This window comes from Borrelia puertoricensis (assembly GCF_023035875.1).
Taxonomy (GTDB): domain Bacteria; phylum Spirochaetota; class Spirochaetia; order Borreliales; family Borreliaceae; genus Borrelia; species Borrelia puertoricensis.
In genome coordinates this window covers 288,357-403,699 of sequence record NZ_CP075379.1, presented here as the reverse complement: position 1 = coordinate 403,699, position 115,343 = coordinate 288,357, and the positions used below count along the sequence as shown (strand labels likewise).

Below are 115,343 nucleotides of genomic sequence, written 5' to 3'. Positions count from 1 at the left end.
TCAGGACACTTCTTTTAACCATTCAGTTTTGATTAAGGAAGGTCAAGTAGTTAATAAGGGTGAAATAATAGCTGATGGTCCTGCTACTAGATATGGAGAACTGGCCCTTGGGAACAATTTGTTGGTTGGTTTTATTCCTTGGAATGGATTCAATTATGAAGATGCTATATTAATCTCGGAGAGAATTGTAAAGGAAGACCTTTACACTTCAATTCATATTAAAGAATTTAGTATTGAGGTAAGGGAGACTAAGCTTGGGCCTGAAAAAATTACAGCTGATATTCCCAATGTTAGTGGAAAGATATTAAATAAGCTTGATGAAAATGGAATTGTAAGGATAGGTACTTATGTAAAGCCGGGTGATATCTTGATTGGTAAGGTTACACCAAAATCAGAGGGAGACATTACTCCTGAATTTAAGCTTTTGACATCTATTTTTGGTGAAAAGGCTAAGGATGTTAAGAATAATTCACTCAAAGTACCACATGGTACTGAGGGTACTGTAATTGATGTTCAAAGAATTACTAAGGATGATGTTGGTAATCTTCCACCTGGTGTTGACGAAATATTAAAAGTTTATGTTGCCAAGAAAAGGAGACTTAAAGAGGGTGATAAGATGGCAGGAAGACATGGGAATAAGGGTGTAGTTGCAAAGATCCTTCCTGTTGAAGATATGCCATATCTTGCAGATGGAACCCCTCTTGATATATGTCTAAATCCTTTAGGAGTACCGTCTCGTATGAATATTGGGCAACTAATGGAGTCTCAGCTTGGTCTTGCTGGTAAATATCTTAGTGAATATTATGATGTTCCTGTGTTTGAGTCTGCTACAAATGAATGTATTCAAGAAAAGTTGAAAAAAGCCGGATTTAATGAAACGTCAAAAGCAATTTTATATGATGGATATACAGGGGAACCATTTGAGAATGAGGTAATGGTTGGAATTATATATATGCTTAAGCTGCATCACCTTGTTGACGATAAGATGCATGCAAGATCCACAGGTCCTTATTCACTTGTGTCTCAACAACCTCTTGGAGGAAAGGCACAATTTGGTGGTCAAAGACTTGGAGAGATGGAAGTTTGGGCACTTGAAGCTTATGGAGCTGCTTATACTCTTCAAGAGCTCTTAACAGTAAAATCAGATGATATGTCAGGTAGAGTTAAAATATATGAGAATATTGTTAAAGGTATTCCTACCAATGTATCTGGAATTCCTGAATCTTTCAATGTTTTGATGCAAGAACTAAGAGGTCTTGGTTTTGATTTATCAATTTATGATGATAATGGCAATCAAATTCCTTTGACAGAAAAGGAAGAGGAATTAATTAATAAAACTTAGGTTTTGAGGGTTTTATGAAAGAGATAAAAGATTTTGAAAAGATAAGAATAAAGATAGCATCTCCTGATCAAATTAGGAGTTGGTCTTATGGAGAGGTTAAAAAATCTGAAACTATTAACTATAGAACTTTAAGACCTGAGAAAGATGGTCTTTTTTGCGAGAGAATTTTTGGAACTACTAAAGAATGGGAATGTTATTGTGGAAAGTTTAAGTCAATAAGATATAAAGGTATTATTTGTGATCGTTGTAATGTTGAGGTGACTCATTTTAAAGTTAGACGTGAGAGAATGGGGCATATTGAACTCTCAGCTCCTGTTGCTCATATCTGGTATTATAAATATATTCCTTCTAGAATTGGTCTTTTACTTGATATTACAGCTTCTAATTTAAACTCTATTCTTTATTATGAAAAGTATATCGTAATTGAGCCAGGTGATACTGATCTTAAGAAGATGCAACTTTTAAATGAAGATGAATACTCTGAAGCAAAAGAGAGATATGGAATGTCTTTTAGTGCTTCAATGGGTGCTGAGGCCATTAAAACTTTACTTGAGAATCTTGATCTTGATGAACTTTCATCCAAGCTTAGGCTTCAGATGATTGATAAAGATGATAAGACAGATAAAAAACTTTTAAGACGTCTTGAAATCATTGAAAATTTTAAAGTTTCTGGAAATAAGCCAGAATGGATGATTATGGATGTTCTTCCTGTTATTCCTCCAGAAATTAGACCGATGGTTCAACTTGATGGTGGAAGATTTGCAACTTCTGATCTCAATGACCTTTATAGAAGAGTAATAAATAGAAATAATAGGTTAAGAAAACTTTTGCTTCTTAATGCACCTGAGATTATTGTCAGAAATGAAAAAAGAATGTTACAAGAATCAGTTGATTCTCTTTTTGATAATTCTCATAAGAGAAAGGTTGTGAAGGGTACATCCAATAGACCCCTTAAATCTCTCTCTGATGCACTCAAGGGTAAACAAGGTAGATTTAGGCAAAACCTTCTTGGAAAGAGAGTTGATTATTCAGGTCGTTCTGTAATTGTTGTGGGACCTGAACTTAAGTTACATCAATGTGGTATTCCTGCAAAGATGGCGCTTGAGCTTTTTAAACCATTTGTAATTAGAAAATTGATTGAGAGTGAATCTGTATTTAACATAAAGCGAGCAAAGAGTTTAATTGAGCAAGAAGTAGATGAAGTATGGCAGATTTTAGACAATGTTATTAAAGAACATCCTGTGCTTTTAAACCGAGCCCCAACACTTCACAGGCTGGGAATACAAGCTTTTGAACCAGTGTTAGTTGAAGGTAAGGCAATTAAATTACATCCTCTTGTTTGTCATGCATATAATGCTGACTTTGATGGAGATCAGATGGCTGTACATGTTCCTTTAACACCTGCAGCACAGGCTGAAAGTTGGGCTTTGATGTTGTCAACTAATAATTTGTTAAATCCTGCGAACGGACATCCTATTGTATTTCCGTCTCAAGATATTATATTAGGTCTTTATTACTTAACTATGGAGAGGAAAAATGTAGTGGGAGAAGGGCGTAAGTTCTCTAATTTCAATCATGTTCTTCTTGCAATTAATAATAAAAGTCTAGACTATAATGCGCGGATTTATGTAAAGGTTGATGGTGAGTATATAGAAACTACGGCAGGATGTGTTGTATTTAATGAGGCTTTACCAGGGAGTATTTCATTTGTAAATAAAACCCTTAGCGATTATGAGTTACAGAATTTGATTTCTGAAGTTTATGTTGTGTATGGTTCCTCTATTGTAATTGAGATGTTGGATATTATTAAGGAACTTGGGTTTAAATATGCTACTAAATTTGGATGTACAATAAGTATGAGTGATATTATTGTGCCTGAAGAGAAGAAAGTATATGTGGATAAGGCTAATAGAGAAATTGCAAAAATTCAGAGTGATTATACTAAAGGTGTTATTACTGGAGAAGAGAGATACAACAATGTTGTTTCTGTTTGGTCAAAGACAAATGAAGAGCTTACCAATAAGATGATGGAAATTCTTAAAAAAGATAGAGATGGATTTAATGTGATTTATATGATGGCTGATTCTGGTGCTCGTGGGAGTAGAAATCAGATAAGACAGCTTGCGGGAATGAGAGGATTGATGGCTAAAACCTCTGGGGATATTATTGAACTTCCAATTATTTCTAATTTTAAAGAAGGGCTTTCTGTTATAGAGTTTTTTATCTCTACAAATGGTGCAAGGAAGGGACTTGCAGATACAGCTCTTAAGACAGCGGATGCCGGATATTTAACTCGAAGATTGGTAGATATTGCTCAAGATGTTGTTGTTAGAATAGAAGATTGTGGAACTATTAATGGTATAAAAGTTGAGGCTTTAAAAAATGGTGAAGAAATAGTTGAGCCTTTAAGAGAAAAAGCCGTTGGTAGTTATTCAATTGAGAGAATAAAAAGTCCTATTACGGGCGAGATTATTTTAGATGTAAATGAAGAAATTACAGAGGATAAGATAAAGTTATTGGAAACCGTTGGTATTGACAAGCTTGTAATTAGATCTGTTTTAACTTGCGAAGCTGAGCATGGAGTTTGTCAAAAATGTTATGGACGTGACTTTTCAAATAATAAACCTGTTAATATTGGAGAGGCTGTTGGGATAATAGCAGCTCAGTCAATAGGTCAGCCAGGAACACAGCTTACCATGAGAACTTTTCACATTGGGGGAGTTGCGCAGGCTGGTAGTGAAGATGATAAGATTGCGCTTAAAAACTCTTTTATTCTTAATGGATTAGAGGGATTTAATGTGCAAGTTAATGGCGGATTGCTTTTTACAAGAAAAGGAACTTTAAGAGTAATAAATGTTATTTATGAAGAAGATATTAAGGATATTAAAGAGCTTAAGGTATTAGATTCTCAAAAGGTAATTAAGGGAATGCCTTTGTTTACAAGCAAGGATGGTATTGATGTATTATCATCTCATATTGGTTATGTTAAAATTAAAGATAACAAGCTGATGATTGTCTCTGAAGAGCAAGAGATATCTTTAAAGACTGGTACGAAACTTGAGGTTAATGTGGGTGATTATGTTGAGGCTGGGCGTATAATTGGAACATTTGATCCATTTGCGGAACCAATTATTGCTGAAGTTAGGGGAAAAGTTAAATTTAAAGATATTATTTTAGGAACGACTCTTAAAGAAGAAATAAACCTTGAAACGGGAAATATTGAGAAGAGAATTACAGATCAAGTGTTTGAATCTCTTGATCCTAGGATTTTAATTATTAATGATAGAGGAATTGAGATTTCATCTTATGTTCTTCCTGGAGATGCTTATCTGCAAGTTGAAGATGGACAAGATATTGATATAGGAGATATTATTGCTAAACTTTCCAAAGGTTCTGAAAAAACTCAAGATATTACTGGTGGTCTTCCTAGGGTTAATGATTTATTTGAGACAAGAATTCCAAAGAATTTGACTGAGATGGCGAAGGTAAGTGGAGTTGTTCAGTTTAAAGCGATTCAAAAAGGTAAGAGACTCATTAATGTTTTAGATGAGTATGGAGTTGAGCATAAGCATTATATTCCTGCTGGGAAACATCTTTTAGTTAGGGATGGAGACGTTGTTAAGGCTGGAGATATGCTTTGTGATGGAAGAATTAATCCTCATGATGTTCTTGAAATTCTTGGTGGAATTAGTTTGCAAGAATTTTTATTAGCAGAAATTCAGGATGTTTATAGGAAACAGGGTGTAAGTATTAATGATAAGCATATTGGTGTGATCATTAAACAGATGATGAAGAAAGTTAAGATTGTATCTGTAGGTGATACTAATTTTGTTTATAACCAAAAGGTAGATAAGCATACTTTTTATGACCAAAATAAAAGGGTAATTGAACAGGGTGGTGAGCCTGCAGTGGCTAGTCCAATCCTTATTGGGATAACAAAGGCATCACTTAATATCGATTCATTTATTTCAGCTGCTTCTTTCCAAGAAACGACTAAAGTGTTAACAGATGCTTCAATTGCAGGTAGTGTCGATGATCTTAAAGGTCTTAAGGAGAATGTTGTTATTGGACATTTAATTCCTACTGGAACAGGTATGAATTTATATAAAAGAGTTAAGGTGAGGGAAAATTCAAGCTCTGAGATATAGCTTGAAAATAAATTATATATTTGATACCATTTATTGGTAAAATTAGGAAAAAGGGAGCATAGATGCCTACAATCAATCAACTAATTAGGAAGCCAAGAAAGAGTCAAAAAGAAAAGACAGCATCTCCTGCGCTTCAAAATTGTCCTCAACGAAGAGGAATTTGTACTCGTGTAATGACGGTTACACCTAAGAAACCCAATTCAGCTTTGAGGAAAGTAGCCCGTGTTAGGCTTTCAAATGGATTTGAAGTAACAGTTTATATTCCAGGGATTGGTCATAATTTACAAGAGCATTCAGTTGTTTTAATTAGAGGTGGACGAGTTAAAGATTTGCCAGGTGTTAGGTACCATATCATCAGAGGAGCTAAGGATACTCTCGGTGTTAATAATCGGAAGCAAGGTCGTTCTAAGTATGGAACTAAAAAACCAAAAGCTTAAGAGGTATAGATTGTATGTCAAGAAAGAGTAAAAAAGTTAAAAAAAAGGTCTTTAAAGATTCTAAGTATGATTCTCAAGTTATTGCTAAATTTGTGAATAGAATGATGTATGATGGAAAAAAATCCATCAGTGAAGCCATAGTTTATAATTCAATTGATATTCTTGCAGAAAAAACTGAGGAAGTTGATAAGGTTGCTGCTTTTAGTAAGGCTTTAGATAATGTTAAACCATTGGTAGAGGTTAGAAGTAGGAGGGTTGGTGGTGCTACTTATCAAGTTCCAGTTGAAGTTAGAGAGGAAAGGCGTGAGGCTTTGGCAATGAAGTGGATTATTGCAGCTGCCAGAAAAGCAAGTGGAAAATCAATGCAAGAAAAATTGGGAAATGAACTTGTTAATTCTTATAATTCAACAGGTGTTGCTTTTAAAAAAAGGGAAGATACTCATAGAATGGCAGAGGCAAATAGAGCCTTCACACATTACAGATGGTAATCGTAAAATACCTTTTTAATATATTGTTGTGAGGTGTGTTGATCTTAGATATAATTGATTAGGGGTATCTATATGTTAAAAAAGGTTTTTTTGTTTTTTTTTATTTTAGGTTGTTCAGGTTCACAAGATCAAACTTCACTTTCTGATACTATTTCTGTCATTGTTGATGGGACCTTTGATGATAGAGGTTTTAATGAGAGTTCTTCCAATGCAATGGCTCAAATTAAAGAAGAGTTTAAAGTTAATATAATTCGGAAAGAATCCAAGGTTTCTGACTATTTAGCAGATATTGGGGGATTGGAAGAAGGTGGTTCTAGTTTAGTTTGGGGAGTTGGTTTTAAGTTTACAGATACGTTTTTGCGAAAATCTCTTGAAAATACCAATGTGAATTATGGAATTATTGAAGGTGCTTACGCAGAAGATGTTGAGTTGCCCAAGAATTTATTGAATGTCAATTTTAGATCTGAGGAAGGAGCATTTTTAGTTGGTTATTTAGCCGCTAATGCATCTAAGACAGGTAAGATTGGGTTTTTAGGTGGAATGGAAGGTATAGTTGTTAATGCATTTAGATATGGATATGAAGCTGGTGCTAAGTATGCAAATAAAGATATTGAGTTGAATTCTCAATATGTGGGGACATTCTCTGATGTTTCTCTTGGACATTTAATGGCAAGTAAGATGTATGCTTCTGGGGTTGATATTATATTTACAGCAGCAGGTCTCTCAGGTCTTGGCGCTATTGAGATTGCAAAAGAGCTTGGAAATGGATATTACATTATTGGTGTTGATCAGGATCAGTCATATCTTGCACCTGATAATGTACTCTTATCATATGTTAAGAGGGTTGACGTAGTTATGTTAGATTTGATGAGATCTTATCTAGACTTTGGCAAGTGGAATGGTGGAGATAACTTAGAATTTGGACTTAAAGATGGAGCACTTGATTTGATTTTTAATAAATCAGTAAATTTAGATTTAATCAAAGATTATGATTTTCTTTCAGAAATTAAAAACAAAATAGTTGGTAATGAGATTAAAGTTCCTAAAGACGAAAAATCTTATGGTGACTTTGTTGTTAATCTGTGACATAAGAGCTAATATAACTATGAGGAGTTTTTATATGAATAAATTCATAATGTTCATTTTTGCTATGTTAGCTTTTTTAGGTTGTGATAAAAAATCATTGACTTCTAAATCTTTGGCAAAGTCCATAGTTTCTCTGATAGTTGATGGAACTTTCGATGACAAATCATTTGGTGAGGATGCTTGGAAAGGTGCTCAAATGTTAGAAGAAGATTTTGGAGTTGAGATTATTGATAAAGCTTCAACAAGTACTGCTTATGCGAGTGATTTAGAAGATCTTAAAGATAAAGGTTCCAGCATTATCTGGGGAGTTGGTTTTAGACTTCAAGAAGCTACTGAGCAGGCCGCTACCCTTAATAAGGGTATTAATTATGGAATTGTTGATATTATTTGTGAGGATGATATAAATTTGCCTGATAATTTGCTTGGCCTCTCATTTAAAGTTGAAGAGGCTTCATTTTTAGCTGGATATTTAGCTGCAAAGGCATCTAAGACAGGTAAGATTGGGTTTTTAGGTGGAATGGAAGGTGTAGTTATTAATGCATTTAGATATGGATATGAAGCTGGTGCTAAGTATGCAAATAAAGATATTGAGTTGAATTCTCAGTATGTGGGATCATTTGTAGATTTATCTTTAGCTAGGACTATTGCTTTAAAGATGTATAAAGATGGTACCGATGTCATATTTGTAGCAGCAGGTCTTGCAGGTCTTGGTGCAATTGAGGTTTCAAAGGAACTTGGGACTGGACATTATATCGTTGGAGTTGATCAAGATCAGTCATATCTTGCACCTGATAATGTTTTAACGTCAGTTGTTAAAAATGTTGGAAATTCTGTTTATGAAATAACAAAAAATTATTTGGATACAAATAATTTTGATGGTGGAAAAGTATTAAAATTAGGACTTAAAAACGGTTCTGTAAGTATTGTTAAGCATAATTCCATTAAAGATGCTATTAAAGTCGAGATTGAGACTATAGAAGATAAAATAGTTGGTGGCGATATTTCAGTTCCAAGTAATCTTGACGAATATAATAAGTTTTTAGATGTTTATAATCTATTGAATTGATTTCTTGCTTAAAGAGAGGCAATTTCATTAATGTTTATTTTTTTAAATTTACCTTTACTTTATGCAAGGTAAATTTTGATGTTTATGATAACTTATTGTTATTTTTGTTGGTAGGTTTCTAAAAATTAAAAAATGTTTAAAGTTATTTTATAAGGAGAGGATAGGTTGTGTCAAAAAATTTATGTTTTATAATTTTGTTTATTTTATTGTTTGTATCTTGTTTTTCTTCAAAAGAGTCTTCTTCTTTTATTGATAGACAAATTATTATGGGAATCATGTTTCCAGGTAATTTCGATGATAAAGGATATTTTCAAAATGCTTTTGAAGGTGTCGTTAAAATAAAAAATGAATTTGGAATTAAGCTTATTCCAAAAGTTTTAACACCTTATCCTGTTGAAGGCAAAAGATTAATGACGGCTAGTGAAGTATTAGAAGAAGATGTTTACACATTGCAAAAGGATGGTGCCAATCTTATTTGGCTTATTAGTGCTCATTTTTCAGATTCTGCCTTAAGACTTGCTCATAAAAATACAAATATTTTTTATGGAATTATAGATCCTGTTGGTTATGATAATAATATCTTAATCCCTAAAAATTTTTTAGTTATTCATTTTAAAGCTGAGGAAGGATCATTTTTAGCTGGTTATCTTGCTGCTAAGATGAGTAAGAGTAATAGGATTGGATTTTTGACTGGTGTTAATATTAAGTATGTTGAGAGATTTTTAGTTGGCTTTAGAGCAGGGGCTTTTTACGCGGAACCTAAAACAAAAATGATTGTAAAGAGAGTTTTAGACGAATTTAGTGAAGCTTCTGGTAAATTTGTTGCCAAACACATGTATATTGAGGATGGTGTTGATGTTATTTTTCCTGTAATGGGTCCTGCTGCACTTGGTGTGTTTTCTGCTGCAAAGGAGCTTGGAGCTGGTCATTACGTCATTGGAGTTAATAAGGATCAGTCATACCTTGCACCTAATCATGTTATTACTTCTATGCTTAAGGATGTTGGAAAGGCAATATATAATTGTTCATTAGATGCTGTAAAAGGACACAAATTTAATGGTGGTAGGATAATTGAAGAAGGAGTAAAAGAAGGTGTTATAGATATTGTCAAAGATCCTAATGTTATTGGCAATAATTTATTTGATACCATTACAAAGATTCAGACTGAGATAGTTAATGGAAAACTTATTATACCTTCTACTGAATATGAATTTGATTTATTTAAGGCAAGATTGTAAACTTTTTAATTAGATTTATTTAAAGGGAGATATTATGTGAAAAATTTATTTTTAATTTTATTTATTTTGTGTTGTTCATGTTATACTTCGAAAGTTAATGGCAATCTTGCTAAGATTGCCGTTTTGGTTGATGGAATTTTTGATGATAAGACTTTTAATAAAGGTGCTTGGGACGGTGCTAAAAAAGTAGAAAAAAAATTTGGATTGGAAATAGTTATGAAAGAATCTAATTCAAATTCTTATTTAGCCGATCTTGAATCATTAAAGAATAATGGTTCAAATTTTATCTGGTTAATTGGATATAAGTTTAGTGATTCTGCTATTACTGTTGCTTTAAAAAACCCAGAGATTAAATATGTAATTATTGATCCTGTTTATGATAGTGATTTAGTCATTCCTGAAAATTTGTCAGCCATAACTTTTAGAAATGAAGAAGGAGCATTTTTGGTAGGTTATATTGCAGCTAGGATATCTAAAACGGGTAAAATAGGATTTTTAGGTGGAATTGATAACATAATTATTAATGCATTTAGGTATGGGTATGAAGCGGGTGCTATGTATGCAAATAGGAATATCAATATTGATAGTAATTATATTGGTAGTTTTGTTAATATTGATACTGGAAGAAATATGGCAAATGAGATGTATGCAGATAAAGTAGACATTATTTATCATGTTGCGGGTTTAGCTGGACTTGGAGTTATTGAGGCTGCGAGCAACTTTGGAGATGAGTTTTATGTTATTGGAGTTGATCAGGATCAGTCACATCTTGCACCTGAGAGTGTAATTACATCTTCAATCAAAGATATTGGACGAATTTTGAATATTATAATTTCTAATTACTTAAAAACTAATGCTTTTGAAGGGGGGCATATATTAAATTATGGATTAAGGGAGAGCTTTTTAGATTTTGTTAAAAATCCTAAGATGATTTCTTTCAAGCTTGAAAAGGAATTAGATGATATTTCTGAAAAGATAATTAACAAGAAGATTGTTGTCCCAAATAATGAAACTACTTATAATAAATTCCTGAAAGAATTTGTTAATTAGTTTTAATTTTAAGTAATTTTTGGAAAATATATTTTCATTTTTAATATCAGTTAGGTTTGTGTGTTTATCGTTTAGGCCTAAGTTTTTTAATTATTTTAAGTTACATCAATCTGTTGTTGCAATATATAGTTTTAACTAATTTATTTTGCTTGGGTATTGCTTAGTTTTAAAATTGTGTTTAATATTAAAATTTTTGGTTTTCAGTCTTATTTTGTTATTATTATAATGTATAATAGATAGGAGTTGATTGATATTTGTTTTTCAGAGGTTCGAGCATTGAATAAGAGTGTTTTTCCCAAAATTTACTATTACGATCAGGATTTTATTGATATTTATAATAAGAGTCTTTCTTGGATTCGAGACAAAATTGTTTTTTCTCAAGCTTTGGAGAGGGGTAAAAAGGATAAAAACTATTATTCTGAAAATCTTGAATTTATAGATCAACTTCAAACTTGTCTTTCAAGCTTTTTTCTTGTTTATAGTAATGGGGAATATTCTCCCACATCTACTATTGATAAATTTTATGAACTTCAAGAAGCATCTGGTGCAATTAGAGCTCGTTATGACCGCAATAATAATATTGTTCATATAGAAGGAAATGATGAGGGTATTGGCTTGCCCATTTTTGCTTGGGTTGAATACAATTTATATCATAAAACAGGCAATAAGAAACGTATCTGTGATGTTTTACCAGTTCTTGATAAGTATTATAAGTGGATAGAGAAAAAGTTTTTAAAAGCAAATGGCCTTTATTCAATTGATATGAATAAGATTTTTTATAAAAATTCTCCCAGAAAGGATGCTTATTATCCGATAGATTTTAATTCATTTCAAGTACACAGTGCATATTGTATTGCAAAATTGGCAGACATATTAAACGATAAAAATTTATCCCTCGAGTATAAAAAAAGATTTTTTTCTCTTAAGGCTAAAATTAATTCATTGATGTGGGATGAAAAAGATGGTTTTTATTATGATCTTGATATTAACGAAAATATTGTTAGGTGCAAGACAATAGTAGGATTTTTACCACTGCTCTCCGAAATTCCAAGTGAGGATAGAATAGAGAGAATGATTTTTTATTTAAAAAGTCATGAACACTTTGGAACCCCAAATCCTTTCCCTACTCTTTCAGCTAATGAGCCTAGCTTTAATTTAGATGGAAATGGATATTATGGTTCTGTGTATACTTATATGAATTTTTTTGTTATTAAGGGACTTGAATACTGTAGACGTGCAAATATTGCAAGAGAATTTACCATAAGACATCTATATTATATATTAGATACTCTCTTGCCTGATGACAAAGTTAAGGGACATGTTTGGGAGGCATATAAGCCAATGAAAGAGGGACCCGCATATTTAGATGTTGAGAAAAAGATTCTTCCAGAAAAAGATGTTATTTGTTATCTTGCACTTTTTAGTATTAGCCTGATGATAGAAAATATTATTGGACTTACAATTAGTCTTCCCGATAAAACAGTTTATTGGAATATTCCTGCTCTTGAAGTTATGGGAATAGAGAGTTTATCACTTAAAAAAAATCAAACCACAATTATATGTAATAAGGGCAAGAGGGGCTGGGAGATCAAGATGGAGTCTGAGAAACTTTATTACTTTACAATAAATATATTGAATAAAAAGGAAAAGACTCTGCCTATACCTTCAGGTAGATGTTCAATGCTTTTAGATAAGCTTTAATTAATAATTTGGCTATAAACATTTATTCAAAATTAAAATCTTGGAGATATTGATATGATAGATGTTGTATTTTTAAGAACCTTGCTTGAAGAGAAGAAATATTCTGACATAAAGGAAGAGCTTTTAAAATATGATGCTTTTGATATTAGTGAAGCTTTAAAAAAACTTAATGGTTCTGATTTGATTTTACTTTATAGATTCCTCCCCAAAAAAGTTGCTGTTGAAGCTTTTTCTAATTTTGATCAAGGCACAAAAAATAAATTAGCTAATTCTTTTACAAACAGAGAAATAAGAGAGATGATAGATGAATTGAATCTTGATGATGTTATTGATCTCTTAGAAGAAGTTCCAGCAAATGTTGTGCAAAGATTTTTAGCAAGTTCTACTGAGGAGAATAGAGAAATTATTAATAAATTCCTGTCTTACAGTGATGACTCTGCTGGTTCAATTGTGACAATAGAATATATTGAGCTTAAAGATTATTTTTGTGTGGGAGAAGCTCTTGATTATATTAGAAAGGTTGCAAAAACTAAAGAAGACATTTATACCTATTATATTACAGATGAAGAAAAACGGTTAAAAGGTGTCATCAAAATTGAAGATTTGATGTTATCTGGTGATAATGTTATCATTTCTGCAATAATGAGGAGTAGCGGATTTTATATTGTTAAAGTTGGTGATGGAAAGGAAGATGTTGCTCTTCTTTTTCAGAATCATGATATCTCAAGTGTTCCTGTTGTTGATAATGAAGGGCGAATGATAGGAGTTATCATTATTGATGATATTCTTGAAGTTATTCAGAATTTAAATACTGAAGATTTCCAGATAATGGCAGCAGTTACTCCTTTAGGTAAGTCTTATCTTGATACTTCTATTTTTGATATGACAAAAAATAGAATAATTTGGCTTTTGATTCTTATGATATCTTCTACCTTAACCGCCACTATAATCACTAATTATCAGCATTTGGTTTTATCTTTAGTTATTTTAACTAGTTTTATTCCACTTTTAATGGATACTTCGGGTAATGCTGGTTCTCAGGCATCTGCATTGATTATTCGTGAGCTTGCTCTTGGAACTCTTAAAGTAAAGGATTTTTTCAAGGTGCTACTTAAGGAAGTATGTGTTAGTATTCTAGTTGGTTCAATTCTTGCTAGTATTAATTTTTTAAGAATTGTGTTTTTTGTAATTCCTGAGCATACTGAGAAATTCAAAATAGCTTTTGTTGTTTCTGCATGTTTGATGATAGGATTGATGGTAGCAAAAATATTGGGAGGTCTTTTACCTATTTTAGCCAAGTTCATAAGAATAGATCCAGCTTTAATGGCTGGACCTTTAATTACTACTATTGCTGATGTTGTTACCTTAATTGCTTATTTTAATATAGCAAGATTAGTATTAACTAATTATTTTTAAGTATGATCTATTTTTAGTAAAATTAAAGGTGAGATTAAAACAGAATTAAATTGGAGATAATTTTGAGTGGTTGTATTTTTTGTAAGATAGTAAAAAATGAAATGACCTGTTATAAGGTCTATGAAGATGAGTTGGTGCTTGCTTTTCTTGATGTTAATCCTTTAAATGTTGGACATACTCTTGTTATTCCAAAACAGCATAGTAATGATGTTTTGTGTATGAGCGATAAACTTAATGGACAAATATTGAAGGTTTGTAAGAAAGTAGCTCTTTCTTTAAAAAAGTTAGGTTCAAATATTTGTAGTGGAATTAATATTTATAGTGCAATTGGCTCTGATGCGGGACAAGTGATTTTACATACTCATTTTCATGTGGTCCCAAGATTTAAGGGCGATAATTTTGCTTTTGCAAGAGGCAGTAATATTAAACTTTCAGGAGATGAGTTTTTAAACCTATCTAAACACATAAGTCAGAATATTTGAAATTTTTTCTTAAAACGGATTTTACAAAAATTTGATATATAGTTTAATTATTATATATTTTGAATATTATGACATGTTGTAGAATATCTTACTTAAATTTTTCAAAGATATAATATTTTTGGATTCTAAATAAATTTTTACTTTAAGGATATGTTAAGTTTTCTTCTTTTATGTTAGCTAGTATTGTTAAATATAGGTTAGACTCATGTTTTGCCATGTTTAAATTATGATCTTGGTAATTTCCACATTCCTTTTCAGTTGCGCCTATAATATTTCCTTGAAAATTTGCAATTTTATGAAAAAGCCAAGATATTAAATCAATTAGATTTTTGCTCTCATAATCACCCAAAAGGATTAGGTAAAATCCAGTCCTGCAGCCCATTGGTCCAAAGTATAACACTTTATCGCCCCAGACTTTATTGTCTCTAAGCAATGTTGCTCCTATGTGTTCGATTGTATGCATTTCTGCATTGTTAATTACAGGTTCTCTATTAGGGGCTTTCATCCTAATATCTACGGTAGTGAATGTTAAATTATCAAACATATCTTTTCTTGAAACATATATTCCAGGTTTTAGTTTTGTGTGATCAATTGTAAAGCTTGGTATTTTATTCATATTTTGAACTCCTTTTTTATTGTGTTTACGAAATCTAATTTTTCCCATTCTAGTTCATTTTTTCCAAAATGTCCGTATGTGCATGTTTTAGAGTAAATAGGCTCTCTTAATTTTAATTTTTTAATTATGCCGTTGGGAGTTAAGTCAAAGTTATTGATAATGAAATTTAATATTTTTTTTTCATATTTGTTATCATTGATACCTGTAGTTATTTTAATGGATATTGGATTGGAAATTCCAATAGCATAAGCAAGTTGCATTTCAAATTCTTTAGAAATTCCTGCTGCCACCATATTCTTAGCAATGTATCTTGCCATATAAGCTGCTGATCTGTCAACTTTAGTAGCATCTTTGCCGCTATAAGCACCACCACCGTGTCTTGCAAATCCACCATAACTGTCAGCGATAATCTTTCTTCCTGTAAGTCCCGTATCTCCAGTAGGACCACCGATGACGAAATTGCCTGATGGGTTAATATAATATCTGATGTTTTCATCAAGCATTGATTTACTCTGAAGGATAGGTTTGATAATTTTTTCAATGATTGTTTGTCTTAGGAAATCTTGGGAAATACCGGGATCATGTTGATGAGATACAACAATATTATTGACTCTAATAGGATTTTTATTAGAATCATATTCAATGGTAACTTGGGATTTTGCATCGGGGCGTAGCCATTTAATTTGCCCTGATTTTCTAAATTCGCTAGCTTTTTGCAGGATTAAGTTGGATAATTCGTATGCTATGGGCAAAAAATTTTCAGTTTCATTGCATGCATAACCAAAGATTATTCCTTGATCACCTGCTCCTATATCATTTGTATTTTTTTTTTCAACCGCATTTGTAATATCAATTGACTGAGAGCCAATAGCATCAATTATTGTAGCAGATTTGTAGTCAAGTCCATATTCTATATTTGTGTATCCAATATTTTTTATTGTTTGTTTTGCAATTTCTTTTATATTTATTTCTTTTTTTGCTTTGCTGCTTATCTCTCCTGCTATGATTATTAAATTTTGTGAAATTAAGGTTTCGCATGCGACTTTCGCCATTTTATCTCTTTTGAGGATTTCATCAAGTATGGCGTCAGAAATTTGATCCGCAATTTTATCGGGATGTCCTTCAGATACGGCTTCAGATGTTGATGTTAAATTATTATTGAGCATATTGTCACCTTATTTAAGTTATATAAGTTTAATTAATTCCTTTACTATCTTAGCTGAATTCATTGATGCATTTTGTAGGAATTTATTGAAGTCTATGTGATTATCTTTGATGTTTGGTAAATCAGATACAGAGCGAATAATAATAAAAGGTATTTTGAATGTGTGTGCTACTTGGGCAATTGCAGCGCTTTCCATTTCTACAGCTAAAGCATCTGCAAAGTTATTTTTAATTTCTTTTAATTGTTTTTTATCTCCAATAAATTGATCACCTGTAAGTATTAGACCAATATGAACATTAATATTTTTAAGTTTGTTTTCAGTAATATTAACAAATTTGTTTAATAAATTTTCATCTGCTTTAAATTTTTGTGGAAGGCCTGGAACTTGTCCTATTTTATGTCCAAATTTAGTTAAATTAAAGTCATGAAATGCAGTCTCTGATGATACTATGATGTCTGTTATTTTAAGATCTGCAGATTCTTTAAGCCCACCAGCAGTTCCTGAGTTGATTATGCGAGTGATTTTATATTTTGATATGATGTAGCTATTCCACATTGCGGCATTTACTTTTCCAATGCCAGTAGTTAAAGAGATTACCTTGTGACCCGCAATTTCTCCCTTATAGATTTTCTTCTCACCTGAATAATCGTCTAATATAATTTCTTTTTTGTTCTCGATAATTTTATTTATTTCTATCGATTCTTCATCCATTGCAGATGTTATTAAAATCATACTTTACTCCTTTTATATTTCCTTTAATCCATATTTTTTTGAAATAAATTCTATTTCATCTTGTCTTAGTATTTTTTTTATTCCGGTTTCTGTTTTGGGTATGGACTTGACATAATTTTTATTTTCACTAGGAGGTACGATTTTGTCATTTCTTATTATGTATTTTATATATGGGACATTAATATTATCTTCGTTAATTTTTATTATTTTGGCAATTGAGTTGTCATTGAGTTCAACAATAAAACCCAGAGGACATTGAGAGAGAACCTTAATTATTAGTTTTAAAACTCTTTTATCAAATTTCTTATCAGCATCTTGTATTAGTTCAATAAGAGATGCACCAGAGTTTGAAGCCCCTTTATATGTTCTATCTAGAAGAATTGCGCTGTATGCGCTAGCAGCACCTATTATATTAGACTCGATATTTATATTTTCACTTTTAAGTTTATTAGGATAGCCTGAACCATCTAAGTTTTCTTTATGATTTAATATTGCTGAGCAGATGGATTGTGAAAAATTAGTGGTTGAGAGTATTTTATAACCAAGTACGGGATATTTTTTTATTACTTCAAATTCTTCATTACTTAATTTTTCTTTTTTTTCACTTATTTGCAAGGGGATAAATAGGAAACCTATTTTGTGCAGAATAGCTATTGTGCAGAGTTCAACCATTTTGTGATTATTTAGATTCATCTCATTTCCAAGGGCTACGGTTAGTATTGCGGTATTTATTGAGTGAACAATATGATAATCGGATAGGAGTTTAGGTACTTTCATATATTTGATGAATGTTTGTTGATTCCTTTTATAAAATTCCATTACCTTTTTGACGGCTGGAAGGACGTCTTGATAGTAAATTTTTTTATTTTTCTTGCAATTTTCATATATTTCTTCTAAATTGCTTATTAGTATGTGATAGTTGGCAATCGATTTTTCATCATATTCTACATTAATAAGCTTTTTTGTTTCTCGTATTAATGTCTCATTAAAGAACATCCTTTGTATTTTGAGTTCACCCTTTAAGTTCCATTTTTCAATAAGTTCAGTATTTATAGGTTGTAAGAACGAGTTTTGAGGCCATACTAAAAAATTTTTGTCTATTATGTATGAAAAATCTTTTATATCTTTTGCTAGGTTATCAAAATTTTGCATTTTTCCCCTCAAGCTGCAAACTTAATAATAGGCATTTATTGCATATTATTTATTAATTGTCTATCTATTTAGTATAATACTACATGTATACATTAATTTTAACATTGAACTTTATTATAAGAGATCTTTAATGGTTGACAGAATACTTTTTGTTTTTGATATCATATTTTTTATTGCTTTTTTGTATTTTGTTTATTTATTAGAAATTTTCAAATTTTCAAATTTTTTAGACTTTATTTTCTTACATTGTTTTTTTATTTTAACTTTTATTGTATTTATATTTATTTTTAATATTGTTTATTCTAAATTTTTATATTCAAGATTATATTTTATGTTGAATGGCATAGAGCATACTTATACTTTTTTAAAGCTTAAGATACTTCGAAAAACACTTAAGAGTGTATTTGATATTTCTCTTCTTTTAAAAATAATTTTAATTAAACAAGATAAAAATAGTCTTGACGAGATTTATTTTTATTTAAAAGATACTAAAATGAGTAATAAGACAATCATGGAACTTTATTCTATATGTATTAGTTTTAGGGAGGAAGAGAAAGCTTCTGGTTTAATTGCTAATCATGCATATAGTAAAAATAAATGGTTAAGGTATTGTGTGGCACTTAATGCTATTGCCGATGAAGATTATGAAAAGTTGAGTAGTGAAATAAATTTTTTAAAAAGGTATTTTTTAAGAGGAGAGCCTATTTTTACAGTTTATCTTTATTATGTCTTAAAGAGATCAAATTTAGAGTACCAATTGGTTGAAAAAAATAGACTTGAGATTCGAGATAAATATTTTAAATATAAAGATCGACTGAATGTTAGAAATACAAGGTTGCTTAATTCAAATTTATTTTTTGTAGTGTTTTACTACATTTATGATATTTCAAAAAAGGATATCTTTTACTAAAAGAGGTTATGTTGTGAATATAAGAGTTAGATATGCACCTTCTCCAACTGGTTTGCAGCACATTGGGGGCATTAGAACAGCTTTATTCAATTATTTTTTTGCTAAATCTTGTGGTGGGAAATTTTTGCTTAGAATAGAGGATACGGATCAAACTAGGTATTGTAAAGAAGCGGAAGAGGATCTGTATCAAAGTTTAGAGTGGCTTGGCATTGATTTTGATGAGGGTCCTACTTGTGGTGGTCCTTATGCACCTTATGTTCAGTCAAAGAGAATAAAAATATATCAAAAATATGCTAAACAATTGGTTGAATTGGGAAATGCTTATTATTGTTATTGCACGCCTGAGAGACTGGAGAGAATCAGAAAAATTCAAACTGTTAACAGGATGGCACCAGGTTATGATAGACATTGTAGGAATTTAAGTGAGAATGAGATGAAAAATGCTTTGAGTTTAGGAATCACTCCTGTTATTAGATTTAAGATTCCTCTTGATGGTGAGACTTGTTTTAATGATATTTTACTTGACAAAATTACGTGGGCAAATAAGGATATTAGTCCTGATCCTGTTCTTCTTAAATCTGATGGGCTTCCAACTTATCATCTTGCAAATGTTGTTGATGATCACTTGATGAAAGTTTCTCATGTATTAAGAGCTCAGGAATGGATTTCCTCAGGTCCTTTACATGTACTTCTTTATAGTTCTTTTGGATGGAATCCCCCAATTTATTGTCATCTACCAATGGTTATGGGAAGTGATGGGCAGAAATTAAGTAAGAGACATGGTTCTACAGCTTTAAAACAATTTATTGATGATGGGTATCTTCCTGAAGCCATTATTAATTACATTACTTTGCTTGGTTGGTCTTATGATGATAAGAGTGAATTTTTTACAAAAGATGAACTTCGAAGATTATTTTCTATTGAGAGAGTCAATAAATCTCCTGCTGTTTTTGACTATAATAAATTAGATTTTTTTAATAGCCATTATATTAGGGAGAAAGGAAATAATGAGTTAGCCAAGCTTATAATTCCATTCTTGCAAAAAGCAGGTTACATTAAAAAAGAGATTAATTCTTTTGATGAGCAAAAATTAATTCTTTTAGTTTCTCTAATAAAGCCAAGAATTAGGAAACTTAGTGATTCTGTTACGATGCTTAAGTTTTTTTATGAAGATATTGAAACGTGGAATTTAGATGAGTTTTTAGGTAAGAAAAAGACAGCGGGTGATATTTGTTTATTCTTAGAGAAGGTTAAGCCATTATTAGAAGGATTTGAGACAAGAATATTGTCTGAAAACGAAAAAATTTTTTATGATTTTGCTAAGGAAAATAATCTAAAAATAGGAGAAGTGCTCCTTCCAATTAGAATAGCGGTTCTTGGCAGTAAAGTATCACCGCCTCTTTTTGATTCTTTGCAATTACTTGGTAAAACCAAAGTTTTTAATAGAATAAATCAAGCACAGCAATTTTTGAGAAAACATGAATGTAAGTAAGTGTTTGGAATAAATTTTTAGGATGTTTAATATGATTAAAATAGAAGATATTATTTCGCTTGCTAAAAGAAAAGGGTTTGTATTTCAATCCTCAGAAATTTATGGGGGACTCTCAGGTGTATGGGACTATGGACCTTTGGGTATTGAGCTTAAGAAAAACATACAAAAAGAATGGTGGAATACCATGGTTTACCTACATGAAAATGTGGTAGGATTGGATAGTTCAATTTTAATGAGACCTGAGGTTTGGGAAGCGTCAGGACATGTTGATAGTTTTTTAGATTTATTAGTGGATTGTAAAAATTGTAAGAATAGATTTAGAATAAATTCTATTGATTTGTCTAATGGTTGTTCTAGTTGTAATTCTATGGGTATGTTTACAACTCCACGAAGTTTTAATTTAATGTTTAAGACTAATATTGGAGCTGTTGAGGATAGTTCTAATGAAATTTATTTAAGGCCAGAGACTGCTCAGGGTATTTTTGTTAACTTTCGCAATGTGTTAGATTCTACAAGACTTAAAGTTCCTTTTGGTATAGCTCAGGTTGGTAAGGCTTTTAGAAATGAGATAGTAGCTAAGAATTTTATATTTAGGACTTGTGAATTTGAACAGATGGAAATGCAATTTTTTGTACATCCTAATCAGATGGATGATTGGTATTATTATTGGCAGCAAAAGAGAATGAATTTTTTTATTGAAACTCTTGGAATAAAATCTGATAATCTTAGGTTTAAAGAACATAAAGGGGATGAACTTGCTCATTATGCTAAAGCCGCAGTTGATATTGAGTATAAATTTCCATTTGGTTTTCAAGAAATTGAAGGAATTCATAATAGAGGTAATTACGATTTGTCTCAGCATGCAAAGTTTTGTGGTAAGCCTAAAATGTTTGAATATCATGATTTAACAAGCGGTGATAAATATATTCCTTATGTTATTGAGACGTCTCTTGGACTTACAAGGAGTGTTTTAATGACTCTTTGTGATGCTTATGCTCATGAGGAGCTTGAGGGAGAAGGTAAACGAATAGTTCTGCGTTTGCATCCTAAACTTGCTCCTTATAAGGTAGCAATACTTCCTCTTGTGAAAAAAGATGGACTTCCTGAACTTGCCAGAAAAGTATTTATGCAGTTTAGTGATGATTTTTATATGTTTTATGATGACAATGGTACAATAGGCAAACGTTACAGGCGTCAAGATGAGATTGGTACGCCTTATTGTGTAACAGTAGATTATGATACTATTGAAAATAGAACCGTTACTTTGAGGGATAGAGATAGTATGGCTCAAGTAAGGATTCCTATTGATGATTTATATTCATATATTAGAACTGAAATTCTAAATTATAAGGGAGTTGCAAATAGATGAATCTTGCCTTAGGGATTTTGGAAAAAAGAGGATTTTTGAAACAGTGTACGAATTTGGAAGCCTTAAGCACATTAATGGATGAGGAGAGAGTAGTTTTTTATGTTGGTGTTGATGCTACTTTTAATTCTTTGCATATTGGACATTTGATTCCTTTTATGGCAATGGCACATCTTCAAAGGCAAGGTCATATTCCAATTGCTTTGGTTGGTGGTGGAACTACAAAAATAGGAGATCCTTCAGGTAAGGATTCAATGAGAAAAATTTTATCAAAAGAGGATATAGAAAAAAATGTTAAGGCAATAAGAGCACAATTGCTTAAAATAATAGATTTCAGTAGCGGATGTATCCTAGATAATTCAGAATGGCTTGATAATATTAATTATATTGAGTTTTTAAGAGATATTGGGGTTTGCTTTTCTGTTAATCGTATGTTGGGTTTTGAAACTTATAAGAGAAGAATTAAGGATGGTCTTTCATTTATTGAATTTAATTATCAACTTTTGCAATCATATGATTTTTATATGTTAAATAAAAATAAGAACTGTAAACTTCAAATTGGGGGTGATGATCAATGGGGAAATATTGTCTCAGGTGTTGATTTGGTTAAGAAAAAGTTGGGAACAGAAGTTTTTGGACTTACATTGCCGCTTATTACAAGAAGTGATGGTAAAAAGATGGGCAAATCAGAAAAGGGAGCAGTCTATCTCGATGCAGAGTTTTACAGTGTTTATGATTTTTATCAATATTTTAGGAATGTTCCAGACTTGGATGTTAAGAATTTTTTGTATTTATTTACTTTTTTGGGGGATGATGAAATCGAGCATATGTCAAGTGTTAAAGGGCATTTGTTAAATAAGGCAAAAGAAACCTTGGCGTTTGAAATAACAAAAATTGTTCATGGAGAAGATGCAGCTTTAAAGGCATCCTCAGCAGCTCAAGCAGCATTTAAAGGAGGTGAAGGGAATAGAGCGGATATTCCTTTCTTTAAATTGGCATTAGATAGTTTAGAAGGAAGCATTTTATTAATTGACTTAATGGTTCTCTCTAAAGTTGTATCTAGTAAGTCAGAGGCTAGGCGGCTTATTAATTCTGGTGGAGTTTATATAGATAAAGTAAGAATAGGGGAGCAAGATTATTGTCTTAGTAAGTATAATTTTACCAATGGTGAAATTGAACTTAAAATTGGCAAAAAAAGGATTTTAAGGGTTATTTTGTAGTTGGTGTTTCATGTATAACAGAAGAACTTTAAATAATTTGTTTTTTAAATCATTTCTGTTTTTTATGAAACGTAAGCATCTTGTTTTTACTGAAGAGCATATTTTTTACAGTTTAATTAGCGATGAAAAGATTAAAGAGTTGCTTAGTTTATGTACACTTGATTTTTATAGTTTTAATAAAATTTTGGAAAAATTCTTTGAACAGCTTCCTTTAAGAGATTCTGATATTTCAGATTATCTTTTTAAGATGAATGATTTATATCAAGAAATAGTCAATACAATTTTTTATTATAAGAAACCTTATAAGTTGCAAGAGAAAGATTTGTTATGGGTATTAATTAGTAAAAGAAAAAATATAATTTTAGATGCTTTATTAAAATCAGGTTTTAGTTTGACTATCTTTGACAAGATAATTGAAGTTTATGATTACTTAGGTTCAGATTTAGATTTAAACTCTAGTGAAAATGAAAAATTTATTGCAAATGATCTTTTTGGTAAAGAGATGGATAAGGATGGGGTTTTGAGTATTTTTGAAGAAGATTATTTAAAGTTAGAGCAAAGTGATGATTTATCTGATAATGACAATTTAGTTGAAGATTTTTTAGTTAATGTTATTGATAGTTTAGAGCCAAGCTTAGATAAAAACCCTTTGGTTGGTCGAGAAGAAGAGTTATGCGAATTGATTCAAATAATGCTTCGTAAATATAAGAGTAATCCAATTGTATTTGGAGATCCTGGAGTTGGGAAGACAATATTATTGCAAGGACTTGCTTATATGATAAAAGTGGACCAAGTACCTCAGGAATTGGTAGGTTATGAGGTTTATTCTCTTGATATTGGGAGACTTATATCTGGAACGCGGTATAGAGGAGATCTTGAAGATAGAGTAAATAAACTCTTAGATTTCTTATATTTAAAAAAAAAAGTAATTCTTTTTATCGACGAAATTCATATGATAGTTGGAGCTGGGGCTACGTCTTTTAGTAACATAGATGTTTCAAATTTGTTAAAGCCTATATTAACTTTAGGTAAAGTAAAATTAATTGGTGCTACTACCAAATATGAATACCAAAAATTCTTTTTGAAAGATAAAGCTTTAATGAGAAGATTTCATAGCATAGAACTTAAAGAACCAAGTTTTGAGGATACTTATCTTATTTTAAAAGGGGCTAAGGAACAATATGAAAAACATCATAATGTGGAGTACACAGATGAGGCCATATGGGCTTCAATTAATATGTCTAAGTATATTAAAGACAGATTTCTTCCCGATAAAGCTTTTGACCTATTAGATGGTCTTGGAGCTAAATTTAAACTTGAGGGTAATAAGAAAGTCATAACGGGCGATGATGTAAAAATTTTTGTTAAATCCATTATTGGAACTAATGTTTTTAATTTTGATGATTATGATCAAAATTTGCTCGTTAATCTGGAACGTAAAATAAGAGAGAGCATAATAATTGATGAGAATATTTTATCTGATTTGATATTAAACATTAAACTTTTAAGGATTAAATTTCTCTTAAAAAATAATACTCTTGGTATCTTTATTTTGATGGGTTCTTCTGATGTAGATAAGAATAGGCTTGCATGTATTTTGTCAGAAGAACTTAAGATACCTAAATTGACTTTGGGAATGAGTGAATACGGTGATTTTGATGGCATTAATAGATTAATAGGACCTGTATATGGATCTGAATCTTATGATGAGCCTACTAAGTTTTTTAAATTTTTAAGCGAATCTTCAACTTCAATTATTGTCCTGTCCAATTTTGATAAATCTTCCAAGAAGGTTACAGATTTTTTTTTTGAAGGATTTAATACGGGTAAGCTTTTTGATAGTCTTGGTAGAAGTGTAAGCTTATCAGATAGTATAATAATACTAGATATTGAGATAAAACATAGGGAATTTGATGGTATTGGATTTAAAACTGAAACAATCGATGTTAGAAGTTTGCTAGAAAAACGTTTTTCTACTCAGTTTTTGGACCTTGTGGATCATATTTTTTTCTTTAAGCCTGTGGGTGAGGACGATTTTGAAAAAATTATTATTGAAGAGATGAATAATTTTGTTAAGATACTAAAGAATGAAAAAGTCGATGTTTTTTTTGAAGAAAATATTGTCAATTATTTTCAAAATAAGACTTATAGAAGTGGATTTGGCATTAAGAGTGTGCGTAAAATTGTGCTCAAAGAGATTGGGGGGTTATTAGTCAATGACATGATTTCAAAAAAATTCAAAGAGAATGATAAGATTAGAGTTTACCTGGACGAGACAATAAAATATGAGTTGTTGTAAACCCATGATTATAAGGAGGTATATATGAAAATATCTATAGTAGGAGCAGGGGCTTGGGGAACTGCTATTGCTAAGGTTTTGGCAAATAAGTTTAAAGATAATGTTTTGATATGGTCTTTTGAAGAAGATGTTAGAGATGGCATTAATAATGATTATGAAAATGTCAAGTATTTAAAGGATATTAAATTACCAAATAATTTGATTGCAAGTTCTGATTTGCAAGATGTTGTAGATCAAGCCGATTATGTTTTTGTTGTGACACCTTCTCTTTATACTTTAAATGTTTTGCATAAATTGAAAAGTATGTGCACTACTAAAAAGTTTAAGTTAGCAATCCTTACAAAAGGTTTTATAACAATTAATGGGAGGCCTTGTACGATTGTAGATGTTGCAGAGAGTGTTTTAAGTGACTATAAAGATGAAATTACCTATATTGCAGGGCCAAGTCATGCTGAAGAAGTTGGACTTGGAATTATTACAGGACTTGTTGCTGCCAGTAAGAATAGAGCCAATGCTTTTGAATTTATTAATTTATTTAGTAATACTTCTATTTCTATGTTTTATAGTGATGATATCCTTGGGGTTCAAATAGCATCGGCTTTGAAAAATATATTTGCAATTGCATTTGGAATTTTGGATGAGTATAAAATTGAAAATCCAAATTTGATAGGCAATAATACGGAGTCTTTTTTATTCTCAGTTTCTTTAAATGACATGAAAAATATTGCGTTTAAGCTTGGTTCTTGCGATGCGGAAACATTTTTATTTTTAGCTGGTTCTGGAGATTTAGATGTTACTTGTAGAAGTATTTTTGGAAGGAATAGACGATTTGGTCGTGAAATTGTTAGTAAAAATATCTTAGAAGGTTTGGCTGGTATAGATGATTTGATAAATAATATTCATAAAATTGGTTATTTGCCAGAGGGAGTAATTGCTGCTAATGAAGTTGCTTTGCTTTTTAAATTTTTAGGTAGTGATTCAAATTGTCATAATTTAGCGAGCATAGTGTATAAAATTTTAAATAAAGAATTAAGACCTGAAGCTGTCATTGATTATATAAGAAATTTTGAAGTTTAGGACCCAAACGGGTCCTATTGTGTTTTTTTGTTCATCATATACAAGATATTGCTATAAACGTCATCAATTATTTCAAAGTTCATTACAATTTCTGTGAATTCATTTGACTTAATTGCTCCTATAATATTTTGATTTTCTGTTAAGTTTTCTCTCTTAACTAGAGAATTGCTGTCAACTAATATTTTTATTCTAGTTAGATCTTTGTCTACTTGTTTGATATTTGAAATGCCCCCAAAACATTCTAAAATATGTTCTGATGTTTTTATTGTTTCTTTATTCATTTTTGTCATCCCTTAAAGAATGCTTTATAAGCCGTGTAAGAAGTATATACGTCAAATTTCGAGGTTATTTCAAACGGTGAGTGCATACTAATGACACCAGGTCCTATGTCTATTGTTCTTATGCCATAATGTGCTAAGAATTTTGCAACAGTTCCTCCACCACCTTCGTCTACTTTTCCAAGTGTGGCTACTTGCCAAGCTATTTTATTTTTATTTAGCAAATTCCTAACATAAGAGATAAGTTCAGCATCAGCATCACTAGCCATGATTTTACCCCCGTGACCTGTATATTTCATGATAGATATTCCATATCCCAATTTGGGTGCGTTTTGTTCATCATGCACCGATTTGAATAAGGGATTTATTGCACCGCAAACATCAGCAGATATACTTTTTGAGTTCCATAATACTTTTTGAACAAGGAGGTTATTATATTTGTTCTGTTCAAGTTTGAATATTATGTCTGATACAAAGTATTCAAGATATCTTGAGTTTAGCCCGGTTGATCCAGTAGATCCAATCTCTTCCTTGTCAACTAGAAAACATACAGCGGTTTTGCTTGGTATTTCTTCTAAATTTAGGATAGCTTCTAGTGAAGTGTAAACGCACACCCTGTCATCTTGACCATAAGCACCAATTAGTGCCCTATCAAATCCTATGTCTTTTGCTTCTCCTGCTGGTACTATTTCTATTTCTGCTGACGCGAAATCATCTTCTTCTATTTTGTATTTTTCTTTTATTAACTTTAGAGTGGCATATTTTACTTTTTCTTTTTCTTTAGTCTCAATAGGTAGACTTCCAATTATGATTTTTAAATTTTCACCTTCAATAATGTCATCAGCTTTTTTGTCTCTTTGTACTTTTCTGTCAAGATGTGGCAGAATGTCGGGAATTACAAATACGGGATCATTCTTATCATCACCGATGTTAATTTCTATTTTTTCTCCGTTTTGCAAAAATATTATGCCTCGTATTGATAAAGGAATGGATAACCATTGATATTTTTTGATACCACCATAATAATTTGTTTTCATCATTGTTAATTCGTTCTCTTCAGTAATTGGTGATGGTTTGGCATCAAGTCTTGGTGAATCTGTGTGTGATACAATGAAATTCATTCCATTTTCAATAGGTTCTTTTCCGATAAATACAAGAGCAATGTTTTTATTGCGACATGTGTAAAAGATTTTATCCCCAGCTTTGAGTTCTTGTTTTTCACAGGCATTAATAAAACCTTTTTCCTTTGCTCTTTGTATAGTATAGTTGGTGGCTTCTCTTTCAGTTTTAACTGTGCTTAAAAATTTTTTGTATTTTTGAGTAAATTCTAAAATGTTATTTCTATCTTCTTCGTTTAAAGAAGTCCAAGGATTTTGTTTTGTCATTGAAATTTTCTCCTCCTGATTACTTATTATAACATTCTATTCTTTTTTTAATGCAATTTAATAATATATAGAAAATAGGGTTCAGTTGCTTTTTGAATTTGGGCTTGCTAATTGTCTTTAAGATTAAATGAATTTAAGTGTTGTTATATATAGTATTAAGAAAATATTTTGTATATTTTTAAATTGGCTCTGGTTTATGCCACAGAAATCCTTGTCCATAATCTATTCCTATTTCGTTTATCTTTTTAAGTATTTCTTCATTAGATACAAATTCAGCTATAATTTTTATTTTTTTTGTGTCAGCAATGTCTTTTATTGATTTTATTATTACGAGATCTGTTTGACTAGAATTTATTACTTGAATGAAAGAACCATCTATTTTGATGATATCTATTGGCAAGATTTTAATGTATGAAAGTGACGTATATCCGCTGCCAAAATCGTCAAGTGCAAGTTTAATTCCAAAGGTTTTAAGTTCGTTGAAGTATGTGTTGATTAATTCAAAATTTTCTAAAATTCCAGTTTCTGTTATTTCTAAGCATACGTTTTGAAGTGGAACATGGCTTTTAAGAAGTGTTTCTTTGAGGAATATTCTGAAATTTTTGGACTTGAGTGAGTATGGTGAAATATTTATTGAAAAGATATGAACACCATTTTTTGCTACAAAATTTGTATATTCTCTTAATGCTTTAGTAACTACCAGTTTATCCACTTCAACAGTTAAATTATACTTATCTATTAAGCTAAATACATTGCTATTTGGGATAGGAGTTCCTGTATAGTCAAAAAGTCTTGTTAATATTTCAATTTTGGGTTTTAGATCTTTTTTAAGAGGAGTAATTTTTTGATAATAGAGACTAAAAAAGTCATTCTTTATTGCTTTTACTATATATTCAAATATTTTATTTTGTTTTTTGATAAGTATTGTTTCTGGTAATTCATCTTTGTATAAAATAGGCATGGAATCTTTATATTCATCGGATATTTTTGTTGCTATTTTTAATTTTGAAATCTTTGTCTCTATATCTTCTTTTAGGTTTACTTCTATTATTCCTATGTTGAATTTAAATATTATGAGGCCTTCTTTTTTAAGTTCTCTTGAAATGGTTTTTTTGATTTCTTCTGCAATTGAAATTAGTCTTTGTTCTCCTCCGCTTGTAGATATAATGACTATTAAATTATTGTCTTTTAATCTAAATATGTATTCTGAATAAAATGACATTATTCTCGAAGTAATTTTCTTAAGTATCTTTAAGTCGGAGTTATCTCTCTTGTCTTTATATTCACATTCTGTATTTATGTGTAAATCCAGATCAAATAAATATATTTTTTTATAAGAAGATTCAATTTGATTTATCAATAGCTTTTCAAGTCCTTTAATGTTATACAGATCTGTTTGTTGATCAATGATTGTGAGATCTTGAATACTGTGTTTAGATTTTAACTCTGATATGTCTTTGATTGTAATTAATTTATCAATATTGTTTTGAGCAATTGTACTGATAAATAAGTCTACTATTAATTTTTTGTTATTTTTAATCTTTAAAAGGCAGTTGGTTATTAGTATGTTTTTGAATTCGGGAATATCATTTATATTGTAACTTAAATCTATTTTTGTATCTTTTTCTAAATCTATGATATTGATGTCACTTATTTTATTTGTTTTGCCCCCAATCTTTATTGGGAGTTCAAGTTCTTTGCTTCCTTTTTCGTTAATGTAAATGATGTCATTGTCAGTATTTGTAATGATCACTATTTCTTGAATAAGTTCAGATAGATTTAAGAAAAAATTAAGATTAGCATTATTATTGTCATAATAAAGTTTTTTTTGTTGTATGAGTTTGTGTTTGTCGTTTAATTCACTGATGTTTTTTAATATTTCTATATAATTTGGCCTATATATTGCTTCGTCTATAGATTTGTTATCTATGATAATAGAATGAATGTTATTAATACTTTTTAAGTCATTTGCCATATTGATTGAAAAATCTATTGGTCTTTTGTGGTTATAAATAATAGCAAATTTAATATTACTTTGTTTGATATATTCGCTAGAGATATTTTTTCTAGATTTTACTATTTGTGATATTTTAAAAATAGATTTGATCTTTGTAATATCATTATCATTAATTGTTTCTTCAGATATTACAATTGAATTTGGATTTTTCATCTTATTTAAATAAATTTATATTAATTTTGGTATAAATCTATATTTTGTGATTTATTTCTTTAGTTTTTCCGATCTTCTTTTGGCCCATGAAAGCCAGATTATTCCAGATAATATTAAAATTAATGAAAATATTTGTCCTATTGATATGTTTAAAAATGAAAAATCTAATATGCTCTCAGGTTTTTTGTAAGTTATCACAAATCCTATTTCCTTGTCTGGCTCTCTTAAGTACTCAATAAAGAATCTAAATAGTCCGTAAAGAATTATGTATATTCCAAAGATAAAACCGTCATATTTTTTTATTTTCCTAAAAATAAACCATAGTAATAAAAAGGTTACAGTTCCCTCAAAGAATCCTTCAATGAGTTGTGATGGAATTCTCGGTAGGTTAATAAACAAGTCGTGAGGTAATATTTCCAGTCCAATTGATTCTGCAAATTCTCTTACTCCTTTCTGACTTACTTTAAAAGGTTCTGCATTGGGAAATATTATACCGCCTTTCATTGGTCTTCCATAAAGCTCTGCATTTGCAAAATTAGCAAATCTTCCAAGTATATATCCTGAAGAGAAGGCTATTGCTCCGTAATCAGTTATCTTTCTGAAGTATTTCTTTATATTTGTGTGTTTAAGTTCGGTATTTATTATTATTGTTGGTGCAATAATTACTCCGAAAAATCCTCCGTGTATTGCCATTCCTCTAAAACCTGTAAAATTCCAGTTTTGGTCAAATGGCAGAAAAATAAGCCATGGGTGTGTATAATAAATTCCACTCCTATCATAAATTAAAGTAGATGTTAGTCTTGCGCCAATTATTGCTCCCATAACAAGCGAAAACATTAGTTTTTCATAGTCACTTTTTTCTATGTTAAGTTTATCAGTTTTTATTTGATACCAAATGAATTTGTAAGAAATTATTATTATGATAATATAAGATAGGCTATACCATGTAATGGGGATACCTTTAATTATCTCGGGATGTAACCAACTAGGATAGTTTATATAATTTGGCATTTTTTTCTCCTTAGTCTTTTTTTAATTGTGCAAATAATTTTTTTTTAAACATTATATTTTGTTTTCTTAATGTTGCAATTTCTTTTTGTTGAGATTTTATTATATCAATAATTGTATTATTATCTATTGTTTTGTTCATTAGTAACGATTCAAGATATGCATATTTTTTTAGGTATTCATCTTGTGCTTCTTGAATTACAAAATGATAGTTTTCGTTTAGATCATCTTCGCTTAAGAGTTCTACATCATTTATTATGGTTTCAAGTTCAACTAATTTTTTTGCTATTTTTTTAATACTTTTGGAAGTTAAGCTTGTTGGTTTATAAATAGTTATTGGTATTTTATGGTTTAATGCTTTGTCGATAAGCTCGTCTTTATAAATTGAACCTATACTTTGTAAATTTATATTTAAATAGTTTTTTGCAGATTTTAGTATCCTTTCAATTTTTTTGATGTCATCAGGTTTGTTTAACATGTTAAATATTATGAAAGGGCTAAACTGTGAAAATTTTTTCATAAATTTTTCATAACTTTCAGGATCATAATTTTCTATTTTGAGTAATAGATTAGGTATATATATTCTTTGTAAATCGCTAGAGTCTTTTTTTATGTCAGATATTAGTTTGTATGCTTTTGTCTCTTTTGTAAATATTTTTGATATAAGCCTAAAGATTGCATTTTTTAAGAATAAATAAGCATTCATTGTTGCTGTTACTGTTGGGATCGTTATTATTACTCCGCGATTTGAAATTAAAAAGAAATCTATTGTATTAAATGTTGTGCCAGCACCAAGGTCAATTATTAGGTAATCATAGTTTAACTTCTTTAAGTTATTTATTATTTTTTTCTTTTGAAAGATAGCTATATTTGCAAGTTCAGGAATATCTGAATCTCCTGCAATAAAGCTTAAATTTTTTATTCCTGATTCAATTATTACGTCTTTAAAGGGAATTTTTGTTTTAAGAAAAGTTCCAATACTCTTTTTAGGTATGATATTTAGCATAGAGTGTAAATTTGAACCGCCAAGGTCAAGGTCGACAAGTAATACTTTTTTCCCTTCATTTGCAAGACAAATTGCAATATTTGTTGAAAAAAGAGATTTACCAACACCTCCTTTTCCACTAGCTACAGGAATGATAATCAAACCTTTACCCCGTTATTTTATCCTTTATTTTTATTAAAATTAAAATCACTGCATTAAATATAGTATAAGTTATTATTATTCCTAAAAGCATAAATAGCCATGGTTGATATACATATAATAAGTCAAGGCTTAATCCCAATATAATAAATAAAAAAACCATTACTATTTGAAAGGTTTTTGTTATGATGATTAAGTTGTGAAGAATTTTGAATTGTTCATACAACATATAGTTTGTTGTTAATATTGATATACATAATTCTGGTGAGAATATGATGAATGCTATCATAAACTTGATAGAAGAGTTATTTACAAATATTGTTCTCTCAGCAAATCCATATAGTGTTAACAATATTAATATGCTTGAGACTGTTTGTAAAACAAGAACGAGACCTGTAATTATTCTTTTTGCTTTTGAGTTATTTGTCTTTAACATAATCTTAAAATATTATATTATGAAGATAAAATCAAGTTTTATTTATGTAGGAATTATTCAATGAAAAAAAAATGTTTAGTATTTGTATACTTTGTATTAGCCTTAAGTATCAGTTCTTCAGTTATTGTAGAATCTATCTTTGCACAAACGGATCCTTCTAAGAGTAAGATATCTGCGTCCACTTATGGTCAAATGATGATGGATGCTTTTAATTTTATTAAGAAGAATTATGTTGAGCCTGTTGATGATGAGGCTATTTTTGAAGGTGCTTTAAAAGGTATGTTTAAAGCATTAAATGACCCTTATTCGCAATATTTGACAAAAGAAGATTTAGTAGAAATTTCAAAGACTACTGAAGGAAACTATGTTGGAATTGGAGTTTCTATTGTTAAGAAAAATGTTCCTGTAAAATCTGATAGTTCTGTTATTGATGCTTCTTATGTAATGATTGTTACTGCTTTTGAAGAGGGGCCTGCTTATAAGGCTGGAGTTAAGTCTGGTGATTACATTACGGATATTGATGGTAAGAGTACTACTTTAATGACAATAGAACAAGTAGGTAGTCTTTTAAAAGGAAAAGCGGGTACTAAAGTTAAAATTTCTGTTTTAAGAGATAAAGATTTAAAACTTGAATTTGAACTTGTTAGAGAAAAAGTAGATATACAGACTGTTAAACATGATGTTATTAATAAAAATGTTGGGTATATTAAGATATTAAGTTTTAATCCAAATACTAACACATATTTTAAAAAAGCTTTTGAAAAACTGCAAATTCGGAATATCAAATCTTTAATTTTAGATCTAAGATTTAATACCGGTGGTTATCTTCAAGATGCAATAGAGATAGCTGATGATATTTTGGTTGAAGGACTTATTGTATCAACAAGGGCAAGAGATTCTAAGGTTCCTGTGGAATACAAAGCTAGTTCTTCACATATAGTGCCTTTGGACATGCCAATTGTTGTTTTGATTGATAAACATTCAGCATCAGCGTCGGAGGTTTTAGTTGGAGCTTTAAAAGATAATAAAAGAGTTTATGTTATAGGTGAGAAATCTTATGGTAAAGGAGTAATTCAACGTATATTACCTTTCTATACTGGAGGATTTAAGATTACAAATTCCAAGTACTATACCCCTTCTGGTCACAGTATTCATAATATTGGTATTAAGCCTGACTTGGAAGTTGGAGAGAGAGAGTTTTCTGAAACTGAAGTCCTAGCATACAGACAAATTCTTGATAAAAAATTAGTAGAAGGTTTTTTAAATAGCAGAAAAAACAAAAAGTTTATCACTGAGAAAGAAATAGATGCTTTTGTAGATAAGATTCTTAAAGAACATTCGATCCATAATATAGATAAGGATATTTTAGGGCTTTATGTATTTTCGCAATTTTATCAAGACACACATAATGAAATGCCAATTTATAATTTACATTATGACAAGCCTTTAAGAGCTGCTTATGAATATCTTGTAAAGGGAACTAAAAGTTAATCTGTGAAACAAATAGTCTTAGACGATACTTGTTTATTTTATAATGATATCATTATTGACGATGTTAAGATATATCACTATCTTGTTGATGTAAGAAGAGTTAAGGTAGGCGATACGTTAAATGTTCTCTTAAGGGGAAGGGAGGTAAGGTTTGCTGAAATTTTTAGTATAGATAATAATCTTATTAAACTCTCTACTCTTAAGGTAGAAATGCTTAAGAAGCGTGATTTTGAAATAAGTATATTTATATCTAGTCTTAAAGGTAGAAAATTAGATTTAATTTTAAGACAAGTTGTTGAAATTGGCGTAGATCATATAAATATTGTTAATGCTGATAATTCTATTGCTAGAATAGACATGGATGATTTGGAATTTAAAAGTTCAAGATTTTTAAGATTGATTAATGAGGCTTTAAAGCAAAGTGGCAATACCCAAGTGCCTAGTATTAATTTTTACAAAAATTTTTTTAGTATTCCTTATGCCTCATCTGTGGATTATTATGTTGCTCATAAAGAAGGTAGTTTGCTAGGTTGTGGTAATGATATTAGTGCTTTTGGTAAAATTGGAATTTTAATAGGTCCTGAGGGTTGTTTTTCAAAATCAGAAATTCATTTCTTTAAAAAGTTAAATTTTAAATTTGTAAGATTTAATACCCCAATTTTAAGAGCAGATACAGCTGCTGTTTATTCACTTGCTCATTTTAAATTATTATTAGAGGGTAATAATGGCTAATTTAAAAGATATATATTCAAAACCAGATAGGATTTATTTCTTTGGAATTCCAATAGATGTATTTAAGAGTAGTGATAAATTGATTGGCCGATTTGAATATCTTGTATCTTATCCATATCATTCGATGGTTATTTTTATTGATTGTAAGTCTTTGCTAAAATTTTTGTTTTTTAAGAGGTTTAGAAATCTTGTTAGGAGTTCTTCACTTGTTTTTTCAAATTCTAAATTATTAAGATCCCTTTGTAAGTTTTTTAAAAGGATCGATATTGGCTGTTATGATTCGAATTCGATTTTGCTTGTTTTGATGAGTGTACTAGAAAATACATATAAAACGTGTTATATTATTGATAAAGATAAAATAATTTCTAAGAGAAATTTTTTAAGATTAAAAGAGTCACATAAAGAGATTAACTTTATTGGTTATTATGATTTGAAAGCTGTTAAGAGAAACAAAGAAATGTTCTTTGCCAATATTAATAAACTTACTCCTAGTATGATAATAAGTTTTTGTAGTGATAGTTATCTTGAGTATTTGTTTTATGTAAATAAATTTGGCATTAGAACTAATTTAAGTGTATTTTTGTGATTTTTTTAATTATTAGATATTGGTGAAAATTTATATGAGGTAAAGAAATGGCATTTGTATTAGATCAAGCTGTAGTTTATCCAATGCAGGGAGTGGGAAAAATAAAAAACATTCAAAATAAGGAATTTAATGGCGAGTTTATTGATTATTATGAAATATATTTTCCATTTAATGAAATGACTTTTATGGTTCCAGTCTCTAGAGCAGATGATCTTGGAATTAGAGCCTTGGTGAGTAAGGAGAAAGTAGAAGAAGTTTTCAATATTATTAAAGACTTTGAAGAGCAAATAGATCAAAAAAAGATAAAAGATGGTAGTCATGATTTTTATAAACAAAGTGATATATTAAGTACCGCTAAATTGTATAAATTTTTGTATACAAAATCTATGCAAAAAGAATTACCTTTCTATGAGAAAAGAATTTTAAATGATTTTGAATTGATTTTGCAACATGAGATTAGTTTAGCCTTGCAAATTAGCTTTGAAGAAGCTAAACAAAAGATAAAAGAAGTTCTGTCTATGGGAAAATCCTAGATTTTTTATTTTTTATAACTTGTAGGAACTTATTATGTTGAGCATTTTGAGGTTTATTTTTTTAATATCTTTCAGATTTATTGTTATGTTTTTTATCTTTTCCTTGATGTTTGTTTGTACATCTTACTTGAAATATAAGTTTTTGCAAGCGAATCTTTCTATTATAAGTTTTGAACTTTATTATGATGCTTATCTTTATTCTTTTCCTTTATCTTTAGTTGCTACTTTTATGAGAATTGCTTATCCTTTTAACGTGAAGACGTTGCGCGTTTCTGGAGTTTTTTATAGTATTGTTTTTATTTTTATACTGCTTTTATCTTATTTTGGATTTTTAGCATCTGCTAATTTTCATTCTGTTTTTTTGGACTTTCATAGCAGAGGTGAAAAAATTATTAAAGATGGGGTAGTGCATTTTTTTGATGATAAAATAGTCTTTTATAGTGATGATGTTAAATCATTTGGTTTTAAAGGTATTTTAAAAATTGAGGATCATGGGTTTAATGAGGGAAATTTTAAGACTTTTTCATATGATTCAGAAAAATCTGAATCTGATATCATGAATTTTAATGCAAATTCATTTTTTACTCATAAATTGTATAATAATTTAATTAATTATGTTTTTAGTGATTTGGATACTTTGAATAATTTTTTGTTTTCTTTAGAATCTTTTAGTTTGATTTTTAACATATTTGGGTTTGCTTTACTTTTATTTTCATTTTCTTATGTTTTTAATCTTATATTTTCAAGTGGTTTATCTTTTTTTCTTTATCCTATTTTTATTATATTATTTTTTAAAGTTTATAATATTTATGCGATTGAATTTCCTGAGAGTTTAGATTTGATTATGGGCGAAAATGTAGTTTCTAATTATGTTCCTTTTATTTTTTGTGTACTTACTTTCTTTTCTACTTATTTGATTAGCTTTGTTTTTAAGTATATTAGTGTGAGTGAAGGATTTGATAATAGTTTATGTTAAACTAATTTGTTATATATGAAAAGAGAATTGTATACATTTGTAAGTAAATTTTTTATTCTTTTACTTTTATTTATTTGCTTTGTTTTTTGTTACACGTATTTCTTTGGGGCAGATTATTTAGACAAACATGTATTAATAGCCACATTTTTTGATACTATTTTAAGTATTTATCATTATTTTAATGGATTTTTTATTTTCTTTGTTTTAGTTTATTTTATCTTTTTAGCTAAACATGAGACACGGCTTTATCTAAGAGACTATAAAGGATGTTTATTTAAAAAACTCTATCCATTCATGTTTCTGTTTTTTATAATAGGCATTGTTTTTATGTTTGTTTTTAACTCTGTTATGTCTTATATTCTTACTCAAAGAAGTGAATATAAGTATAACTATGAGAGATATAATCTTCTTGCAGGTCAGGCAAATTCGATAGTTAATGAGGTTAAAAGTATAGATATAAATTTGTCTTCAAATAAGACATTAGATGTAAATGAGTTGATAGAGGTTTTGCAACAGAAGAGAAAATACCTTGAAGAATTGCTTAGAATGTATGAAAAAATGAGACTTATTTCTGATAACGATGAACTTTCAATTAATTATTATTTGACTCGGTCTGAATATGATAGAATGCCTATTTATGATGTTGATTTGGAAAAAGTTAGAAAGACGCTTAAGGTACATTTGATTAAAAATTTGACTAAGAGGGATTTTCAAGATATTGTTAATGGATTTATTTCTAAAGGTGATTATTCTACAGCTAATTATTTTGCTTATATGGGATTGGTTTCTACTAGAGATGATGAATTTGCTGCACTGTTAGATTTAACTTTCAAAGCTATTAATGAATATAAAAATATCGAAATTGAAAAGAAGTCTTCAGTTTTTGAAGAGAAGCAAAAAAATTTTTTATATCTCAATACAGAAAAATTTAAGCCTGCATATTATGGCTTTTTAAAGCTTCATAATTTATTTCCAAATGATAATGAGATCTTAAATTATAAAAATAAGTCTTTAGAAAAGCTTAAAGATGAGTATTTCTTTTTTGATGAGATTGAAAAGCATTATGAGCATTATGGTATCAATGATATATTTTTGTTTCAACCTAATTCTGGTAATGGGACATATGATTATATTTATATGCAAAAGGTTGTAAATACCGTTTCTTCTTATATAAAGATGATTAAAAATTTTGAGCTTATTAGATTTAATAGATCAGGTAATGTTATATTGCATATTAAAGTACCATTTGCTACTCTTAAGGGCAATGGGGTTTATCAAAATGTTTTAGATAAGAAAAATGAAAATAGTGACGTTACTGCCACTAAGATAATTGTATCGCTTACAGACTTTGATTTAAGTAATACAAAAATCATTAATATTAATAATGATGTTAATAATTTGCGTTTATTTGCAAATTCTGGTAAGGATAGCATTTTTTTACCCATTCAAGTTCTTTTAGGTGCTTTTAATAGAGTTAAAACGTTTAACTTAATACTGATAAGTGTGTTTTCTTCAAGTCTTTTTTTAATGATGAGTCCTATTTTATTAGTTTTTTTTGGTGTTATGTTTATAGCTGTAGCTTCTAAGATAAGTTTTGAATTTGATTCAAAACTTATGATATTTCTTATATCCTTAATAATAGCTATTTTTTCAGGTATTATTTCGCTTTTTATAAATTATTTATTGTTGATTTTAATAGCATTCTTTATACAAATATCCGTTAATATATACATATCTTTTATTCTGATTTTTTCTATCTTGTTTTTTATTGTGTTGCATGTAATACGAGTTAATTATAAAGAAGCATGATCTTCATTAGAGTTTGTGTTGTTTATATTAGATAAAAATAATTCATTAATCATGCGATTTTCTTTTTCTATTTGTTCTTTATTTAGTATATATGAATTTTTGTTTATATAATTTTCATCTATAATAAATGAAGGTATTTTTTTGATTATGTTTTTTAATTTTAAATTTAAACCTTTATAGGGTGTAAATCCATTTGCAAATCCAAAATATTCATTGAATTTTACTTTTTCTTTAAGTTTAATTAGTGATTTTTGTACCTCTTGGTCTAATATCCATTGAATAAATTTTTCTATAGGTGTCGATATTTCTTTAACCCCCATAAAGCTTATGTTGCATATTGATGATTTTTTTTCTTTATTTGTTAGATATGAAAAATTAATTTTGTCTTTGATATCTTTGTTTAAGCTATTGTAATATGTTAAGTTAGTTAATCCTGCAATTAAAATTGTTTTCTTTTGAAGTAATATTTTCTCTAAATTTAAATATTTGTATTTTTCTGTGAAGTTTTTGTGTAATGCAAGTTCATTTGTATCTATGAAAGATTTAAAGTGGTTTATCATATCCGACATTTTTTTTTCATTATATTCTGGTTTGCTGTTTCCAAAGTAAAAATTTATGTCATTGATTTCAGATATTGTGTAAAATAGATTTTCAGAGATGTATGGAGAGATAAAAAGTTTTTTTTCCTTTTGAAATCTTTTGTGTATTTCTTTAATATTTTGTATATCAATATATTTTTGTATATTATATTCATTTTTATATATTAAAATTGGGACATCAAAGCTTAAAGGGACAATTCTGTGTGCGAATTTTTCAGATATATTATTCAATATTGGATAATCTGGGTAATAGTATTGTTGAATATTTTTAAAGTTTTTAGTTATGTTTATGCTGTCTATATTTTTTGAGATAATTACTTGCGCATTTTCTTCATTAATCGTTTGCATGTTGATATGTTCTCTATATTTAATGATGAAGCTAGTTTTATTTTGGATATTGAATTGATTTATATAAAATAGCATGATTTTGTTATCAGTTAATATAGTGATGGTATCATTTTTTGAGCAACTAAAAATTAAAATAAAGACTATGATCGAAATCGATTTCTTTATGCACATAAAAAATTATTTGTTCTATTTTATTCCATTTTACAATAAATTATGTATAATTTTTATAGTTATTTTATAATTTTAGATCTCTTTGAAAGCTCTAGATTTTATTATGAAAGGAGAGTGACTAGTTTGGGTTTAGTTGATTTTTTAGTTTCTATCTTTAATAAAGAGCTTACTCCTGAACAAGTGAAGCAAAGAAGACTTAGAGAGGTAAAGAATAATCTAAGTAAGGTAGGCAATTTTTTTAATGCTTCAAAAATTCAGGCTTTACCCCAATTTGCTAAGTTTATTTATAATCTTTATAAAGCGTTTATGCCTTTCAAGTTTTTTGTACAAAGATATCGAACTTCAAGTAAAATAATTCATTTTGTTGTTGAAAAATATTTGAATGATAATCAAAAGCAAGCTTTAGAATATATTTATTCTTTCTCATCTAATGATGTAGTCAATTTTACACCTGATATATCTAAGAATTTGGATAATAATTTAAATTATTTGTTGGATAATATAACTCAAGAACAAATAAGGTTTATAGATGAGACTTGTGGTGCTTTAGAGATATTTTTTGACTTAGCCTCGTATCAGTATTATTCAATTATTAAAAATTTTGATAGTTTATTTCCAGAAAATGACTTTATATATAAACCAAGATTTAATGCGGTTAGTTGTGGTGTAATCCTTGATGATATTAAAGATTTTTTGGAATGTATATATTCTATTAGAGATGTTTCTATTTGGAGAAATCTTTACGATATTCTTTTAGAGGTGTATGGAGATAGGGACAATTTTCCTATTAAACCAAATGTTTGGCTTAAGATACTAACCTCTATAATTGAGATAAATAAGAATAAAGAAATTTTATATCTTATAAGGTATGTTAGCGGTGATCCTGATTATTTGCCTATATCTGGTGTCAAAAAGTCAAAAGCAAAGACAATATCATTTTTTAATGATCTCTCTAAACATGTTTCAAATGAGAGAGCAAAGATTGAAATTTTGCAAAAAAATAGTAAATCTAAGCTTTTAGCCGAGAAATTATTTCCTGGAGTGACTCTTGTAAGTTTAGAGAATTATAGTGAACGTATGCATGCTAAGATTACATCTGCAATTGTGAGTACCACTGGATATGTTTATTCTGATCTTTTAGTTTATTTAAAAACTCATGCGGTTAATTTTGTGAAAAAGGATCTAAGTGATATTATTAATGTCCTTATTATTAAGGGACAGTGGAAGGCTATGGAAGTTTCTAGAGAAATTTCTAATGATATTCATTCTTTAGTTGGTATTTATTCCAATCTTATTGATTTTGATAATAATCTTGGCGAACAGGGTACTTATGGTAATAGAATAAACTCACTTTTGCACAGAATTTCTGTTGGAGATAAATCTTCAGAGAAATTGCTGTTGAATATAATAGCAGATATTAATAAAAAGGCTTTAATTTTATTGAATGAGTATTATTCAGTAATTAAATCTTTAGAACGACGTTTGAATGATTGTTTAGAAGATTATTTTAAACCCGCTTCAGAAAAGGAGTTTATTTATAATTGGAAAGAGCTTGATATTGAGCTTGTAAAAAGCTATGGCAATAATGTAAACTTTGGTAGTATAATTAAAAATGTAGTTGATAATTTAAATTTATTTTTGAGGTTGATGGATTTATACTTGGAGAAGAAAAATACAGTTTAGGAGATTTAGATGGGAAGAGAATGTGAAATAACAGGTAAAAAGACAATGTTTGGAAACAATGTTCCAAGGAAGGGACTTTCCAGAAAAAAGGGTGGAGGGGGACAACACATTGGTGTAAAGACCAGGAGAACTTTTAAGGTAAATTTGATAAATAAGAAATTTTTTGTTCCTGAGCTTGGAAAAAGTATTAATATAAAAGTTTCTGCAAGTACTCTAAGGAGTATTTCAAAGTTAGGTCTTAGTGTTTTTTTGAGGAAAAATTCCAAAAAGATAGAAGATTTTATTTAAAAATTGTGACTTTGTTAATTTTAATTTATTAATATGTTTTCTATTATTGAATATTCATTGTTATTGTTGATGATCTGTTGGTTTATAAATTCAAATTTGTGGAAAAGTTTATGAATTATGATGATTGCGTTTATATTTTCAGGAAATATTTTGCGTGCATTATAATATTCTAATAGAGTTGATGAATTTAAATTAGGTGTACTTAAGAGTTCCTTTAATGTTGTTGATAATTGAATAGTTTTGTTTAAGTGTGTAGAGTGTGATATGAAGTGAGAGAGAAATATAAAAGAATTTTCTTCCTTTGTTGTAAGCGGATTTAAAAATGTACAAAATTCTCTCAAAGTTTGATTTTTAAGTTTACCTAAAATAATGGGAATAATTTTTATATTTTGTGTTATATTTTTGATAAAATTTAATACAATTTCAATTTTATGGTCATTTTCTATTATTTTATCTTCTGTATTTGTAAATTCAAAATTTTTTATTAAATTTATTATGTCTAGATTGACATCAATTGTTTTATTAAAGAATTTCCAAGCTTGATGGTCTGATATGTTAATCTGTGAGTTCTCTTTTGTTTTTGAGAATATAAACACATTTTTTGTATTATGTGCTATTATTTTTTTGAACAGAGTAATATTGTTTAAGAAAAACTCATAAGTGCCATAACTAATCAAAAGTGCTTTATGAGTTTTTCTTTTATTTAAGCTAAATAATTCTAAATTGCAATCATTGGTTGAATAAAATATATTATCAACTAAACTATTTCTTATTTTGTTTATCTGTTGTGTCCTTTAATTGCTTCTTTTACTATATTTATTTCCATAAATTCCGTACCTTTATTAGTATCTCTATTTGGATTTCCAGAGATAATTACTACAATATCTGAATCTTGAACTACTTTTTGTGTTTTAAGCATTTCAAGAGAAGTTACTACAAATTCAGTTGTTGCCTTAAAGTTATGATCAACCAGATTAGCATAAACACCATAAGAGAGTGATAATTCTCTTGCTATTCTTTCATTATTTGTTGTAATAAATAGAGGTACACTTGCTCTGTATGTTGCCATTATTCTTGCGGTTCTTCCTTTGAGTGAATCAACAATAATGGCTTTAACAGGCATTATTTTGGTTGCATCAATTGCACATTTAATAATATAGTTTCTTATGATCCTTTTGCTGTGAAAAATTTCATCTTGAAATAGTGTTTTTTCTCTATATTTTTCAACTTCTATAGCAATTTTGGTCATCATTTTAACAGCTTCAATTGGGTATTTGCCATAAGCTGTCTCCCCAGATAACATGATGGCATCTGTGCCATTTAGAATTGCATTAGCCACATCAGATACCTCTGCTCTTGTAGGTCTTGGATTTTCAATCATTGTGTGCAACATTTGTGTTGCGGTAATTACAGGTACTCCGTATTTAATGCAGGTTTTTGTTATCTTAATTTGTGCTAAAGGAACATCTTCAGCTGGTATTTCAACTCCCATATCGCCTCTTGCAACCATAATCCCGTAAGAGGCTTTTGCAATTTCTTCAATATTATCAATTCCTTCTTGATTTTCAACTTTGGCAATAATTTTAACGTCTGGATTTCCAGCAGCATTTAATATATCTTTGACGTCTTGAATATCTTTTGCATGTCTTACGAATGAATGGGCAATAAAATCAATATTTTGTTTTGCTGCAAGTTCAATAAATCCCCTATCTTTTTCAGTGACAGATTGTAATTTAAGTGAAATTCCCGGTGTATTAATTGATTTTTTGTTTTTAATTTGTCCATCATTTTTAACTTTGCAGATTAATCTATCTGCGAGTTTTTCAATAACAGTCATTTCCAGTTCGCCATCATCAATAAGAATTGTCGAACCATTTGGAACTTCATTTACAAATCCATCGTAGTTTGTTTGCAATGAATTAGACTCATTGATAGGTGATGTTGAGATTATTATTTTGTCTCCTATCTTAACGGTAATAGGATTTTCAATATTAGCTGTTCTAACTTCTGGCCCTTTTGTATCGATCATTAATGCTATTTTATTTGAAACCTGTCTGACATTGTTTATTACTTTTATTGCATCATCATGAGATTGATGAGCAGTATTAAGTCTTATTACATTTACTCCTGCTTCATATAACTCTTTTATGTGTTCTGGATCACATCTGAGGTCAGATATTGTTGCTACTATTTTTGTTAATTTTTGTATCATTTATTTTTCTCCTATAGTACTTAAAATTTTATGCTTTTTAAGCTTCAATAACAATAATTTTTAAGAACTTGTCATTTTATTTTAAGATTAAATTAGCATATATTATAAAACTTAATTTTTGTTTTTTAGTTTGTTTAATATTTTGGTGTCTAGTTTGATATTTAAATTTTTTTCCCTATTGGGTATTACAAGTCCTTTTTTTTCTCCTTTAATTCTTCTTAAATATTTAACATTGGTATAGTAAAGATCAGCTTTGCCTGATTGTCTTGCAGGTTTTGTATAAAACACACATAAGTTCCCAGCATCTATCAAGACTTCAAGAGGAGGTGTTTTGTCTTTTTTACCCCTAATAAAAACATAAGCACCAGGATAATCTCTTGTGTGTAGCCAGTAATCATTTCCCTTTGCCCAATTTCTTAAGAGTTCATCGTTTTCTTTTGCATTTCTGCCTATAACAACTTCAAATCCATAAGATAGGAAATGAAGGCCAATAGATGGTTTTTTTGTAATTTTTTGTTTTTTGGTTCTTTCATTTTCCGGTATGATACAGTCTGTTTTGTCGATGTAATCTGTCTTTGATATTAATGTATTGTATTGTGTTTTTGCGTATTTTAATTGTTCTTGTATAATCTTTAAAGAATTTTTGTTTTTTTTGTATTCTTTAAAATATTTTAAAGCATTATCTTTAGGGAGTAATGCTTTGTCCAGCATTATTTTAATTTGTTCACCATTGTTATTGTTTAAAATGATTTTATCCATTCCTTTTTTTATTTTGTTAATGTTTGATAGGATCATTTCACCTTTTTTTCTTTGATCCTCGATTTTTTCAATTGAATTTATTTGTTTCTCTAGAGAGCTTATTTTTTTTTCTAAATTTATTTTTTCTTTTTCGTATTTTTGCTTAAGTAGTTCTATGTTGTGCACCTGAGTCTCTTTTATTTCTAAATTATCATAGTAATTTTCAATAAATTCGGAGTAAGATATTTCATTGTTGTATCCATCTTTGAGTGTGACTTCTTTTTTGTCAGTTGTATTATTATTTTCAATAATTTCTTTGGCTTTTGTGAATATTTCACCTGTAATTTCTTTTGACCTTGGTCTTCTATAATATGCATCAAGGATTTTAAAATTTGCGTCTGTTGCAATTATATTAGGAGATGATGACCATAATTTTATGAAGATAAAAATTATTATTTTATCTTTAAACACTTTAATTAAAATTATTCTTTCATTTTTTATTTGATATGCTTCAAATATTTTACCATTTTGAACTTTTGATTTTAAAAATTCAAAAAATCTTAAAGGGGGTTTGATATTTTCAAATTTCTTGTTTGTTTTGTGAATTCTTGTTTTTTTTGGATTTAATGAGATTAATATATTAAAGTTTTTTTCATCTGTTTCTTTATTATAAAGTTCCATAATCAAAGTTTTATGGTTAGGCTGTTTAATTTTTCTTAAAAATGAATTTTTTAATGGCATTTCTTTAAGTAAGATATTTATTTCACTGTAGTTTAATGACATTTTATCCCCTTTGATCTTTTGCTAAATATGTTTATTATTAATTTACAAAATGATATATTATAATAATAGCTTATTATTATAACAAGTTGTACGATTTATATTAGACATAGGTTGTGAAATAATGTATTTGTTATTAAATTGAGCTTTAGTAATATACGAGTTTATAATGAAGAGAATAATATTAATTTTGTTTCCTTGTTTAATTTTTGCTCAAGTATCTGCCAATCAATATTTTGAGAATATTTATTCAAATTATCAAAATATAGAAGATATGCAGGCTAAGATTAGTCTTAACATAAAAGGGTTAAAGCAAGCAGGAACTCTGTTATATAAATCTCCCGATAAATTTATTGTTAATTTGGAGTCAAATAATCAGGTTTTTGTAAGTGATGGTGACATTTTAACTGTTTATGTACCAACTCTTGGTACTTCTTTTAGACAACAGTTGACTATGGGAAAAGTGGGAAGTGGTTTTATGAATATTTTAAGTACTGAGTATAGTGTGTCTTATACTAATTCTCCAAATTTAGAACCACTGGACGAATCTGGAGGAGGGGGGGGGACAGAGAATTTTATAAAATTGACTTTTTCAAGGCGACTTTATAAGGGTGCTGCTACGATTGATTCCTTTATGATTGCTTTTACACGAAATGGTGTAATTAGGAGGGTTATTGCTTATCCTACAGGTGGTGGTCGAGAAATAATTATTGATCTTTTATCTGTAAAATTTAATGTTGGAATCCCTGATAGTAGATTTAAGTATGATCTGCCAAAAACTTCAAATAAAGTAGATAATTTTTTATATGATGTTAAAAAAACTTGAGGTGTTGAGAAATGGAAAGAAATAATTTCATTAGATTTGGAGATTTTATAAAAAAGGCTCGGATTGATAAGGGTTTAACCCTTGAGATGATATCTGATGATATTAGAATTTCTGTTAAATATCTTAAGGCGCTTGAAGATTCTAATATTGAATTGTTTCCTAATGAAGTTTTAGCTTTAGGATTTTTAAGGACTTATAGTGAGTACTTAGGAATTGATGTTTGGTATGTCTCGTCCCTTTTTAAAGAATACAAAAGAAGACTTAATAGTAGCTATATTGGAATTAAAACTGAGAATCAAAATGGTAGTTTAAATTTTGTAAACGAAGGTAGGCTTGGGAATCAGTATTTAGATCTGTCTAAGATAGCTTTTCCTAAAATTATTCAAATATCGGTAGGATTAGTTAGTATTATATTGTTAATACTTTTAATTTTAAATTTTAGTGGGATTAAGCAATTTATAGGGAAATTTTTTCAAGCAAATCATGCTGCAAAGCGAACCCCAGGAGTTCATGAAGTTCTTTTTGATAAAGAAAGTTTTTGGAATGTTACGCTTGGAGATGGTGATTTTTTATCTTTAGTTTATGGCAATGCTATTGCAAATTATAGAGTTTCTTTTATGAATGATGATTTGGTTGTTACAAATGATTTGAAAAATGGGCGATATGTTTTTAAATTAGGCAAATTTCGGGAAATAAATTTAAGTGATAATGTTAAAGTTAAGATTGTGTATGATAATTATTCTCAAGGTCAGGTACGAAAGGCTCATGTAAGCTTAGAATCTTTTATGCTTAATATTGAATATGTGCTTGAAACTAGTCTTTCTAGTAGATTTAATGTTTTAAATTGGGGATTTAAAGTTAATGGACCTAAGAGTAGAGCGATTAGTGAGTATCCTACTGTATATTCTTCTCAAGATATTTCCAATATTGATTTAATGATTAATTTTTTAAACGATACGTTTTTAAGATATGCTGATGAGAGTAATATTTATGGTAAATCTTTGCTTGTATCTAAGGGGATTCCTCTTAATTTAAATTTCAAAAAATCTTTAATCTTATTTTTGTCAAGACTTTCTGATGTTAATATTATTCTTCAAGGTAAGGATATTACTTCTATTTTAAAGGGTTATGGAAGAGAAATAATGGCAATTCAATTTTTTTGGTTAAAAACCCCTGGAGGTTTTGATCTTAAGGTTTCTGAAGTTTATTAATGAACAAAATAGAAAAATTCTTCTTTAGTTTAAATTCTTATCAGAAACAAATTGTTTTAGATGATAATAAAAATCCCATTCTTGTTTTGGCAGGTCCAGGCAGTGGTAAAACAAGGGTTATAACAGCTAAAATAGCACACTTAATAAAGGAAATGCAATTAAAACCAGAAGAAATTCTTGCTTTGACATTTACAAATAAAGCCGCAAATGAGATGAATTTAAGACTAAATTATCTTTTTGATTTTAATAAGGCTTTACATATCCAGACTTTTCATTCTTTTGGTGCTTGGCTTTTGAGACTTTATTTTAAAGAATTTGATAAGAATTATGATTCAAATTTTACAATTTGGGATACTAATGATGTTGTTAAATTTGTTAAGCAAATTGGGCTTGCTTCAACCATTGAGCTTTCAAAGCATGTTGCGTCTTTTATACTTAAATGTAAGGAAAATTACTTTTTAGATAATTATTGTGATCTTGATGAGAAAAGTTACAAGGATATTAAATTTTATGAGCAAGAAAAATCTAAAAGTAATGCTTTTGATTTTGTTGATCTTATTCTTAAAGCCGTTTTGATGTTAAGAGATTGTGAAGATGTAAAGATGAGGGTTCAGAAAAAGTTTAAGGCTATTTTTGTAGATGAGTATCAAGATACCAATTATACACAGTTTTTGTTTTTAAAAAAGCTTTATTGTAAAAATATGCATTTTATGGTAGTAGGAGATGAAGATCAGTCTATTTATTCTTTTAGAGGTGCTAGAATTGAAAATATTCTTGAATTTGAAAAAGTATTTGACAATGTGTCTAAATATTATTTGGTACAAAATTATCGTTCTAGTTTAAGCATTGTTAATGTTGCAAATGATGTTATTTCAAAGAATAGAAATCGATATGAAAAAGTAATAAGTACAGAAAACAAAATAGGCAAGAAGATAAGATTTTTTGTTTTTCGAAATCCTGCAGAGGAGGCTGAATATTTTTCTAATTTCCTTATTGAAAATGAACTTGAGACAGCTGTTCTTTATAGATTTAATTACCAATCTTTGCAGTTTGAGAAATCTTTTTTAAAACATAATATTCCACATAAAATATTAGGTTCAATTAGATTTTATGAAAGAGAGGAGATTAAAGATGTAATTTCTTTGTTAAGACTTTTTGTAAATAGAAAAGATAAAATTTCTTTCTTAAGAGTAATAAATAAGCCTGCTAGGGGGATTGGAAAAATTACTACGAATAAAATAATTGCAATGCTTAATGATCGTAATGTTAATTTTGATTTAATTCTTGCAAGTAGAAAATTTGCTGAGAGTCTTAAGGGCAAAGCAAAAGATTCTCTTATTGCTTTTTTAAATCTGTATGATAAACTAGCAGAAAGTATACAAAAAGGTGTTTATGTAAATTTATCTGAATTTATTAAAAATGTTGTAATTAGATCTGGATTTTGGGATTATTATCAAAAATTTGATGAGGATGAAAAGTCTAGAAATATTGATGAACTTATCAGTAGTGGAGTTGAATATTCAGGCAGTTTTGAGGGACTTGTAATATTTTTGGAAAATTCATCTCTTTCACCTTTAATACATGGGGATTCTAAGTCTAGTGTACTGCTCTCTTCAATTCATGGAGTTAAAGGACTTGAATTTGATAGAGTAATAATATCTGGTCTTGAAAAGGGTTTATTGCCTTCTGAAATTGAAGAATTGACTGGAGAGAGACTGGAAGAAGAGAGAAGACTTTTTTATGTTGCTATTACTAGAGCCAAATTTGAGCTTATTGTTACAATTAATTTACAAAGATTTTTTGGAGGCATGCTTAGAAATACAGCTATATCAGTCTTTTTCCAAGATATTAGAAAAGATAATTATGATATTGTTTTTGTTCCAGAATATTTAAAAGATAATTTTAAATATTTTTTTTCAAAAAGTGGTAATAAAAGCTTTAATATTGGAGATTATATAACTTATAATGGTGAGAATGGAATAGTTGTTGATAAGTGGTATCAAAATGGTGAGCCATTTATTAAAATTAATCTAAGAAATGGGAGAAAAGCTATTTTGAGTTCAAGTTATATTAAAGGACTTGCTAAAATTTAGAGGTTAAATTTGAGAGATATTAGAGATATTTGTTTAGAAGATAGTTTAAAGTTAAGTTTACTAAGATTAAGTAAGAATGAAGAACAAGAATTTGCCATAAAATTTGAAAAAATTATTGGCATGTTAAATAAAATTTCTGAATTTGAGATAAAAGATGGCATTCAAAAAGAGGCATGTAACTTTTCTGTTTTGAGAGACGATGAGATTTTACCTTCTTTGGCGATTGAATCTATTAAAAATTTTAGCAATGTGTTTGTGGATGGTTACTTTTCATCGCCTAAAGTGTTTGAATAGGGAGTATTGGTTTGGACTTCAGGGGTTTAAGTTTAATAAAAATTAAAGAATTAATATTGACTCGTAGGTGTAAAATTTATGATATTGTGCTTTTTTATAAAGAACTTTATGAAGCAAATAAGGATATTAATGGATATATTGAATTTTTTGATGATTCATTAGAATTGGCAAAAAAATATGATGAACTTTTAAGTAGAGGTGAGGGACAAAATTTGCCCTTAATTGGTATGCCCATTGCTGTTAAGGATAATATTTCAATTAAAAATAAAGCCTTGACTTGTGCATCTGAACTTTTGCAAGGATATATTTCTCCTTATGATGCAACTGTTATTAAGAGATTAAAAGATAACGGTGCAATTATGCTTGGTAGAACTAATATGGATGAATTTGCAATGGGATCTTCTTGTGAGTTTTCTTATTATGGTGTTACCCTTAATCCTTTAAATAAAGAATATGTTGTGGGTGGTAGTTCTGGTGGTTCTGGAGCTGTTGTTGCTGCCGGTCAAGCTCCTTTTGCACTTGGTAGTGATACTGGAGGTTCTGTTAGACTTCCTGCGTCTTTTTCAAGTTTAATTGGTTTTAAGCCTTCTTATGGAGGTTTATCTCGTTATGGGCTTGCATCATATGCGTCATCTCTTGATCAAATAGGATTTTTTGCTAATTTTATTGATGATGTGGCTTTAATATTAAAATGTACTTGTGGAATTGATAAAATGGATTCTACTAGCATAGATATTATTCAAGATCCTTATCCATTATTAGGTAATTCTTTATCAGGTACTAAATTAGCTGTAATTAAAGAACTTAGTGAAGATTTGATGGAACCTGAGGTTGCATGTGAATTTTTTAAATTTAAATCTGCACTTTTAAACAGAGGCGTTGAAATTCATGAAGTTTCAATAGAGTCAGTGAACTTTGTACTTTCTCTTTACTATTCATTATCTCCAGTTGAAGCTGCGTCTAACCTTGCTCGTTATACTTGTCTTCATTATGGAAAAAGGTTAAATGATGAACTAAATCTTAATGATTTTTATTATAGACATAGGAGTTTATTTTTAAGAGAAGAGGTGAAAAGGCGTGTTGTACTTGGTAATTATTTATTATCAGAAGGTTATGATTTGCAATACTATTTAAAAGCTTGTAAAATTATTGAAAATGTATTGGTTCCAAAATTCAATGAAATTTTTAATAATTATTCATATATTATTACGCCTACAAGTTTTGTAAAACCTTTTAAAATTGGTGAAAATTTTGATAATCCTATAAAGATGTATTATTCTGATCTGTGTACTGTGATTGCCAATCTTATTGGGGCCCCTGCACTCTCTATTCCTTTTTCTCAAGATGATAGGGGATTATCTATTGGTATGCAAATAATTGGTCAATTTAAGAGAGATTTTGAGCTTTTAAGCTTTGCAAAAAATGTAATAGAGGAATTAGGATTAAATGGAATATAAGTTGCTTGTTGGTTTAGAAGTTCATGTACAATTAGGATTAAAGACCAAAGCTTTTTGTGGGTGTAAGAATGATTTTGGTGGAATTCCAAATTCTCGTACTTGTCCAATATGTCTTGGACTTCCTGGAGCATTGCCTAGTATAAATAGAGAACTTATTAGTAGTGCAATTTTAGCTGGGCATGCTACCAATTCTAAAATTAACAATATTGTTAAGTTTGATAGAAAGCATTATGCTTATCCCGATTTACCTAAGGGATATCAAATATCTCAAAATGATGCACCAATTTGTGAGAATGGATTTATCTTTATTGAAACTTGTTCAGGTTTAAAAAAAATCAATATTGTTAGGATACATATGGAAGAAGATTCTGGCAAGAGTTTGCATTTGCTTGAGAGTGAAAATCTAAGTTATATTGATTTTAATCGTTCAGGTGCACCATTACTAGAAATTGTCTCAAAACCAGAAATTAATAATGGAGAAGAAGCCGTAGCTTATTTGAGTGCTTTAAGAGAAATCTTTAGATATCTTAATTTATCTGATTGTAACATGGAAAACGGTTCATTTCGTTGTGATGTCAACGTTAATTTACTTGTCAATGAAAATAATGTTGAGTATAAAACCCCCATTTCTGAGATAAAGAATTTAAATTCTTTTAAATCAGTAAAATTGGCAATTGATTATGAAAAGTCAAGGCAAAAAGAAGAGTGGATTTTATATAGGAAAACTTTTGAGAGTGTAGGTAAACATACAATGGGTTTTGATGATAAAAAGGGTATTACAGTGCTTCAAAGAAGCAAAGAGACGGTAGCTGATTATCGTTATATAAAAGATCCCGATTTGCCTTTGATCAAGCTCGATGATTCTTATATTGAAAGTATAAAGTCTAATAGAATGGTGGAATTGCCTTTTGATACAAGAGTTAGATTAAAAGAGCAATATGGTCTTAGTGATTTTGATGTTATGACTTTAACGGCCGATAAAAACTTGGTTAAATATTTTGAAGAGGCAGCAATTGCCTCAAGCGATCCTAAAAGAGTGGCAAATTGGATATTGTCTGAGGTATTAAGTGTACTAAATGATAGGGAGATAAGTATACTTGATTTTAATTTACCACCATCATATATTAGTGAACTTGTTGAATTCATTGTTAGTGATAGGGTAAGTGGTAAGATAGCAAAAGAAATATTTTTAGAAATGCTTGAGCGAAATGTTTCTTCTGCTATCATTATTAATGAAAAAAATTTAGCACAGATAAGTGATAGTTCTATCATTGAGTCAGTTGTGTTTGAGGTTTTGAATGAAAATCCTAAATCAATTGAACTTTATAAAAAAGGTAAGAGTCATGCAATTAAGTTTATGATGGGTCAAATTATGCGTAAAACTTCTGGAAGGGTTAATCCCGTTCTTGCAAATGATATTTTAATGAATAAATTAAGGGATGTATAATAAATCTTTGTTTAGCTGTTTGCCAATAATTAAAAGAGCAAGATTTTTTTATCTTTATGATATTAGTGGTAATAGGTATTTGGATTTGTACTTGAATGGGGGATTAAATTTTTTAGGACATAGGGTTCAAGGGTTAAATCTTATTCTTAAGCAAACTTTTTCAAGAGGTCTTACTGCTTCTTATCCTTCTGTTTTTAGAAAACAATTTGAAAATGTTCTTTTTTCTTTTTTTAAAGAAGCAGGATTTGTGTGTATTTTTAAATTTGAAAGAGATGCTAGAGATTTTTTATTATCTTTAACAGACCATTGTTGTTTTAGTAATCCTTGGGAGGAAAATCAGGGTATATATGAATTTAAGGCTGGATTTAATAATTTTAGATATCCTATGCTTGTAAAGATCCCAATGCCTGGATGCATGTCTATTAATATTGCTATAGTAGATAATTTATCTAGAAAAATAGAATTTAGAGATTCTTTTGATGCTTTAACTTTAGCTATCGCTAGGCATATGCTTACTAAGATTGTGTCTTATGAAAAGAATACAAAAATTAATTTTAATATTTTTGCTACACCTATATTTAAACTAATTAATAGATATATGTTTCCTCTTTATAAATCTGAATATCATAATGAAATTTTTAATGAGTATTTAAAGAATGGCTATTTAATTAGTCCTTTTTTTGATGTTCCTTCGCTTGTTCCTTTAAAATTTTCTAAAGGAGATTTAGATGGGTTTCACAAAGTTTCTCTTAAGCTACAGGATAAATTTGGAGGTTAGTATTGACAGGTTAACTTACAAATAATACAATGAAAAAGTATAACTTTGTAGAATATCTAAGTGAGGACTGTATATTATTATGAATAGGATAACGAATAATAAGACAATATGGGTTAAACCTAAGTTTGTAGAGAAAAAATGGTGTGTGATTGATGCGTCAGATAAAGTTCTTGGTAGGGTTGCTACAGAAGCTGTTACAATTTTGAGAGGTAAGCATAAGCCCTATTATACGCCCCACCAAGATTTAGGTGATAATGTTATAATTATTAATGCTTCAAAGATTAGGCTTACTGGTAAGAAATATTCTCAGAAAATTTATTATAGACATTCAAGATATCCTGGAGGTCTTCGTTCTGATACTTTTAGAACATTATCTGAGAGGAAGCCAACAGCTCCTCTTGAAATAGCTATTAAGGGTATGTTACCAAAGGGGCCTTTGGGACGTGAACTTTTTAGAAATCTTAAAGTTTTTGAGGGTTCTAATCATACGCTTAATGCTCAAAATTTTTATAAATTAGAAGCAAATTAAGAGAGGAAAAATGGCAAAGTCAGATGTTAAAGGCATTAATTTAGGAATGGGTACTGGAAGGAGAAAGTCTTCTGTTGCTAGGGTTTACATTAGGGAAGGTAAGGGTGATATTAAGATCAACAATAAGGATTTTGATTCTTATATTCAACTTGAAAATTTAAAGACAATTGCTCTATCTCCATTAGTTTTAACAAATACTCTTGGAAAATATGACCTTTACATTAATATTTATGGCGGGGGCATTTCAGGCCAAGCCGGTGCTATTAGACATGGTATTGCAAGAGCTCTTTTTGATCTTGATGAAGAGTATAAAATGATTCTTAAGTCAAATGGGTTTTTAACAAGAGATTCGCGAAAAGTTGAGCGTAAAAAATTCGGTAAGAAAAAGGCTAGAAAAAGCTTTCAGTTTTCAAAAAGATAAGTATTTTGTTTGTATGAAAAAAAGCCCTCTTATGAGGGCTTCAGTTGTTATTATTGTTTTTTAATGGAATAAAAAACGTCTCTTCCGTGGTATTCGGCAATACTTCCTAGTTCTTCTTCTATTCTTAAGAGCTGGTTATACTTAGCTATTCTGTCTGTTCTTGATAAAGATCCTGTCTTGATTTGTCCTGTTCCAAGTGCAACAACAAGATCGGCAATTGTTGTATCTTCTGTTTCTCCTGAGCGATGTGAAACTATTGCAGTATATCCTGCTTTTTTTGCCATTTCTACAGCTTCAAAAGTTTCAGTCAGTGTTCCAATTTGATTTACTTTAATGAGAATTGCATTTGCAACTTGCATTTCAATTCCTTTTTTAAGGAATGATGTGTTTGTTACAAATAAATCATCACCAACAAGTTGAACTTTATTCCCAATCTTATCTGTAAGTTTTTTCCAGCCGTCCCAATCTTCTTCAGCCATGCCATCTTCAATTGATATGATAGGATATTTTTCTACCCATTTTGCCCAGTATTCAACCATTTCATTGGATGTGAGTTCTTCTTTTGTTGACCATCTAAGTACATATTTTTTTGTTTTTGGATCATATAATTCAGATGTTGCTGGATCAAGGGCGATTGCGATATCTGTTCCAGGTGTATATCCTGCACTTTGTATGGCTTCTATAATAACTTCACAAGCTTCTTCGTTTGACTTTAGATTTGGTGCAAATCCACCCTCATCTCCAACAGCTGTTGCGTAACCTTTTTTACTTAAAATACTTTTGAGTGTATGGAAGACCTCGGCAGACATTCTTATTGCATCACTGAAAGTTTTTGCTCCAATTGGCATTATCATAAATTCTTGAAAATCGACACAGTTATCTGAGTGAGCACCTCCATTTATAATATTACACATTGGTGTAGGTAAAATATTGGCTTTGTAGGCACCAAGATATTGATAAACTTTAAGTCCAAGGTGTTCGGCAGCTGCTCTAGCTGTAGCCATTGAAACTGCAAGAATAGCATTAGCCCCGAGTTTTGATTTATTAGGAGTGCCGTCAAGTTCAAGCATTTTTTTGTCAATTTCAACTTGGTTTAAAGCACTCATTCCTTCAAGTTCTGGAGAGATAATATTTATTATATTTTCAACTGCTTTGAGTACCCCTTTACCCATATAAACAGATTTATTACCATCTCTTAATTCAACAGCTTCATGGATTCCCGTTGATGCGCCTGATGGAACAGCTGCTCTACCTAGAGAACCATCTTCAAGTATGACATCTGCTTCAACAGTTGGATTTCCTCTAGAATCAATTATTTGCCTAGCTTTTATTTCATAAATATGAAAGCCCATTTTCCGCTCCTTATTGGTTAATATTTGTATATTTACTTTAGTATATATTTTTAGTATAATAGCAAATAAGACAAATGTGTAGTATTTTAGCAAAAGAATTGTTTATTGGATTTTATAATTAAATCATGGAAAGAATTTTAGGTTCGCTATTTTATTTTATATTCTTTTTCTTTAATATTTTTAATATTCGTTCACAGTGTTATGTAATTGAAAATTTTGATTTATCTTTAAATGAGTTTTTAGAAGTTTCAACAAGAAAGGATAATTTGTCACCAATTGTTGACTCTAAGAGAGTCATTATGTTTTATCCTTCGAATAAGGGTATTAGGAAAATTTTTGCTGCTTTTGATTTTGATGGTTATGCAAAAAAGTATTTATTTAAGAAGAATAGGTATGGACTTTTTTTTGTAAAGATTAATCTTCCTCATGGAGTTGGTAGCATTAAGTATAGGCTTGTTGTAGATGGTATCTGGACAAATGATGAATATAATAAAAATGTAGTGTTTAATAAAGACTTAATACCATTCTCTATAATTGATATAGGTGTAGATCATAGTTACGTGTCTTTACGCAATCCTATTGATTCTTCTGATGGAAGAGAAGTTGAAATTTTTTATATAGGTCGTCCTGGACAGATTGTGACAATAGCTGGCAATTTTAATAATTTTAATCCATTTTTAAATAGATTGGTTGAACAAGAACCCTATAAAGGGGTATATACTATTAAGCTTAAAGACCTTCCTAAGGGTAGAATTTATTATTATTTTGTCGATTCTGGAAATAAAGTTATAGATAAGAATAATGTTAATAGAATTAATCTATATTCGGTTGAAGGTATGGATAATAAGATGGATTTTGAAGTCTCTTATTTTGATAATTAATCGCTTGAAGGTAAGAATTGGAGTTTTTGTTAGCAATTCTTAATACAATTTATATATGGAAATATAAAATTTATGCTGAATTAAGTTAATAATTCACATTGTTTTGTAAGGCCTAAATATGGAAATCTGGGTTAAGACAAATAAAAGTTTATTTGTCTTAAGTATCATTTTTATTTATCAGATTATTCATTTCATCAAAAAGGTACTTAGATACGAAATGATCCTTTTCTACTTCCTCAAGAGTTGCATTTTCTGGTGTTATAGATGTGTGTCGTATATTTGTTAGGGATGGTTCATCAAGCTTGATAGTTTTGTTTTTTATTTTTTCAGGATCAATTTCAGGAATAGACGCTATTAATGTTTTAGTGTATGGATGCTTAGGGTTTGAGAATAAAATTTCTCTAGGCGCAATTTCTAAAATGATTCCCAGATACATTACGGCAATTTTATCGCTCATGTATTTTACTACTGTCAAGTCGTGTGAAATGAATAGATAAGATAAATTCAATTCTTTTTGTAAATCTTTAAGTAAATTTAAAATTTGTGCTCTTATTGATACATCTAGTGCAGATACGGCTTCGTCTAGCAGTAAGAGTTTGGGATTTAGAGCAAGTGCTCTTGCTATCCCTATTCTTTGTCTTTGTCCTCCTGAGAATTCGTGTGGATACCTAGATAGCATGCTTTTTGCAAGTCCAGTAATATCCATTAATTCATTTACTCTTTTTTCTATTTCTTGCTTGGTTCTTGGGAAAATTTTATTTTCGTTGTATATCACTAGTGGTTCTGCTATTATTTCTTTTATTGTCATTCTTGGATTGAGGGATGTATGTGGATCTTGGAATACCATTTGCATGTCTTTTTTTGTCTTTAGCAGTTCTCTTTTTGACAGTTTAGTAATATCTTTTCCATTGAAATATATGTTGCCAGATGTTGGTTTGTATAGCTGCATTATTGCTCTTAAGGTTGTTGATTTTCCACATCCAGATTCTCCAACCAGTCCTAATGTTTTGTTACGCTCAACTTCAAAACTGATCCCATTTACAGCATTTACATTACGTTTATTTTTCCAAAATAAAAAGTTTTCCCCAATTGTGAATGTTTGTACTAAGTTTTCTACTTTAAGAATTATGTCTTTTTCATTTTTCATTTAAAGTCCCCCATTTTGTTTGTAATAGCCCCAGTAGGATTATCTTTAATTGAATAAAGTTTTTCGTTTGGATCCTTATCAAGAGTAAGTATTGATTTTAGAAGCCCAATTGTATATGGATGTTTAGGGTTTTTAAATATTTCTTGTACTGTACCTTCTTCTACAAATTTTCCTTGGTACATTACAGAAACTGTATCGCATATTTCTGCCACTACACCTAAATCATGGGTTATTAATATGGTGGAGGTATTAAATTTTTTAGACAGGTTTTTTATGAGTAGTAATATTTGTTCTTGGATTGTGACATCGAGAGCTGTGGTTGGCTCGTCTGCAATTAATAATGATGGATGGCAACTGAGAGCCATTGCAATCATAACCCTTTGTCTCATTCCTCCTGAAAATTGGTGTGGATAATGTTCTATTCGCTCTTCTGCATTTATAACACCAACTGTTTTTAACATTTCTATTGCTTTTTGTTTTGCTGTTTTTTTGTTTAATTTTTGATGTAACATTATTGTTTCTTCAATTTGTGTGGATATTCTTAAATATGGATTTAGCGAAGTCATTGGATCTTGGAATATCATTGCTATTTTATTGCCTCTAATATTTTGAAATTCTTTTTCACTAAGTTTTAGTAAATCTTGTCCTTCGAATAGTATTTCACCGGTTTTGTATACTGTCGTAATTTCAGGAAGTAATTTTAGTATTGCCATGCTTGTGACAGATTTACCGCTACCAGATTCTCCAACAATAGCCCTAATTTCCCCTTTTTTCATTTTTAAGTTTATATTGCTTACAGGATATATTGTTGTATGCTTTAATTTAAACTCAATTGATAAATCTCTTATATCTAGTATATAGTCTTCTTTCATTTAATGTCTCCTAGAGATTGCTTTTTGGATCAAATGCATCTCGTAATCCATCACCTAAAAAGTTCATAAATAGTAAAAATATTGTCATGACTGTTGCTGGGATAAAAATTTTCCATGGGTATTCAATAAATGTGGGGATTCCGTTTTTGATTAATTCTCCCCAACTAGTCATTGGTGCTGATATTCCCAAACCTAAGAATGATAAAAATGATTCAAGCATAATGAATGATGGAACATTCATTGTTGTAATAATTATTATCATGCCAAAGCTATTAGGAATTAAATGTTTAAATATCATTCTCTTATTTGTTGCACCTAGTGTTCTAGCCGCCTGTATAAATTCAGATCTTGCAAGTGATTTTACTTGCCCTCTTACGATCCTAGCAATTGTTAGCCATGAGATAATGCTAATTGCAATAAATACTCCAATTATATTTCTTTCCATAACAGTCATTAAAATTATTATGACAAGCAAAGTAGGTAAGACGTAAAAAATTTCTATTATTTTAGTTATTATCCTATCGATAATACCACCAAAAAAGCCTGCTATTGCACCTATTATAGTGCCTATGATCATTGATATTACTGCTCCAATAAAACCTACAGATATTGATATTTGACTTCCTTGTATTATTCTTGCAAGTAAATCTCGTCCAAGATTATCTGTTCCTAGTAGATATATTCTTTTGTGTATTTTGATTTCTTTTCCATCAATTATTTGAACCTCGGTCTCTATTTTTCTTTTTATCTCTTCTAGTTGTGATTTTTCTTCCTTATTGATTTCTCGTTTTTCCTTTGCCGATAATCTTTTTATGAAATGAAGTTCCTTTTCATACCATAATTCTCCAGCATATTTAAGAGATGGGGGCAAATCGGCATGTTCTACTACTTGAGTATGATATTTGTATATTGGTAATATTGGTTGAAGTATTGCAATTAGTATATAAAATCCGATAATAAATATGCTAATAAACGCAAGTTTATTTTCCTTGAATCTTAACCAAGCCCTTTTGTTTGCTGTGTGGATTTCTACGTAGGTGTCTTGCTGTTTGTGTTCGTTCATTTTGTTCTCCTATGTTCTTGGATCAAGTTTTTTATAAGCAATATCAGATGCTAAAATGGAAATGAGCAATATTGTTGAATATATTAATAGTGAACCCATTAGTAGTGGATAATCCCTGTTTAGAGATGATTCTACTGTAAATGTACCCATCCCAGCAATTCTAAATATTTGTTCAATAATCATACTGCCAGAAATTATACCAGCAAATGCAGGCCCTATATAACTTACTAAAGGAAGTATGGAGCCTACTAACACGTGCTTTCTGATTATTACATTAAAGCTTAATCCTTTAGCTTTTGCTGTTCTTACAAAATCGCTCTTTAGTATTTCTAACATAGAACCTCTAATAATGCGTGTAAAAATAGCTGTCCATGGCAAACTCATTGTTAATATTGGCATAATTAAATTTGTAAGACCGCCTCGTTCTGAAATCCATCCAGAAGTGTAAAATAATTTTAATTTTATAGATAAAAAATATTGTAAAAGAGGACCAATCACAAAGGTGGGTACAGAAATTCCACATATTACCGCTAATCTTATTATATAATCGGTGCGAGTATTTTTTTTGATCGCTGCTAATGATCCTAGCAAAATTCCAAGTGCGAGAGATATTATTAGGCTTATTATTCCAATTGTAAATGATTTAGGAAATCCTAATTTTATGTATTGATTTACATTTAAATCTTTCTTTACTAATGATGGTCCAAAGTCTCCTTTTAAAATGTTTGTGATGTAGTAGTAAGCTTGCACATAAAAAGGTTTGTCAAGATGGTATTTTTTCATCAATTTTTCTTTGACTTGAGGGTCAATTGGTTTTTCAGAATTAAATGGGTTTCCGGGAGCAAGCCTCATTATTAAAAAACACAAAAAAATTATAACTATTAAAGTTGGTATTGTTTCCAGTATTTTTTGCATGGTAAACTTTAACATAATTGCTCCTTATTATAACAGAAAGATTTTTTTCGTTGTATAGTTAGTAATTCTAACATATGAGATTGAATTTTTTTTGAAAAATATTCAATTTATTTTAATTGGGAAAATTCACGTCATTAAGCTAGCCTTATTTTATTCATTAATATATAAATTACAATTTTTAAAGAAAAGAATCAAATAAAAATAAACAGACATCTATTTTAATAGATGTCTGTTTATTTTTATTTGATTCTTTTAATTTCAGAGAAATTAAATCTTTCTGGAATATTAGGTATCCAACCGGTCCATTTGTCATTTTTGAATAGGTAATTTCCTGCATATATGTATATTGGGGCTACAGGGAAATCTTTATTTATAATTATTGCTTCAGCTTGTCTTAAAATGTTTTGTCTTTTAATTGGATTTTGCTCGAGATCAGATTGGTTTATTAAATTTTCATATTCTTTATTAAAGTACTTGTATGAGGAAAAATGTGCAAATTCTTTTTGGAATAAACTGAAGAATGTTAATGGATCTGAATAATCACCCAGCCAACCAGATCTTGCTATTTCATAATTTCCTTTTTGTTTGGTTTCTAAGAATGATGCCCATTCTTCATTTTCAAGTACAATATTGATGTTTAAAATTTTTTCCCATTGATTTTGAATAAATTCAGTAATTTTTTTGTGATTTTCATTTGTATTATATTTGAGTTTTAGTTGAGGGAAATCTTTACCATTAGGATAACCAGCTTCAGCCATTAGTTCTTTTGCTCTTTGTGGATTAAATAATTCTAGTGGTTTGCCGTAAGAATAATGATGAAAATTTGGGCTTATATTTCTTGTAGGAATAGAGCCATTATCTATAACTTTTTTTGTTAATGTTTCTCTATCAATAGCAAGAGTTAAAGCTTCTCTGACCTTTACATTATCAAGAGGTTTGACTTGTGTGTTAAATGAGAAGTAGTAAAGACCATTAATAGCAGATGAATAATAATCATTTCTTAATTTTATTTCTTTTATTAAATCAGGTGGAATTGCTCCATACGTAAGCATATCAATTTCATTATTTTCATACATTCTATAGGCAGTTGATGCATCATTTATTGTGTAAAATATAAGTTCTTGTAATTCAATGTTTTTAGCGTTGAAGTATTTATCATTTTTTATAAGTGATATTTTTTCGTTGGGTTTTCTTTCCTTTAGTTTGTATGCACCACTTACTACCATGTTTTCAGGATTTGTCCAGTTTTTTCCATATTTTTCAATAGCATGAACTGGTACTGGCGTGAAAGATTGGTGCACTAGCATATCTAAAAAATAAGCTTTTGGAGTAACAATAGAGATCTCTAGTGTCAATTCATCTATAGTTTTAATGCCGAGTTCAGATTCCGGTATTTTGCCTTCAAAGTAATCTTGTGCATTTTTGATTGTTGACTTAATCATACCGACATAATTTGATGCTGTATCTTTATTTAACATCCTAAGATAAGATCTTCTTATACCTTCAGCAGTAATAGGGACCCCGTCACTCCAAACGATATCTTTTCGTAAGTGAAATGTATATATAGTTCCATCATCGGATATGTCCCAAGATTGAGCTAGTCCTGGCTTGTATCCACCGGTTTTTGAGTCACCATCTACTATACCACTAAACATTTGTGCGACCATAATTGCACCTATTTTGTCTTCAGTTAATTGTGGATCTATTGATTTAGGTTCTCCTCCCATGCTGATTTTAAAAGACAAATTTTCTTTGCTGCTTTCCTTACCGCAGGATAAAATAGCTATTAAGAAAAATATCATAAACGTATGTCTTTTTATTTTCATTCTTTTATCTCCTATTTATTAAAATTAATTTTAATTCAATTAAAAACAGTTAAAAGTTTTAAAGGTTTTTTTCTATAAAATTTGTTTTATTGAACATTTTAATTTATTTAGTAGAAAAATCAATTGTACCATAAAGTATGTTTAAATACATAAAGATGATAAGAAAGGCATATGAATGTAGAATATTATTGGATATTAAATAAGATGTGTATCTTTGCTTAAATTTTTTGGATAGTTACTTGGTGCTCAATATAAAAAAAGTTATAAATTAAAATAATGAACTATTATAAAAGAGATGAAGATGCAAAAATGTTGAGGTGATTTCAAAAGTTATGATTATGTAATAAAAACCACTCCTATAATTTATAGAAGTGATTTTTAATCATTATTAAGTATTAGTTTATTAATTTTAAAGTTATTTTCATATTTTATTATTCATTATTGATGTTTTCTCTTTTATATTTTATTTCTTCATAAAGATGAGCTTCTGAAACATTAGGAATCCAACCAGTCCATTTGTCATGTCTGAAGAGATAGTATGATTTGAGTATTGAGAGTGGAGCTACAGGAAAATCTTGTTCTATAATTATGGACTCAGCTTGTCTTAAAATGTCTTGTCTTTGTAGTGGGTCTTGTGCAAAATTAGATTGTTCTATTAAATTGTCATATTTTTTGTTTGAGTAGCCATATGCTCCAAATCCTTGATTTTCTGTTGTAAATAGACTTTCAAGGAATGTTAGTGGATCTGAATAATCACCTGTCCATCCCATATATGATATTTGATAATTACCTGTGTTTCTACTATTTAGGAATGTAGTCCATTCTTCAATTTCAATTTCAATGTTAATATTTAGTGTTTTTTTAAGTTGTTCTTGCAAGAACTCTGCAGTTATTGCCATTTCATTTCGTTGTGAGGTTTTGTATTTAAGAGTAGGAAAATCTGCTCCATCAGGATAACCAGCTTCAGCTAGTAGTTGTTTTGCTCTTTGTGGGTCAAATAATTTTAATTGTTTCCCGTAAGAATAATGCTCAAATATTGGTGTTAAGTTTCTTGTTGGTTTTGATTGACCCTTTAGAGTAATCTTGTTGAGTGCTTCTCTGTCAATAGCAAGAGTTAAGGCTTCTCTAACCTTTACATTATCAAGTGGTTTAATGGTGGTGTTAAAGGCCATGTAGGTTACTCTATTTATAGGATGAGAATAATAGTCATTTCTTATTCTAGCTTCATCTAAGTATTCTGATGTTACTTTGGTTAAGAAATCAAGTTCGTCGTTTATGTACATGTTGTACGCGGTGTTTCCTTGTACCTGATAAAATATCACTTCATCTATTTCGACATTTGAGGCATTGTAGTACTTATCGTTTTTTTCAAGCACTATTTTTTCATTTGGGATTCTTGTCTTTAATTTATATGCACCACTTACTACTATATTTTCAGGATTGGTCCAATCTTGTCCATATTTTTCAATAGCATGCACCGGTACTGGTATAAATGTTTGATGCGCTAACATATCAAGAAAATAGGGTTTTGGAGCAACTAAAGTTATCTCTAAAGTTGAATTGTCTATAGTTCTAATACCAAGTTCGGATTCCGGTATTTTACCTTTGAAGTAATCTTTTGCATTTTTGATTGTTGATTTGACGATATCAACGTATTGCGAACCTGTTTCTTTATTTAAAACTCTAAGGAAAGATTTTCGAATTCCTTCAGCAGTAATAGGAACCCCATCACTCCAGATAATACCTTCTCTTAAGTGCAGTGTGTATACAAGTCCATCTTCAGATATATCCCAAGATTGAGCTAATCCTGGTTTATGTCCTCCAGTTTGTGTGTTTCTTGTTGTTAAACCCGCAAATGTATTTATGATTATATTGAATGCTTGAACAGAAGCAGCAAGTTGAGGATCAAGTGAATCAGGCTCGGCTTCATTTGTTACTCTAAATGTTATCTTATCTTTGTGTTCATCACCGGAACATGAAGTTATCCATATAATCAACAAAGATAAAAAAAGAATTATTGTTTTGTATTTCATAGTTGATTTATTCTCCTTATAAATATTTTTTATTTTTCTTTTGAATTATTCTTGTTTAACATACTTGAATGGATTTTACTTTAATTTGCTAAATAAATAAAGTATAATTATGTAAAATATTTACATGTGAGTATATTATATGGAATGTTTTTGGTTTGCTAGTATCTTTTTTTTCAAAAACTTTAAAGGATGAAGTTTTATGTTTGTACATAATGAAAGTTTTAATAAATATTTTAAAGGTATTGAGAATGAATTTTTTAGTAGGTTTAAAGCTATTGAAAAGGTAAATTATTTAGATAATTCTTATCATGAAGCAGATTCTGTTAGTAGGAATTTGGTTGATGCAATGATTAAAAGGCTTCTTAAGAGTAATTCTACTATTGTTGGTATTCAAAATATTTTAAAGCTTTATGAAAAGTCTAAATCTGGCAAGTCTTCAATTATATTAATGGAACATTATAGTAATTTTGATTTTCCTTGTTTTCAGTTTTTGCTTAATCAAATGGATTGTAAGGAAGTTTCGGAACATATTGTTCCTATAGCTGGTGTTAAACTTTTTAAAGATAATTTATTAATTAAAAGTCTATCTTTAGGTTATAGTGTGATATTTATTTATCCTCCACATGCATTTGTTGGCGTTGATCATGAAACGATTAAGGAGCGGCGGGTTTTTAATACTAATTCTATGAGATGTATTGCAGATAAAAAGAGTAGTGGTTATATGATTCTTATTTTTCCGACTGCTACAAGATATAGGAAAGGTAGGCCTGAGACTAAAAAAATAATTTCAGAAATTTCAAGTTATTTTAAGCTTTTTGATTATTTTGTAATGGTTGGTGTTAATGGGAGTGTTCTTGAAGTTTCATCAAATGAAGATATGTCTTGTGATGTTTTTAAAGAAGATATTCTTGTTTATAATGTAACGGAAATATTAGATATACTTGAATACAAAAATTTAATTTTAGAGCAGTTAAATCAAGAAGGTTTAGAACCAACAAAGGAAATTTTGGGTTCTAGAATTGCTGATGATTTAGAGAAACGTTTCGAGGTTCTTCATGAAGAAGGAGCCAAGATATATAGTAATTTGATTTAGGATTTTGATTGTAGTATGCCAGATATAGAAAAAATAAATAAGTTTAAAAGAGAATTATTAGATAATATTTCCGATGAAAGGGCTCAGAAAGAACGTTTTGGCATCAAAATGGATATTGAACCTCCTAAAGATGGGGAGTCTATTGTTCCTTGGGAAAATCAAGAAGAAGTGTTCAATTTAGACGAAGAACCTGATGATGAGCTTGATTTGGATGCTATGCTTGGTAATCTTGATAGTGAGGAAGATCAGAAGGATTCATCTAATGAAAATGATATTGCAATTTTAAAAGATTCTAAAAAAGTAGACATTGATCCTGAGTTTAATGATTTAGATAATGATTTTGATGTTTTAAGTTCTCATCTTGAAGAAAATCTTGAAAAAGTTCTTGATGATAATTCTATTAGTTTAGATAATGCTATTAATTTCGATTTAGATAATAGTGCTGATAGTTTGCAAAATCTAGATATAGAGAATGATTTGGATTTAGATTTATTTAATTCTGATGAGTCTATTGATAATGGAATTGATGCTAATAATTTGAGTCAGGAATCTCTAAATGATAGTAATAATGATTTTGATATTGAGAATATGATTAGTGATCTAAATGAATCAGATGAAACAAGTGATCGTTTAGAAATGCCTTACAGTGATGAATCTTTTTCTAATGAAAATTCTGGAAATCTTAGTGATGGTGAAGAGGATAATTGGTCTAATCTTTCAGATGATTTTGAATTTTTGGAAGATGACCAAAAGGAATCTTTAGGTAAACATAATTTTGAAATTAATTATCCTTTATTTTTCAAGCATTTAGATTCTTATCCTAGAAATTTGAGAATTGCTATTGCTGAGGCTTTAATGCTAGAGAATATCTCTAGGTACAAAATTGAAGCATTAATTGATCTTGTTGAACAAAATAAGAAAGGGCTTAAGTTTATTGCTAAATTTGTTGGAGACATTGTTGGTCGTTCTGTTAAATTGCCTGTTATGTATTATAAAGCAGAGGAATTTAGCAAACTTGAAAAGAAATTTAGCTATAGACTTTCTAAAGCTTTAACTCCAATCTTTAAAATTGCATCTCTTTTTGTTATTTTGACCTTTTTGTCTTTTTATTTTTTAGTTGATATTATGTTTTTTTATATTGTATCTGATAGAAAATATAAAGAGGGAATATCATATATATATGAGAATAAGAGAGAGCTTGCTAAAGCTATTTTTAGGGATGCATATTATATGAAACCTAACAAAAAGTGGTTTTTAACTTATGCTAAAGTTTTTGAAGATGTAAGAGATTTTGATAGTGCTGAGGAAAAATACGAAGAATTATTTACCATTGATCCGTTTTCTGTGGGAGCTTCTAAGAGAAGGCGTAAAAATTTTGATAGGGATGGGTATATATCTTATGCTTCTATGAAAATGAGACTTGGTGAGTATGCTGATGCCAATGATATTTTAGATGAGGTTATATCTTCTTCTATTTATGATTATGAGGCATTAATGGCTAAGGGTGATAATTATTTTCAGTGGGCTCAAAGAGATCCTGCGTATTACAAAGATAGCATTAATAATTACACTATTTTGCTTTCAAAATATGGTCATAAAAAGGAAATTTTGTTTAAGCTTTTTAATGCTTACATTGAGGCTGGTGCTGAGAGAGAAGCAGAAGATGTAAATGCTTTTATTAAGGTAAATAAGGAATTAGATATTGATGAAGTAGTTTATACTAAATATGCTAAAAAATTGATAGATAAATATGTCGAGTTTACAGTTTATAATAAAAGAATAAACGCTCTTTCTAGAAATTTGAAATATTTCAGTGCTCAAATGAACTTACTTAATAAAGAATTTTCTAGTTTTAAGGCAGGTAATGGAAAAAGCATTTCTAATGCTTTAAATGACATTAATCTTAACTCAGAGATTGAATATATTCTTAGAAGAATTTTATTTAAAAATCCTGACTATGATAAGGCTCTTTTTGAGAGTGGTAGATATTTTTATTATATGGGTGATCTTAAGAAATCAGAAGGATATTTATTGACAGCACTGAATAGTTTTAGACAAGAAGATTCAATTGAGAATTCTTCTGAAAAAATTGTTGCTTATAGAATTTTGTCAGATATTTATGATAGGAGCAATGATGCTCTTAAGGCAAGTAATATTGTTAGTCTGGCTTTAAATGAGTATGATTTTTATAAAAAAAATGGTCTTGTTAAAAGCTCTAGAGAGCTTGCTTTAATTTATGAAAAGCAGGGGGATATTCTTAGAACTTTAAATGGTTTTAAATCGGCTATATCTTCTTATGAAATGGCAATAAATGAAGGAGTTAATTCCCCAGATGTTTATTACAAATTAGCATTGCTTAATTATAAGGAAAATAATTATAAAGATGCATTAACTTATTTATTTAGAGTTCAAAATATGTCCGGATTTGCAAATAGTAATAAAGTTTTAAACTCAATTGCATCTGTTCTTTACAAGATGGGTGATTTTGAGGCTGCTAGGAGTTATTATTTAAGAGTATTGCAGAATTTGGAATCAGAAAAGTCTAGCATTTTAAATTTTAAACCTCAAGGGAATGATCATCATAAAGCTTTATTGATAAAAGAGATTGAAATTTACAATAATCTAGGAGTTGTTGAGATAAAAGCATCTCTTGGTGATAGGATTGAATCTGGTGTTGTTAGAAATAATAATCTTTTTGATTCGGGGATTGCGAAGTTGACTGAATCTTCTAGAATATTTGATCTCTTAAATCGTGATGATGATATGGTTAAAAGTGTTAAAAAAGATCTTGCTAGTTTAAATCTTAGAGGTATTTTTAAGAATGATTTTATTGGTTCTAAGATTTTATTCTATGATAATTTGGCTGATAATCTTTAGATTATTTAGTGTTTTGTTAGTTTAAAGGCATATAAGGTTGCCTAATTAACGTGTAAGGATTTATATGAGAAAAGCTTACTTTATTATTTCCTTATTTATTGTATTTAATTTATTTTCTTCAATGAATGATCACTTAAATATTAATATTGATGATGTATATGTTGAAGCGCATGAAGATGGTTTTCATCTTTTTATAAGAAAAAAGCCAGATATTAAATCGGTTATTTTAACTGAGTCTTTTGAAATTCCAGATAAGAGTAAAGACGTTTCTACTTATTCATTTAGAACATTGGAGTATAATAGAATTAATGGGGATGAGATTAGAATTTTAAATGGTAGGGTTATTCAAAATAGACATCTCTTATCATTAACATCTTCTACACCTGTTCAAAATAGAAGATTTGGACAGGCTTTTCATATCTTAATACCTAAAAAGTTGAGATACGGTTTTCCTAAATTTTCGACAAGGAGTGGTGATATCGATTTAGAAGTTCTAAAGAGAAAAAAAGATCCTTTTTGGTTTTCAATTAGAACTTTTGAGAAAAAATATAATGATTATTTAGGTCAGTATAAGGATAATGCTTATGAGTTATTCTTTGGAGACATTCAACTAGAAAATACAATTGATAATAATGATTTAAAAAAAGAATTTTCTAGGTTTGCAGATGATGTTGTTGTTGCAAAAAAAGGACTTGATCTTGTTGATAAGATAAAAAATATTCTAGAAAAATCAGAAGATCCGTTTGCTGATTTAGATCTTGTTTTTGTTATTGATGTGACTGATAGCATGAAAAATCATATCGAAATTTTAAGAGAACATCTTTTCTCTATGATAGAACCGCAATTAAGTCAATATAGATCTTATAGAGTAGGTTTTGTATTTTATAAGGATTATCTTGAAGATTTTTTAACAAGATCTTTTGATTTTAATAATAAGGAATATTTAAATAATGTTCTTGAAGATATTAGTGTGGGTGGTGGGGGAGATTATCCTGAGGCAGTATTTGAGGGAATTAATGCAGCTGTTACTCAATTTGATTGGAAAGCAGATAATAGGTTTATTATCGTATTAGGTAATGCACCTCCCCATGAATATCCCCGAGGACCTATAGTTTATGAGGATGTTATTAGATCTGCTAAGGAAAAAGATATTACAATTTATGGAATATTACTTAAGTAGTGGTTTGCATTAATTGTGTATTATGATTTATTTTTTTGTTTGTTTTGTATTTTCTCTATTATCTTTTGAGATAAAGGAATTACCCATTTAGGTGTTTGTATATTAGATTGTATTAATTCTTCAAAGAGCTTTTTTGCTGTATTGTTTTTATTTGTCACATAATATATGAATGCGATTTCATACTTTCCTATGGCAACGATGCTTTCATTTTCTTTATAATTTTCAATCATTTTTTCATATATCTTTAAAGCAGATTGATAATCGTTAATATTTGTTGCTTTTTGAGCTTCTCTTAGGTAAATGCTGTAAGGAGTGTCTTTTGTAAGTTGTTTGTTTAAGTGGGTTACTGTATAGCAGGAAAAGAATAGGATATTTATTAGTACTAGTTTGTTCATTTTTGATTCTCTTATTTTATAAAAAAATTTATTTAGATTAATTCTATTAGATATAAAAAAAGAAAACAAGCATAAGCTTATTTTCTTTTTTGTTTTATTTAGAAGGAATTATTATTTTCCAATTTTCATGTATTAAATCTGGATTCTGAATTTTTTGTCTGTTTGCAAACCAAATTTTTGGCCATAGGTAAGGGTCATTGTACAATTTCTTAGAAATACCCCACAAGGTGTTTCCTATTTTAATTATATATAACTCTTTACTTGAGTGACTTTGATAGGCTTTTAGATATCTTGCAGAATCTAAGAATAATTCATTTGCAAGTCTAAAATTATTAAGATTCTTAGCCTCAAGTCCTTGTTCCCATAGTTGTCTGGCTTTTTCAATAAGCTGGAATGTTTTAAATTTATTTGGGTCTGGAGTTTTTACTTCTTCAGTATTTTCTTCATAAGCAAGTACTAATGAATCCATTTGTCCAAGTAAGTAAGTTTCATTTTGTGGGTTTAAAAGATTTATGCGTTCACCTTTATCTTTAAGAAGCGCTCTTCCATTCCATGGTGATGGTTTAATGAGTTTATTGTTTCTGTAAACGGGGAGTTCAGAAGCATCTTCCAGTGCTTTTAATTGTTTATACATTCTCTCTTCCGTTTCTTTAAGAGCTCTTGCTTCTTTTGCCTTTTTAGCAGTTTGTTGTGCTTTATTAAATGTTTTACTATACATTCCAAGAGAGCTTTCGATATCATACATTTTATATTTTCTTGTTGCTTCGAAATATAAGTTATTTACTTCGTCTATTTCTAATGGGATCCATATGTATGCTTCATTAGTTTCAGCATCATTTAAGTATTTTTCAATGTTTTCTTTCAAATAATTTATTTTTTCTTTTTTTTCTGTTGTATCTCTTGCGATATTTCTGTACCTTTCTAATACCTTTAGGGCAATTTCATTACCTTCTTTAATCTTTCCCTTTGCAAATTTTTTGTGCATTTCTTTTTCAATTTTTTCAGTCTCATTAAATTCTTTAGAATAAAAAAGATTTCCTCTTTCTTTTAAGATTCCGTGTTTTATATCTTCAATGTCTCTTTTTATATCCCCAGTTTCTTTAGTTGAAATTTTGGAGTTTGCATTTTTTGTATCCTCTGGTGGGGTCTTACATGAAATTAAGAAAAGAGCAAATACAGATAACATTAAAAATAATAATTTGCTTTTTTTTATCATAAATACATCCTTCTTGTGTGATATTGACTACATAAATTAAGAACTTTGCTTTTTAGACATTAATTCTTTTATCTTTGCATAAAGCCTCTAATTAGTATATTATTACACAATTTAACATTATACAATTTTTTTATTGTATAACTGTGTATATTTAAGTTTTATTTTTATTATATCAATACTCTAACCCTTGCTTTAGTATGCCTTAGAAATTTTAGCATCTCCACATGTTCTTTCTTCTGGTGGGGTTTCACATGAAATTAGGGAAAGAGCAAATACAGATAACATTAAAAATAGTAATTTGTTTTTTTTCATCATAAGTACATCCTTTTGACATAAGATTGACTACATAAATTGTAGTTTTATTACGTTTTAGGTTCTTTAAAAGAACAGGCTTAGTATAAAACATTATTTTTATACTTTCTTAAAAAGTATAACGTATTTTTCATTTTTGTTAAAGTTAGTAAATCTCTTTAAAAAAGATATAATTAAGCTTATAAGGTTTTAGAAAAGAGGAAAATTTGATTGTGAAATCATATGTTATTATCCTTTTACTTTTATTATTACAAGTTACGTTGTTCTCTCAAGTAGCGTCTATTAAAGAAATGGAAGGACAGATTAATATTGTAAGGAATACTATTCCTGTTAAATTAAATTTGGGGGATGAAATTTTTGAATATGATTTTATTGAAGTGGGAGATAATTCTAAAATTAAAATAGGTTTGTATGGGATAAATGGTATTGCATCAGATTTAACCTTGTATTCTAATACTCATGGTCTTATTTGTTATTCTTCTCTTAAAGATATGCAGGATGCAAAAATATATCTATTTAAGGGGAGTTTAGATGTGGTTATTTATGAAGTTGTGCAAGGTGCTTCATTTTCTGTAGATTTAAATAATTATTTTTTTATGACAGATGCTCCGGCAAAATTTTATGTAAATTGTGAATACTTTAATAATTATTTTGTTAGTGTTTTTGATGGCGTTCTTAAACATTATAACAAGGATGAGTATTGGATTTCAGCAGGCACTAGTATTTTACTTTGGGATAATAATTCTTTTTTATATAAAACCAGTGATTCTGTATTGCAAAATGTAATTGAAAATATGAAAGAAATGTCTCGTAAAAATTTTGTTTCTCTAAATGATAGTCGTTTGACTTACATATTTTTAAAATATGTTGAAGATAGTTTTAGATTTGATTTTGTATATGATTATTTAGTAAGAGATCCTAAATTTAGTACAATATATTCAAAGTGGAGTTTAGAAGATAAAAATTATACTTTAGGGAATAGAGTTGACATGATAAATTATGTCAATTATTTAAGAGGCCGTATAGGTATTCTTTTTAATAATTTTATTTATTTGGCTAATGTGTTTTTTTTTATAGAAGATATTGTTAAGCGTTTTTCTGATGTATTTGATAAGGTGAGTGTCAATGGGGCTATTTTAAAATATTTGGAATATTATAAAAAAAATCGCTCGTCTTTAACAAAGAAGTTTTTTAAAACAGTTCATTCTTTTAAAATGTATTTAATTCGTACAAATGGTGATATTCCTAGTAATTTAAGTGTTAATGAATTTTTTTTGTTAAGACCTAGAGAGTTTTAATTTTGATAAATGTTGTGATTATGAAGTATTGGTAAAAATTCCTATCTTCAAGATTAATTGTTTTAATTTGAATTAGGCTATTTATTTCATTGAGTTTTTGTTAATAAGTTTCTTGTTGTATTGATCCAATTTTGGTGTTTTTAAGCAAAAATCGGATATAGAATTGGACGTGATAGGGGTTTTTATGGTATCTTTTTACAAAGAGACTTTTTTGAAAAAGTTGGTGTATTGTGCGTTTTAGGTTTTTGATTTTATGCCATTTTGTTCTCATATGTACAAGGTTTATTTTATTTTATGAGAAAAAGGTGTTTTGTCTCTGTGAGTAAAGCTCTTTTTTTTAGGATTTTTTGTGTTTTCGTTTCACTAATTTGTTTGTTTTTATTTGTTTATATTAATTTTTTTAGAATTAGAGAACCTAGGTCTTCATCTAATAGGAAAATTGCATTATTTATTCCTGGAATCATTAGTGGTTCCCCTTCTTATAAAGCAATGTATGATTTTTTAATTGAATTTGAAAAAAATAAAAGTGATATTGATATTCGGTTGTTTGAAGCTGGGTTTAATCAGCATGAATGGATAGAATTACTCGAAAAGTTATTAAATTCCAACAATTATGATTTTTTAATAACGTCAAATAATGCAATGCAGGGAATTATTGATAGGGTTTCTTCCAATTATCCTTATACTAAGTTCTTGATTTTTGATTCTTTAGTTAAAAATACTAACCCACAAGTGTATTCAATCTCCTATAATGTTGCAGAAGAAGCTTACATATTGGGTTATTATGTGGGTTTATTTTTAAAAAGTTCTAACTTATATAATAAAAATGTTGCCTTGATTGCTGGGCAAGAATATCCTGTTATGAATAATTATATTTTTCCTTATTTCAAGAATGGAATTAAAGAGGTTTTAGATTCAGAAGTGTTCTTTAGAACTTTAGGAAATTGGCATGATAGCAATAGGGTAAAAGTTTTATCTGACTCTTTAATTTTAGACTTAGGAGTTTCTGTGGTTCTTCCAATTGTGGGTACAGCTATTAAAGGAGTTCTCTCATCGGTTCGTGAGCATGGTGTTTTTGCTGTTCTTTTTGATGGTGAAGATTATTTAAATAATAAAGATAATATTATTGGTTCAGGCGTTACAAATCAAAGATTTTATTTAGAGAAAGTCTTGGAAAAAGCCCTTAAAGGGGAGCTTAAATATGGAACTTATAAGGTTCTTGGCTTTAAAGAAAGAGGGGTTTCATTTAATTTGTTAAATAAGTTTTATTTAGAGAAAACTGATTCAAAACTTAAAAAAAGACTTGAGGAAAAAATGAAAGAGATGCATGATACTGAGATCAAAATAAATTTAGAATAATTTATGGTAGAGTTTAAAAACATAGTAAAATTTTTTCCAGATGTTGAAAAACCTATTCTAGATAGTGTTAATTTAAGAATTGAGGAATCTAAAATCTTGACTGTAATTGGGAGAAATGGGGAAGGTAAGAGTACCTTATCAAAAATTATAGCTGGATTTATTCGTTTTGATAGTGGTGATGTACTTGTAAATAATATTAGGCAAAAAAATTGGAATGTAGATTTGGCAAAGAGTAATGGTATTTATATTGTGTCTCAGATTCCAAAACTTGATATGAACTTAAAAGTTTGGGAATATCTTAGTGTTTATTGGTTTGATTCTCAATTTTTTATGCCAATGAATAAATCCCATACCTATAGATATTATAAATGGCTTAGGCAATTTTATAATATTGCTTTTAATCTAGAGACTAGAATACAAGATTTGAATATTAAAGAAATCTATTTTTTGCTTATTATTTCTTCCCTGAAAAAAAATGCAAGGATTATTATTTTCGATGAGAGTGTTTCTTATTTTTCTCAAAAAGAGGCTAAAGAGTTTATTAAATTGCTTCAAGCTCTTAAAAGGTCAGGTATTACTTCTCTTTTTATTACTCATAGAGAAATTGGCGATGCCATAAAATTTAGTGATGAATTTATTATTTTAAAAGAGGGGAAGTGTTTTAGAACGACAAATAAAGAGATAATACTTAGCAAGCTTGAAATTCCTGCTGATAAATTTATTTCTATAAGTATCAGGCGTGGTGGGCTAAATGAGGATTTTATAAAATTTAATTTGTTTTTTGAAGATTTTTGGAAGTATGATATTAGTTTTTCTTTGAAAAAAAGAGGAGTTTTAGGAATTATTGCAGAAGAGGCAGTAATAAAAACATGGGAAAAATTGTTCTTAGGCGAGATCCCATTTGTAGGATGTATAAAGATGAATGGGTGTAGATATGAATATATTGATTTTTATGAGTTAAAGGCTGGGTTTTTACCTTTAGGAATTGGTAATTTATTTTCTGATAATATGACTATATTGGATAGCTTTTTGGCCAAAATAATGAGTTTTGAAAATGAGATTTTTATTAAACAGTCTATTATTAATGATCTTAAAAAATTTTTTAGAAACAACATGGAATATTGTGATAGTAAGATACTAAAGACTTTTTATTCTAAGTCTTTATCATTTTCTGGAGGAACTTTGAAAAAACTTGCTCTTTTGAGAGAAAAGTATATTACAAAGAGCTTTTTAATTTGTTTTTCACCTCTTAGTAATTTAGACTATAGAGCATATAGTGAGACATCTAATTTTATTCGTAATTTTTCTAATGAAAAGCCTGTCCTATTAATTACTCCTAATTTAGATGAGTTATTGCTTTTGTCTGATGATGTTTTGGCAATAAAGGCTGGTGAGGTTATATTGAGATTGAAAAGAGAACATATCAACAAAGAGGCTTTAAAGGAAATGTTGTTTATATGATGGCATTTAGAAGAGAGTATATTTTATTAATATTTTCACTGAGTGTGTTGAGTATTAGCTATTTTTTTGATGGTTTTTTTAGTTTTTCTTATATGAAAGTAATGTTGTGGAACTTTATATTGCTCTTATTAATTGCGACAGGAATCTCAACTTGTGCTAGAAGTAATAGTTTGACTCTTGGTGATGAAGGTCAAGTTTATTTTGGAGCGTTTTTATCATATGTATTTTGTGATTTTTGTGGACTTACATACTTTAATTTTGTATTAATAATAATTTTAAGCTCGTTTTTAGTTGGTGTTATAGGAATTATTCCTTTTTTATTGACATTTTTTTGTGGGGTAAATGGTATGCTTACAGGTCTTTTAATGTCTTATGGAAATCAGAGATTAGTTGATGGATTTATATCAAAGCTTTTAGGCTCGAATGGACTTTTAAATCAGACAAAAAGTATTGATAAGATATTCACTATTAATACTGCTTTTCCATATTTGCTTTTATTTAGTATTTTGGTTTGGGGATGTTATGTATTTATTCATAAAAGAACTATTTTGGGATTAAGACTTGAGATATTGAATGATAGAAAGCCATTAAGTAAATTTTTCGGCATTAATGAGTTTAAGTATAAGTTTTGTACGGTATTTACCAGTGCTTTTTTAAATGGTCTTGTGGGTTCAATATTTTTAATTTTTTTTAAGAATTATTTATTTTTAGGATTAACTGCTGGGTTTGGCTGGAATGGATTTGTTGTTGCTGTAGTTTCAGGATTTAATTATATGTATGTATTATGTTTTAGTTTGTTTTTTGCAATGCTGAATGAATTTAATAATTATCTTAAAATAAATTATTCGTTTAAATTTGAATTTATTGGTTTATATCAAGCTATATCGATTTTTATTGCATTGTTTTTAATTAATTCGGGTAAAAAATAAATGTTTGGTGTTTTTTTGCATTCTATAGTATTTGCATATTTGGCTCTTGGAATTCTTTATGCTGAGAGAGTAGGACTTTTAAATATATCTATTGAAGGAATTTCTTTTTTATCTGTTTTTCTAACATCTTTTTTTATTTATTTGGGGTATGGAATATTTGCTTCAGTTGTTATGACGATTTTTATTAGTTTGATCTTTGGTTTTTTTTTGTCTTTTATTGTAGTAATTGGTTATAACATCTTTATAACGGGTATAGGAATTAACATATTGTGTCATTTTTTAGTTAGGGTTTTAATGAAAGCTAATTTCAATTTTATTCCAGGATTTAGTTTAAATATTTCTAATAATTTTGCTATTATTTTTTTTGTTATATTTTTTTTCGTTTTTTTAAGTTTTAGTATTTATATACTAAATTATTCAAGAGTCAAAGTAGTTTTTGAGTTTATTCGCTCGAATGATTATGAAAATATCTTAGGTGAACGAACTAGTAATTACTTTAAATCTTTTGCTATTTTTGTATCCGTAATCTCGGCAAGTATTGCAGGTTCATTTCTTGCTATCAATTTTAATGTTTATTCTTATGATTTGGGGTTAAATAATGGTTGGCTTGCTATTTGTATGCTGTATATTGCATTTGCAAATCCTTGGCTCATTTTTCCAAGTGCATTTTTGATGATATTTATTGAATACGAGTTTTTTAATTTTCAGGATTATGTTAATTCTTATTTTGCCCTTTCTTTGCCCTTTTATATGGCTATATTAATTAATGTATTTGTTTCATTTTTTAGAAAAACTAACCTGTTTTAGCAATATCATTTATCGAATTTTTGAGCCTTTTTAAGGCACGAATTTGTAATTCTAAATCTTGTATTTTAATTTTATTGAATTCATAAAAGGGCATTTGTTTGATGATATCTAAATTGTTTAGAAAAATTGTAAATATGATGTCATCATATGTTTCTATTTGGAAAAGAGTATTTATTATCAGATTAAATATTAAGTCTTCATCTTGTATGAAATGATAAAATCCTTTTTTTAAAATAGTATCAATTAATATGTATATATTAGTATTTAGTAGTTCTTTATTATCTTGAATAAATTGCATTATATAGTCCATTGAGTTTCTTGATTCCCCTATGAGAAAATATGCCCATGAAATATCAAGATAATTTTTTGTATCTTTAAAATCAATTATTTGTAGATAAGTTTTTGTTTGTTCGATTGCTTGTAACCAGTTATTCATCAAGTATTCTAATTCTGCGATCAGTAAATATGCATCAACTTGTTTTGGATCTGTATTGATAATTTGCATTAATAATGCTTTGGATTGATTATATTTCTTTAGTTCTTTGAGTAACATTGATTTTGTATAAAGTTCATCTATTTTATTTATATCTTCTGTAGGAATTGTTGCATAAATAGAAGCAATGATATTCATCCAAACTATCGTTATTGCATATTTTCTCATAAATTTTCCCCTTTTATTTTCTTTACAATGTCCATTATCATATCTTTATACTTCTTTATCAATGCGTATGAATTTAATTCTTCTATAAATTTATTAAGGTACGACATTGCAAGATTTGCAGAATCTTGAATGGCACTTGATGAGTTAATCATATTGCTAAATCTTAATATTTCTTTTTTTGATTCATTTATAGATTTATTTTTAATTGCGTTTAATTCTTGAATGATTTGCTCATTCAATAGTTTTTCTTTTAAAAAGTATATTATGGGCAGACTTTTTTTTCCTTCAATTAAGTCATCTCCAAAATCTTTGCCGTTAATTCCATCTTTAATGTTTTTGATATCGTCTATTATTTGGAAACAGGTTCCAAGTTTTAGAAATGTGTTGTAAAGATTTTTTGCTTTATTTTCATTGTTTGTAAGTATTCCGGCTAAAAATCCAGCCATTCCAAAAAGGCAGCTTGTTTTAAGTTCTACTAAAGATATGTATTCGTCAATGTTTGGAATATATGTCCCATTGTGCAATGCGATATCAATTCCTTGTCCTAGGTGAAGGTTTGAGAGCGTTGTGAAAAAATTTTCATAAATTAATAGTTTTTGACTTTTTTTAAATTTAGAAGTTTGTATTAATTTTGCAGGCAGAAAGTAAATTAAATTAGCTGTATTAATGCTGTTATCTAATCCGTAAATTAAGTGAATAGCAGGTTTACCCCTTCTTTTAATAGCCCCATCTTCTATGTCGTCAATAATTAAACTTCCAGAATGAGGTAATTCAAGTAACATGCTTAGTTTGTATAGATTCTCAGTATTTTTGTTATTATATCCTAATGCATATGCTAGTAAAATCATTAGTATTGGTCTTATTCTCTTTCCCCCTCTATTTATTATTTCAATAGCTGGGGCTTTAATTGTTTTTAATGTGTTTTTTTGTATATTAAGTTTTAGCTTTAAATCTTTGTCTTTAAATAAATTGAGAAAATGATCTTGTTCGAATATATTATTAATATTTTTTTCGATCTTATCTAAAAATGATTTATTTTGCATAATAATAATTATAATAAAAAGTATAATGGATTGAGTGTATTGCAGAGCATTGATATGTATAATGTTATTGATGAATATTCACGAAGAGCTAAAAAAGAAGGATATCTTGCTAGATCTGTTTATAAGTTGATAGAAATTGATAAGAGATTTTCTTTGTTTCTTTCTGGCAATATATTGGATATTGGAGCGTCTCCTGGCAGTTTTTCTCAGTATGCTTATGGCAATCTTAAAGATGGGGTACTTGTTGCTGTTGACCTTAATGATATAGAGCTTAATTTTACTAATAATTTTTATTTTATCAAAGGTAATATATATATTGATGAGGTTTGTCAAAAGATTGAGACTTTTGCCCCTTATAGTTTAATTATAAGTGATACAGCTCCTAAGACTACTGGTAATAGGTTAGTTGATACAAGTAATTCTTTTAATTTGAATATGAGAATAGTTGAATTGGCGTCTAGAATTTTGGTAAAGGGTGGTAATTTATTACTTAAGGTTTTTCAAGGAGGCGAGGAAGAGCAGATTTTTTATAAGCTTAAGAGTTGTTTTAAGATTGTCAAAAAAGTTAGACCTAAAGCTGTGCGGAAGAGTTCTTTTGAGATTTATTTTTTATCTAAGGATTTTATTAAGTTAGATACAAATATTTAAATTATTTAAGGGTGTTGGGATATCTTTATGAAAGAAAAATTTATGGAAAAAAAGTCTCATTTACAAGTTGCATGTTTTAAAATAGGCAAAGAGAGTTATGGGGTTGCAATAGATCACATTAGGGAAGTAATTAAAGTGCCTTTGGAAGGTATATATGCAATACCCAATGTTCCTGATTATATTACGGGTATTTATAATCTTAGAGGGAGTGTTATCCCTTTAATAAATTTAAATATTAGATTTAAAATTCCTTCTGTTTATGTAACGGAGGAAGATAAACTTTTAACAGGTTATTTAATAGTGAATATCAAAGATAAGCTTTTAGGAATATTTGTAGATAAAGTTCTTAAGGTTATTAGTTTTGATAGATCAAAGGTACAAGAACCTCCTGCGACCTTGCAAACTTTGGATAGAAAATACATATCTGGTGTTGTTAAAATTGATAATGAGGAAAATTTTGAGAGTGAATATTTAATTTTAATTGATATTGAACGGATATTTGACAAGGGTGAATTTGCACGGATTCCATATAAGGAGAATAATGAAGAGTAAGGTTCTTATTTACGTAAATTATTCAAATTTAGATGCCGAGGTTCTTGCTTGTGAAATACAAAAATATTTAAAACATAAATATGGTGTTTTAAGCTTATTTGCAGGAATTGATAAATCTTCAGAGGTGTTAACTGAAGATAATTTGATTCTTGCAATAACTTTGGGCGGAGATGGTACAGTTTTATTAGCTAGTAGCTTGCTTTTGAAGAATGATATTGATATTCCAATTATTTCAATAAATTTAGGCAAGGTAGGATTTTTAGCAGACATAAAACCTATTGATTTTAAAGAGGTCATAGATAAGTTTTTTGATAATTCTTTAGTTATTCATAGTAAATATTTACTTAGTATTAGTGCTTATGAGAATGGAAATAATGTGTTTACCAAATATGCTTTAAATGATGTAATTATTCGTTCTAGTGTTATTAATAAGTTGATTGATGTAAATCTTAGGGTTAATTCAGAAGATTTTCTCTCATATAGGAGTGATGGAATAATATTTGCAACTCCTACAGGTTCAACCGGATATTCTTTCTCGGCAGGTGGATCTATTTTAGAATCAGATCTTCGGGCTTTTATCTTAACTCCTATTTCCCCACATTCTGTTTATAATCGTTCCTTTATTTTTTCAAGCGGAAGTAGGCTTTCACTTTCATTTCAAAAGGGATATGCGTTAAACTCAGCATCAATTTTCGTTGATGGCGTTAATATTGGTAAGTTTGGGGTTGATATTATTTTTGAGTTGGGACTTGATAATAAGAGTTTACGTTTCGCATCATTTTGTACAGATACTTTTGTTAGAAGACTTAAAAATAAGTTATTATAATATATGGCGTTTTTTAATATAGATATAACTTGTTTTGAAATTTTATATGTTAGTTGAACTTTTTGTAAAAAATTTTGTTTTAGTTAAAGAAGTTTCTATTAAACTAAGTACGGGGCTCGTAGTGCTTACAGGTGAGTCTGGAAGTGGAAAAAGCTTATTATTATCATCAATTTATTATTTATTTGGTGAAAAAATTAAAAGTAATATAATTACTAGTGGAGGACAGGAATGTGTTTTACTTGCCAAGTTTAGGGTGAATGGTGATATTAGGGATTATTTGTCTTCTAAAGGTATATTAGCTCCAGATTTTATTGTTATAAAAAGAGTAATTATATTTAAATCCTCAGAGACTCTTTTGAGTAATTATTATATTAATAATGAACCAATTTCTAGTACCATATTAAAGCCAATTTTTAATATGTTGATTGAGGTGCATTCTCAAAATCAACAATATTTAATTTTGAGAAACCCCTCAAATAATTTGAAGATTTTGGATAATTATGCTAATTTAAATTCTCAATTGGAAAAATATAGATTAGTTTATGAAGAATATATTCAATATTTAAATGATTATGATGATTTTGTTTCGAAAGAGAAATTGTATAAAGATAGTAAAGAAGAATGTGAAAAAATAGTTGATGAGATAGATTCTTTTAATCCTAAAATAGGTGAAGAAGAAATTTTAAAGATTAGGTTGAATGAGCTTAAAAATCATGAATCTTTATGTAATGCACTTTCAAGCTTAAAGAGTGTTTTGAGCTTGAATAGTAATGTTTCTGCTTTAAGTGAAATAAGGAAGGTAATTTGTAATGCTGAGTATCTCTCAGAAGTGAACAATAATTATTTTGAACTTGAAAATCGTCTTAAGAATTCTTATTATGAACTTGAAGATATTGGTCAAGCTTATGGTAGGTATCTTTTTGACAAGACTTATGATGAGAAAGAAATTGAGTCAGTAGAGAATAGGCTATATGATCTCTCTCGTATTCGCAAAAAATATGGACCAAGTCTTGAGGATGTCATAGTATTTAGGAAAAGGTGTGATGACATTATTGATTTATCACTTAATTTTGAGACTGAAAAATTAGGTAAAGAGCAAATGTTAAATGATTTGTTTGAGAGAGTGAAAAAATTGGCATTCGATATCTCAATTGTTAGAAGGGCTGCTGCTTTAAGATTTGCATCTGGAGTAACTGAGATTTTGCATAAACTTAATATGGGTGATGCAGAGTTTTTTGTGTCAGTCTCTGAAGTAAAAATCAAATCAACAGGTATAGATGAGGTGGAATTTTTAATTTCTAGTAATATTGGGCTAAAAGCCCAACCAATTTATAGAATTGCATCTGGGGGTGAGCTTTCAAGAATAATGTTAGCTATTAAGATCGTGCAGAATGTTGATGAGAGTAAGCTTATCATATTTGATGAGATTGATTCTGGTATAGGGGGTGAGTCTGGGATGAGTTTGGGCAAATATTTAAAGGGATTGTCAGAAAATATGCAAATATTTGTTGTTACTCATCTTGCTAATATTGCAAGTCTTTCAGATTATCATGTTTTGGTAAAAAAGGAATATATTGAAGATAGAACTTATGTTCAGGCTTGTCTTTTATTGGATAATGATCGTGTTTTAGAGGTTGCTCGCATGCTTAGTGGAAATGTTAATGATATTAGCTTTCAACATGCAGAAGAGCTTTTAAAAGGTAATAATTGATATGAGTGGGTATTTATGGATTTAGTGCATAATGAAAATTATCAAAAAATTTTGTTTATTGATGATCTTATTTTGCAAACTTTAAAAGACATAAAAGACATAAAAAAATCCGGTAAGCTTGCACTGGATTCGGGTGTAACGGTTAATTTTATTAACTTAAATTTAAATGTTCTAAGTTATATTGCATCATTAAATTATTTTTACACAAAGCCTAGATTAAAAGTTAACTATGATTTTCGAGTAAATCTTTTTAGTTTTATTTCTGATTTTTCGTTGTTTGTAAGTCCTGTTTTACTTATTTCTTTTAGCGAACTTATGAATAATGAGTCTGTGCTTAATTTAAATCCTGAAGAACGATTTTTAATTATTAAAAAGTTAGGATATCTTATTGATTTGGGAATGTATTTTAGCAAAGGTGATTCTAAAGCGATTCTCTTTTTAGAAGATATATATCTTAAATTTATTGTTTTGGTTAAAAATTTTATTGATTTTAAGAATTTATCAAAAAATTTAGTTATTGATAGTCCTTTTTATAAGGTTCAATTAGCTCATCTTATTAAATCTTTAGATCTCCTAGAAGAAGGAGCATTTTTGTTAAGGGCGAGATATGAAGTAAATGGGGTTTATGGACTCTCAGAACAGATTTTAGGTTACATTCAGGCCGGAAAAATTTTAGCTACTGTTACTTCTCAGAAAGCGATAGCTGAGAAATTTGCAAAATTTTATGAAGTTTGGTCTGTGAAATTTCAGTCGGATTTGAGCAAGAGTAGGTGAGTTTGAGGGGAGGATTTTAATAAGTGTGAATCTTTATAAAGAAAATTCGACTCGATTTAGAAAGATCAAAATTTTTTTGTTATCAATTTTTTTATTGATATTCATAGTATTAGTTGATTTTATCTTGAAATTAACGATTGATATTTCAATTTTTTATAAGTTTAATCACTTTAAGAAATCTGATAATTTGGTTGATATTGTTCCAAGGCGTAATGTTTTTATTAATGATCAAATTTTGAATCTAGATCTCAATAAATATGATTATCATGTTGTAAGTGATCGTTTAGTAAGTTTTTCAGACTATTATTATGTGATTAACAGATTTAAAAATAATTATTCTGTATTTTCTAGAAAGACAAATAAATTTTTGTTTTCTTTGGCATATAAGGATTTTGTTTTTACAAAAGATAATGTTGTTTTTGCTTTAAATAATTTACATAAGGCTTTAGAAGTTTATGGAGCAGATGGAAGTAGAATTTTGTCTGTCAAATTTATAGCTTCAATATTAAGTATTGATTATAATGATGATGTTTTGGCTTTAGGACTCTCTGATGGCAAGATTTATGTGTATAAACGTGGAAAAATGGTGTATGGTGGTGATTTATTAGGTGTTGGTTTGCCAATTATATGTCTTAAGTTAAGCTTAAATAATAAATATTTATGTGTTTTAAGAGGGAATGAGGAATTCTCTCTAGAGGTTTTTAACTTAGAAGATGAATATAATCAGTTTTTATATTTGAAAAATTTAAAGATTAAGGATTTTAATCCTTTTTTTAGAATTGATAAATTTTATAATTTGTTTATTGAGACTGTAAATTCATTTTTAATACTTAATATTAAAAGTGGTAAAACTTTTAGAGTTGATAATAAAAATTCTGTTTTAAAAGCCTCTTATGATCCTTTTTCTAGAGTGTATAGGATATATTTCTATGATTTGAGTGATAGTATAATCAATATAAGGACTTATTCTGTAGATTCTTATAATTTATTTGATAATATCTTTTTTAAAGATAAGGTGAATTCATATGTTGAATTTGATGAAGGAATTTTATATTTTAATGATGATAGTGATTTAAAGTATTTGGGGTTGTAGTTGTAATGATAATTGCTTTTCTTTTTTTCTTTAATTTTTTTAATTTGTATGCGTTTTTGGAGTTTGGCAAGGATGAGAAATTTGATTTGGTAAGTGATTTTGGAGAATTGAGAGATGATACTTTAAGTATTGGTATAAAATTGAGAGCTTTAGATACACACTTTTCTATTTTTTCAAATAATTATAAGATTTTGTATTCCAAGAATAAGGTTAGTGAATATGATGGGAGCGTTTTGATCATTTTTGATAAAGATTTGGGTTTTAATTTGGAATTTTTTGGTGATTTTATATACAAGAATGAAAAAATCTTTTTGAAGAATGATAATAAAGTTTTTGATGTAGTGGTTGTTGATCATTATAGTGGGCATATAATTAATCCTTTATTTGTGATAAAGAATAGAAATAATTTAAATACCAATTCTTCCTTTTTATTAGGTAATATCCTTTTAAAGGGTAAGGATGATACTTTGTTTGAGTTAAAGGAGAATATTGATTTAGATTTAGAATTGGGTGATTATGGTCTTGTTTTAAATTTTTTGAAAAAAGATATTGGTGTTGCGAAAGTTATTAATGGTATTTACTATTTTGAAGTGTTTTTAAATAACAACAGTATTTTTCGTGCTGATTTTCAGAGCATGTCTTTAAATGGTAATTCATATGTTGTTTTTGAGAATAAGGATTATAGTTTAGATCTTTTTAACATAAAAAGAGATAATGGAAACATTGAGATAAATAATCTTGAGTTTACTAGCGGTTATAATGAAATTAAGATCAAATATGGAGATGTTTATAATACCAAAAATAGTTTAACTTATAGGTTTACACTTAATGGGTAATATTTTTCATATACCCGTACTTCTTGATGAAATTATTAATCTTTTAGAGGCATCAAATATAAGTGATGAGTTTGTTTTTGTTGATTGTACTCTTGGGGAAGGTGGGCACTCAAGTGCAGTGCTTAAGAAGTATCAAAACATAAATGTGATTGGAATTGAAAGGGATGACATTGTTTTAAATAGGGCAAAAGAGTCTCTTATAGAATTTAAGGAAAGAGTTTCATACTTTAATGCTTGGTTTGATGATTTCTTTAGTGAATATCCTTTAAGTAGTAAAATCAATTTTATTTTAGCTGATCTTGGTATTTCCATGTTTCATTACAAAATGAGTGGTAGGGGATTTTCTTTTTTTGAAGATGAGAGATTAGATATGAGGCTGAATCCTGGTGCTGGAGGTATTAGTGCTTATGATATTGTCAATACTTTTGACAAAAAAAGACTTGAAAATTTAATCTATGAATTAAGTGGTGAACGTTATTCTAGAAGAATTGTTAAATCTATCTTAGAGTATAGAAAAGTTAAGAAAATAGAAACTTCAAGAGAGTTGCAGAACATAGTTAGCAAAGCCTATCCTAGGATAAAGCTTAAAATAAATCCGGCAACTAAAACTTTTCAAGCGTTAAGAATTTATGTTAATGATGAGCTTTTTCGTTTAAAGAGAAGTTTGCCATTATGGGTAGGAAGCTTATCAAAGAATGGCGTCTTGGCTATTGTTACATTTCATTCATTGGAAGATAAAATTGTAAAAGAGTTTTTTAAAGCTTTAAGCAAAGAGCAATATTGTATACTTACTAAAAAGCCTATAATTTCAAGCTTTGAAGAGAAGAGATTTAATAATGCATCAAGAAGTGCTAAGCTTAGAGTCATTAAAAAATTATATGAGTAAAATGGGAAAAATTGAAGTTAGATTATACTTTTTATTAATTCTGATATTAACAATTATAATATGCTTAAATATTTATCTTAATTTTAGGTATGTTGTAAAGTTGCGTGAGTTTGAAGATTTAGATAATGAACAAAGTAATATTATTGATGAAAATCTTAGGTTGTTAACCATAATATATGAACTTCAAAGTATTGATAGGATAGAAGAGCTTAGTAAAGATTATTTGAATTTAGAAAAAAAGGATAATAAGGATATAAATGTTATTAAACGATAGACTCTATGAGGGTTTTTGGTGCATATAAGAATTGAAGACATTTTAGATTCTCTAAATGATGTTAAATTTGTTGGTCATGTAAGTAGTATGCAAAAAATTGTATCATTTTATTCGCTTGATAGCCGTGAAATAAATGCTAAAAATAGTAGTGCTAGTCTTTATTTTGCATATAAAGGTGATAGGGTAGATGGATTTTCTTTTGTCGAATCTTTAATTGATATTGGTGTTAAATGTTTTGTGTGTTCTAAAGATTGTGAGAGTTTGTGTGTTGAGTATTTAAACAGAGATGAGAATTTGGTTTTTTTGCTTACTAGTAATGTGGTTATTTTCCTTCAAAACTTAGCAGCACATTTTATTAAAAGAACAAGTTTTAAGAGGATAGCTATTACTGGTAGTAATGGAAAGACTACGACAAAAGAAATGCTTTACAGCATATTGTCAGAGAGATATAAAACTTGCAAGACTTGGGGAAATTTAAATTCGGATATTGGGTTGCCTTTGAGTATTTTGAGAACCGAGGGAGATGAGGAGTATGCTGTTTTTGAAGTGGGGATTAGCTATGTTGGAGAGATGAACCTCCTTGCTGAAATATTAAATCCCGAAATTGTTATTGTAACAAATATAAGTTATGCTCATATGCAAGCTTTTGAAGATCTAGAGATTGTTACTGCTGAGAAGGGTAAAATCATGACTAAGAGTACTCAGATGGTAATTTTAAATGAGAGTTGTCCTTATCATTTATGTTTAAGAGTAATGGCTAAGTCTATTAATCCAGGGATTAATATTTTTTATTTTGATTTTCATAGTCTTCAAATTAGATCATTTGCATTTGTAAATGATAAATTTTTTTATGATTTTACTTATAAAGGGTTTGATTATTCTATTTTATTGCCTGGTCAGCATAATATTTTCAATGCAATATCTTGCATTAATTTAGCTTTGTTACTTGGACTGAGTGAAAATGAGATTCGTAATGGTTTATTGCATGCTGATTTTCAAAAAGGTAGAGCAGAGCTTTTAAGAGTAAAGGATTATTTGGTTTTGAATGATTCTTATAATGGTAATTTAGGTTCATTTATGGCTTTAAAGGAGATGATTTTGGGTCTTGAGATAAGGGGTAAAAAATTTATTATTCTTGGTGCTTTTAAAGAACTTGGAAAATTTGCGTATGAGGCACATAAAACAGCGATTAGGGAAGTTATTTTGATGAATTTTGATAAAGTTTTTTTCATTGGTGAAGAATTTCAAGAAGTAAAAAAGATTGAAAATTTAACCTTAGATAATTTATTTTATTTTAGTAGTTTTGAAAATTTTATTGATTATTTTGTGAAGAATTTGGAATCTGAGTGTTTTATTGCTATTAAAGGGTCAAGATCAAATAGACTTGAAAGGGTTCTTGATTATCTTTAAAGACTAATGGGGGGGGTATGTTTTATCTTTTAGGACTTAGATTGTTGAAATATATTACTTTTAGAACCGCTTATGCTACTATTTTTGCATTTTTGCTTGCATTGATTTTTGGTCCATTTATTATTTTAAGACTTAAAAAACTAAAACTGGATCAAATCTTAAGGAAAGATGGACCAAAGCGCCATTTAAGTGAGAAAATAGGAATTCCTACTATGGGAGGTATTCTTATTTTTTTTTGTGTTTTAGTTTCTTTATTTTTCTGGATTAATTTTTGGAATATTTATTTTTTAATTATACTTTTTGTCATGGTTAGTTTTGCTTACTTAGGATTTATGGATGATTTGCTAAAAATAAAGAGAAAAAATTCAGATGGGCTTAATCCTAGATTTAAGATTTATGGGCAAATATTGTTTTCTTTTATTTCAGTTACTATTCTTTATTATTTTGGCGATGAGCATGTTAGTATAATTTATTTCCCTTTTTTTAAGTCTCTTAAATTAGATTTGGGGGTTTTATATATTCCATTTGGGATGTTTATTTTAATATCTGCGTCTAATTCTTTTAATTTGACAGATGGACTTGATGGACTTGCTATTGGACTTAGTATTGTTGTAACAGGAGCTCTAGTAATAATTGCATATCTTACAAGTAGAGTAGATTTTGCATCTTATTTAAATATTCCAAATATTAAAGGTGCTGAAGAACTTGTAGTATTCCTTGGAGCTTTACTTGGTGGTAGTTTTGGATTTTTGTGGTTTAATGCGTATCCTGCTAAAATAATGATGGGTGATACTGGTAGTCTTTCAATTGGGGCGGTTCTTGGGATGACAGCTTTAATCTTAAAGAGTGAGATTCTTTTTGCAATTCTTGCAGGAGTTTTTGTGGTTGAGACTTTATCTGTAATTATTCAAGTTGTAGTTTATAAACAGACTAAGAAAAGGGTTTTTAAAATGGCACCACTGCATCATCATTTTGAGGAGCTTGGGTGGTCTGAAATGCAGGTTGTTATTAGATTTTGGATAATAGGTTTAATATTTGCTATAATTGCTTTAAGCACTCTTAAGATTAGATGAGTTTAAATTGATATTTATGTTTGTAGAGAGAACCTCTATTAGAAAATGTTATTTACTTGTTTTATGGTCGCTTATTGCTTATGGTCTTGTTGTATTTTATACATCTTCATTTTTTTTAAGTCTAGAACTTACAGGGGATCCTAATTTTTTATTCTTAATGCGTCTTAAATATCTTTTTTTAAGTTTTATTGTATTTGTTGTCTTTGAAAGGATTTCTTTAGATTTTTTAAAAGCAATTGTTTCTATTATATTGCTTGTAACTTTTACATTAGTTTTAGCAACTTTTTTCTCTCCTAGTGTTTCAGGAACACAAAGGTGGATATTTTTAAAAGGCATTAGTATTCAGCCTTCAGAGATTTTTAAGGTATCTTTTACGATTTATCTTGCGAGTTATTTGAGTAGATTTAAATTAAAGTCAGATAATAATATTTCTTATTGGCTAAAGCCAATGTTAATTTTTGGTATTTTTTGGTTGCTCATAATTTTGCAAAATGATTATTCAACGGCTATTTATTTTGCTATGCTTTTCTTTATTGTTTTATTTGTTTCTGGAATGTCATTGGGATATGTTTTTGCTATTTTATTTACTTTTGTTCCAATTGCTATTCTTTTTTTGATATTTGAACCTTACAGAGTTGCTAGAATTTTTGCATTTTTAAATCCTTATGATGATCCTTTGGGAAAAGGATATCAAATAATTGCATCACTTAATGCTTTTAAGAGTGGTGGTCTTGGGGGTAGGGGGCTTGGAATGGGGGAGGTAAAGCTTGGCAGACTTCCAGAAGCTAATTCTGATTTTATTTTTTCTGTGCTTGGAGAGGAATTAGGGTTTTTTGGAATTTGTCTTGCTATTGTATTATTTTTTTTATTGTTTTATTTTGGGTATTTTGTTGCTCTTTTTGCTAAAACCAGATTTAGATTTTTTATTGCGTTTATTGCAAGTCTTACAATTTTTCTTCAAAGCATCATGAATATTTTAATTGCAATTGGTCTTTTACCTCCCACAGGTATAAATTTACCATTTTTTTCATCAGGTGGTTCTTCTATTGTTGTTACAATGGCTCTTTCTGGACTTATTGCCAATGTTTCTAGAGATGTTTAATGTGAATAGTTTGGAGTTTTATCAAAATGATAATTTAAGCTTAAATTTATGTTGATTTATAGAAAATTTTTGATTATATATATTTATGTAATAATTTCTCTTATACTACTTGAGATTGTTTTTATTATTTTTATTTCTCCTTATTTTTTAATAAGATACATTAGTTTTAATGATAGTATTCATATTTCTAAGGAAGATATATTGAGTATTTCAGGAATTAAGCCTAATACTTATTATTATGATGCTGATGTTAGTGCTTATGAGAAAAATATTATGAGGGATCTAAGGGTAAAAAATGTGACGGTAAAACTTAAATTTCCTAATACAATTAGTATTAATATTGAGAGAAGAGTTCCTATCGTTACTGCTTATGAGAATGTTGATGGAAGTTTTATTTACTATTTTATTGCTTCAGATGGTTTAATTTTGGAAAAGTGTAAAGATTTAATTTATGATTTACCCATAGTTAGTGGATTAAATTTAAATGGTAATGAAGTTGGTGATTTTTTAGAAGATAGAATGCTTGCTATTATAAAGAACCTTAACTATGTTAAAATAAATCAAAATACTTTGTATAATTTAATATCGGAAATTAGTTTTTTGAAGTTGAATTTTTATGATTACAAGATTTTTTTGTATATAAAAAATATATATAATAAGATATTAATAACAACGGATATGGATTTAATAAGTGTGATGCATAAGGTATTCATGATATCTGATTTGCTTAAGGGAAGGTCTGATACTGTTGATTTAAGAAGCGGTAATATCATTTTGTTAGGAGAAGATTAGTGTCTAGGGATTTGATAGTAGGATTAGATGTTGGAACTTCAAAGATTTGTACTGTCGTAGCTGAGGTAAACTTGAATAATCAGTTGGAAATAGTTGGAATAGGCACTAGTGTATCAAGAGGTGTGAGGAAAGGTGTTCTTATAAATATTGAAGCTGCGCTTGATTCAATTTCTAGTTCTATTGAAGCGGCTGAGCTTATTTCTGGGTGTGATATTGCCGCTCTTTCTGTGTCTATGTCAGGTAGTAGTATTGAGGGTACTAATTCTCGTGGGGTTGTTGCAATAAATTCAAAAACCAGGGAGATTGATAATGAAGATGTTGAGCGTGTTATTGAAGCTGCTAAGGCAATTGTGATTCCCATGGATAGAGAAATTTTACATGTGATTCCTCAGGAATTTATTGTGGATGGAATTCCTCATATAAAAAATCCAATAGATATGATGGGAATTCGCCTTGAGGGTGAAGTGCATATTATTACTGGATCTAGCTCTTCAAGTCAGAATTTAGTTAGGTGTGTGAATCGTGCTGGGTTTTCTGTAGATGAAATTGTTCTTGGAAGTTTGGCCTCATCTTATGCTACTTTATCTAAGGAAGAGAGAGAAATGGGCGTTTTGTTTGTTGACATGGGTAAAGGTACAACAGACATAATTCTTTATGTTGATGGCTCTCCTTATTATACCGGAGTAATTCCTATAGGTGCAAATAGAGTTACTCTTGATATTGCACAAGTGTGGAAAGTACCTGAAGATATTGCTGAGAATATTAAAATAACGGCTGGTGTTGCTCATATTTCTGCTCTTGAGAGTCAAGTGGAAAGTGTTATTATTCCTAATCTTGGAACCAGACCGCCTCAAGAGAAAAGTCGAAAAGAATTGGCTATAATAATTAATTCAAGATTAAGTGAGATCTTTGAGATGATAAAAGCTGAAATAATGAAGAGAGGGCTTTATAATAAGATTAATGGAGGAATTGTTTTAACTGGAGGGGGCTCTTTGTTTCCTGGTATTTCTAATTTAACAGAAGAAATATTTAAATATCCATCAAGAATAGGATTCCCAATGAATATTAATGGTGTTGGAGAGGAATATATTGGTCCTAAATTTTCCTCAGCTCTTGGTCTTGTTCTTTATAAGCATGAACAGCAAAAATTCAATAAATTAAAGAAGGGAAATAATAAATCTAAGAGACAAAGTAAAATATCTTCAAAATTGAAAGGTTGGTTTTTGAAAGAGTGGTTTTGACCAGTCATGGAGGAAGTTTAATGAAAGATTATAATATTATTGATAGTCATTCAAAAAGGTTTGATTCTGCTACAAATCCTACGGTTCTTAAAGTAATTGGTGCAGGCGGTGGCGGTAGCAACGCTGTTAATCGTATGATTGAATATGGAGTAAGAGATGTTGAGTTTATTGTAGCAAATACTGATCTTCAAGCTCTTCAAACTTCTATTGCTCCAATAAAGATTGCGCTTGGTGCTAAAGTTACTTCAGGTCTTGGGGCCGGTGGGAGGCCTGAAATTGGACAAGCGGCTGCAGAAGAAGATATTGATATTATTAAAAATCATCTAGCAGGTGCTGACATGGTATTTATTACGGCTGGAATGGGTGGAGGAACAGGAACAGGAGCTGCACCTGTTATTGCTCAAGTAGCTAAAGAACTTGGAATTTTAACTGTTGGAGTTGTTACTAAGCCTTTTAAATTTGAAGGCCCTAAAAAGATGCGGCTTGCTGAACAGGGAATAAATAATTTAAGAAAATCTGTTGATACTTTAATTATTATTCCGAATCAAAAACTTTTAACTGTTGTTGATAAGCGAACTACTATTAAGGATGCCTTTAAAAGGGCTGATGATGTTTTAAGGATGGGTGTACAGGGTATTGCAGGTCTTATTATTGAGCATGGCGAAGTTAATATTGATTTTGCTGATGTTAAGAGCATTATGCAGGGACAAGGTGATGCTTTGATGGGTATTGGTTATGGTAAGGGTGAGAATAGGGCTGTTGATGCGGCTACTTCTGCTATTAGTAATCCTTTGCTTGAGGAGGTTAGAATAGAAGGATCTAAAGGGCTTCTTGTTAATATAACCGGAGGTGAAGATTTTTCATTGCTTGAGCTTGAAGAGATTATGGGAATTATTACAGCTAGTGTTGATGATGAGGCTACCGTAATATATGGGCATGCAATTAATTCAAATCTTGATGATGAGATTTATGTTACAGTTGTTGCTACTGGTTTTTCTTCTAGAAAACAGAAAGATTTATCTGGTGCTGTTGAAAATAATACTTTAAGTTCAAAAGAATTTGATAATTTGATGTCAGGTAGTCAAGATTCTTCAGGGAGTGTTTATGAGGCTAATGATAATTTTATAGCGAAGTCAAAAAATGTTAATTATTTTGAAGATGATATTGATGTTCCTACATTTCTTAGAAATTTAAATAAAAAAAATAGCGATAATTGAATGAAAAGATGGATACTAATATTTTTGTTTTTAGTTATTTCTTGTGGAGATGAATCTAAGGAAAAAGTAAATCTTGGACTTAGAATAAGAGAGATAGAGATAGCAGGTGGTGGTTCATTAGAAAAAATTGAAGTTTATAAGGAATTTATTGATAAAGAAGAGAAAAATATTTTAAAAATAATAAATTCAATTGATAAAAAGGCTAGATTTTTTAGTTTGATTGGACTTGAGCTTATTAGGCTTGGTCAATATGGACCTGCTATTGAGTATTTTAATAGAAATTTGGAATATGGTCCTGATAATCATTTATCTCATTTTTATATAGGAGTTTCTTCTTATAATTTAGCTAAGGGTATTGAAACTAAAGAAAAGGTTCGTGAATATTTTGTTCTTTCTGAAGATTCTTTTTTAAAATCAATATCTATTAAAGATGATTTTAAAGAGGCGATTTTTGCTCTCTCTACTATGTATGTTTATGATCTTGATAAACAGTTGGAAGCTAAAGGATATTTAAGTAGACTTGAGTCTATGGGAGAGGATTATTTTGAATTTTTTATGCTGAGGGGTGCAAACTATTATTCTCTTGGTGATTTTGATAATGCTTTGTTATTTTACAAGAAGGCAAAGGATAAAGCTTTAACTCAAGAGCAAATAGATGGAGTTGATAGAATAATGAGTAATTTTAAGTAACTTTTATGTTTAAATTGCTTTATGTTGATAATTTAAGATTTTTAAAGAGTGAAGAGAAACTTAAAATTTTTAATGATTTTGATTTAAGTTGTCTTTGTAAATTAAGTTTAAGAGATATTTCTAATTATTTATCTAGGGTTTTTAGGAGGGACTATAAGCTTCCAGATTTAAAGTTAATAGAGATGCAACAAAAAGTTATTAACAGAACAAGTGCAAGAATTGCTGTTTTTGGATCTAAGGGTTATCCTTTAAAGCTTAATAGGATTTATAATCCTCCGTTTGCTATTTATTATAAAGGTAATCTTCCGGATTCTAATTCTTTGTCTTGGGCTGTTGTTGGTTCAAGACAAATCAGTAGAGTGTTGACCGATAAAGTTAAAGAGTTGTCTTCTCATCTTGCTAAGAATCATGTGGAGATAATATCTGGATTTGCAATAGGAGCTGATATTGCAGCGCATCTTGGTGCAATCAATGAGCAAAAAAGAACATATGCAGTTATTGCAACAGATATTGACAATATTTATCCAAAACAAAATAGAAAATATGTTACTTGCCTTTTAGAAAATGGTGGAGGTGTTCTTACTGAAACTTTGCCTTATGAGAAGATACAAAATTATTTTTTTGCAAAGAGAAATAGAATAGTAGCTGGTCTTTCAGATGTTGTTTTTATTACTTGTGCACCAAAAAAATCAGGAGCTTTAATTACTGCTGAGCTTGGACTTGATTTGGGTCTTGATGTTTATGTTTATAATATTAATTATTCTGGTGATGGTTCTAGAGTTTTATATGATTCTGGAGCTCAAGAGATAAAATCGGTGTCAGATCTTTATAAGATACTCAATCTTCAGTATAATGAGCCTGGAATTAGTGATGACTCAAAGGTCTGTTGTATATGCAAAGATACATCGAGTATGCTTATTAATGAGTTATTGAATGAAATATCTAAATAGGGGGGACATCATGAGTTTTAAAGGAACTACAGTTATAGCAATAAGAAGAGGTGGGAAGACTGTATTAGCAGCAGATGGGCAAGTGACTATTGGATATACTGTTTTAAAATCCAATGCTATTAAAATAAGAAAGTTGTTTAATGGAAAAATTTTAGCGGGATTTGCAGGTTCAACTTCTGATGCTATTACTCTTTTTGAGAAGTTTGAAGAAAAGGTTAAAGTTAGAGAAGATGGAATTGTTGATATTAAGAGAGCTGCTGTAGAGCTTGCAAAAGCTTGGAGGTCTGACAAAATACTTCATAAACTTGAAGCAATGATGCTCGTAGCTGATTCTGAAAATATTTTATTAATTTCAGGTACTGGAGATGTTGTTGAGCCTGAAGAAGATGTGATTTCGATTGGTAGTGGAGGAAATTATGCTTATTCAGCGGCGCTTGCTTATATGGAAAATAAAAAATTAAGTGCTGCTGATATTGCTTTTAAGTCTTTAAAGGTAGCAGCAAGAGTTTGTATATATACAAACTCAAATATCGTGCTTGAGGAGATTAATTGATGGATAAGACTGAAAATCAAAATATAGTGCCTAAAGAGATTGTTGCAGAACTAGATAAATATATAATAGGACAAGTTGAGGCTAAAAAATTGGTTTCAATTGCTCTTGTTAATAGATATATAAGATCTAAGCTCCCCAAGGAAATAAGAGATGATGTCATGCCTAAAAATATTATTATGGTTGGCTCAACTGGAATTGGTAAAACTGAGATTGCAAGAAGGCTTTCAAAGCTTATTAAGGCTCCTTTTATTAAGGTTGAAGCTACAAAATATACTGAGGTAGGTTATGTAGGTCGTGATGTTGAGTCTATGATTCGTGATTTGATGAGTATTGCGGTGAGTATGGTAAAAGAAGAGATGTATGATTCTGTTCGCGAAGAGGCAAGCAAGCGTGCTGAGGAGAGGATAATTGACAAACTTTTGAAAACCTCTGAGGGTTCTGAGAATGATAATGCAAGTGAAGAAGAAAGAAAAATTCGTGATAAATTAAGAGGTAAGTTTAGGAAACAATTAAGAAGTGGGGATATTGATGATAATCTTATTGATATTTATGTTTCAGGAAAAATGCCCGTTTCTACTATCGAAATATTTTCTGGTAGTAATTTCGAAGAGATTGATATGAGTATTGGAGGATTGATTAATAATATATTTGATAGGAAGAAAAGACGGGAATTAAAAATAAAAAAAGCCAGGGAGATAATTATATCTGAAGAGCTTGAAAAGTTAGTGGATCATGAAAATATTGTAGAGGTTGCCAAATCAAGAGTTGAGAATATGGGAATTGTTTTTATTGATGAGATCGATAAGATAGTTACTAAGAATAGAACCGGAAATGATATATCTAGAGAAGGCGTTCAGAGAGATATTTTGCCAATTGTTGAAGGATCTAAGGTTAATACAAAATATGGGATAGTGGATACTTCTCATATTTTGTTCATTGCTGCAGGTGCTTTTAATTTATCAAAGCCATCCGATTTAATACCAGAACTTCAAGGTAGGTTTCCAATTAAGGTTGAACTTAAAAGTTTAAGTGTGAATGATTTCAAGAATATTTTAAAACACACTAAAAACTCTTTAATAAAACAGTACATTGCAATGTTTAAGGTTTATAATTTGATTTTGACATTTAGTGAAGAAGCGATTGATAGAATTGCTGAACTTGCCTTTAATATGAATTATGAAGGAGAGAATCTTGGAGCAAGAAGGTTGCATGGAGTTATTGAAAAGATTCTTGCCGATCTTTTTTTTGAAGCACCCGGTAGCAAGTTAAAAAAATTTGAAATAAACTTGGATTATGTTAATGAAAAAATAAAAATTAACGAACAAAAAGACTTAAATTATTATATAATATAGTAAAAAGTATTTTGTGATATAGAGGGTATGAGCTTGAATATTTTTGATAGGTCAATTGATTTAGCACATAGGTATTTGGATGTTCTTAGTTTTAGACAAAGTGTTATAGCTGATAATGTTGCAAATGTAGATACTCCAAACTTTAAGAGAAGTAAGGTTTCTTTTGAGTCTGAGCTTGAACGAGCAATTTTCAATGAAGGAGCAAGCAATTTATCTTTAATAAGGGGTAATGGTAAGCATTTGGATGGTTTTAAAGAATTAGGATATTTAGATGTTAAACCTCGCAGAATGCTTGATTATCTCTCTACTCTCAATAATAATGGTAATAATGTTGATATTGATTCTGAGATGAAGAATCTTGCTCAGAATCAAATGATGTATAGTTTGTTTACGAATATTCAAGCTCATCATTTTAAAAGTGTAAATATTGTAATAAAATAAGTTATAACCTCAAGGAATATTATATATGGGATTATTTTCAAGTATTAATACTGCTTCAACGGGTTTGACAGCTCAAAGATTGAGACTAGATGTTATTGCAAATAATATTGCTAATGTGGAGACTACTAGAACTTCTGAGGGGGGCTCTTATAGAAGACAGAGGATAATTTTTTCTCCAAGGGTTGTAAGTCCGTATTGGAAGGGTCCTTTTGTTCCTGATTATCTTGATAATGGAGTTGGTCAGGGCGTAAGGGTTTCTGGTATTGAAAAAGACAAGTCCCCTTTGAAATTAAAGTATGATCCAACTCATCCTGATGCAATAAAATCTGGTGATCTAAAGGGTTATGTGGAATTTCCTAATGTGAATGCAGTTGAAGAGATGGTAGATATGATATCTGCTTCTCGTGCTTATGAAGCAAATTCTACTGTCATTAATAGTGGCAAAGCAATGTTTAGGAGTGCATTGTCAATACTGCAGAATTAAGGAGGTTTGTGAGCAATGGAAGTAGATTCTTTTTTTACAGATAATAATGTTTATTTAGTTCGTAAAAATCCTTTGCATTTTGATAAAAGTTTTTCTGGTTTTGATGTTAAACGTGAGGTAAAGGCAGAATCTTTCAAAGATTTGTTCTTTAATTTAATATCTGATGTGAATAATAGCCAATTGGATGTGTTTAGAATGTCTCAACAAGCTATTTTGCAACCAAATAGTGTCGATGTGCATGATATTACAATAGCAATGTCTAAAGCTAATATGAATTTAAGTATTACAAAGGCTGTTGTTGAGAGAGGCATAAAGGCTTATCAAGATGTAATTAATATTCGTTAAGGAGCTATGCAGTTTGAACAATTTTATTACTAAGTTTTTTGCATCAGTAAATAAGAATTTCAAAAGGGCCAGTATGGTTCAAAAAGTGGCTTTTGGTGTTATTGCTTTATTCATAATTTTAGCATTTATTTTTTTAATAGGATTTTCTACTAAAAAACAAGGTATTGCTCTTTTTGGTGTTGGTATTAAAGATCAGTATTTGTTAGATAGAATAGTGCAAAGATTGGATAGAGAAAGTGTTGAATATATTATTACTTCTGATGGAAAAATTTACTTAAGTGATGAAAATATGTCAAAAAAAATGAGAGCAATTCTTGTAAGAGAAGAGCTTGTTCCTGTGCATATGGATCCTTGGTCTCTTTTTGATATTGATAGATGGACCATTACGGATTTTGAGAGGAATGTTAATCTTAGGAGATCAATTACAAGAGCTGTTGAACAGCATATTGTTGCTCTTGATGATGTTGATGCTGTTAGTATTAATCTTGTGATGCCAGAAAAGGCTCTTTTTAAAGAATCACAGGAAGCAGTTAAAGCGTCTGTTAGAATTACTCCTAAGCCTGGTTCTGATATCGTGACTAATCGTAAAAAGGTGGAAGGACTTGTTAAGCTGATTCAATATGCTATTGAGGGTCTTGAATCGGATAATATTGCTATTGTTGATAATAAAGGGACTATTTTAAATGATTTTTCTAATTTAGATGGTATTGATAGGATTGATTTGGCTGAAAAGGAAAGGAAGCTTAAATTAAAATATGAATCTATGCTTCGAGATGAAATTGATTCTGCTTTAAGTAAAGTTTTGTCTGTTGATAGGTTTATGATTGCAAGAGTTAATGTGACGCTTGATACTTCTCGTCAAACTACGGAATCTAAAGAGTATGCTCCTATTGAGATTGAGTCCCAGGATCCAAAAGTTTCTTATAATACAAGAAAAGTTAGTGATTCTACATTGCTTTCTTCCCAAGTGCATAAAAGAGAATATGAGGGACAAGGTTATAGTCCATGGGGGCCACCTGGTCAAGAAGGTAACACCCCTCCTGAATACCGAGATTTAAGTGATATTATCGGTAAGTCAAATGAGTTTAAAGAAATAAAGAATATTGCTCTTAATGAGAAAAAATCTTTAAACGAAAAGGAGCCTGCTAGGATTGCAGGGATTTCTCTTGGTATTTTTATAGATGGTGTTTGGGATTTTGTTTATGATGAGTCTGGAAATTTTATTATAGAAAATGGCATGCGTAAAAGGGAATATAAGCCTATTTCTGATGAAGCTTTAAAAAATATTACAGATGTTTTGCAAAGTTCTTTTGAGTATAAGCCGGAGAGGGGGGATTCAATTGCCATTAGGAATGTTGCCTTTGATCGAGTGAATGAATTTAGAAAGATAGATGAAGATTATTTTTCAACTGAAAAATTTAAGTTTCTTATTTTTACAGTAAGTATAATATTTGCATTGTTGATATTAATATTTACGGTATTTTTCATTGTGTCTAGAGAAGTTGAGAGAAGAAGACGCCTTAAAGAAGAAGAGTTTTCAAGACAAGCACATTTAAGACGCCAGCAAGCATTAATGGATAACGATGATATTGGTGTTGATGATGTTGTTGGTGGAATTAGGGAGGAGGATGAACTTCAAAGTAATGCTGAATTTTTAGCTAGAGAGAAACCAGAAGATGTTGCTAAACTTATTAGAACATGGATTGTGAAGAATGTATAAAGGGTAATAATTTATATGGAAGATCAAAAAGAAAAAGAGATATTAGGTGTTTCTACTTTGACGGGCAAACAGAAAGCCGCTATTTTATTAGTTTCAATAGGTTCTGAAATTTCATCTAAAATATTTAAATATTTATCTCAAGAGGAGATAGAATCGTTGACTTTTGAAATAGCAAGACTTGATGTTGTTACTTCTGATCTTAAAGATAGTGTTCTCTTGGAATTTAAAGAGTTAATGATGGCTCAAGAGTTTATTCAAAAGGGTGGAATAGATTATGCTAGGGAGCTTCTTGAGAAATCTCTTGGTACTCAAAAAGCAGTAGATATTATTAATAATTTAGGTTCTGCTTTGCAATCAAGGCCTTTTGAATTTGTTAGAAGAGCAGATCCTGCTAATATTTTAAACTTTATTCAACAAGAACATCCGCAGACAATTGCTTTAATACTTTCATATCTTGATCCTCAAAAGGCTTCATTTATTCTCTCTAGCCTTCCTACTGAAATTCAGACTAATGTTGCAAGAAGAATTGCATTGATGGATAGAACTTCTCCTGAAGTGGTAAGAGAAGTTGAGAGAGTGCTTGAGAAAAAGTTAGCTTCTTTATCTTCAGAGGATTATACTTCAGCTGGAGGTGTTGATAATGTTGTTGAAATAATTAACATGGCCGATCGAAAGACAGAGAAATTTATTATTGAATCCCTTGAAGAAGAGGATCCTGAACTTGCAGAGGAAATTAAAAAGAAAATGTTTGTATTTGAAGATATTGTTCTTCTTGATGATAGATCAATACAGCGAATTTTAAGAGAAATAGATGGTCAGGAGTTATCAAAAGCTTTAAAATCAGTTGATGCACCTGTTCAAGATAAGATTTTTAAAAATATGTCTAAGAGGGCTGCTGGAATGCTTAAGGAAGATATGGAATTTTTGGGTCCCACTAGACGTAAGGATGTTGAGGAATCTCAGCAAAAAATTGTTTCTCTTATTAGGAAATTAGAAGAACAGGGTGAAATAGTAATCTCAAGGGGTGGTGAAGAAGATGTACTTGTCTGAGGAAGGAGTTGTATTTGCCTAAGGTTTTATATAAATCAAAAGAAGTTGTAAATGCAGTAAAGTTAGAGTTTGTTGAGATTACGAATCCTATTTTTAAATCGTTGGAAATTAAGAGAAAAGAAAATGAACTTTGTGATATAGATAGTCGTAGCATTAAACTTCGCAATGAACTTGAAGACTTAATGAATCAAAGAACAAAGCTTCAAGAGGAAATTGAACGTGAACATGAATTTGCTAAAAAGGAAATAGATGCTGAATGTTCTAAGATTCTTGAAGAAGCTAAAGAACAAGCTAATAAAATAGTAAGTTTGGCTAGTGAGAGAGCTGAAGCTTTGCAAAAGGAAGCTGAGAACAAAAAAGGGGCTATTGAGCAAGAGTCTAATTTAGAAATTGAGAAAATAGTTAGGGAACATGAAGATCGATTAAAAAGGGAGCTTGAAACGGAAATGGCAAGAGGAAGAAATGAAGGGTATGATGCAGGATTTGATAAGGGGCGTGAGGATTGTGATAAAATATTAGGAAAGTTAAATAGCATAATATCTTCTTTGGTTGCAAAGAGAAAGGAGATCCTTGAATCTTCAGGGGAACACATAATGAATCTTGTCATGCAGATTGCAGTTAAGGTGGTTAAAAAAATTATAGATTCTCAGAAAGGTGTTGTTATAGAAAATGTAAATGAGGCTTTAAATAAGGTAAAAAACAAAACAAATATTGTTATTCGTGTTAATCTTGATGATATAGATGTTGTGAGTCATCAAAAGCATGAGTTTATTTCTAAATTTGATTTTATAAAGAATCTAGAAGTTGTTGAAGACGTTAATATAGGAAAGGGTGGATGTATTATTGAGACTGATTTTGGGGAAATAGATGCACGAATTTCATCTCAACTGGATAGAATAGAGGAGAAATTTAAAAATTTTTCTTCTATATTTTAGAGATTAAGGAATATTGATGGACATCTTTTTTGAAGATTATTCAAAAATATTGGATGATGTTGAGCCTATATCTCTTATTGGTAAAATAAGGAAGATTAAAGGACTCTTAATAGAAAGTTTGGGTCCAAAATGTGGTATTGGTGATTTATGTTTAATTGAGCAAAGAAGTGGTAAGAAAATATATGCTGAAGTTTTAGGTTTAAATGGATCTTTTGTTAACCTTATGGCTTATGAAGGATTTGATGGAGTTGAGATTGGCGATAAAGTTTGCTCTTTAGGTAAAAAGCTTCAGATTAATCTTAGTGATGAATTACTTGGTCGGGTGATAGATTCTCTTGGTAGGCCTATTGATAATAAGGGGCAGTTTTTTGGTAATTATTATAAAGAATTAAGTTTTAGTAATATTAATCCTTTAAGTAGAGGTGTTTTTTCTGAGCAAATAGTTACTGGTGTTAAAGTTCTTGATGGGTTTTTACCAGTTGCAAAGGGGCAACGTGTAGGCATTTTCTCAGGTGCGGGTGTTGGTAAGTCTACTTTGCTTGGTATGATTGCCAAAAATTCTAAGGCAGATGTTAATGTTATTGCATTTATTGGTGAGAGAGGCCGTGAGCTTAATGAGTTTATTAATTATGATCTTGGAGAAGAATGCTTTAAGAGAAGTGTTTTGATTGTTTCGACCTCTGATGCATCTCCTATTTCAAGATATAAAGGGGCTTATACCGCAACATTAATAGCTGAATATTTTAGAGATCGTGGGATGAATGTTATGTTGCTATTTGATTCAATTACAAGATTTGCAAATGCTAAAAGGGAAATTAGTCTTTCTATGGGAGAGCCACCTGCTACTAAGGGATATCCTCCTTCTGTTTTTGTAGAAATTCCTATTTTGCTTGAGCGTTCAGGACTTAATTCTAAGGGTAGTATTACAGGGTTTTATACTGTGCTTGTTGAGGGCGATGATTTTACAGAACCAATAGCTGATAATATGAAAGCTGTTTTAGATGGACACATTATTTTGGATAGAGATTTATCTGATAGAGGGATTTATCCTTCTGTAAATATTTTAAGTTCTACTTCAAGATCTATTCATAGAATAGTAAATTTTGAAAGACAAAAATTGATATCTAAGATTAGAAATTTATTATCAATTTATAAAAGTTATGAAGATCTAATTAAGACGGGAATTTATATTAAAGGTTCTAATAAAGAAGTTGATTTGGCAGTTGCAAAATATCCAAAGATTATTGATTTTTTGTCTCAAGGAATACAAGAGGAGTTTGATTTTGAAAATTTGGATAGTGAATTGAGAGAAATATTAGCTTGAATGATTTAATTTCTAAGAAAAAAATTTTTGAAAAAATATTGAGTCTTAGGACTTATGATAGGAAATTCAGCGAAAGTGATTTAATTAATGTGAATAATAAGATTTCAAAAATAGAAGAATTTTTAGAAGGAATATCTGAAGGTTTAAATAAATTAAACAATATGGATGTTTTTTCGAAAGAAAATTATTTGGATTATTTGACTTATAGAAAAGGGAAAGAGTTGAAAAATCTTGAAAAACTTAAGCATGAACATGATAAGTATCATGACATTTATTTGAAGAAATATGGAGAAGAAAAAAAGGTTGACATATTAATAAAAACTTTAAATGATATTATAATTAAAGAAAAAGTAAAAAGAGAAAGCTTGTTTTTAGATGAATATGTTAATTATAGAATTTGTAAAAAATTAGGGAATAATCAATGAATGATTTTTTGTCATTTTCACTTAGATTTTTTTTGTGGCTATTTTTAGTTATTTTTTTCTTAGTGTTTTCATTTTTTTTGTTTGATTTATTTGGCATATATCAAACTAGAGATTATTTGCCTATGTATATCAGGGCTTTACTTTTTAAGGTAGATGCTCAGCCACCTGAATATACACATATTAGTCTTGAAGAGATTAGAATGATAAAGGAGAAAGAGGCAATTTATATTAAAGGTCAGCAAGTTGAAAAATTGAGAGAAGAATTGAAAAAGAGAGAAGATAGTTTAAATAAGTTAGAAGCCGAACTTAATCAAAAGCAGAAAGATTTAGATCTGAAACAGAGAGTAATCGATGATATTGTCAATAAATATAAAGATGAAGACGCAAATTTTGCTCAGGCTGCTTTATATTTAGTTAATATGCCACCAAAGGATGCTGTTAAGAGGCTTGAAGAACTTAATGATGAGATTGCAATATCTTATATGCGTAAGGTGGAAGATATTGCTAAAAAAGAGGGACGGGCGTCTATTGTTCCTTATTGGTTGTCTCTTATGGATTCTAAGAAGGCCGCTGTACTAATTAGAAAAATGTCTGTTAGTTCATTGGAGTGATGTATGAATACTTTAAGTAAGATTATTGTTAGTTTGCCAAGTTTAAACAAGGATTTTAATTTTTTGAATGTAGGTGGTATTTTTAGTCAAGCAAAAAAGGGTGTTTTTTCAGATCTTATTTCTTCAGAGATTCAAAATCTGTCTAGGTTTAGGGATTCAATGCTAGAATTTGTAAACTTTTTAAAAAGTAATGGCCTTATAAGTAAGGATTTTAAGAATATCTCTTTAAAGAGACCATTTGCCTTTGAAAAATTTAGTGATAACGGTTTCGTGTCTGATTTAAAATCTTTAATAAAAAAGGTGAATAGTTTATTTGATTTTGAAAGTCTGAAAGTTTTAAGTGAAAGTTTGTCTTTTGATTCTGAGATTAGTGACAAAATAAAAATGTTAAAAAATTTTGAAAAAGTTTTGTCTGATCTTAACATTTTGTTTGGCAATGTAAATTCTCTTTTTAATTTTGATGTTTTAAGTGTTGATCTTAATTCTAATCATATAGATTTGAATTTTGTAAAGAGAGATAAGGAAAAAAATGTTATTGCTATTGATGTTAAAAATTTTAAGAAAAATGATAGTGTTAAGGAATTTCTTAATTCAGGTTCTAGGTTTAGGTTAATTGATGGTGAAAATTATGTTGGCAAGTATGGTCTTAAAGAAACGTTTGATGGATTGACAGAATTTATAGGTGATCTTTCTAGTTTTAATACAAAACCTGTTAAAGGATCTTTTATTAGTCACATTGCTGATAATTTAATGTCAGAATGGAATTTAAAAATAAATCATAATATTGTGAATAAGGCCAAAATTGTGTTAAAATCGAATAATACAGGAGAAATTAGGCTGATTTTAAAGCCCAAAAGACTTGGTAGTATAAGAATTAATTTAAATCTTGATTCTAATAATAATTTATTAGGTAAGATTATAGTTGACAATCATAATGTTAAGACTCTTTTTGAGCAAAATATGTATTCGATCAGCAAAATGTTAAATGATAATGGTTTTAATACTAGTTTAAATCTTTCTCTTGCAGGTGGTGGTTCTGGTTTTTTTTCTGGTAATTTTGAGGATGATGTTGAGAGCCAATTATCTTCTTTGAATAAGAATAATATCTTTAAAGTTGAGGATAATGTTGAGATTTCTGTTGATTTAGAAAAAAGTATTAATTTTGTTGTTTAAAATGGAGGATAGATGGGTACAATTGATCATATTGACAATTTAGTCGGTATAGACCGAGCGAAGGAAATATTTAATTCTAAGGTACAAAGAGGTGTTAAGGGTAATAATCTTAGTCGGGATGATTTTTTGAAACTACTTGTTACTCAACTTAAATATCAAGATCCTACAGACCCAATGAAAGATAAAGAGTTTATTTCGCAAATGGCACAATTCTCAGCTCTTGAACAAATGACAAATATGAGTAAATCTTTTGAGAGGCTCTCATCTGTTCTTGGTATAAATAAAGATTTAGATTTATTGGGCAAAATAGTTGAGTTTGAACATGTTGATGGAGAGATTATTAAGGGTAAAGTTACAAATATTAAAACAGGAATAGTTCCACAAATTATGATTGATGGCAAGTATTATGTTTATAATAATATTTTGTCAGTAGGATTGGAGGAGTAGTTATATGATGAGGTCTTTATATTCTGGTGTTTCTGGTCTTCAGAATCATCAAACAAGAATGGATGTTGTTGGTAATAACATTGCCAATGTTAATACTATTGGTTTTAAGAAAGGAAGGGTTAATTTTCAAGATATGATATCTCAGAGTATTTCTGGAGCATCTCGTCCTACTGATGGTCGCGGAGGTGTTAATCCAAAACAAGTTGGTCTTGGAATGAGTGTTGCTACTATTGATACTATTCATACTCAAGGATCTTTTCAAAGCACCCAAAAAGCCTCTGATCTTGGAATTAGTGGTAATGGTTTTTTTATTTTAAGAGATGGTAATAATTCTTTTTATACAAGAGCTGGTGCATTTGATGTTGATTCTAATAGGCGTCTTGTAAATCCTGCAAATGGTATGAGAATTCAAGGTTGGATGGCAAAGTCTATTGGTGGAGAACAGGTTATTAATACATCTGCTGATGTTGAAGATTTAGTTATTCCTATTGGGGATAAAGAAGGTGCTAAGGCTACGGAACACATTACTTTTGCTTGTAATCTTGATAAAAGATTACCTATAATTGAGGAAGGTGCAAGTGAAGTGGATGTTGCTCGTGGTACTTGGGTTGTTAATAAGACTATTTATGATAGTTTTGGAAATACTAGTGTTGTTGAACTTAGAGTTGTAAAGGATACAACTACTCCTAATTTATGGAACGCTACAGTTTTAGTAAATGGGGAGACAAATTCCAATTTTACAATAGGCTTTAATAATGAAGGAGCATTGCTTTCTTTAAATGGTCAGGCAGGTCAACCTGGTGATTTACTTGAGTTTCCTATAACTTTTGGTGTTGTGAATGCTAATGCCGGAGAAGTTGGTGAGCAGCAAACTATTAATCTTAGACTTGGTAATGTTGGTAGTTATACTGATTCAATTACGCAATTTGCTGATGCAAGTACTACAAAGGCTATTATCCAAGATGGATATGGTATGGGATATATGGAAAACTATGAAATAGATCAAAATGGTATAATAATGGGAGTTTATTCAAATGGTATTAGACGAGATATTGGTAAAATTGCGCTTGCTTCATTTGTTAATCCTGGGGGACTTGCAAAGATAGGTGATACTAATTTTAGTGAGACAAGTAATTCAGGTCAGGCTAGGGTAGGTGAAACTGGTTTGGCAGGTCTTGGTACTATTAGAGCAGGTGTTTTAGAAATGGCTAATGTTGATCTTGCTGAGCAATTTACAGATATGATAGTTACTCAAAGAGGTTTTCAGGCTAATGCTAAAACTATAACCACTTCGGATCAGTTATTACAAGAGCTTGTAAGACTTAAGAATTAATTTTTTGTTTTAGTTTATGATTTATGTAACTAAACTTAATGGCGATGGGTATTATTTAAATCCTTGTCATATTGAGAGTATTGAGGCTAATCCTGATACTACGATTCTTCTTATGAATGGTAAAAAATTGATTGTAAAAGAAGATGTAGTAGAGGTTGTTGATAAAATCAAGGTATATAGGAGAGAGATTGGTTTGTTAGACAGAATTACACAAGAGAATAAGGGAGTTGAGCTATGAATTTAGCTAGTATAGTTGGGTGGGGTGTTGGATTTGGTGCTATTTTAATTTCTATGGCATTTACTCCTACAGGATTAGGGGTTTTTTGGGATTTGAGTTCTGTATTTATTACAGTTGTTGGTTCTTTTTCTGCACTTGTGGCTTCCTCAGAAATTTCCACTGTAAAGAGAATTCCTACATATCTGGGATTTTTCTTTAAAAAGAGTTCTTTTGGTAAAGTTCCCATTATAAAGACTTTAGTTGAACTCTCAGAAAAAGCCAGAAAAGAAGGGCTTTTATCTCTTGATGATGAACTTGATCAAATCAATGATCCTTTTTTTAAGTCTGGAATGAGACTTGTCGTTGATGGTGCTGATCCTGAGATAATTAGAACTATGCTTTATCTTGAACTTGATCAAATGCAAGAGAGACATAAGATTGGTGCTGATCTTTTTGGAACTTGGGCGAAGCTTGCTCCTGCTTTTGGAATGATAGGTACGCTTATTGGGCTTATAGCTCTTCTTGGAAATTTAGAAGACAGATCAGCTCTTGGTTCTTCTATGGCTGTTGCTCTTATTACAACTCTTTATGGTACAATAATGGCAAATTTAATGTTGCTTCCTATTCAAATTAAATTAGAGTCTATAGATATTGAGGAAGCATCAGTGAAGACGATGATTGTTGAAGGTATTTTATCAATTCAGGCAGGGGATAACCCTAGAATTTTAGAACAAAAATTGGTAACGTTTTTAACTCCTAAAGATAGGAGTCAGCTTGGAAGCGGTATTCTTGGGGGTGAGTGATGTCATTGAGAGATAGGAAGAAGCGTTCAAAGTGTGAAGGAGGTGCTCCTGAGTATATGTTAACATATGGAGACATGGTTACCTTGTTACTTGTTTTTTTTGTTACTATGTTTTCGTTAAATGATATTATTCTCAAAGAAAATGTATTAAAAATAATGTCAGCTTCGTTTACAGGGTCCGGATTTTTTAAGGGCGGAAAGACCTTAGATATTAATAAACTTTCTTATTTGAGTAATAGTTTTATGTTTTTACCTTCTACTGGGAAGAATAAACAAGCTTCTCAGGCGTCCAAAAATAAGTCTATTATTGAATTAATTGAAAAGATTCAGTCTAATAAGGTTATTGTAAGACATTATGAACGTGGTGTTGTTGTGTCTCTTTTGGCCGATGCTTTTTTTGAGTCAGCTAGTGCTGAGGTTAAACTTGATGATAATAGGGAGACTATACAAAAGATAGCTTCTTTTATTGGGTTTTTGGATAATCAAGGGTATAATTTTAAAATCGAAGGACATACAGACAATGTTGATGTTAATATAAATGGAATTTGGAAAAGTAATTGGGAGCTTTCATCGGCAAGAGCAGTAAATATGTTAGAGCAGATTTTGAATTATACCGATCAGTCTAAGATACAAAGCATTGAGAGTAAATTTGAGGTGTCTGGATTTGCGGGAGGTAGACCGGTTGCCACAGATGATACTCCTGAAGGTAGAGCTTATAATAGAAGAATAGATATTTTGATTACTAGTGATGCTTCTTTGAGTTCTACTAAAGGTATTAGTCAATAATGATGTTTTAGTAATGAAAGAAGAAATTTATAGGAGGTAATATGCCTGAGAGAGATAATGGTAGTATAGATGTAGGTGGTGCGGATAATAAAAGAATGGGCTTGCTACCTGATATTATAATAAAAATTTTGCAAATATTAGCAATAGGACTATTTACTGTTGTTATTATGATAATAGTTGCTTATTTTGTTTCTAAGATGGTAGTAAGTCAAAGTGGGGCACCTAATAATTTTCCAATTTTTTCTAATGAATATTTGGGCAAACCCCCTATGCTTATATGGTATGAAAGCATAGATGAAATTAGGGGAACTACTCAAGATACTCCTCCAAAGACTTTTGTAATAAAACTTGCGTTAGGTTATGCTGAGAATAATGTAAATATTTTAAGTGAGCTTGGAAGACAAAAAGTTCGGTTAAAAGATATTATTAGAGAATATTTTAGTCAAAGAACAGGACAAGAGATAAAGAACGAAAGTCAGATTAAGGCGGAAATTAAGGCTAGAATTAATAGTATTCTTCGAAATGGTGAAATAAAAGAAATAGCATTAACACAAATTGATATTTTTGATATGTGATTTTTAAAAGGAATTTTGAATGGCAGGTAATCCGGGAGCATTATCACAAGATGATATAGACAGTCTTTTAGAATCTATTAATTCATCTGATAATTTATCATCAGATGATTCGCTTTCTAATATCATATCTAGTCCTATGGGCAAGAAACAGAAAATTAAAGTTTATGATTTTAAAAGACCAGACAAATTCTCAAAAGAGCAAGTAAGGACAGTGTCAAGTTTTCATGAAGCATTTGCAAGGTATACTACAACTTCACTCTCAGCACTTTTGAGGAAGATGGTTCATGTACATGTAGCTTCAGTTGATCAGTTGACTTATGAAGAGTTTATTAGATCTATTCCAAATCCTACTACTTTAGCAATAATTAACATGGATCCTCTTAAGGGTTCTGCTATATTTGAGGTTGATCCAACCATTGCGTTTGCAATAGTTGATAGACTTTTTGGAGGAGATGGAGATACTATTAAGGATAAGAGTAGAGATTTAACAGAAATAGAACAGTCTGTCATGGAAAGTGTTATTATCCGTATACTTGCTAACATGAGAGAAGCTTGGTCGCAGGTAGTGGATCTTAGGCCTCGTTTTGGGCACATAGAGGTTAATCCTCAATTTGCGCAAATAGTTCCTCCAACAGAAATGGTTATTTTAGTAACTCTTGAAGTTAAGATAGGTAAAGTTGAAGGGCTTATGAATTTTTGTTTGCCTTATATTACAATAGAGCCTATTGTATCTAAGCTTTCAACAAGATATTGGCATTCTTTAATTGGTGTGGGCACTACTAGTGAAAATCTTGACATCCTTAGAGAAAAGCTTGAGAATACAGATATGCTTTTGGTGGCTGAAATCGGAGAAGTTAAATTAAAGGTAAGAGAAATATTATCCTTAGCAAAAGGTGATGTTCTTAATCTTGAAAATTCTCCAATAGATAAGGATTTAATCTTAAAGGTAGGGACTAAACAGAAATTTAAGTGTAGAATGGGTCTTGTTGGAAATAAGATTTCAGTGCAGGTTACAGAAAAAGTTGGTGAAGTAGAGGATTTTGATTTGTTAAAGGAGCTCACGGAAGAGGTTGAATAGGTTGTTAAAAATTTAAATGTGTTAATAAGTTTAGTGAAGAGGTGAATTAATGGCTATAGATGATAAGAGTGATATTAGTGAAGAGAAACCTGAGATAAAGGGTGTTAAACTTCCTGATTTAATTGATACTTTGCCTGAAGGTGTTGATCCTAGTAATTTTGGTCTTTTGATGGATGTTTCTATGCAAGTCACTGTTGAACTTGGTAGAACTGAGCGTAAAATAAAAGATATACTTGGTATGTCTGAGGGGACGATCATTACACTTGATAAGCTTGCTGGTGAGCCTGTAGATATTTTGGTAAATGGCAAAGTGATAGCTAAAGGAGAGGTTGTTGTAATTGATGAAAATTTTGGTGTTAGAATTACCGAAATAATTAAAATTAAAAATGAGTAGATTAACTTTATTTAAATTTGTGTTTTTAATTTTTTTTATATTTTTTTTAAAAAATTTGTTTGCACAGGAGGATGAAGTTGATTTAAATATTTCTTCTTCTAGATTAGAGAGTGAGGTTAATTTACCGATATTTGAGGGTGATAAGGCTAATTTGAATAATAAAGATATACAAAATATATCTCTTTTCAATATTTCAGATTTAGTTACTATATTTTTGTTTTTTCTTTTTTTTCTTATTTGTATCTTTTTGTTTAAAAAAATGATTCTAAATCATAAGAAAGTTAAAAATGGTTATAAATCAGATTTTATAAGAGAGCTTGTTTTTTATGAAATAGACAATAAAAATTCTGTAAGGGTTATCAATATACTAGGTAATGTTTATGTATTTTTAATATCAAGTAATTCTTCTATTTTGCTAAGAGAGATTAAACAGGGTGAAGAACTAGATAATTTAAAATTTGAGCTTAATAAAGCTAAAAGTCTTAGTGATATAACTTCATTTAAGTCAGTTTTTAATAAAGTATTGCGTAAGAACAGAAAAGATGAATTATTGTTTGATGAGACTGAGTATGCGGCATTGGAGAATGATATTGAGACTTCTTTAAAAAGCAAACAAGATAGGCTGAAAAAGTTTTAGAGGTTAAATTTGAGTAAAAAATTAAGTTTTTTCTTATTTCTTGGAGTTATAAATTTTTCATTTGCTCAAACTAAATCTTTGCAAACTACTACTGGTTTAAATTTTCCGTTTGTTGATCTTGTAAATTATGTTGGTGGTGGAATAATTTTTCCTTTGCAACTGTTATTGATATTAACTATAATAACTCTTTCTCCGGCTTTTTTAGTTTTGATGACTTCTTTTTTAAGGATAGCAATAGTATTAGATTTTATTAGAAGGGCATTATCACTTCAACAATCACCTCCTAATCAGGTAATAATGGGATTGGCTTTATTTTTAACTCTTTTTACTATGTGGCCGACTTTTAACATAATATATAAAGAAGCATATTTACCTCTTCAGGATGCAAAAATAGGTTTTAATGAATTTTATGATAGGGGAATTACTCCTCTTAGAAATTTTATGTATAAGCAAATGTCTAATAGTAAGCATGAAGAGATTAGATTGTTTATGAGTATTAGTAATTACCCCAGGCCTAAGAATTTTAGTGAAGTTCCTACTCATGTTCTTATTGCATCTTTTATTTTGCATGAGCTGAAAGTTGCTTTTAAAATGGGCATTTTAATATTTTTACCATTCATAGTAATAGACATTATTGTAGCTGCCGTTTTAATGGCAATGGGAATGATAATGTTGCCGCCTGTAATGATATCTTTACCATTCAAACTTATGCTTTTTGTAATGGTAGATGGTTGGACTTTAATTACTAGTGGGCTTGTAAAAAGCTTTATGTGAAGGATTTAAATGACAACAGGACAAATTATTTATTTAATTAGAATTTCCATTGAGAATATTATTATTCTTTCAGCGCCAATGTTGATTATAGCTCTTATAGTTGGTCTTATAATTTCAATTTTTCAAGCTGTTACATCTATTCAAGATCAAACACTTAGTTTTATTCCCAAGATTATTATAATACTTTTAACTCTTGTCATATTTGGTCCTTGGATTTTAAAAAAGCTTATGCTTTTTGCTTTTATGGTTTTTAGTCAAATACAAAATATATAATGTTGGATTAAAGTATGAATATGAATTTTTTAGTTTTAAAATCTTTTGTGATCCTGCCTGTGTTTGTTAGAATTTTTCTTTTTCTAAGGTTTTCACCTTTTTTTGCAACTATAAGAATGAGTTATTTAAATTTTTTCTTTGCTTTAATTTTGTCTATTATTGTTGTAGATAAGATAAATATTGTTTATCCTTTAGATAGTTTGATTGCATTTACGTTGATATTGGCAGGAGAAGCCATTTTAGGTCTTATTCAGGCTTTTTTTGTAAGCATAATTTTTAGTGTTTTTCATTTACTTGGATTTTTTTTCTCAAATCAGATGGGTCTTGCTTATGCAAATATTTTCGATGTTTTTGCAGAAGAGGATAATTTGGTAATATCTCAAATATTTACTTGTCTTTTTTTGCTTTTATTTTTATCAAATAATGTTTTGTTGCGTTTCTTTATGATTGGAGTGCATGATTCTGTTTTAAATGTTAGAGTTGAAAATATGGTTAATATAAAGAGTTATGAATTTATTAAGTTGATATTTTATTCTTTTGCTATTCTTTTTGAAAAAGCTTTGATAATTGCTCTTCCAATATTGGGAGTTCTTTTACTTTTATATTTAATTTTAGCTATACTTTCAAAGACTTCTCCCCAGATTAATTTATTAATGATTAGTTTTGCAGTTTCTTTGGGATTGGGATTAATTATTTTATATATTGGTTTTCCAAGTTTGGTGATGTCTGTTAAGAGAGTAATTGAACTTGCTTTAGAATCTATGAGTAATGCTTTAAATTTATTTTCTGAGACCTTAAAATGAATACTAGAAATGAATTTTTAAGTAAAAATTGGTATATACCTCTTAATTTTTTTGCCTCAGAGGATGAGGGTAGAACTGAACTTCCTACTGAACAAAAAAAACAAAAAGCAAGAGAAGAGGGGCAAGTATTAAAATCAACTGAAATTAATATAGCAGTTACTCTTTGCATATTATTTGCTGTTTTTTTCTTTATGTTATCTTATTTTTCTTACGAATTAATGGATGTTTTTAGGTGGCAGGCTAGTAAGCTTCCAGAGATAATGTCGATTAGTATTTATTTATTGGGTTTTGCATATATTAGATCGATGTTTGGATATGTTATTACATTTCTTTTGATATCGTTTATAGTTGTTTTTTTAATTAACGTTGTGCAAGTTGGTTTTTTGATAACCTTTAAACCTATAGTTCCCAAGTGGGATAGAGTAAGTCCAAATTTTTCAAAGTGGATTAAAAATTCTTTTGGTTCATTTGATGCTTTTTTTAATTTATTTAAAAGTTTATTAAAAATTGCTATAATATCTTTTATATATTATATAATGCTAAGAAGTAATATAGGTAAAATCTCAAGAATGTTTGAATATAGTCTTGAAGATGGTATTTCTGTTATATTAAGTCTTGCTTACAGAATATGTTTTTTTTCAATAATAGTATTGATGGGCATTAGTATATTGGATTATCTTTTTCAAAGAACTCGTTATATTGAAAATTTGAAAATGACAAAAGAAGAGGTAAAGCAAGAGAGAAAAGAAATGGAAGGAGATCCTCTGCTTCGTTCTAAAATGAGGGAGCGAATGAGAGAGATTTTGAACGCTAATTTAAAAATAACGGTTCCTCAAGCGGATGTAGTAATTACGAATCCGGAACATTTTGCTGTTGCTATTAAGTGGGATAGTAATACTATGTTAGCACCAAGGGTGCTTGCGAAGGGGCAAGATGAAATTGCATTTGTAATTAAACAAATTGCCAGTGAGAATAATATTCCTGTGATGGAAAATAAGGTTCTTGCAAGGGATCTTTATGCTAATGTTGATGTTAATGAAGAAATTCCAAGAGAATATTGGGAAATTGTTTCTAAAATTCTTGTGAAAGTGTATTCTATTGCTAAAAAA

Annotated in this window: 111 protein-coding genes (2 of these 111 cut by a window edge); 85 read left to right on the top strand and 26 right to left on the bottom strand. The window is 29.4% G+C overall.

Annotated features, from left to right (window positions below; translation table 11 throughout):
• The 11 genes from rpoB to bpuSUM_RS01860 form a co-directional block, all read left to right on the top strand.
• Positions 1-1,342 carry the final stretch of a DNA-directed RNA polymerase subunit beta gene (gene rpoB, locus bpuSUM_RS01910; protein ID WP_247065549.1) on the top strand. The gene continues 2,126 nt to the left of window position 1, outside the view, so the window shows 1,342 of its 3,468 coding nt (coding positions 2,127-3,468); its start codon lies off the left edge, out of view; its stop codon occupies positions 1,340-1,342.
• A gap of 14 nt (positions 1,343-1,356) precedes the next feature.
• Positions 1,357-5,490 carry a DNA-directed RNA polymerase subunit beta' gene (gene rpoC, locus bpuSUM_RS01905; RefSeq protein ID WP_247065548.1) on the top strand — a complete coding sequence of 1,378 codons (4,134 nt, stop codon included), beginning with the start codon at positions 1,357-1,359 and terminating at the stop codon, positions 5,488-5,490.
• Between the two features lie 62 nt (positions 5,491-5,552).
• Complete coding sequence (rpsL, locus tag bpuSUM_RS01900; protein ID WP_247065547.1) at positions 5,553-5,927, top strand: 30S ribosomal protein S12; 375 nt, start codon at positions 5,553-5,555, stop codon at positions 5,925-5,927.
• Positions 5,928-5,941: 14 nt separating this feature from the next.
• Positions 5,942-6,415 (top strand): 30S ribosomal protein S7, encoded by a 474-nt coding sequence (gene rpsG, locus bpuSUM_RS01895; RefSeq protein WP_247065546.1) that lies wholly within the window; start codon positions 5,942-5,944, stop codon positions 6,413-6,415.
• Between the two features lie 72 nt (positions 6,416-6,487).
• Complete coding sequence (locus bpuSUM_RS01890) at positions 6,488-7,501, top strand: BMP family lipoprotein (RefSeq protein WP_247065545.1); 1,014 nt, start codon at positions 6,488-6,490, stop codon at positions 7,499-7,501.
• A gap of 34 nt (positions 7,502-7,535) precedes the next feature.
• Complete coding sequence (locus bpuSUM_RS01885) at positions 7,536-8,567, top strand: BMP family lipoprotein (protein ID WP_247065544.1); 1,032 nt, start codon at positions 7,536-7,538, stop codon at positions 8,565-8,567.
• A gap of 167 nt (positions 8,568-8,734) precedes the next feature.
• Positions 8,735-9,805, top strand: coding sequence for a BMP family ABC transporter substrate-binding protein (locus tag bpuSUM_RS01880; RefSeq protein ID WP_247065543.1), 1,071 nt, complete (start codon positions 8,735-8,737; stop codon positions 9,803-9,805).
• 36 nt (positions 9,806-9,841) lie between these two features.
• Complete coding sequence (locus tag bpuSUM_RS01875; RefSeq protein ID WP_283848853.1) at positions 9,842-10,855, top strand: BMP family ABC transporter substrate-binding protein; 1,014 nt, start codon at positions 9,842-9,844, stop codon at positions 10,853-10,855.
• A gap of 276 nt (positions 10,856-11,131) precedes the next feature.
• Entirely contained in the window at positions 11,132-12,556 is a 1,425-nt protein-coding gene (locus tag bpuSUM_RS01870) for an MGH1-like glycoside hydrolase domain-containing protein (protein WP_247065542.1), read from the top strand.
• A gap of 54 nt (positions 12,557-12,610) precedes the next feature.
• Positions 12,611-13,972, top strand: coding sequence for a magnesium transporter (mgtE, locus tag bpuSUM_RS01865; protein ID WP_247065541.1), 1,362 nt, complete (start codon positions 12,611-12,613; stop codon positions 13,970-13,972).
• Between the two features lie 62 nt (positions 13,973-14,034).
• Positions 14,035-14,454 carry an HIT domain-containing protein gene (locus bpuSUM_RS01860; RefSeq protein WP_247065540.1) on the top strand — a complete coding sequence of 140 codons (420 nt, stop codon included), beginning with the start codon at positions 14,035-14,037 and terminating at the stop codon, positions 14,452-14,454.
• A gap of 142 nt (positions 14,455-14,596) precedes the next feature.
• On the opposite strand, the gene bpuSUM_RS01855 is transcribed toward bpuSUM_RS01860, so the two are convergent.
• The 4 genes from bpuSUM_RS01855 to bpuSUM_RS01840 are packed head-to-tail and all read right to left on the bottom strand — an operon-like array spanning position 14,597 to position 18,120.
• Complete coding sequence (locus bpuSUM_RS01855) at positions 14,597-15,070, bottom strand: S-ribosylhomocysteine lyase (protein WP_247065539.1); 474 nt, start codon at positions 15,068-15,070, stop codon at positions 14,597-14,599.
• A complete protein-coding gene (gene metK / locus bpuSUM_RS01850) occupies positions 15,067-16,236 on the bottom strand; it encodes a methionine adenosyltransferase (RefSeq protein ID WP_247065538.1) in 1,170 nt (389 codons plus the stop codon). The genes bpuSUM_RS01855 and metK overlap by 4 nt, the downstream gene beginning before the upstream one ends.
• An 18-nt stretch (positions 16,237-16,254) precedes the next feature.
• The gene (locus tag bpuSUM_RS01845) at positions 16,255-16,968 is read right to left on the bottom strand and encodes a 5'-methylthioadenosine/adenosylhomocysteine nucleosidase (protein ID WP_247065537.1); all 714 of its coding nucleotides are present in this window, start codon (positions 16,966-16,968) and stop codon (positions 16,255-16,257) included.
• A gap of 12 nt (positions 16,969-16,980) precedes the next feature.
• A complete protein-coding gene (locus bpuSUM_RS01840; protein ID WP_247065536.1) occupies positions 16,981-18,120 on the bottom strand; it encodes an HD-GYP domain-containing protein in 1,140 nt (379 codons plus the stop codon).
• 130 nt (positions 18,121-18,250) lie between these two features.
• Between bpuSUM_RS01840 and bpuSUM_RS01835 the strand changes: the two genes are divergently transcribed.
• The 6 genes from bpuSUM_RS01835 to bpuSUM_RS01810 are packed head-to-tail and all read left to right on the top strand — an operon-like array spanning position 18,251 to position 26,484.
• A complete protein-coding gene (locus bpuSUM_RS01835; RefSeq protein ID WP_347343288.1) occupies positions 18,251-19,030 on the top strand; it encodes a hypothetical protein in 780 nt (259 codons plus the stop codon).
• The gene (gene gltX / locus bpuSUM_RS01830; RefSeq protein WP_247065534.1) at positions 18,999-20,522 is read left to right on the top strand and encodes a glutamate--tRNA ligase; all 1,524 of its coding nucleotides are present in this window, start codon (positions 18,999-19,001) and stop codon (positions 20,520-20,522) included. Before bpuSUM_RS01835 ends, gltX begins: the two co-directional genes overlap by 32 nt.
• A 31-nt stretch (positions 20,523-20,553) precedes the next feature.
• Positions 20,554-21,891 (top strand): glycine--tRNA ligase, encoded by a 1,338-nt coding sequence (locus tag bpuSUM_RS01825; RefSeq protein ID WP_247065533.1) that lies wholly within the window; start codon positions 20,554-20,556, stop codon positions 21,889-21,891.
• Positions 21,888-23,108, top strand: a complete 1,221-nt coding sequence (gene tyrS / locus bpuSUM_RS01820) for a tyrosine--tRNA ligase (RefSeq protein ID WP_247065532.1) — start codon at positions 21,888-21,890, stop codon at positions 23,106-23,108. The genes bpuSUM_RS01825 and tyrS overlap by 4 nt, the downstream gene beginning before the upstream one ends.
• Before the next feature lie 10 nt (positions 23,109-23,118).
• Positions 23,119-25,407: an AAA family ATPase gene (locus bpuSUM_RS01815; RefSeq protein ID WP_247065531.1), complete on the top strand. Its 2,289-nt coding sequence runs from the start codon at positions 23,119-23,121 to the stop codon at positions 25,405-25,407.
• Between the two features lie 24 nt (positions 25,408-25,431).
• Entirely contained in the window at positions 25,432-26,484 is a 1,053-nt protein-coding gene (locus bpuSUM_RS01810; RefSeq protein ID WP_247065530.1) for an NAD(P)H-dependent glycerol-3-phosphate dehydrogenase, read from the top strand.
• Between the two features lie 14 nt (positions 26,485-26,498).
• On the opposite strand, the gene bpuSUM_RS01805 is transcribed toward bpuSUM_RS01810, so the two are convergent.
• The 6 genes from bpuSUM_RS01805 to bpuSUM_RS01780 all read right to left on the bottom strand — a co-directional run bounded on the left by bpuSUM_RS01805 (position 26,499) and on the right by bpuSUM_RS01780 (position 32,905).
• Complete coding sequence (locus bpuSUM_RS01805; RefSeq protein ID WP_247065529.1) at positions 26,499-26,774, bottom strand: PTS sugar transporter subunit IIB; 276 nt, start codon at positions 26,772-26,774, stop codon at positions 26,499-26,501.
• Entirely contained in the window at positions 26,771-28,147 is a 1,377-nt protein-coding gene (locus bpuSUM_RS01800) for an aminopeptidase (RefSeq protein WP_247065528.1), read from the bottom strand. Before bpuSUM_RS01800 ends, bpuSUM_RS01805 begins: the two co-directional genes overlap by 4 nt.
• Positions 28,148-28,325: 178 nt before the next feature.
• The gene (locus bpuSUM_RS01795) at positions 28,326-30,317 is read right to left on the bottom strand and encodes an EAL domain-containing protein (RefSeq protein ID WP_247065527.1); all 1,992 of its coding nucleotides are present in this window, start codon (positions 30,315-30,317) and stop codon (positions 28,326-28,328) included.
• A 51-nt stretch (positions 30,318-30,368) separates the two neighbouring features.
• Complete coding sequence (lgt, locus tag bpuSUM_RS01790) at positions 30,369-31,328, bottom strand: prolipoprotein diacylglyceryl transferase (RefSeq protein WP_247065526.1); 960 nt, start codon at positions 31,326-31,328, stop codon at positions 30,369-30,371.
• Positions 31,329-31,338: 10 nt separating this feature from the next.
• Positions 31,339-32,472 (bottom strand): P-loop NTPase, encoded by a 1,134-nt coding sequence (locus bpuSUM_RS01785; protein ID WP_247065525.1) that lies wholly within the window; start codon positions 32,470-32,472, stop codon positions 31,339-31,341.
• A gap of 4 nt (positions 32,473-32,476) precedes the next feature.
• The gene (locus bpuSUM_RS01780) at positions 32,477-32,905 is read right to left on the bottom strand and encodes a hypothetical protein (protein WP_247065524.1); all 429 of its coding nucleotides are present in this window, start codon (positions 32,903-32,905) and stop codon (positions 32,477-32,479) included.
• A gap of 60 nt (positions 32,906-32,965) precedes the next feature.
• On the opposite strand from bpuSUM_RS01780, the gene bpuSUM_RS01775 reads away from it, so the two are divergent.
• Genes bpuSUM_RS01775 through bpuSUM_RS01750 form a run of 6 tightly spaced genes read left to right on the top strand, consistent with a single transcriptional unit; the run spans position 32,966 to position 39,032 of the window.
• Positions 32,966-34,396, top strand: coding sequence for a S41 family peptidase (locus bpuSUM_RS01775; protein ID WP_247065523.1), 1,431 nt, complete (start codon positions 32,966-32,968; stop codon positions 34,394-34,396).
• A gap of 3 nt (positions 34,397-34,399) precedes the next feature.
• Positions 34,400-35,128: a 16S rRNA (uracil(1498)-N(3))-methyltransferase gene (locus bpuSUM_RS01770; RefSeq protein ID WP_247065522.1), complete on the top strand. Its 729-nt coding sequence runs from the start codon at positions 34,400-34,402 to the stop codon at positions 35,126-35,128.
• Complete coding sequence (locus bpuSUM_RS01765) at positions 35,121-35,714, top strand: hypothetical protein (RefSeq protein ID WP_247065521.1); 594 nt, start codon at positions 35,121-35,123, stop codon at positions 35,712-35,714. Before bpuSUM_RS01770 ends, bpuSUM_RS01765 begins: the two co-directional genes overlap by 8 nt.
• Positions 35,715-35,761: 47 nt before the next feature.
• Positions 35,762-36,247, top strand: coding sequence for a CarD family transcriptional regulator (locus tag bpuSUM_RS01760; RefSeq protein ID WP_011772308.1), 486 nt, complete (start codon positions 35,762-35,764; stop codon positions 36,245-36,247).
• A gap of 34 nt (positions 36,248-36,281) precedes the next feature.
• Positions 36,282-37,223: a hypothetical protein gene (locus bpuSUM_RS01755; RefSeq protein ID WP_247065520.1), complete on the top strand. Its 942-nt coding sequence runs from the start codon at positions 36,282-36,284 to the stop codon at positions 37,221-37,223.
• 15 nt (positions 37,224-37,238) lie between these two features.
• Positions 37,239-39,032, top strand: coding sequence for a hypothetical protein (locus bpuSUM_RS01750; RefSeq protein WP_247065519.1), 1,794 nt, complete (start codon positions 37,239-37,241; stop codon positions 39,030-39,032).
• On the opposite strand, the gene bpuSUM_RS01745 is transcribed toward bpuSUM_RS01750, so the two are convergent.
• Complete coding sequence (locus tag bpuSUM_RS01745) at positions 39,017-40,150, bottom strand: hypothetical protein (RefSeq protein ID WP_247065518.1); 1,134 nt, start codon at positions 40,148-40,150, stop codon at positions 39,017-39,019. The genes bpuSUM_RS01750 and bpuSUM_RS01745 overlap by 16 nt on opposite strands.
• Positions 40,151-40,273: 123 nt before the next feature.
• Between bpuSUM_RS01745 and bpuSUM_RS01740 the strand changes: the two genes are divergently transcribed.
• The gene (locus bpuSUM_RS01740; protein ID WP_430644653.1) at positions 40,274-41,833 is read left to right on the top strand and encodes a DUF5312 family protein; all 1,560 of its coding nucleotides are present in this window, start codon (positions 40,274-40,276) and stop codon (positions 41,831-41,833) included.
• Between the two features lie 9 nt (positions 41,834-41,842).
• Positions 41,843-42,121, top strand: a complete 279-nt coding sequence (gene rpmB / locus bpuSUM_RS01735; protein ID WP_247065516.1) for a 50S ribosomal protein L28 — start codon at positions 41,843-41,845, stop codon at positions 42,119-42,121.
• Between the two features lie 20 nt (positions 42,122-42,141).
• On the opposite strand, the gene amrB is transcribed toward rpmB, so the two are convergent.
• The 3 genes from amrB to bpuSUM_RS01720 all read right to left on the bottom strand — a co-directional run bounded on the left by amrB (position 42,142) and on the right by bpuSUM_RS01720 (position 45,854).
• Positions 42,142-42,894, bottom strand: a complete 753-nt coding sequence (gene amrB, locus bpuSUM_RS01730) for an AmmeMemoRadiSam system protein B (RefSeq protein WP_247066273.1) — start codon at positions 42,892-42,894, stop codon at positions 42,142-42,144.
• A 5-nt stretch (positions 42,895-42,899) separates the two neighbouring features.
• Positions 42,900-44,333 carry a pyruvate kinase gene (pyk, locus tag bpuSUM_RS01725; protein WP_247065515.1) on the bottom strand — a complete coding sequence of 478 codons (1,434 nt, stop codon included), beginning with the start codon at positions 44,331-44,333 and terminating at the stop codon, positions 42,900-42,902.
• A gap of 111 nt (positions 44,334-44,444) precedes the next feature.
• Positions 44,445-45,854: an NFACT RNA binding domain-containing protein gene (locus bpuSUM_RS01720; protein WP_247065514.1), complete on the bottom strand. Its 1,410-nt coding sequence runs from the start codon at positions 45,852-45,854 to the stop codon at positions 44,445-44,447.
• A gap of 166 nt (positions 45,855-46,020) precedes the next feature.
• On the opposite strand from bpuSUM_RS01720, the gene bpuSUM_RS01715 reads away from it, so the two are divergent.
• From bpuSUM_RS01715 to rpsI, 9 genes are all read left to right on the top strand, one after another.
• Positions 46,021-46,677 carry a LolA family protein gene (locus tag bpuSUM_RS01715; RefSeq protein WP_247065513.1) on the top strand — a complete coding sequence of 219 codons (657 nt, stop codon included), beginning with the start codon at positions 46,021-46,023 and terminating at the stop codon, positions 46,675-46,677.
• A gap of 11 nt (positions 46,678-46,688) precedes the next feature.
• Entirely contained in the window at positions 46,689-47,888 is a 1,200-nt protein-coding gene (locus bpuSUM_RS01710; RefSeq protein WP_247065512.1) for a helix-turn-helix domain-containing protein, read from the top strand.
• A complete protein-coding gene (locus bpuSUM_RS01705) occupies positions 47,888-49,981 on the top strand; it encodes an ATP-dependent helicase (RefSeq protein ID WP_247065511.1) in 2,094 nt (697 codons plus the stop codon). The genes bpuSUM_RS01710 and bpuSUM_RS01705 overlap by 1 nt, the downstream gene beginning before the upstream one ends.
• Before the next feature lie 18 nt (positions 49,982-49,999).
• Positions 50,000-50,275 (top strand): Asp-tRNA(Asn)/Glu-tRNA(Gln) amidotransferase subunit GatC, encoded by a 276-nt coding sequence (gene gatC, locus bpuSUM_RS01700; protein ID WP_247066271.1) that lies wholly within the window; start codon positions 50,000-50,002, stop codon positions 50,273-50,275.
• Positions 50,276-50,286: 11 nt separating this feature from the next.
• Positions 50,287-51,732 (top strand): Asp-tRNA(Asn)/Glu-tRNA(Gln) amidotransferase subunit GatA, encoded by a 1,446-nt coding sequence (gatA, locus tag bpuSUM_RS01695; RefSeq protein ID WP_247065510.1) that lies wholly within the window; start codon positions 50,287-50,289, stop codon positions 51,730-51,732.
• Positions 51,722-53,179, top strand: a complete 1,458-nt coding sequence (gene gatB / locus bpuSUM_RS01690) for an Asp-tRNA(Asn)/Glu-tRNA(Gln) amidotransferase subunit GatB (RefSeq protein WP_247065509.1) — start codon at positions 51,722-51,724, stop codon at positions 53,177-53,179. Before gatA ends, gatB begins: the two co-directional genes overlap by 11 nt.
• Positions 53,172-53,957 carry a hypothetical protein gene (locus tag bpuSUM_RS01685; RefSeq protein ID WP_247065508.1) on the top strand — a complete coding sequence of 262 codons (786 nt, stop codon included), beginning with the start codon at positions 53,172-53,174 and terminating at the stop codon, positions 53,955-53,957. The genes gatB and bpuSUM_RS01685 overlap by 8 nt, the downstream gene beginning before the upstream one ends.
• Positions 53,958-54,036: 79 nt before the next feature.
• Positions 54,037-54,486 carry a 50S ribosomal protein L13 gene (gene rplM, locus bpuSUM_RS01680; RefSeq protein WP_247065507.1) on the top strand — a complete coding sequence of 150 codons (450 nt, stop codon included), beginning with the start codon at positions 54,037-54,039 and terminating at the stop codon, positions 54,484-54,486.
• 10 nt (positions 54,487-54,496) lie between these two features.
• Positions 54,497-54,907, top strand: coding sequence for a 30S ribosomal protein S9 (rpsI, locus tag bpuSUM_RS01675; protein WP_025407434.1), 411 nt, complete (start codon positions 54,497-54,499; stop codon positions 54,905-54,907).
• Between the two features lie 50 nt (positions 54,908-54,957).
• Here the strand turns inward: rpsI and eno are convergent, their stop codons facing one another.
• Positions 54,958-56,259: a phosphopyruvate hydratase gene (eno, locus tag bpuSUM_RS01670; RefSeq protein WP_247065506.1), complete on the bottom strand. Its 1,302-nt coding sequence runs from the start codon at positions 56,257-56,259 to the stop codon at positions 54,958-54,960.
• A 125-nt stretch (positions 56,260-56,384) separates the two neighbouring features.
• Between eno and bpuSUM_RS01665 the strand changes: the two genes are divergently transcribed.
• Positions 56,385-57,140 (top strand): early set domain-containing protein, encoded by a 756-nt coding sequence (locus bpuSUM_RS01665; protein WP_247065505.1) that lies wholly within the window; start codon positions 56,385-56,387, stop codon positions 57,138-57,140.
• 157 nt (positions 57,141-57,297) lie between these two features.
• Here bpuSUM_RS01665 and bpuSUM_RS01660 read toward each other — a convergent pair whose 3' ends face one another.
• From bpuSUM_RS01660 to bpuSUM_RS01635, 6 genes are all read right to left on the bottom strand, one after another.
• Positions 57,298-58,287: an ABC transporter ATP-binding protein gene (locus bpuSUM_RS01660; protein WP_247065504.1), complete on the bottom strand. Its 990-nt coding sequence runs from the start codon at positions 58,285-58,287 to the stop codon at positions 57,298-57,300.
• On the bottom strand, positions 58,284-59,159 hold the full coding sequence (locus bpuSUM_RS01655) for an ABC transporter ATP-binding protein (RefSeq protein WP_247065503.1): 876 nt from the start codon (positions 59,157-59,159) through the stop codon (positions 58,284-58,286). Before bpuSUM_RS01655 ends, bpuSUM_RS01660 begins: the two co-directional genes overlap by 4 nt.
• Positions 59,160-59,169: 10 nt before the next feature.
• Complete coding sequence (locus bpuSUM_RS01650) at positions 59,170-60,222, bottom strand: ABC transporter permease (RefSeq protein WP_247065502.1); 1,053 nt, start codon at positions 60,220-60,222, stop codon at positions 59,170-59,172.
• A gap of 9 nt (positions 60,223-60,231) precedes the next feature.
• Positions 60,232-61,152, bottom strand: a complete 921-nt coding sequence (locus bpuSUM_RS01645; protein WP_247065501.1) for an ABC transporter permease — start codon at positions 61,150-61,152, stop codon at positions 60,232-60,234.
• Positions 61,153-61,376: 224 nt separating this feature from the next.
• A complete protein-coding gene (locus tag bpuSUM_RS01640) occupies positions 61,377-62,963 on the bottom strand; it encodes a peptide ABC transporter substrate-binding protein (RefSeq protein WP_247065500.1) in 1,587 nt (528 codons plus the stop codon).
• A gap of 431 nt (positions 62,964-63,394) precedes the next feature.
• On the bottom strand, positions 63,395-64,996 hold the full coding sequence (locus bpuSUM_RS01635; protein ID WP_247065499.1) for a peptide ABC transporter substrate-binding protein: 1,602 nt from the start codon (positions 64,994-64,996) through the stop codon (positions 63,395-63,397).
• A gap of 199 nt (positions 64,997-65,195) precedes the next feature.
• Here bpuSUM_RS01635 and bpuSUM_RS01630 point away from each other — a divergent pair, with 199 nt between their 5' ends.
• The 3 genes from bpuSUM_RS01630 (at position 65,196) to bpuSUM_RS01620 (ending at position 70,146) form a co-directional block, all read left to right on the top strand.
• Positions 65,196-66,089 (top strand): 1-acyl-sn-glycerol-3-phosphate acyltransferase, encoded by an 894-nt coding sequence (locus bpuSUM_RS01630; protein WP_247065498.1) that lies wholly within the window; start codon positions 65,196-65,198, stop codon positions 66,087-66,089.
• A gap of 15 nt (positions 66,090-66,104) precedes the next feature.
• The gene (gene flcA / locus bpuSUM_RS01625; RefSeq protein ID WP_247065497.1) at positions 66,105-68,966 is read left to right on the top strand and encodes a periplasmic flagellar collar protein FlcA; all 2,862 of its coding nucleotides are present in this window, start codon (positions 66,105-66,107) and stop codon (positions 68,964-68,966) included.
• A gap of 64 nt (positions 68,967-69,030) precedes the next feature.
• A complete protein-coding gene (locus bpuSUM_RS01620; protein ID WP_247065496.1) occupies positions 69,031-70,146 on the top strand; it encodes a vWA domain-containing protein in 1,116 nt (371 codons plus the stop codon).
• Positions 70,147-70,166: 20 nt separating this feature from the next.
• Here bpuSUM_RS01620 and bpuSUM_RS01615 read toward each other — a convergent pair whose 3' ends face one another.
• From bpuSUM_RS01615 to bpuSUM_RS09890, 3 genes are all read right to left on the bottom strand, one after another.
• Positions 70,167-70,541 (bottom strand): outer membrane protein assembly factor BamD, encoded by a 375-nt coding sequence (locus tag bpuSUM_RS01615; RefSeq protein WP_247065495.1) that lies wholly within the window; start codon positions 70,539-70,541, stop codon positions 70,167-70,169.
• Between the two features lie 94 nt (positions 70,542-70,635).
• Positions 70,636-71,757, bottom strand: coding sequence for a LysM peptidoglycan-binding domain-containing protein (locus bpuSUM_RS01610; RefSeq protein ID WP_247065494.1), 1,122 nt, complete (start codon positions 71,755-71,757; stop codon positions 70,636-70,638).
• 192 nt (positions 71,758-71,949) lie between these two features.
• Positions 71,950-72,072 carry a hypothetical protein gene (locus bpuSUM_RS09890; protein ID WP_283848852.1) on the bottom strand — a complete coding sequence of 41 codons (123 nt, stop codon included), beginning with the start codon at positions 72,070-72,072 and terminating at the stop codon, positions 71,950-71,952.
• A gap of 287 nt (positions 72,073-72,359) precedes the next feature.
• On the opposite strand from bpuSUM_RS09890, the gene bpuSUM_RS01605 reads away from it, so the two are divergent.
• The 5 genes from bpuSUM_RS01605 (at position 72,360) to bpuSUM_RS01585 (ending at position 77,923) form a co-directional block, all read left to right on the top strand.
• Positions 72,360-73,367, top strand: a complete 1,008-nt coding sequence (locus tag bpuSUM_RS01605) for a hypothetical protein (protein WP_430644652.1) — start codon at positions 72,360-72,362, stop codon at positions 73,365-73,367.
• A 318-nt stretch (positions 73,368-73,685) separates the two neighbouring features.
• Positions 73,686-74,726 carry a BMP family ABC transporter substrate-binding protein gene (locus bpuSUM_RS01600; RefSeq protein ID WP_247065492.1) on the top strand — a complete coding sequence of 347 codons (1,041 nt, stop codon included), beginning with the start codon at positions 73,686-73,688 and terminating at the stop codon, positions 74,724-74,726.
• Between the two features lie 3 nt (positions 74,727-74,729).
• Positions 74,730-76,187: an ATP-binding cassette domain-containing protein gene (locus bpuSUM_RS01595; protein ID WP_247065491.1), complete on the top strand. Its 1,458-nt coding sequence runs from the start codon at positions 74,730-74,732 to the stop codon at positions 76,185-76,187.
• Positions 76,184-77,116, top strand: a complete 933-nt coding sequence (locus bpuSUM_RS01590; protein WP_247065490.1) for an ABC transporter permease — start codon at positions 76,184-76,186, stop codon at positions 77,114-77,116. Before bpuSUM_RS01595 ends, bpuSUM_RS01590 begins: the two co-directional genes overlap by 4 nt.
• Positions 77,117-77,923 (top strand): ABC transporter permease, encoded by an 807-nt coding sequence (locus bpuSUM_RS01585; RefSeq protein WP_247065489.1) that lies wholly within the window; start codon positions 77,117-77,119, stop codon positions 77,921-77,923.
• Here bpuSUM_RS01585 and bpuSUM_RS01580 read toward each other — a convergent pair.
• Complete coding sequence (locus tag bpuSUM_RS01580) at positions 77,910-78,584, bottom strand: tetratricopeptide repeat protein (RefSeq protein WP_247065488.1); 675 nt, start codon at positions 78,582-78,584, stop codon at positions 77,910-77,912. The genes bpuSUM_RS01585 and bpuSUM_RS01580 overlap by 14 nt on opposite strands.
• Complete coding sequence (locus tag bpuSUM_RS01575) at positions 78,581-79,627, bottom strand: polyprenyl synthetase family protein (protein WP_247065487.1); 1,047 nt, start codon at positions 79,625-79,627, stop codon at positions 78,581-78,583. Before bpuSUM_RS01575 ends, bpuSUM_RS01580 begins: the two co-directional genes overlap by 4 nt.
• Before the next feature lie 54 nt (positions 79,628-79,681).
• Between bpuSUM_RS01575 and bpuSUM_RS01570 the strand changes: the two genes are divergently transcribed.
• The 42 genes in view from bpuSUM_RS01570 to flhB are tightly spaced (at most 49 nt apart) and all read left to right on the top strand, a layout consistent with a single transcriptional unit that may run on beyond the window.
• Entirely contained in the window at positions 79,682-80,275 is a 594-nt protein-coding gene (locus bpuSUM_RS01570) for an RlmE family RNA methyltransferase (RefSeq protein ID WP_247066269.1), read from the top strand.
• A gap of 27 nt (positions 80,276-80,302) precedes the next feature.
• Complete coding sequence (locus tag bpuSUM_RS01565) at positions 80,303-80,827, top strand: chemotaxis protein CheW (protein WP_247065486.1); 525 nt, start codon at positions 80,303-80,305, stop codon at positions 80,825-80,827.
• Complete coding sequence (locus bpuSUM_RS01560) at positions 80,817-81,653, top strand: NAD(+)/NADH kinase (RefSeq protein ID WP_247065485.1); 837 nt, start codon at positions 80,817-80,819, stop codon at positions 81,651-81,653. The genes bpuSUM_RS01565 and bpuSUM_RS01560 overlap by 11 nt, the downstream gene beginning before the upstream one ends.
• A gap of 46 nt (positions 81,654-81,699) precedes the next feature.
• A complete protein-coding gene (gene recN / locus bpuSUM_RS01555) occupies positions 81,700-83,364 on the top strand; it encodes a DNA repair protein RecN (protein WP_247065484.1) in 1,665 nt (554 codons plus the stop codon).
• A gap of 15 nt (positions 83,365-83,379) precedes the next feature.
• On the top strand, positions 83,380-84,138 hold the full coding sequence (locus bpuSUM_RS01550) for a hypothetical protein (protein ID WP_247065483.1): 759 nt from the start codon (positions 83,380-83,382) through the stop codon (positions 84,136-84,138).
• 19 nt (positions 84,139-84,157) lie between these two features.
• On the top strand, positions 84,158-85,231 hold the full coding sequence (locus bpuSUM_RS01545) for a hypothetical protein (RefSeq protein ID WP_247066267.1): 1,074 nt from the start codon (positions 84,158-84,160) through the stop codon (positions 85,229-85,231).
• 5 nt (positions 85,232-85,236) lie between these two features.
• Complete coding sequence (locus bpuSUM_RS01540; protein WP_247065482.1) at positions 85,237-86,067, top strand: hypothetical protein; 831 nt, start codon at positions 85,237-85,239, stop codon at positions 86,065-86,067.
• The gene (gene rsmH / locus bpuSUM_RS01535; protein ID WP_247065481.1) at positions 86,060-86,953 is read left to right on the top strand and encodes a 16S rRNA (cytosine(1402)-N(4))-methyltransferase RsmH; all 894 of its coding nucleotides are present in this window, start codon (positions 86,060-86,062) and stop codon (positions 86,951-86,953) included. The genes bpuSUM_RS01540 and rsmH overlap by 8 nt, the downstream gene beginning before the upstream one ends.
• Positions 86,946-87,227 carry a hypothetical protein gene (locus bpuSUM_RS01530; protein ID WP_247065480.1) on the top strand — a complete coding sequence of 94 codons (282 nt, stop codon included), beginning with the start codon at positions 86,946-86,948 and terminating at the stop codon, positions 87,225-87,227. The genes rsmH and bpuSUM_RS01530 overlap by 8 nt, the downstream gene beginning before the upstream one ends.
• An 18-nt stretch (positions 87,228-87,245) precedes the next feature.
• The gene (gene murF, locus bpuSUM_RS01525) at positions 87,246-88,637 is read left to right on the top strand and encodes a UDP-N-acetylmuramoyl-tripeptide--D-alanyl-D-alanine ligase (RefSeq protein ID WP_247065479.1); all 1,392 of its coding nucleotides are present in this window, start codon (positions 87,246-87,248) and stop codon (positions 88,635-88,637) included.
• 17 nt (positions 88,638-88,654) lie between these two features.
• Positions 88,655-89,710, top strand: a complete 1,056-nt coding sequence (mraY, locus tag bpuSUM_RS01520; protein WP_247065478.1) for a phospho-N-acetylmuramoyl-pentapeptide-transferase — start codon at positions 88,655-88,657, stop codon at positions 89,708-89,710.
• Between the two features lie 16 nt (positions 89,711-89,726).
• Positions 89,727-90,812 (top strand): putative lipid II flippase FtsW, encoded by a 1,086-nt coding sequence (gene ftsW, locus bpuSUM_RS01515; RefSeq protein WP_247066265.1) that lies wholly within the window; start codon positions 89,727-89,729, stop codon positions 90,810-90,812.
• Between the two features lie 48 nt (positions 90,813-90,860).
• Positions 90,861-91,604 (top strand): cell division protein FtsQ/DivIB, encoded by a 744-nt coding sequence (locus tag bpuSUM_RS01510; RefSeq protein WP_247065477.1) that lies wholly within the window; start codon positions 90,861-90,863, stop codon positions 91,602-91,604.
• Positions 91,604-92,845 (top strand): cell division protein FtsA, encoded by a 1,242-nt coding sequence (gene ftsA, locus bpuSUM_RS01505; RefSeq protein WP_247065476.1) that lies wholly within the window; start codon positions 91,604-91,606, stop codon positions 92,843-92,845. Before bpuSUM_RS01510 ends, ftsA begins: the two co-directional genes overlap by 1 nt.
• 20 nt (positions 92,846-92,865) lie before the next feature.
• Positions 92,866-94,062 carry a cell division protein FtsZ gene (ftsZ, locus tag bpuSUM_RS01500; protein WP_247065475.1) on the top strand — a complete coding sequence of 399 codons (1,197 nt, stop codon included), beginning with the start codon at positions 92,866-92,868 and terminating at the stop codon, positions 94,060-94,062.
• Entirely contained in the window at positions 94,063-94,752 is a 690-nt protein-coding gene (locus bpuSUM_RS01495; RefSeq protein WP_247065474.1) for a tetratricopeptide repeat protein, read from the top strand.
• Between the two features lie 5 nt (positions 94,753-94,757).
• Positions 94,758-95,702, top strand: a complete 945-nt coding sequence (dprA, locus tag bpuSUM_RS01490) for a DNA-processing protein DprA (protein WP_247065473.1) — start codon at positions 94,758-94,760, stop codon at positions 95,700-95,702.
• Between the two features lie 10 nt (positions 95,703-95,712).
• Positions 95,713-96,255 carry an ATP-dependent protease subunit HslV gene (gene hslV, locus bpuSUM_RS01485; protein ID WP_247065472.1) on the top strand — a complete coding sequence of 181 codons (543 nt, stop codon included), beginning with the start codon at positions 95,713-95,715 and terminating at the stop codon, positions 96,253-96,255.
• Positions 96,255-97,607 carry an ATP-dependent protease ATPase subunit HslU gene (gene hslU, locus bpuSUM_RS01480; RefSeq protein WP_247065471.1) on the top strand — a complete coding sequence of 451 codons (1,353 nt, stop codon included), beginning with the start codon at positions 96,255-96,257 and terminating at the stop codon, positions 97,605-97,607. The genes hslV and hslU overlap by 1 nt, the downstream gene beginning before the upstream one ends.
• Positions 97,608-97,640: 33 nt before the next feature.
• Positions 97,641-98,048 carry a flagellar basal body rod protein FlgB gene (gene flgB / locus bpuSUM_RS01475; RefSeq protein ID WP_247066257.1) on the top strand — a complete coding sequence of 136 codons (408 nt, stop codon included), beginning with the start codon at positions 97,641-97,643 and terminating at the stop codon, positions 98,046-98,048.
• Between the two features lie 25 nt (positions 98,049-98,073).
• Positions 98,074-98,532, top strand: a complete 459-nt coding sequence (flgC, locus tag bpuSUM_RS01470; protein ID WP_247065470.1) for a flagellar basal body rod protein FlgC — start codon at positions 98,074-98,076, stop codon at positions 98,530-98,532.
• Positions 98,533-98,547: 15 nt separating this feature from the next.
• Positions 98,548-98,877 (top strand): flagellar hook-basal body complex protein FliE, encoded by a 330-nt coding sequence (gene fliE, locus bpuSUM_RS01465; RefSeq protein WP_247065469.1) that lies wholly within the window; start codon positions 98,548-98,550, stop codon positions 98,875-98,877.
• Between the two features lie 13 nt (positions 98,878-98,890).
• Positions 98,891-100,597 (top strand): flagellar basal-body MS-ring/collar protein FliF, encoded by a 1,707-nt coding sequence (fliF, locus tag bpuSUM_RS01460; protein ID WP_247065468.1) that lies wholly within the window; start codon positions 98,891-98,893, stop codon positions 100,595-100,597.
• A gap of 15 nt (positions 100,598-100,612) precedes the next feature.
• Complete coding sequence (fliG, locus tag bpuSUM_RS01455) at positions 100,613-101,647, top strand: flagellar motor switch protein FliG (RefSeq protein ID WP_247065467.1); 1,035 nt, start codon at positions 100,613-100,615, stop codon at positions 101,645-101,647.
• A 14-nt stretch (positions 101,648-101,661) separates the two neighbouring features.
• Positions 101,662-102,582, top strand: coding sequence for a flagellar assembly protein FliH (gene fliH, locus bpuSUM_RS01450; RefSeq protein WP_247065466.1), 921 nt, complete (start codon positions 101,662-101,664; stop codon positions 102,580-102,582).
• 16 nt (positions 102,583-102,598) lie between these two features.
• On the top strand, positions 102,599-103,906 hold the full coding sequence (locus tag bpuSUM_RS01445; protein ID WP_247065465.1) for a FliI/YscN family ATPase: 1,308 nt from the start codon (positions 102,599-102,601) through the stop codon (positions 103,904-103,906).
• Positions 103,903-104,331 (top strand): flagellar export protein FliJ, encoded by a 429-nt coding sequence (locus tag bpuSUM_RS01440; protein WP_434756847.1) that lies wholly within the window; start codon positions 103,903-103,905, stop codon positions 104,329-104,331. The genes bpuSUM_RS01445 and bpuSUM_RS01440 overlap by 4 nt, the downstream gene beginning before the upstream one ends.
• Entirely contained in the window at positions 104,328-104,942 is a 615-nt protein-coding gene (locus bpuSUM_RS01435) for a periplasmic-type flagellar collar protein FlbB (RefSeq protein WP_247065463.1), read from the top strand. The genes bpuSUM_RS01440 and bpuSUM_RS01435 overlap by 4 nt, the downstream gene beginning before the upstream one ends.
• 3 nt (positions 104,943-104,945) lie before the next feature.
• Complete coding sequence (locus bpuSUM_RS01430) at positions 104,946-106,115, top strand: flagellar hook-length control protein FliK (protein ID WP_247065462.1); 1,170 nt, start codon at positions 104,946-104,948, stop codon at positions 106,113-106,115.
• Positions 106,116-106,127: 12 nt separating this feature from the next.
• Positions 106,128-106,562: a flagellar hook assembly protein FlgD gene (gene flgD, locus bpuSUM_RS01425; RefSeq protein ID WP_247065461.1), complete on the top strand. Its 435-nt coding sequence runs from the start codon at positions 106,128-106,130 to the stop codon at positions 106,560-106,562.
• 4 nt (positions 106,563-106,566) lie between these two features.
• Positions 106,567-107,895, top strand: coding sequence for a flagellar hook protein FlgE (gene flgE, locus bpuSUM_RS01420; protein WP_247065460.1), 1,329 nt, complete (start codon positions 106,567-106,569; stop codon positions 107,893-107,895).
• A gap of 16 nt (positions 107,896-107,911) precedes the next feature.
• On the top strand, positions 107,912-108,133 hold the full coding sequence (locus bpuSUM_RS01415; RefSeq protein ID WP_247065459.1) for a flagellar FlbD family protein: 222 nt from the start codon (positions 107,912-107,914) through the stop codon (positions 108,131-108,133).
• Positions 108,130-108,915: a motility protein A gene (locus tag bpuSUM_RS01410; RefSeq protein WP_247065458.1), complete on the top strand. Its 786-nt coding sequence runs from the start codon at positions 108,130-108,132 to the stop codon at positions 108,913-108,915. The genes bpuSUM_RS01415 and bpuSUM_RS01410 overlap by 4 nt, the downstream gene beginning before the upstream one ends.
• On the top strand, positions 108,915-109,700 hold the full coding sequence (gene motB / locus bpuSUM_RS01405) for a flagellar motor protein MotB (protein WP_247065457.1): 786 nt from the start codon (positions 108,915-108,917) through the stop codon (positions 109,698-109,700). Before bpuSUM_RS01410 ends, motB begins: the two co-directional genes overlap by 1 nt.
• A gap of 41 nt (positions 109,701-109,741) precedes the next feature.
• Complete coding sequence (fliL, locus tag bpuSUM_RS01400) at positions 109,742-110,275, top strand: flagellar basal body-associated protein FliL (RefSeq protein WP_247065456.1); 534 nt, start codon at positions 109,742-109,744, stop codon at positions 110,273-110,275.
• Between the two features lie 19 nt (positions 110,276-110,294).
• Positions 110,295-111,353 carry a flagellar motor switch protein FliM gene (gene fliM, locus bpuSUM_RS01395; protein WP_011772235.1) on the top strand — a complete coding sequence of 353 codons (1,059 nt, stop codon included), beginning with the start codon at positions 110,295-110,297 and terminating at the stop codon, positions 111,351-111,353.
• A gap of 49 nt (positions 111,354-111,402) precedes the next feature.
• Complete coding sequence (gene fliN / locus bpuSUM_RS01390; protein WP_247065455.1) at positions 111,403-111,747, top strand: flagellar motor switch protein FliN; 345 nt, start codon at positions 111,403-111,405, stop codon at positions 111,745-111,747.
• Positions 111,740-112,384 carry a flagella biosynthesis regulatory protein FliZ gene (locus tag bpuSUM_RS01385; protein WP_283848851.1) on the top strand — a complete coding sequence of 215 codons (645 nt, stop codon included), beginning with the start codon at positions 111,740-111,742 and terminating at the stop codon, positions 112,382-112,384. Before fliN ends, bpuSUM_RS01385 begins: the two co-directional genes overlap by 8 nt.
• A gap of 9 nt (positions 112,385-112,393) precedes the next feature.
• Complete coding sequence (fliP, locus tag bpuSUM_RS01380) at positions 112,394-113,158, top strand: flagellar type III secretion system pore protein FliP (protein ID WP_247065453.1); 765 nt, start codon at positions 112,394-112,396, stop codon at positions 113,156-113,158.
• Positions 113,159-113,167: 9 nt separating this feature from the next.
• Positions 113,168-113,431, top strand: coding sequence for a flagellar biosynthesis protein FliQ (gene fliQ / locus bpuSUM_RS01375; protein ID WP_247065452.1), 264 nt, complete (start codon positions 113,168-113,170; stop codon positions 113,429-113,431).
• A 14-nt stretch (positions 113,432-113,445) separates the two neighbouring features.
• Positions 113,446-114,234 carry a flagellar biosynthetic protein FliR gene (gene fliR / locus bpuSUM_RS01370; protein ID WP_247065451.1) on the top strand — a complete coding sequence of 263 codons (789 nt, stop codon included), beginning with the start codon at positions 113,446-113,448 and terminating at the stop codon, positions 114,232-114,234.
• Positions 114,231-115,343, top strand: partial view of a flagellar biosynthesis protein FlhB gene (gene flhB, locus bpuSUM_RS01365; RefSeq protein ID WP_247065450.1) — the 5' portion only. The gene runs 9 nt beyond the window's last position; the window shows 1,113 of its 1,122 coding nt (coding positions 1-1,113); its start codon is at positions 114,231-114,233; its stop codon lies beyond the right edge, outside the window. Before fliR ends, flhB begins: the two co-directional genes overlap by 4 nt.

Coding starts and splice junctions, on each gene's coding strand:
- bpuSUM_RS01580 (WP_247065488.1), bottom strand. CDS start 78,584: ATGAGAAAATATGCAATAACGATAGTTTGGATGAATATCATTGCTTCT.
- bpuSUM_RS01660 (WP_247065504.1), bottom strand. CDS start 58,287: ATGAAAAATGAAAAAGACATAATTCTTAAAGTAGAAAACTTAGTACAA.
- tyrS (WP_247065532.1), top strand. CDS start 21,888: ATGAATCTTGCCTTAGGGATTTTGGAAAAAAGAGGATTTTTGAAACAG.
- bpuSUM_RS01655 (WP_247065503.1), bottom strand. CDS start 59,159: ATGAAAGAAGACTATATACTAGATATAAGAGATTTATCAATTGAGTTT.
- bpuSUM_RS01760 (WP_011772308.1), top strand. CDS start 35,762: ATGGCATTTGTATTAGATCAAGCTGTAGTTTATCCAATGCAGGGAGTG.
- rsmH (WP_247065481.1), top strand. CDS start 86,060: ATGGGTAATATTTTTCATATACCCGTACTTCTTGATGAAATTATTAAT.
- bpuSUM_RS01765 (WP_247065521.1), top strand. CDS start 35,121: ATGGCTAATTTAAAAGATATATATTCAAAACCAGATAGGATTTATTTC.
- bpuSUM_RS01640 (WP_247065500.1), bottom strand. CDS start 62,963: ATGAAAATAAAAAGACATACGTTTATGATATTTTTCTTAATAGCTATT.
- rpsL (WP_247065547.1), top strand. CDS start 5,553: ATGCCTACAATCAATCAACTAATTAGGAAGCCAAGAAAGAGTCAAAAA.
- bpuSUM_RS01890 (WP_247065545.1), top strand. CDS start 6,488: ATGTTAAAAAAGGTTTTTTTGTTTTTTTTTATTTTAGGTTGTTCAGGT.
- bpuSUM_RS01710 (WP_247065512.1), top strand. CDS start 46,689: ATGGAAAGAAATAATTTCATTAGATTTGGAGATTTTATAAAAAAGGCT.
- fliG (WP_247065467.1), top strand. CDS start 100,613: ATGGAAGATCAAAAAGAAAAAGAGATATTAGGTGTTTCTACTTTGACG.
- bpuSUM_RS01530 (WP_247065480.1), top strand. CDS start 86,946: ATGAGTAAAATGGGAAAAATTGAAGTTAGATTATACTTTTTATTAATT.
- fliE (WP_247065469.1), top strand. CDS start 98,548: ATGGAAGTAGATTCTTTTTTTACAGATAATAATGTTTATTTAGTTCGT.
- bpuSUM_RS01430 (WP_247065462.1), top strand. CDS start 104,946: ATGAATACTTTAAGTAAGATTATTGTTAGTTTGCCAAGTTTAAACAAG.
- dprA (WP_247065473.1), top strand. CDS start 94,758: ATGTTTAAATTGCTTTATGTTGATAATTTAAGATTTTTAAAGAGTGAA.
- bpuSUM_RS01645 (WP_247065501.1), bottom strand. CDS start 61,152: ATGTTAAAGTTTACCATGCAAAAAATACTGGAAACAATACCAACTTTA.
- bpuSUM_RS01620 (WP_247065496.1), top strand. CDS start 69,031: ATGAGAAAAGCTTACTTTATTATTTCCTTATTTATTGTATTTAATTTA.
- bpuSUM_RS01630 (WP_247065498.1), top strand. CDS start 65,196: ATGTTTGTACATAATGAAAGTTTTAATAAATATTTTAAAGGTATTGAG.
- bpuSUM_RS01795 (WP_247065527.1), bottom strand. CDS start 30,317: ATGAAAAATCCAAATTCAATTGTAATATCTGAAGAAACAATTAATGAT.
- pyk (WP_247065515.1), bottom strand. CDS start 44,333: ATGATACAAAAATTAACAAAAATAGTAGCAACAATATCTGACCTCAGA.
- hslU (WP_247065471.1), top strand. CDS start 96,255: ATGGATAAGACTGAAAATCAAAATATAGTGCCTAAAGAGATTGTTGCA.
- mraY (WP_247065478.1), top strand. CDS start 88,655: ATGTTTTATCTTTTAGGACTTAGATTGTTGAAATATATTACTTTTAGA.
- bpuSUM_RS01815 (WP_247065531.1), top strand. CDS start 23,119: ATGTATAACAGAAGAACTTTAAATAATTTGTTTTTTAAATCATTTCTG.
- bpuSUM_RS01445 (WP_247065465.1), top strand. CDS start 102,599: ATGGACATCTTTTTTGAAGATTATTCAAAAATATTGGATGATGTTGAG.
- bpuSUM_RS01560 (WP_247065485.1), top strand. CDS start 80,817: ATGAAGAGTAAGGTTCTTATTTACGTAAATTATTCAAATTTAGATGCC.
- fliQ (WP_247065452.1), top strand. CDS start 113,168: ATGACAACAGGACAAATTATTTATTTAATTAGAATTTCCATTGAGAAT.
- bpuSUM_RS01495 (WP_247065474.1), top strand. CDS start 94,063: ATGAAAAGATGGATACTAATATTTTTGTTTTTAGTTATTTCTTGTGGA.
- bpuSUM_RS01705 (WP_247065511.1), top strand. CDS start 47,888: ATGAACAAAATAGAAAAATTCTTCTTTAGTTTAAATTCTTATCAGAAA.
- bpuSUM_RS01665 (WP_247065505.1), top strand. CDS start 56,385: ATGGAAAGAATTTTAGGTTCGCTATTTTATTTTATATTCTTTTTCTTT.
- bpuSUM_RS01605 (WP_430644652.1), top strand. CDS start 72,360: ATGGAAGGACAGATTAATATTGTAAGGAATACTATTCCTGTTAAATTA.
- fliL (WP_247065456.1), top strand. CDS start 109,742: ATGCCTGAGAGAGATAATGGTAGTATAGATGTAGGTGGTGCGGATAAT.
- gatB (WP_247065509.1), top strand. CDS start 51,722: ATGGAATATAAGTTGCTTGTTGGTTTAGAAGTTCATGTACAATTAGGA.
- metK (WP_247065538.1), bottom strand. CDS start 16,236: ATGCTCAATAATAATTTAACATCAACATCTGAAGCCGTATCTGAAGGA.
- bpuSUM_RS01590 (WP_247065490.1), top strand. CDS start 76,184: ATGATGGCATTTAGAAGAGAGTATATTTTATTAATATTTTCACTGAGT.
- eno (WP_247065506.1), bottom strand. CDS start 56,259: ATGGGCTTTCATATTTATGAAATAAAAGCTAGGCAAATAATTGATTCT.
- gltX (WP_247065534.1), top strand. CDS start 18,999: ATGATATTTCAAAAAAGGATATCTTTTACTAAAAGAGGTTATGTTGTG.
- bpuSUM_RS01750 (WP_247065519.1), top strand. CDS start 37,239: ATGAAAAGAGAATTGTATACATTTGTAAGTAAATTTTTTATTCTTTTA.
- flcA (WP_247065497.1), top strand. CDS start 66,105: ATGCCAGATATAGAAAAAATAAATAAGTTTAAAAGAGAATTATTAGAT.
- bpuSUM_RS01715 (WP_247065513.1), top strand. CDS start 46,021: ATGAAGAGAATAATATTAATTTTGTTTCCTTGTTTAATTTTTGCTCAA.
- bpuSUM_RS01810 (WP_247065530.1), top strand. CDS start 25,432: ATGAAAATATCTATAGTAGGAGCAGGGGCTTGGGGAACTGCTATTGCT.
- bpuSUM_RS01845 (WP_247065537.1), bottom strand. CDS start 16,968: ATGATTTTAATAACATCTGCAATGGATGAAGAATCGATAGAAATAAAT.
- bpuSUM_RS01650 (WP_247065502.1), bottom strand. CDS start 60,222: ATGAACGAACACAAACAGCAAGACACCTACGTAGAAATCCACACAGCA.
- fliN (WP_247065455.1), top strand. CDS start 111,403: ATGGCTATAGATGATAAGAGTGATATTAGTGAAGAGAAACCTGAGATA.
- hslV (WP_247065472.1), top strand. CDS start 95,713: ATGAGTTTTAAAGGAACTACAGTTATAGCAATAAGAAGAGGTGGGAAG.
- bpuSUM_RS01835 (WP_347343288.1), top strand. CDS start 18,251: ATGGTTGACAGAATACTTTTTGTTTTTGATATCATATTTTTTATTGCT.
- rpsG (WP_247065546.1), top strand. CDS start 5,942: ATGTCAAGAAAGAGTAAAAAAGTTAAAAAAAAGGTCTTTAAAGATTCT.
- bpuSUM_RS01855 (WP_247065539.1), bottom strand. CDS start 15,070: ATGAATAAAATACCAAGCTTTACAATTGATCACACAAAACTAAAACCT.
- motB (WP_247065457.1), top strand. CDS start 108,915: ATGTCATTGAGAGATAGGAAGAAGCGTTCAAAGTGTGAAGGAGGTGCT.
- bpuSUM_RS01775 (WP_247065523.1), top strand. CDS start 32,966: ATGAAAAAAAAATGTTTAGTATTTGTATACTTTGTATTAGCCTTAAGT.
- bpuSUM_RS01575 (WP_247065487.1), bottom strand. CDS start 79,627: ATGCAAAATAAATCATTTTTAGATAAGATCGAAAAAAATATTAATAAT.
- bpuSUM_RS01540 (WP_247065482.1), top strand. CDS start 85,237: ATGATAATTGCTTTTCTTTTTTTCTTTAATTTTTTTAATTTGTATGCG.
- bpuSUM_RS01840 (WP_247065536.1), bottom strand. CDS start 18,120: ATGCAAAATTTTGATAACCTAGCAAAAGATATAAAAGATTTTTCATAC.
- fliR (WP_247065451.1), top strand. CDS start 113,446: ATGAATATGAATTTTTTAGTTTTAAAATCTTTTGTGATCCTGCCTGTG.
- recN (WP_247065484.1), top strand. CDS start 81,700: ATGTTAGTTGAACTTTTTGTAAAAAATTTTGTTTTAGTTAAAGAAGTT.
- bpuSUM_RS01570 (WP_247066269.1), top strand. CDS start 79,682: ATGTATAATGTTATTGATGAATATTCACGAAGAGCTAAAAAAGAAGGA.
- bpuSUM_RS01615 (WP_247065495.1), bottom strand. CDS start 70,541: ATGAACAAACTAGTACTAATAAATATCCTATTCTTTTCCTGCTATACA.
- bpuSUM_RS01510 (WP_247065477.1), top strand. CDS start 90,861: ATGTTGATTTATAGAAAATTTTTGATTATATATATTTATGTAATAATT.
- flgC (WP_247065470.1), top strand. CDS start 98,074: ATGGGATTATTTTCAAGTATTAATACTGCTTCAACGGGTTTGACAGCT.
- bpuSUM_RS01435 (WP_247065463.1), top strand. CDS start 104,328: ATGAATGATTTTTTGTCATTTTCACTTAGATTTTTTTTGTGGCTATTT.
- ftsZ (WP_247065475.1), top strand. CDS start 92,866: ATGAAAGATTATAATATTATTGATAGTCATTCAAAAAGGTTTGATTCT.
- fliM (WP_011772235.1), top strand. CDS start 110,295: ATGGCAGGTAATCCGGGAGCATTATCACAAGATGATATAGACAGTCTT.
- bpuSUM_RS01585 (WP_247065489.1), top strand. CDS start 77,117: ATGTTTGGTGTTTTTTTGCATTCTATAGTATTTGCATATTTGGCTCTT.
- bpuSUM_RS01805 (WP_247065529.1), bottom strand. CDS start 26,774: ATGACAAAAATGAATAAAGAAACAATAAAAACATCAGAACATATTTTA.
- lgt (WP_247065526.1), bottom strand. CDS start 31,328: ATGCCAAATTATATAAACTATCCTAGTTGGTTACATCCCGAGATAATT.
- bpuSUM_RS09890 (WP_283848852.1), bottom strand. CDS start 72,072: ATGATGAAAAAAAACAAATTACTATTTTTAATGTTATCTGTATTTGCT.
- bpuSUM_RS01385 (WP_283848851.1), top strand. CDS start 111,740: ATGAGTAGATTAACTTTATTTAAATTTGTGTTTTTAATTTTTTTTATA.
- bpuSUM_RS01685 (WP_247065508.1), top strand. CDS start 53,172: ATGTATAATAAATCTTTGTTTAGCTGTTTGCCAATAATTAAAAGAGCA.
- rplM (WP_247065507.1), top strand. CDS start 54,037: ATGAATAGGATAACGAATAATAAGACAATATGGGTTAAACCTAAGTTT.
- rpoC (WP_247065548.1), top strand. CDS start 1,357: ATGAAAGAGATAAAAGATTTTGAAAAGATAAGAATAAAGATAGCATCT.
- mgtE (WP_247065541.1), top strand. CDS start 12,611: ATGATAGATGTTGTATTTTTAAGAACCTTGCTTGAAGAGAAGAAATAT.
- bpuSUM_RS01825 (WP_247065533.1), top strand. CDS start 20,554: ATGATTAAAATAGAAGATATTATTTCGCTTGCTAAAAGAAAAGGGTTT.
- flgD (WP_247065461.1), top strand. CDS start 106,128: ATGGGTACAATTGATCATATTGACAATTTAGTCGGTATAGACCGAGCG.
- bpuSUM_RS01415 (WP_247065459.1), top strand. CDS start 107,912: ATGATTTATGTAACTAAACTTAATGGCGATGGGTATTATTTAAATCCT.
- bpuSUM_RS01565 (WP_247065486.1), top strand. CDS start 80,303: ATGAAAGAAAAATTTATGGAAAAAAAGTCTCATTTACAAGTTGCATGT.
- bpuSUM_RS01745 (WP_247065518.1), bottom strand. CDS start 40,150: ATGTGCATAAAGAAATCGATTTCGATCATAGTCTTTATTTTAATTTTT.
- bpuSUM_RS01410 (WP_247065458.1), top strand. CDS start 108,130: ATGAATTTAGCTAGTATAGTTGGGTGGGGTGTTGGATTTGGTGCTATT.
- bpuSUM_RS01755 (WP_247065520.1), top strand. CDS start 36,282: ATGTTGAGCATTTTGAGGTTTATTTTTTTAATATCTTTCAGATTTATT.
- rpmB (WP_247065516.1), top strand. CDS start 41,843: ATGGGAAGAGAATGTGAAATAACAGGTAAAAAGACAATGTTTGGAAAC.
- rpsI (WP_025407434.1), top strand. CDS start 54,497: ATGGCAAAGTCAGATGTTAAAGGCATTAATTTAGGAATGGGTACTGGA.
- bpuSUM_RS01595 (WP_247065491.1), top strand. CDS start 74,730: ATGGTAGAGTTTAAAAACATAGTAAAATTTTTTCCAGATGTTGAAAAA.
- bpuSUM_RS01800 (WP_247065528.1), bottom strand. CDS start 28,147: ATGACAAAACAAAATCCTTGGACTTCTTTAAACGAAGAAGATAGAAAT.
- bpuSUM_RS01635 (WP_247065499.1), bottom strand. CDS start 64,996: ATGAAATACAAAACAATAATTCTTTTTTTATCTTTGTTGATTATATGG.
- bpuSUM_RS01720 (WP_247065514.1), bottom strand. CDS start 45,854: ATGTCATTAAACTACAGTGAAATAAATATCTTACTTAAAGAAATGCCA.
- bpuSUM_RS01780 (WP_247065524.1), bottom strand. CDS start 32,905: ATGTTAAAGACAAATAACTCAAAAGCAAAAAGAATAATTACAGGTCTC.
- bpuSUM_RS01550 (WP_247065483.1), top strand. CDS start 83,380: ATGGATTTAGTGCATAATGAAAATTATCAAAAAATTTTGTTTATTGAT.
- ftsW (WP_247066265.1), top strand. CDS start 89,727: ATGTTTGTAGAGAGAACCTCTATTAGAAAATGTTATTTACTTGTTTTA.
- flgE (WP_247065460.1), top strand. CDS start 106,567: ATGATGAGGTCTTTATATTCTGGTGTTTCTGGTCTTCAGAATCATCAA.
- bpuSUM_RS01885 (WP_247065544.1), top strand. CDS start 7,536: ATGAATAAATTCATAATGTTCATTTTTGCTATGTTAGCTTTTTTAGGT.
- bpuSUM_RS01610 (WP_247065494.1), bottom strand. CDS start 71,757: ATGATAAAAAAAAGCAAATTATTATTTTTAATGTTATCTGTATTTGCT.